116 protein-coding genes, 3 tRNA genes and 2 pseudogenes (2 of these 121 only partly in view) are annotated in these 108755 nt (G+C 69.1%); 46 read left to right on the forward strand and 75 right to left on the reverse strand.

What is annotated here, in order from left to right:
• The 11 genes from smc to AB0B91_RS23445 form a co-directional block, all read right to left on the reverse strand.
• Window positions 1–2458, reverse strand: partial view of a chromosome segregation protein SMC gene (smc, locus tag AB0B91_RS23395; RefSeq protein WP_358323582.1) — the 5' portion only. The gene continues 1253 nt to the left of window position 1, outside the view; the window shows 2458 of its 3711 coding nt (coding positions 1–2458); it begins with the start codon at window positions 2456–2458; its stop codon lies off the left edge, out of view.
• Window positions 2459–2646: 188 nt separating this feature from the next.
• Entirely contained in the window at window positions 2647–2841 is a 195-nt protein-coding gene (locus AB0B91_RS23400; protein WP_090938435.1) for a hypothetical protein, read from the reverse strand.
• A gap of 191 nt (window positions 2842–3032) precedes the next feature.
• Window positions 3033–3308, reverse strand: coding sequence for an acylphosphatase (locus AB0B91_RS23405; protein WP_358323585.1), 276 nt, complete (start codon window positions 3306–3308; stop codon window positions 3033–3035).
• 215 nt (window positions 3309–3523) lie between these two features.
• Window positions 3524–4369, reverse strand: a complete 846-nt coding sequence (gene mutM, locus AB0B91_RS23410; RefSeq protein ID WP_358323115.1) for a bifunctional DNA-formamidopyrimidine glycosylase/DNA-(apurinic or apyrimidinic site) lyase — start codon at window positions 4367–4369, stop codon at window positions 3524–3526.
• Window positions 4370–5089 (reverse strand): ribonuclease III, encoded by a 720-nt coding sequence (rnc, locus tag AB0B91_RS23415; protein WP_358323588.1) that lies wholly within the window; start codon window positions 5087–5089, stop codon window positions 4370–4372. It abuts the gene before it with no gap.
• A gap of 239 nt (window positions 5090–5328) precedes the next feature.
• Window positions 5329–5508, reverse strand: a complete 180-nt coding sequence (gene rpmF / locus AB0B91_RS23420; protein ID WP_033409409.1) for a 50S ribosomal protein L32 — start codon at window positions 5506–5508, stop codon at window positions 5329–5331.
• Between the two features lies 1 nt (window position 5509).
• Window positions 5510–5956 carry a YceD family protein gene (locus tag AB0B91_RS23425; protein ID WP_358323117.1) on the reverse strand — a complete coding sequence of 149 codons (447 nt, stop codon included), beginning with the start codon at window positions 5954–5956 and terminating at the stop codon, window positions 5510–5512.
• Between the two features lie 175 nt (window positions 5957–6131).
• Window positions 6132–6608 carry a pantetheine-phosphate adenylyltransferase gene (coaD, locus tag AB0B91_RS23430; protein WP_219530151.1) on the reverse strand — a complete coding sequence of 159 codons (477 nt, stop codon included), beginning with the start codon at window positions 6606–6608 and terminating at the stop codon, window positions 6132–6134.
• Between the two features lie 15 nt (window positions 6609–6623).
• A complete protein-coding gene (rsmD, locus tag AB0B91_RS23435) occupies window positions 6624–7190 on the reverse strand; it encodes a 16S rRNA (guanine(966)-N(2))-methyltransferase RsmD (protein ID WP_358323120.1) in 567 nt (188 codons plus the stop codon).
• A 405-nt stretch (window positions 7191–7595) separates the two neighbouring features.
• On the reverse strand, window positions 7596–9776 hold the full coding sequence (gene recG, locus AB0B91_RS23440; protein ID WP_358323123.1) for an ATP-dependent DNA helicase RecG: 2181 nt from the start codon (window positions 9774–9776) through the stop codon (window positions 7596–7598).
• A 34-nt stretch (window positions 9777–9810) separates the two neighbouring features.
• Complete coding sequence (locus AB0B91_RS23445) at window positions 9811–11355, reverse strand: DAK2 domain-containing protein (protein ID WP_358323126.1); 1545 nt, start codon at window positions 11353–11355, stop codon at window positions 9811–9813.
• A 200-nt stretch (window positions 11356–11555) separates the two neighbouring features.
• Between AB0B91_RS23445 and rpmB the strand changes: the two genes are divergently transcribed.
• Window positions 11556–11741: a 50S ribosomal protein L28 gene (gene rpmB / locus AB0B91_RS23450; protein WP_049556934.1), complete on the forward strand. Its 186-nt coding sequence runs from the start codon at window positions 11556–11558 to the stop codon at window positions 11739–11741.
• An 88-nt stretch (window positions 11742–11829) separates the two neighbouring features.
• Here the strand turns inward: rpmB and thiD are convergent, their stop codons facing one another.
• From thiD to AB0B91_RS23465, 3 genes are all read right to left on the reverse strand, one after another.
• Window positions 11830–12633 (reverse strand): bifunctional hydroxymethylpyrimidine kinase/phosphomethylpyrimidine kinase, encoded by an 804-nt coding sequence (thiD, locus tag AB0B91_RS23455; protein WP_358323128.1) that lies wholly within the window; start codon window positions 12631–12633, stop codon window positions 11830–11832.
• Between the two features lie 16 nt (window positions 12634–12649).
• Entirely contained in the window at window positions 12650–14440 is a 1791-nt protein-coding gene (locus AB0B91_RS23460; protein ID WP_358323131.1) for a hypothetical protein, read from the reverse strand.
• Window positions 14441–14531: 91 nt separating this feature from the next.
• Window positions 14532–15524 (reverse strand): thiamine-phosphate kinase, encoded by a 993-nt coding sequence (locus AB0B91_RS23465; protein ID WP_358323134.1) that lies wholly within the window; start codon window positions 15522–15524, stop codon window positions 14532–14534.
• 47 nt (window positions 15525–15571) lie between these two features.
• Here AB0B91_RS23465 and AB0B91_RS23470 point away from each other — a divergent pair, with 47 nt between their 5' ends.
• Complete coding sequence (locus tag AB0B91_RS23470) at window positions 15572–15805, forward strand: Lrp/AsnC ligand binding domain-containing protein (protein WP_219530137.1); 234 nt, start codon at window positions 15572–15574, stop codon at window positions 15803–15805.
• Window positions 15806–15819: 14 nt separating this feature from the next.
• The gene (locus AB0B91_RS23475; RefSeq protein WP_358323136.1) at window positions 15820–16251 is read left to right on the forward strand and encodes a DUF3515 domain-containing protein; all 432 of its coding nucleotides are present in this window, start codon (window positions 15820–15822) and stop codon (window positions 16249–16251) included.
• On the opposite strand, the gene AB0B91_RS23480 is transcribed toward AB0B91_RS23475, so the two are convergent.
• The 3 genes from AB0B91_RS23480 to AB0B91_RS23490 are packed head-to-tail and all read right to left on the reverse strand — an operon-like array spanning window position 16234 to window position 19112.
• Entirely contained in the window at window positions 16234–17328 is a 1095-nt protein-coding gene (locus tag AB0B91_RS23480; protein WP_358323138.1) for a D-alanine--D-alanine ligase family protein, read from the reverse strand. The genes AB0B91_RS23475 and AB0B91_RS23480 overlap by 18 nt on opposite strands.
• Before the next feature lie 58 nt (window positions 17329–17386).
• Window positions 17387–18397, reverse strand: coding sequence for an NAD(P)H-dependent glycerol-3-phosphate dehydrogenase (locus tag AB0B91_RS23485; RefSeq protein ID WP_214636947.1), 1011 nt, complete (start codon window positions 18395–18397; stop codon window positions 17387–17389).
• Window positions 18398–18401: 4 nt separating this feature from the next.
• A complete protein-coding gene (locus AB0B91_RS23490) occupies window positions 18402–19112 on the reverse strand; it encodes a lysophospholipid acyltransferase family protein (RefSeq protein ID WP_358323140.1) in 711 nt (236 codons plus the stop codon).
• 74 nt (window positions 19113–19186) lie between these two features.
• On the opposite strand from AB0B91_RS23490, the gene cofC reads away from it, so the two are divergent.
• Window positions 19187–19822, forward strand: coding sequence for a 2-phospho-L-lactate guanylyltransferase (gene cofC, locus AB0B91_RS23495; RefSeq protein ID WP_358323141.1), 636 nt, complete (start codon window positions 19187–19189; stop codon window positions 19820–19822).
• Window positions 19823–19863: 41 nt separating this feature from the next.
• Entirely contained in the window at window positions 19864–20067 is a 204-nt protein-coding gene (locus AB0B91_RS23500) for a hypothetical protein (protein ID WP_358021370.1), read from the forward strand.
• A gap of 50 nt (window positions 20068–20117) precedes the next feature.
• Here the strand turns inward: AB0B91_RS23500 and AB0B91_RS23505 are convergent, their stop codons facing one another.
• The 4 genes from AB0B91_RS23505 to leuC form a co-directional block, all read right to left on the reverse strand.
• Window positions 20118–20417, reverse strand: coding sequence for an HU family DNA-binding protein (locus AB0B91_RS23505; RefSeq protein ID WP_214636943.1), 300 nt, complete (start codon window positions 20415–20417; stop codon window positions 20118–20120).
• 98 nt (window positions 20418–20515) lie between these two features.
• Complete coding sequence (locus AB0B91_RS23510; RefSeq protein WP_214636942.1) at window positions 20516–20755, reverse strand: hypothetical protein; 240 nt, start codon at window positions 20753–20755, stop codon at window positions 20516–20518.
• Window positions 20734–21321 (reverse strand): 3-isopropylmalate dehydratase small subunit, encoded by a 588-nt coding sequence (gene leuD, locus AB0B91_RS23515; RefSeq protein WP_358323143.1) that lies wholly within the window; start codon window positions 21319–21321, stop codon window positions 20734–20736. The genes AB0B91_RS23510 and leuD overlap by 22 nt, the downstream gene beginning before the upstream one ends.
• Window positions 21322–21333: 12 nt before the next feature.
• Window positions 21334–22722, reverse strand: a complete 1389-nt coding sequence (gene leuC / locus AB0B91_RS23520; RefSeq protein WP_358323145.1) for a 3-isopropylmalate dehydratase large subunit — start codon at window positions 22720–22722, stop codon at window positions 21334–21336.
• Between the two features lie 60 nt (window positions 22723–22782).
• On the opposite strand from leuC, the gene AB0B91_RS23525 reads away from it, so the two are divergent.
• Both AB0B91_RS23525 and AB0B91_RS23530 read left to right on the forward strand, forming a co-directional pair.
• Window positions 22783–23499, forward strand: coding sequence for an IclR family transcriptional regulator (locus tag AB0B91_RS23525; protein ID WP_214636939.1), 717 nt, complete (start codon window positions 22783–22785; stop codon window positions 23497–23499).
• Between the two features lie 58 nt (window positions 23500–23557).
• A complete protein-coding gene (locus AB0B91_RS23530) occupies window positions 23558–25276 on the forward strand; it encodes a hypothetical protein (RefSeq protein ID WP_358323147.1) in 1719 nt (572 codons plus the stop codon).
• Window positions 25277–25393: 117 nt separating this feature from the next.
• Here the strand turns inward: AB0B91_RS23530 and AB0B91_RS23535 are convergent.
• The 4 genes from AB0B91_RS23535 to AB0B91_RS23550 form a co-directional block, all read right to left on the reverse strand.
• Window positions 25394–25466: transfer RNA gene (locus tag AB0B91_RS23535), tRNA-Glu, on the reverse strand.
• A gap of 20 nt (window positions 25467–25486) precedes the next feature.
• Window positions 25487–25562 (reverse strand) — tRNA-Glu (locus tag AB0B91_RS23540).
• A gap of 80 nt (window positions 25563–25642) precedes the next feature.
• Window positions 25643–26221 carry a hypothetical protein gene (locus tag AB0B91_RS23545; protein ID WP_358323149.1) on the reverse strand — a complete coding sequence of 193 codons (579 nt, stop codon included), beginning with the start codon at window positions 26219–26221 and terminating at the stop codon, window positions 25643–25645.
• Window positions 26222–26261: 40 nt separating this feature from the next.
• Window positions 26262–26333: transfer RNA gene (locus AB0B91_RS23550), tRNA-Gln, on the reverse strand.
• A 163-nt stretch (window positions 26334–26496) separates the two neighbouring features.
• Here AB0B91_RS23550 and AB0B91_RS23555 point away from each other — a divergent pair.
• Window positions 26497–28464 carry a M3 family metallopeptidase gene (locus tag AB0B91_RS23555; RefSeq protein WP_358323151.1) on the forward strand — a complete coding sequence of 656 codons (1968 nt, stop codon included), beginning with the start codon at window positions 26497–26499 and terminating at the stop codon, window positions 28462–28464.
• Window positions 28465–28524: 60 nt separating this feature from the next.
• On the opposite strand, the gene gltX is transcribed toward AB0B91_RS23555, so the two are convergent.
• Both gltX and AB0B91_RS23565 read right to left on the reverse strand, forming a co-directional pair.
• Entirely contained in the window at window positions 28525–29898 is a 1374-nt protein-coding gene (gltX, locus tag AB0B91_RS23560; RefSeq protein ID WP_358323153.1) for a glutamate--tRNA ligase, read from the reverse strand.
• The gene (locus AB0B91_RS23565) at window positions 29891–30667 is read right to left on the reverse strand and encodes a fumarylacetoacetate hydrolase family protein (protein ID WP_358323154.1); all 777 of its coding nucleotides are present in this window, start codon (window positions 30665–30667) and stop codon (window positions 29891–29893) included. The genes gltX and AB0B91_RS23565 overlap by 8 nt, the downstream gene beginning before the upstream one ends.
• 198 nt (window positions 30668–30865) lie before the next feature.
• On the opposite strand from AB0B91_RS23565, the gene AB0B91_RS23570 reads away from it, so the two are divergent.
• The 6 genes from AB0B91_RS23570 to AB0B91_RS23595 all read left to right on the forward strand — a co-directional run bounded on the left by AB0B91_RS23570 (window position 30866) and on the right by AB0B91_RS23595 (window position 33797).
• Entirely contained in the window at window positions 30866–31324 is a 459-nt protein-coding gene (locus AB0B91_RS23570) for an Asp23/Gls24 family envelope stress response protein (RefSeq protein WP_358323591.1), read from the forward strand.
• A 116-nt stretch (window positions 31325–31440) separates the two neighbouring features.
• Window positions 31441–31722, forward strand: coding sequence for a hypothetical protein (locus tag AB0B91_RS23575; protein WP_358323156.1), 282 nt, complete (start codon window positions 31441–31443; stop codon window positions 31720–31722).
• The gene (locus AB0B91_RS23580) at window positions 31719–31907 is read left to right on the forward strand and encodes a hypothetical protein (RefSeq protein WP_358323158.1); all 189 of its coding nucleotides are present in this window, start codon (window positions 31719–31721) and stop codon (window positions 31905–31907) included. The genes AB0B91_RS23575 and AB0B91_RS23580 overlap by 4 nt, the downstream gene beginning before the upstream one ends.
• Window positions 31904–32542 (forward strand): Asp23/Gls24 family envelope stress response protein, encoded by a 639-nt coding sequence (locus AB0B91_RS23585; protein WP_358323160.1) that lies wholly within the window; start codon window positions 31904–31906, stop codon window positions 32540–32542. Before AB0B91_RS23580 ends, AB0B91_RS23585 begins: the two co-directional genes overlap by 4 nt.
• The gene (locus AB0B91_RS23590; protein ID WP_358323163.1) at window positions 32539–33219 is read left to right on the forward strand and encodes a DUF6286 domain-containing protein; all 681 of its coding nucleotides are present in this window, start codon (window positions 32539–32541) and stop codon (window positions 33217–33219) included. Before AB0B91_RS23585 ends, AB0B91_RS23590 begins: the two co-directional genes overlap by 4 nt.
• Window positions 33216–33797 carry an alkaline shock response membrane anchor protein AmaP gene (locus AB0B91_RS23595; protein ID WP_358323166.1) on the forward strand — a complete coding sequence of 194 codons (582 nt, stop codon included), beginning with the start codon at window positions 33216–33218 and terminating at the stop codon, window positions 33795–33797. The genes AB0B91_RS23590 and AB0B91_RS23595 overlap by 4 nt, the downstream gene beginning before the upstream one ends.
• A 4-nt stretch (window positions 33798–33801) precedes the next feature.
• On the opposite strand, the gene AB0B91_RS23600 is transcribed toward AB0B91_RS23595, so the two are convergent.
• Window positions 33802–34398, reverse strand: a complete 597-nt coding sequence (locus tag AB0B91_RS23600) for a cyanamide hydratase (protein WP_358323169.1) — start codon at window positions 34396–34398, stop codon at window positions 33802–33804.
• 170 nt (window positions 34399–34568) lie between these two features.
• On the opposite strand from AB0B91_RS23600, the gene AB0B91_RS23605 reads away from it, so the two are divergent.
• Window positions 34569–36170 (forward strand): heparinase II/III family protein, encoded by a 1602-nt coding sequence (locus AB0B91_RS23605; RefSeq protein WP_358323171.1) that lies wholly within the window; start codon window positions 34569–34571, stop codon window positions 36168–36170.
• Here the strand turns inward: AB0B91_RS23605 and cimA are convergent.
• From cimA to AB0B91_RS23620, 3 genes are all read right to left on the reverse strand, one after another.
• On the reverse strand, window positions 36167–37744 hold the full coding sequence (cimA, locus tag AB0B91_RS23610; RefSeq protein ID WP_358323173.1) for a citramalate synthase: 1578 nt from the start codon (window positions 37742–37744) through the stop codon (window positions 36167–36169). The genes AB0B91_RS23605 and cimA overlap by 4 nt on opposite strands.
• A 193-nt stretch (window positions 37745–37937) precedes the next feature.
• Complete coding sequence (locus AB0B91_RS23615) at window positions 37938–38588, reverse strand: thioredoxin domain-containing protein (RefSeq protein ID WP_358323175.1); 651 nt, start codon at window positions 38586–38588, stop codon at window positions 37938–37940.
• Between the two features lie 62 nt (window positions 38589–38650).
• A complete protein-coding gene (locus AB0B91_RS23620; protein WP_358323177.1) occupies window positions 38651–39286 on the reverse strand; it encodes a TetR/AcrR family transcriptional regulator in 636 nt (211 codons plus the stop codon).
• A gap of 212 nt (window positions 39287–39498) precedes the next feature.
• Here AB0B91_RS23620 and AB0B91_RS23625 point away from each other — a divergent pair, with 212 nt between their 5' ends.
• Window positions 39499–40143, forward strand: coding sequence for an O-methyltransferase (locus AB0B91_RS23625; RefSeq protein ID WP_358323179.1), 645 nt, complete (start codon window positions 39499–39501; stop codon window positions 40141–40143).
• Window positions 40144–40185: 42 nt separating this feature from the next.
• On the opposite strand, the gene AB0B91_RS23630 is transcribed toward AB0B91_RS23625, so the two are convergent.
• Window positions 40186–40764, reverse strand: a complete 579-nt coding sequence (locus AB0B91_RS23630; RefSeq protein ID WP_358323182.1) for a helix-turn-helix domain-containing protein — start codon at window positions 40762–40764, stop codon at window positions 40186–40188.
• A 112-nt stretch (window positions 40765–40876) separates the two neighbouring features.
• Here AB0B91_RS23630 and AB0B91_RS23635 point away from each other — a divergent pair, with 112 nt between their 5' ends.
• Together AB0B91_RS23635 and soxR are read left to right on the forward strand one after the other, a co-directional pair.
• Complete coding sequence (locus tag AB0B91_RS23635; RefSeq protein ID WP_358323183.1) at window positions 40877–41626, forward strand: SDR family oxidoreductase; 750 nt, start codon at window positions 40877–40879, stop codon at window positions 41624–41626.
• Between the two features lie 45 nt (window positions 41627–41671).
• Window positions 41672–42121: a redox-sensitive transcriptional activator SoxR gene (gene soxR / locus AB0B91_RS23640; RefSeq protein WP_358323185.1), complete on the forward strand. Its 450-nt coding sequence runs from the start codon at window positions 41672–41674 to the stop codon at window positions 42119–42121.
• Here soxR and AB0B91_RS23645 read toward each other — a convergent pair whose 3' ends face one another.
• On the reverse strand, window positions 42122–42937 hold the full coding sequence (locus AB0B91_RS23645; protein WP_358323187.1) for an SDR family NAD(P)-dependent oxidoreductase: 816 nt from the start codon (window positions 42935–42937) through the stop codon (window positions 42122–42124).
• 108 nt (window positions 42938–43045) lie between these two features.
• Between AB0B91_RS23645 and AB0B91_RS23650 the strand changes: the two genes are divergently transcribed.
• Both AB0B91_RS23650 and AB0B91_RS23655 read left to right on the forward strand, forming a co-directional pair.
• Complete coding sequence (locus tag AB0B91_RS23650; RefSeq protein WP_358323188.1) at window positions 43046–43480, forward strand: helix-turn-helix domain-containing protein; 435 nt, start codon at window positions 43046–43048, stop codon at window positions 43478–43480.
• A gap of 38 nt (window positions 43481–43518) precedes the next feature.
• Window positions 43519–44250, forward strand: coding sequence for a hypothetical protein (locus AB0B91_RS23655; RefSeq protein WP_358323190.1), 732 nt, complete (start codon window positions 43519–43521; stop codon window positions 44248–44250).
• A 10-nt stretch (window positions 44251–44260) separates the two neighbouring features.
• On the opposite strand, the gene AB0B91_RS23660 is transcribed toward AB0B91_RS23655, so the two are convergent.
• On the reverse strand, window positions 44261–44824 hold the full coding sequence (locus AB0B91_RS23660) for a PadR family transcriptional regulator (RefSeq protein ID WP_358323193.1): 564 nt from the start codon (window positions 44822–44824) through the stop codon (window positions 44261–44263).
• Between the two features lie 116 nt (window positions 44825–44940).
• On the opposite strand from AB0B91_RS23660, the gene AB0B91_RS23665 reads away from it, so the two are divergent.
• Window positions 44941–45825 (forward strand): phosphotransferase, encoded by an 885-nt coding sequence (locus AB0B91_RS23665; RefSeq protein ID WP_358323195.1) that lies wholly within the window; start codon window positions 44941–44943, stop codon window positions 45823–45825.
• Between the two features lie 10 nt (window positions 45826–45835).
• Here AB0B91_RS23665 and AB0B91_RS23670 read toward each other — a convergent pair whose 3' ends face one another.
• Window positions 45836–46585 (reverse strand): methyltransferase domain-containing protein, encoded by a 750-nt coding sequence (locus AB0B91_RS23670; RefSeq protein ID WP_358323198.1) that lies wholly within the window; start codon window positions 46583–46585, stop codon window positions 45836–45838.
• Between the two features lie 482 nt (window positions 46586–47067).
• Between AB0B91_RS23670 and AB0B91_RS23675 the strand changes: the two genes are divergently transcribed.
• Window positions 47068–47460: a nuclear transport factor 2 family protein gene (locus AB0B91_RS23675; protein ID WP_358323200.1), complete on the forward strand. Its 393-nt coding sequence runs from the start codon at window positions 47068–47070 to the stop codon at window positions 47458–47460.
• 32 nt (window positions 47461–47492) lie between these two features.
• Here the strand turns inward: AB0B91_RS23675 and AB0B91_RS23680 are convergent, their stop codons facing one another.
• Window positions 47493–48122, reverse strand: a complete 630-nt coding sequence (locus AB0B91_RS23680) for a TetR/AcrR family transcriptional regulator (protein WP_358323202.1) — start codon at window positions 48120–48122, stop codon at window positions 47493–47495.
• Between the two features lie 288 nt (window positions 48123–48410).
• On the opposite strand from AB0B91_RS23680, the gene AB0B91_RS23685 reads away from it, so the two are divergent.
• Window positions 48411–48719 carry a hypothetical protein gene (locus tag AB0B91_RS23685; RefSeq protein WP_358323204.1) on the forward strand — a complete coding sequence of 103 codons (309 nt, stop codon included), beginning with the start codon at window positions 48411–48413 and terminating at the stop codon, window positions 48717–48719.
• A gap of 105 nt (window positions 48720–48824) precedes the next feature.
• Here the strand turns inward: AB0B91_RS23685 and AB0B91_RS23690 are convergent, their stop codons facing one another.
• Window positions 48825–50189, reverse strand: a complete 1365-nt coding sequence (locus AB0B91_RS23690) for a hypothetical protein (RefSeq protein ID WP_358323207.1) — start codon at window positions 50187–50189, stop codon at window positions 48825–48827.
• 119 nt (window positions 50190–50308) lie between these two features.
• Between AB0B91_RS23690 and AB0B91_RS23695 the strand changes: the two genes are divergently transcribed.
• A complete protein-coding gene (locus AB0B91_RS23695; protein ID WP_358323210.1) occupies window positions 50309–50704 on the forward strand; it encodes a hypothetical protein in 396 nt (131 codons plus the stop codon).
• A gap of 56 nt (window positions 50705–50760) precedes the next feature.
• Here AB0B91_RS23695 and AB0B91_RS23700 read toward each other — a convergent pair whose 3' ends face one another.
• Window positions 50761–51651: an alpha/beta hydrolase gene (locus AB0B91_RS23700; protein WP_358323213.1), complete on the reverse strand. Its 891-nt coding sequence runs from the start codon at window positions 51649–51651 to the stop codon at window positions 50761–50763.
• On the reverse strand, window positions 51633–52121 hold the full coding sequence (locus AB0B91_RS23705) for a hypothetical protein (protein ID WP_358323215.1): 489 nt from the start codon (window positions 52119–52121) through the stop codon (window positions 51633–51635). Before AB0B91_RS23705 ends, AB0B91_RS23700 begins: the two co-directional genes overlap by 19 nt.
• A 327-nt stretch (window positions 52122–52448) precedes the next feature.
• Here AB0B91_RS23705 and AB0B91_RS23710 point away from each other — a divergent pair.
• Window positions 52449–52562: pseudogene (locus tag AB0B91_RS23710) on the forward strand (cytochrome P450); the annotation flags it as partial.
• Here the strand turns inward: AB0B91_RS23710 and AB0B91_RS23715 are convergent.
• The gene (locus tag AB0B91_RS23715; protein ID WP_358323217.1) at window positions 52526–53509 is read right to left on the reverse strand and encodes an AraC family transcriptional regulator; all 984 of its coding nucleotides are present in this window, start codon (window positions 53507–53509) and stop codon (window positions 52526–52528) included. The pseudogene AB0B91_RS23710 and the gene AB0B91_RS23715 sit on opposite strands and share 37 nt — an antisense overlap.
• Window positions 53510–53666: 157 nt before the next feature.
• On the opposite strand from AB0B91_RS23715, the gene AB0B91_RS23720 reads away from it, so the two are divergent.
• Window positions 53667–54230, forward strand: a complete 564-nt coding sequence (locus tag AB0B91_RS23720; protein WP_358323219.1) for an NAD(P)H-dependent oxidoreductase — start codon at window positions 53667–53669, stop codon at window positions 54228–54230.
• A 612-nt stretch (window positions 54231–54842) separates the two neighbouring features.
• On the opposite strand, the gene AB0B91_RS23725 is transcribed toward AB0B91_RS23720, so the two are convergent.
• From AB0B91_RS23725 to AB0B91_RS23735, 3 genes and pseudogenes are all read right to left on the reverse strand, one after another.
• Window positions 54843–55409, reverse strand: coding sequence for a TOPRIM nucleotidyl transferase/hydrolase domain-containing protein (locus tag AB0B91_RS23725; protein WP_358323221.1), 567 nt, complete (start codon window positions 55407–55409; stop codon window positions 54843–54845).
• A gap of 63 nt (window positions 55410–55472) precedes the next feature.
• The gene (locus AB0B91_RS23730; RefSeq protein ID WP_358323224.1) at window positions 55473–56399 is read right to left on the reverse strand and encodes an aminoglycoside phosphotransferase family protein; all 927 of its coding nucleotides are present in this window, start codon (window positions 56397–56399) and stop codon (window positions 55473–55475) included.
• Window positions 56400–56750: 351 nt separating this feature from the next.
• Window positions 56751–56887, reverse strand: a pseudogene (locus tag AB0B91_RS23735) (HAD family hydrolase); the annotation flags it as partial.
• An 89-nt stretch (window positions 56888–56976) separates the two neighbouring features.
• On the opposite strand from AB0B91_RS23735, the gene AB0B91_RS23740 reads away from it, so the two are divergent.
• On the forward strand, window positions 56977–58509 hold the full coding sequence (locus AB0B91_RS23740) for an AAA family ATPase (RefSeq protein WP_358323227.1): 1533 nt from the start codon (window positions 56977–56979) through the stop codon (window positions 58507–58509).
• A 35-nt stretch (window positions 58510–58544) separates the two neighbouring features.
• On the opposite strand, the gene AB0B91_RS23745 is transcribed toward AB0B91_RS23740, so the two are convergent.
• The 3 genes from AB0B91_RS23745 to AB0B91_RS23755 all read right to left on the reverse strand — a co-directional run bounded on the left by AB0B91_RS23745 (window position 58545) and on the right by AB0B91_RS23755 (window position 60394).
• Window positions 58545–58676, reverse strand: a complete 132-nt coding sequence (locus tag AB0B91_RS23745; RefSeq protein ID WP_358323229.1) for a hypothetical protein — start codon at window positions 58674–58676, stop codon at window positions 58545–58547.
• A gap of 66 nt (window positions 58677–58742) precedes the next feature.
• Window positions 58743–59318 carry an HD domain-containing protein gene (locus AB0B91_RS23750; protein ID WP_358323232.1) on the reverse strand — a complete coding sequence of 192 codons (576 nt, stop codon included), beginning with the start codon at window positions 59316–59318 and terminating at the stop codon, window positions 58743–58745.
• A gap of 140 nt (window positions 59319–59458) precedes the next feature.
• Window positions 59459–60394 (reverse strand): helix-turn-helix transcriptional regulator, encoded by a 936-nt coding sequence (locus AB0B91_RS23755; protein WP_358323234.1) that lies wholly within the window; start codon window positions 60392–60394, stop codon window positions 59459–59461.
• Window positions 60395–60609: 215 nt separating this feature from the next.
• On the opposite strand from AB0B91_RS23755, the gene AB0B91_RS23760 reads away from it, so the two are divergent.
• Window positions 60610–61002 carry a hypothetical protein gene (locus AB0B91_RS23760; protein ID WP_358323236.1) on the forward strand — a complete coding sequence of 131 codons (393 nt, stop codon included), beginning with the start codon at window positions 60610–60612 and terminating at the stop codon, window positions 61000–61002.
• A 107-nt stretch (window positions 61003–61109) separates the two neighbouring features.
• Window positions 61110–61511 carry a hypothetical protein gene (locus AB0B91_RS23765; RefSeq protein WP_358323238.1) on the forward strand — a complete coding sequence of 134 codons (402 nt, stop codon included), beginning with the start codon at window positions 61110–61112 and terminating at the stop codon, window positions 61509–61511.
• Between the two features lie 391 nt (window positions 61512–61902).
• Here the strand turns inward: AB0B91_RS23765 and AB0B91_RS23770 are convergent, their stop codons facing one another.
• From AB0B91_RS23770 to AB0B91_RS23780, 3 genes are all read right to left on the reverse strand, one after another.
• On the reverse strand, window positions 61903–63000 hold the full coding sequence (locus AB0B91_RS23770) for a branched-chain amino acid aminotransferase (protein WP_358323241.1): 1098 nt from the start codon (window positions 62998–63000) through the stop codon (window positions 61903–61905).
• Between the two features lie 196 nt (window positions 63001–63196).
• Window positions 63197–64243 carry a 3-isopropylmalate dehydrogenase gene (locus AB0B91_RS23775; protein ID WP_358323243.1) on the reverse strand — a complete coding sequence of 349 codons (1047 nt, stop codon included), beginning with the start codon at window positions 64241–64243 and terminating at the stop codon, window positions 63197–63199.
• Window positions 64244–64306: 63 nt separating this feature from the next.
• Window positions 64307–65467 (reverse strand): ROK family transcriptional regulator, encoded by a 1161-nt coding sequence (locus tag AB0B91_RS23780; protein WP_358323246.1) that lies wholly within the window; start codon window positions 65465–65467, stop codon window positions 64307–64309.
• Between the two features lie 99 nt (window positions 65468–65566).
• Between AB0B91_RS23780 and AB0B91_RS23785 the strand changes: the two genes are divergently transcribed.
• Genes AB0B91_RS23785 through AB0B91_RS23805 form a run of 5 tightly spaced genes read left to right on the forward strand, consistent with a single transcriptional unit; the run spans window position 65567 to window position 70321 of the window.
• Window positions 65567–66664 (forward strand): sugar ABC transporter substrate-binding protein, encoded by a 1098-nt coding sequence (locus AB0B91_RS23785; protein ID WP_358323249.1) that lies wholly within the window; start codon window positions 65567–65569, stop codon window positions 66662–66664.
• The gene (locus tag AB0B91_RS23790) at window positions 66665–67384 is read left to right on the forward strand and encodes an ATP-binding cassette domain-containing protein (RefSeq protein WP_358323252.1); all 720 of its coding nucleotides are present in this window, start codon (window positions 66665–66667) and stop codon (window positions 67382–67384) included. It abuts the gene before it with no gap.
• Window positions 67381–68565 carry a sugar ABC transporter permease gene (locus AB0B91_RS23795; protein ID WP_358323255.1) on the forward strand — a complete coding sequence of 395 codons (1185 nt, stop codon included), beginning with the start codon at window positions 67381–67383 and terminating at the stop codon, window positions 68563–68565. The genes AB0B91_RS23790 and AB0B91_RS23795 overlap by 4 nt, the downstream gene beginning before the upstream one ends.
• Window positions 68562–69482, forward strand: coding sequence for an ROK family protein (locus tag AB0B91_RS23800; protein ID WP_358323258.1), 921 nt, complete (start codon window positions 68562–68564; stop codon window positions 69480–69482). Before AB0B91_RS23795 ends, AB0B91_RS23800 begins: the two co-directional genes overlap by 4 nt.
• 29 nt (window positions 69483–69511) lie before the next feature.
• Window positions 69512–70321, forward strand: coding sequence for a class I SAM-dependent methyltransferase (locus AB0B91_RS23805; protein ID WP_358323260.1), 810 nt, complete (start codon window positions 69512–69514; stop codon window positions 70319–70321).
• A gap of 429 nt (window positions 70322–70750) precedes the next feature.
• On the opposite strand, the gene serA is transcribed toward AB0B91_RS23805, so the two are convergent.
• Complete coding sequence (gene serA / locus AB0B91_RS23810; RefSeq protein ID WP_358323263.1) at window positions 70751–72340, reverse strand: phosphoglycerate dehydrogenase; 1590 nt, start codon at window positions 72338–72340, stop codon at window positions 70751–70753.
• A gap of 240 nt (window positions 72341–72580) precedes the next feature.
• On the opposite strand from serA, the gene AB0B91_RS23815 reads away from it, so the two are divergent.
• Complete coding sequence (locus AB0B91_RS23815) at window positions 72581–73435, forward strand: hypothetical protein (protein WP_358323266.1); 855 nt, start codon at window positions 72581–72583, stop codon at window positions 73433–73435.
• 100 nt (window positions 73436–73535) lie between these two features.
• On the opposite strand, the gene AB0B91_RS23820 is transcribed toward AB0B91_RS23815, so the two are convergent.
• From AB0B91_RS23820 to AB0B91_RS23830, 3 genes are read right to left on the reverse strand one after another with little or no spacing between them, the layout of a single operon-like run.
• Window positions 73536–76094: an FtsX-like permease family protein gene (locus AB0B91_RS23820; RefSeq protein ID WP_358323269.1), complete on the reverse strand. Its 2559-nt coding sequence runs from the start codon at window positions 76092–76094 to the stop codon at window positions 73536–73538.
• Complete coding sequence (locus AB0B91_RS23825) at window positions 76091–76771, reverse strand: ABC transporter ATP-binding protein (protein ID WP_358323272.1); 681 nt, start codon at window positions 76769–76771, stop codon at window positions 76091–76093. The genes AB0B91_RS23820 and AB0B91_RS23825 overlap by 4 nt, the downstream gene beginning before the upstream one ends.
• Window positions 76768–77280 carry a PadR family transcriptional regulator gene (locus tag AB0B91_RS23830; protein WP_358323275.1) on the reverse strand — a complete coding sequence of 171 codons (513 nt, stop codon included), beginning with the start codon at window positions 77278–77280 and terminating at the stop codon, window positions 76768–76770. The genes AB0B91_RS23825 and AB0B91_RS23830 overlap by 4 nt, the downstream gene beginning before the upstream one ends.
• Before the next feature lie 88 nt (window positions 77281–77368).
• Between AB0B91_RS23830 and AB0B91_RS23835 the strand changes: the two genes are divergently transcribed.
• The 3 genes from AB0B91_RS23835 to AB0B91_RS23845 all read left to right on the forward strand — a co-directional run bounded on the left by AB0B91_RS23835 (window position 77369) and on the right by AB0B91_RS23845 (window position 80651).
• Window positions 77369–77917: a DUF1707 and FHA domain-containing protein gene (locus AB0B91_RS23835; RefSeq protein WP_219531613.1), complete on the forward strand. Its 549-nt coding sequence runs from the start codon at window positions 77369–77371 to the stop codon at window positions 77915–77917.
• A gap of 157 nt (window positions 77918–78074) precedes the next feature.
• Window positions 78075–79619, forward strand: coding sequence for a D-alanyl-D-alanine carboxypeptidase/D-alanyl-D-alanine-endopeptidase (dacB, locus tag AB0B91_RS23840; RefSeq protein WP_358323278.1), 1545 nt, complete (start codon window positions 78075–78077; stop codon window positions 79617–79619).
• A gap of 252 nt (window positions 79620–79871) precedes the next feature.
• Complete coding sequence (locus tag AB0B91_RS23845; RefSeq protein WP_358323281.1) at window positions 79872–80651, forward strand: CAP domain-containing protein; 780 nt, start codon at window positions 79872–79874, stop codon at window positions 80649–80651.
• Here the strand turns inward: AB0B91_RS23845 and AB0B91_RS23850 are convergent.
• On the reverse strand, window positions 80584–81189 hold the full coding sequence (locus tag AB0B91_RS23850; protein ID WP_358323284.1) for a DUF6010 family protein: 606 nt from the start codon (window positions 81187–81189) through the stop codon (window positions 80584–80586). The two genes, AB0B91_RS23845 and AB0B91_RS23850, sit on opposite strands and share 68 nt — an antisense overlap.
• A gap of 51 nt (window positions 81190–81240) precedes the next feature.
• On the opposite strand from AB0B91_RS23850, the gene AB0B91_RS23855 reads away from it, so the two are divergent.
• On the forward strand, window positions 81241–81498 hold the full coding sequence (locus AB0B91_RS23855) for a hypothetical protein (RefSeq protein WP_358323287.1): 258 nt from the start codon (window positions 81241–81243) through the stop codon (window positions 81496–81498).
• An 18-nt stretch (window positions 81499–81516) separates the two neighbouring features.
• On the opposite strand, the gene AB0B91_RS23860 is transcribed toward AB0B91_RS23855, so the two are convergent.
• From AB0B91_RS23860 to AB0B91_RS23875, 4 genes are read right to left on the reverse strand one after another with little or no spacing between them, the layout of a single operon-like run.
• Complete coding sequence (locus AB0B91_RS23860; RefSeq protein WP_219531607.1) at window positions 81517–82296, reverse strand: ABC transporter permease subunit; 780 nt, start codon at window positions 82294–82296, stop codon at window positions 81517–81519.
• On the reverse strand, window positions 82293–83051 hold the full coding sequence (locus AB0B91_RS23865; RefSeq protein WP_358323290.1) for an ABC transporter permease subunit: 759 nt from the start codon (window positions 83049–83051) through the stop codon (window positions 82293–82295). The genes AB0B91_RS23860 and AB0B91_RS23865 overlap by 4 nt, the downstream gene beginning before the upstream one ends.
• A gap of 13 nt (window positions 83052–83064) precedes the next feature.
• The gene (locus AB0B91_RS23870; protein ID WP_358323292.1) at window positions 83065–83817 is read right to left on the reverse strand and encodes an ABC transporter ATP-binding protein; all 753 of its coding nucleotides are present in this window, start codon (window positions 83815–83817) and stop codon (window positions 83065–83067) included.
• Window positions 83814–84857 carry an ABC transporter substrate-binding protein gene (locus AB0B91_RS23875; RefSeq protein WP_358323294.1) on the reverse strand — a complete coding sequence of 348 codons (1044 nt, stop codon included), beginning with the start codon at window positions 84855–84857 and terminating at the stop codon, window positions 83814–83816. Before AB0B91_RS23875 ends, AB0B91_RS23870 begins: the two co-directional genes overlap by 4 nt.
• A 218-nt stretch (window positions 84858–85075) precedes the next feature.
• On the opposite strand from AB0B91_RS23875, the gene AB0B91_RS23880 reads away from it, so the two are divergent.
• Window positions 85076–86257, forward strand: coding sequence for an amidohydrolase family protein (locus tag AB0B91_RS23880; RefSeq protein ID WP_358323297.1), 1182 nt, complete (start codon window positions 85076–85078; stop codon window positions 86255–86257).
• Here the strand turns inward: AB0B91_RS23880 and AB0B91_RS23885 are convergent.
• Window positions 86222–87370, reverse strand: coding sequence for a helix-turn-helix domain-containing protein (locus tag AB0B91_RS23885; RefSeq protein ID WP_358323299.1), 1149 nt, complete (start codon window positions 87368–87370; stop codon window positions 86222–86224). The two genes, AB0B91_RS23880 and AB0B91_RS23885, sit on opposite strands and share 36 nt — an antisense overlap.
• A gap of 88 nt (window positions 87371–87458) precedes the next feature.
• On the opposite strand from AB0B91_RS23885, the gene AB0B91_RS23890 reads away from it, so the two are divergent.
• Window positions 87459–88400, forward strand: a complete 942-nt coding sequence (locus tag AB0B91_RS23890; protein ID WP_358323302.1) for an adenosine deaminase — start codon at window positions 87459–87461, stop codon at window positions 88398–88400.
• 43 nt (window positions 88401–88443) lie between these two features.
• Here the strand turns inward: AB0B91_RS23890 and AB0B91_RS23895 are convergent, their stop codons facing one another.
• The 7 genes from AB0B91_RS23895 to AB0B91_RS23925 form a co-directional block, all read right to left on the reverse strand.
• Window positions 88444–89634 carry a low temperature requirement protein A gene (locus AB0B91_RS23895; RefSeq protein ID WP_358323305.1) on the reverse strand — a complete coding sequence of 397 codons (1191 nt, stop codon included), beginning with the start codon at window positions 89632–89634 and terminating at the stop codon, window positions 88444–88446.
• Between the two features lie 535 nt (window positions 89635–90169).
• The gene (locus tag AB0B91_RS23900) at window positions 90170–90595 is read right to left on the reverse strand and encodes an AAA family ATPase (protein WP_358323594.1); all 426 of its coding nucleotides are present in this window, start codon (window positions 90593–90595) and stop codon (window positions 90170–90172) included.
• A 101-nt stretch (window positions 90596–90696) separates the two neighbouring features.
• Window positions 90697–91356, reverse strand: a complete 660-nt coding sequence (locus AB0B91_RS23905) for a DivIVA domain-containing protein (RefSeq protein WP_358323307.1) — start codon at window positions 91354–91356, stop codon at window positions 90697–90699.
• Window positions 91356–92477: a globin domain-containing protein gene (locus AB0B91_RS23910; RefSeq protein WP_358323309.1), complete on the reverse strand. Its 1122-nt coding sequence runs from the start codon at window positions 92475–92477 to the stop codon at window positions 91356–91358. The genes AB0B91_RS23905 and AB0B91_RS23910 overlap by 1 nt, the downstream gene beginning before the upstream one ends.
• Complete coding sequence (locus AB0B91_RS23915) at window positions 92478–92855, reverse strand: group 1 truncated hemoglobin (protein ID WP_358323312.1); 378 nt, start codon at window positions 92853–92855, stop codon at window positions 92478–92480. It lies immediately after the preceding gene.
• A gap of 130 nt (window positions 92856–92985) precedes the next feature.
• Entirely contained in the window at window positions 92986–93138 is a 153-nt protein-coding gene (locus tag AB0B91_RS23920) for a hypothetical protein (protein WP_358323315.1), read from the reverse strand.
• A 442-nt stretch (window positions 93139–93580) separates the two neighbouring features.
• Entirely contained in the window at window positions 93581–93976 is a 396-nt protein-coding gene (locus AB0B91_RS23925; protein ID WP_358323317.1) for a YbaB/EbfC family nucleoid-associated protein, read from the reverse strand.
• Window positions 93977–94113: 137 nt separating this feature from the next.
• Between AB0B91_RS23925 and AB0B91_RS23930 the strand changes: the two genes are divergently transcribed.
• The 4 genes from AB0B91_RS23930 to AB0B91_RS23945 all read left to right on the forward strand — a co-directional run bounded on the left by AB0B91_RS23930 (window position 94114) and on the right by AB0B91_RS23945 (window position 95990).
• Window positions 94114–94425 carry a hypothetical protein gene (locus AB0B91_RS23930; RefSeq protein ID WP_358323320.1) on the forward strand — a complete coding sequence of 104 codons (312 nt, stop codon included), beginning with the start codon at window positions 94114–94116 and terminating at the stop codon, window positions 94423–94425.
• Complete coding sequence (locus tag AB0B91_RS23935) at window positions 94422–95156, forward strand: hypothetical protein (protein WP_358323323.1); 735 nt, start codon at window positions 94422–94424, stop codon at window positions 95154–95156. Before AB0B91_RS23930 ends, AB0B91_RS23935 begins: the two co-directional genes overlap by 4 nt.
• Window positions 95157–95274: 118 nt before the next feature.
• A complete protein-coding gene (locus AB0B91_RS23940) occupies window positions 95275–95664 on the forward strand; it encodes a type II toxin-antitoxin system RelE/ParE family toxin (RefSeq protein ID WP_358323326.1) in 390 nt (129 codons plus the stop codon).
• Complete coding sequence (locus AB0B91_RS23945; protein WP_358323329.1) at window positions 95661–95990, forward strand: helix-turn-helix transcriptional regulator; 330 nt, start codon at window positions 95661–95663, stop codon at window positions 95988–95990. Before AB0B91_RS23940 ends, AB0B91_RS23945 begins: the two co-directional genes overlap by 4 nt.
• Window positions 95991–96292: 302 nt before the next feature.
• Here the strand turns inward: AB0B91_RS23945 and ilvC are convergent, their stop codons facing one another.
• The 6 genes from ilvC to AB0B91_RS23975 form a co-directional block, all read right to left on the reverse strand.
• Complete coding sequence (gene ilvC, locus AB0B91_RS23950) at window positions 96293–97276, reverse strand: ketol-acid reductoisomerase (RefSeq protein ID WP_358323597.1); 984 nt, start codon at window positions 97274–97276, stop codon at window positions 96293–96295.
• A 22-nt stretch (window positions 97277–97298) separates the two neighbouring features.
• Window positions 97299–97823: an acetolactate synthase small subunit gene (gene ilvN / locus AB0B91_RS23955; RefSeq protein WP_358323331.1), complete on the reverse strand. Its 525-nt coding sequence runs from the start codon at window positions 97821–97823 to the stop codon at window positions 97299–97301.
• Window positions 97816–99555 carry an acetolactate synthase large subunit gene (locus AB0B91_RS23960; protein ID WP_358323334.1) on the reverse strand — a complete coding sequence of 580 codons (1740 nt, stop codon included), beginning with the start codon at window positions 99553–99555 and terminating at the stop codon, window positions 97816–97818. Before AB0B91_RS23960 ends, ilvN begins: the two co-directional genes overlap by 8 nt.
• Window positions 99556–99755: 200 nt before the next feature.
• Entirely contained in the window at window positions 99756–102389 is a 2634-nt protein-coding gene (locus AB0B91_RS23965) for a GGDEF domain-containing protein (protein WP_358323336.1), read from the reverse strand.
• Between the two features lie 238 nt (window positions 102390–102627).
• Complete coding sequence (locus AB0B91_RS23970; RefSeq protein WP_358323339.1) at window positions 102628–103425, reverse strand: 2-hydroxyacid dehydrogenase; 798 nt, start codon at window positions 103423–103425, stop codon at window positions 102628–102630.
• A 150-nt stretch (window positions 103426–103575) separates the two neighbouring features.
• On the reverse strand, window positions 103576–104652 hold the full coding sequence (locus AB0B91_RS23975; protein ID WP_358323342.1) for a transposase: 1077 nt from the start codon (window positions 104650–104652) through the stop codon (window positions 103576–103578).
• Window positions 104653–104801: 149 nt separating this feature from the next.
• Here AB0B91_RS23975 and AB0B91_RS23980 point away from each other — a divergent pair, with 149 nt between their 5' ends.
• Entirely contained in the window at window positions 104802–105845 is a 1044-nt protein-coding gene (locus tag AB0B91_RS23980; RefSeq protein WP_358323345.1) for a PQQ-dependent sugar dehydrogenase, read from the forward strand.
• On the opposite strand, the gene AB0B91_RS23985 is transcribed toward AB0B91_RS23980, so the two are convergent.
• From AB0B91_RS23985 to AB0B91_RS23995, 3 genes are all read right to left on the reverse strand, one after another.
• On the reverse strand, window positions 105842–107590 hold the full coding sequence (locus AB0B91_RS23985; protein WP_358323348.1) for a VanW family protein: 1749 nt from the start codon (window positions 107588–107590) through the stop codon (window positions 105842–105844). The genes AB0B91_RS23980 and AB0B91_RS23985 overlap by 4 nt on opposite strands.
• 366 nt (window positions 107591–107956) lie before the next feature.
• Window positions 107957–108619 (reverse strand): response regulator, encoded by a 663-nt coding sequence (locus tag AB0B91_RS23990; protein WP_358323350.1) that lies wholly within the window; start codon window positions 108617–108619, stop codon window positions 107957–107959.
• Window positions 108616–108755, reverse strand: the end of a protein-coding gene (locus tag AB0B91_RS23995; RefSeq protein ID WP_358323353.1) for a sensor histidine kinase. 1444 nt of this gene lie beyond the right edge of the window; 140 of the gene's 1584 nt are visible here — the last part of the coding sequence; its start codon lies off the right edge, out of view — the gene reads right to left on this strand; it ends in the stop codon at window positions 108616–108618. Before AB0B91_RS23995 ends, AB0B91_RS23990 begins: the two co-directional genes overlap by 4 nt.

Genomic DNA, 108755 nt, shown 5'->3' on the forward strand with positions numbered 1-108755 from the left:
TCTCCAGCTCGGCCAGCTCCTCCAGGCCCTCGGCGCGGGACTCCTCGGCCGTCGTGACGTTCTTGGCGAGGCGCTGAGCCTCGTCGCGGGCGGCGTCGGCGGCGGCTTCGAGCTGGGCCAGCCGCTTGGCCGCCGCGGCGTTGCGCTGGTCGGCCTCGCGCTGCCGGGCTCTGACCTGGTCGAGTGTGCTCTGGGCGGTGTTGACCCCGGCCTGGGCGGTGCCCGCGGCGGACTGCGCCTCGTTGACGTGGGTCTGGGCCGACTCCAGGGCCAGCTGCGCGGCCTGCTCGGCGGCGGCGGCCTCGTCGAGGGCTTCGGCGGTCTCCTCGGCCCTGCCCTCGGCCTCCTCCAGGTCCGCGACAGCGTCGTCGAGCGCCGCCCGCACCTGCAGCACGGAGGTGCCGCCCTCGGAGCCACCGCTGGCCAGATGGGCGCCGACGAGATCGCCGCCCCTGGTCACGGCGCGCAGCCCGGGATGGCTGTCCACGATCGCACGGGCGGCATCGAGGTCGTCCACGACGACGACGTCTGCCAGGACGTGGTCCAGGGCGGCCCTGAGATGCTCGGGCACCGTCACCAGCGCCGCGGCCCACCGACTCCCCTGCGGCGCCGCCCCGCGAACTCGATCCGCGGCCTGCCTGTCGAGACCAGCCGCTGCGGCCTGTCCGTTGGTGTGCGCCACCAGGAGTGTCGCCTGGCCTGCCTCCTTGACGCGGAGCAGCTCCAGCGCGGCGAGCGCGGTGTCCACCGTCTTGACGGCGATGGCGTCGGCGATGGGCCCGAGAACGGCCGCGACAGCCGGCTCGGCGCCCGGGGTGACCTGCATCGACGCGGCCAGGGGACCGAGCACCCCGGCCAGGTCGGTCTCGAGGAGGGCCGCACCACCGTCGCCCTTGGCCAGGCCGAGCTCAAGGGCCTCGCAGCGGGCCCGGAGGGCGGCCACGGTCTGCTGGGCCTTCTGGTCGGTGGCGCGAGCCGTGCCGATGCCCGATCTGGCGGCCTGGAGGGCGGCTCGCGGCGCGTCGAGCGCGGACTTGGCCTGCTCGACGGCGGCGCGGGCCTCGTCGGCCGCCGCCTTGGCCTCGTCGACCAGCGCCTGGGCGGCGGCCAGCTCCGCGGCCAGCGCGGGATCGACGGCGGGCTCCTCCAGCCGCCGCGACTCCAGGTCTTCGCGGGCCTGGCGCTCCCGCCCGGCGGCCTCGGTCACGGCGCGGGTGAGGCGGCCGATCTCGTCCTCGGCGGCGCGCGCCCTGCTGCGTACGGAATCGACCTGGCCGCGCAGTCTGGCCAGGCCCTCGCGCCGGTCGGCGGCGGCCCGGGAGGCCATGGCGAGCCGCTGCTCCTCGGCGCTCAGCTCGGCCTCGGCCTCGGCGCGCCGCTGGACCGCCTCTTCCAGCAGGTCCTGGGCGTGCTCCAGCTCGGCCTGGAGGATCAGCTCGTGTTCGCGGGCCTCGGCCGCCTCGCGTTCGAGCTCCTCCGGATCGCGCCCGCGCCGCTCGATGGCGGCCGCGTCGAGCGCGTGCCGGTGCCGCTCGGCGGCCAGTTGTTCGAGGCCGGTGATGCGTTCGCGCAGGGAGGAGAGCCGGAAGTAGGTCTCCTGGGCGGCGGTCAGCCGGGGCTGGGCCTCGGCCTCGGCCGTCTCCAGGGCGGCCTCACGCTGCTGGCCCTCAGCCAGCTCGGACTCCACCCTGGTGCGCCGGGCCAGGATCGCCGCCTCGTCGGCCGCCTCGCGCTCAAGAGTCACGCGCAGGACGCACACGTCGTCGGCCAGCAGGCGCAGCCGGGCGTCGCGCAGGTCCGCCTGGATGACGGCGGCCTTGCGGGCGATCTCCGCCTGGCGGCCGAGCGGCTTGAGCTGGCGGCGCAGCTCGGTGGCGAGGTCCTGGACACGGGTGAGGTTGGCCTGCATCGCGTCGAGCTTGCGGAGCGCCTTCTCCTTGCGTTTGCGGTGCTTGAGCACGCCCGCGGCCTCTTCGATGAACGCCCGCCGGTCTTCGGGGCCCGCGTGCAGCACGGCGTCGAGCTGGCCCTGGCCGACGATGACGTGCATCTCGCGGCCGATGCCCGAGTCGGACAGCAGCTCCTGGATGTCGAGCAGGCGGCAGGTGTCGCCGTTGATGGCGTATTCGCTCTGGCCCGACCGGAACATCAGGCGGCTGATCGTGACCTCGGTGTAGTCGATCGGCAGCGCGCCGTCGGTGTTGTCGATGGTCAGCGTCACCTCGGCCCGGCCGAGCGGCGGCCTGGAGGAGGTGCCGGCGAAGATGACGTCCTCCATCTTGCCGCCGCGCAGCGACTTGGCGCTGTGCTCCCCCATGACCCAGGCCAGGGCGTCGACCACGTTGGACTTGCCGGAGCCGTTGGGGCCCACGACACAGGTGATGCCGGGCTCGAAGCGCAGGGCGGTCGCGGAGGCGAACGACTTGAAGCCGCGCAGGGTGAGGGTCTTCAGATACAAGACCACGCCCCCTTCTCCCTGAACCGAGCTTTCGCGAGGAAAGACTACTGGTGTTCACTGCCCTGCGAGGGCGTGTGCAGTCAGGGCTAGCGCAGGTTGGGCAAAGGAGGGATAAAGTTCGCTGAATATCCGCAAAATAACAAGGGACGCCTCTTCGAGACGTCCCTGGGTCGTGCGCTCCGGCACCCTTAGGTAAGTGCCGGCTCGCGCTCTTGCATACGGCTGAGCGCCTCGTCGCGGGTTTGCGCCGCAAGAGCGTCATTCGTGGCCTGGAGTCGGATGAGTTCTGCCTCCAAATCCCGGATCCGCTGTTGCAGACGGCGCATCTCCGAGACCATTCGAGGGTCAGGACCGCCGACGTGGCCGAGTAGAGCCTTCGCCATGGTAAAGGGTCCTCCACGCTGAGTGACCAGACTGGTTCGCGCACTTCTTATTCCGCGGGAGGGGTGCGCGTGGTACCTAACAAGAGTCGCACCGGCAGTGTGGGCGGTCAAGTCGAACGGGCCGCGTAGACCATCCCCCGGGCACTCCCGACATACAACTATACCCTATTTGGGCGGTTAAACGAAACCCCTCACCGCTCCACAAACCCCCCCAAACTACCTCGGGCTTCGCTCCAACGTTCCACCACTCCATCAACTCTGCCCGGCGTGTCGCAACCTCTGAGCAGCCCTAGGAGCTTGACGCAGGCCTCTTCGGAGCCTTCCATCACGACTTCCACCCGGCCGTCGGGGGTGTTCCTCGCCCACCCCGTGAGTCCGAGCTCCAGCGCCCGCGCGCGCGTCCACCATCGGAAGCCCACGCCCTGCACCCCCCCCCTCACCCACACCGTCAGCCTCACCATTGGGATCTCCCCTTTTTCCTTTGCGGCTCCGTGACCGCCGCACGAGGCTTCCGGTGCGGCGGGCCGGGCACCGTACCTCATTCTTCAGACCATCCATTACGGCCGGCCCGGTGGGCCCCACCCACCGCACGGGGCCGGGGCCCGTCCAGGGGCACGCTCCTCCGGTGGAGACGCCCGGGCGCCGCTACGTGCGCGCTCTTGACCGTCTTCTTCGGACCAGCTCAGCGGGGCTTCCGCTGGCAGGTCGGGCAGCTGTAGGACGAGCGGTTCATGAACGGGTCGCGCCTGATCGGGGTGCCGCAGCGGGAGCAGGGCTGGTCGCGTCTGCCGTAGACCTCCAGGGAGCGCTCGAAGTAGCCGCTCTCCCCGTTGACGTTGACGTAGAGGCTGTCGAAGGACGTCCCGCCCTGCAGGAGGGCGGCGCCCATGACCTGGCGGACGGCGGCCAGGAGCTCGGCGATCTTGGGGCGTGTGAGGGTCTGGGTGGGTCGTGCCCAGTGGAGTTTCGCCAGCCAGAGGGCCTCGTCGGCGTAGATGTTGCCGACTCCGCTGATCAACGACTGATCGAGCAGGGCCCGTTTGATCTCGGTCTTCTTCTTGCGGAGGTTCGTCGCGAACGCGTCGGCGTCGAACGACTTCTCGAACGGATCGGGGGCGATGTGCGCGATGGGCGCGGGAATGCCCTCGACCAGAGGGGTCAGCATGACGTGGCCGAACGTTCGCTGGTCCACGAAGCGGAGATCGGCGCCGCCATCGGTGAAGCTGAGCCGGACTCGCAGATGCTTCTCCAACGGCGAGTCGGGCGGCACGACGAGCAACTGGCCACTCATGCCCAGATGGGCCAGGAGCGCCTCCTCGTCGCCCGAGAGCGGCAGCCACAGGTATTTGCCGCGACGCTCCGCCGAGAGCACTGTGCGCTCTCTCAGGCGCGCGGAGAACTCCTCCGAGCCCGGCACGTGGCGTCTGGTGGCACGGGGATGGAGCACTTCGGCCGAGGCGATCTCCCGGCCGGCCACCCATTCGGCGAGGCCGCGGCGGACGACCTCGACCTCCGGAAGCTCTGGCACCTAGCCCGCCGGCTGGCTCTCGCGCTGCTCGCGGCGGGCCCTGATGCGGGTCCACGCCGCCTCGGCCGCCTGCTGCTCGGCCTCCTTCTTGCTGCGTCCGTTGCCCGAGCCGTAGGACTCGCCGCCCACCCGCACCTCGGCGGTGAAGGATTTGGCGTGGTCGGGGCCGCTCTCCTCGACGTGGTATTCGGGCACGCCGAGCGCCTCGGAGGCGGTGAGCTCCTGCAGCGAGGTCTTCCAGTCGAGGCCGGCGCCCAGCGACGCCGAGCGGACGATCAGCGGATCGAACAGCAGGTGCACGACCCGGAACGCCTCGTCCAGGCCCTTGTCGACGTAGACGGCGCCGATCAGCGCCTCCAGCGTGTCGGCCAGGATCGACGACTTGTCGCGGCCGCCCGTGCCCTCCTCGCCCCGGCCGAGCCGCAGGAACCGGCCCAGGCCGAGCGTGCGGGCCACGTCGGCCAGGGCACGCATGTTGACCACCGCGGCCCGCAGCTTGGCCAGCTGGCCTTCGGGCAGGTCGGGGTGGTTGCGGTAGAGGGTGTCGGTCACGACGAGGCCGAGCACCGAGTCGCCGAGGAACTCCAGGCGCTCGTTGGTGGGCAGGCCGCCGTTCTCGTACGCGTAGGAGCGGTGGGTCAGCGCCCGCTCCAGGATGTCGGCACCGAGGCCGACCAGCAGCACCCGCTCCAGCTCTTCTCTGGCGACCTCGACGGCCACCGGCTTAGGACCTGCGCCCACGTGCTTCCTCCTCGGACATCTTCACAAGGCGCGACGGCTGCGGAAGATGCCCGAAAACGTGGTGGGCGTCGGGGGGACTAGACCCCGGCGTCCACCACGGCCGCGGGCGAACCGCCACCGCACGCGTCAGACGGTAACGCCGACCGGGGCACCATGGCACCCGGTCGGCAGTGCGTCAACCCTTTGAGCGGTCACGGTCCGCTCACCAGGCGGTGCGATCAGGCGGACGGCTCGATCACCTGACGGCGGTTGTAGGTGCCGCAGGTCGGGCACGCGATGTGCGGCTGCTTCGGCGAACGGCACTGCGGGCAGCTCACCAGGGCGACAGCAGTCGTCTTCCACTGGGAGCGACGGGCGCGGGTGTTGCTCCGCGACATCTTTCGCTTCGGGACGGCCACGTCACTTCTCCTGATCGTTATCGTTCTCGGTAACCAGACCTTGCAACGACGCCCATCGGGCGTCGATCTTCTCGTGCCGGTGATCGTCGCCGGCCTCGGCCAGCTTGACCCCGCATTCCGTGCAGAGACCCGCGCAGTCTTCACCGCAGACGGGACTCAGCGGCAGTGCGAGCACCGCCGCGTCGCGGAACGTCGGCTCGAGGTCGAGCAGCTCGCCGTCGAGCAGCGAATCCTCCTCCGAGGCGTCCTCGTCGGAGTAGAAGAACAGCTCCTGCAGGTCGACCTCGATCTCCGAGGTGACCGGGTCCAGGCACCGCGCGCACTCCCCGGCGAGCGGGGCCTGCGCCGTGCCCGAGACGAGCACGCCTTCCATCACTGCTTCGAGCCGGAGATCCAGCTCGACTTCGGCGTCCTTGGGGACACCGATCATGTTGACGCCGAGATCCACCGGTGCCGGGAGGGACAGGGTCATCCGCTTCATCGAGCCCGGTCGCCTACCCAGGTCGTGAGTGGAGATCACCCAAGGGGAGCGGGGGTCGAGGTGCTGAGTCATCTGCTCTCGCTAGGCATGGCGAAATTATCGCCGTCGTACAAGGCCGAAATGAAAGGATAGCAGGTCGGCGTCAGCTCCTGAGCCGCTCGATGAGGAGCTCGTGGACCAGGTCAGGCACCAATCCGGACACGTCACCACCGTATCGAGCGATCTCTTTGACCCGGCTGGAGGACAGGAAAGAGTATTCGGGATTCGTCGGCATGAACAGCGTCTCAACCCCGGACAACCGGTAGTTGAGCTGCGCCATCTGCAGTTCGTAGTCGAAGTCGCTGACCACCCTGATCCCCTTGACGATCGCGGGGATGTCGTTCTGCTTGCAGAAGTCCACGAGCAGGCCATGGAACTTCTGGACCTTGACGTTCGCGTACTCCTTGGTCACGGTGTGCAGGACCTCGATCCGCTCGTCGACCGTGAACAGGCCGCTCTTCTCGAGGTTGATGAGCACTGCCACGGTCACCTCGTCATACAGCCGGGCGGCCCGGCCGATGATGTCAAGGTGACCGTTGGTGATGGGGTCGAACGACCCCGGGCAGACAACGCGGCGCAAGACGCCTCCCCAGGTCTACGGGTTCCCGGCGGCGCGACCGTACCAAACGGACGCTTCGCCGTAGCGACGGACCCTCTCCTCAACGTAGCCTTCAGGCCACACGAGGGACTTTCCCCTGCTTTCCCGCTCGAACGCCACCAAAGCCCCATCGGCCAACCAGCCGTTGTCGCGCAGGGACTCCAGCACACGTGTGACCTCACTGTCGGTGACGGCATAGGGAGGATCCGCGAAAACTATCCCGTATCCACCGTCCTCGGGCTTGGCCAGGAACCGCTCCACCTTGTCGGCCACCACCCGGGCCCCGTCCAGCGCCAGCGCCTCGACGTTCGCCTTGATCGTCCGGACGGCCTTCGGGTCGGACTCCACGAGCACCGCGCACTCCGCCCCCCGGGACAGCGCCTCCAGCCCGACGGCCCCCGAACCCGCGTACAGATCGATCACCCGGGCCCCCTCCAGCCCGTACAGGGAGTCGAGAGTCAAGAAGATCCCTTCTCGCGCCCTGTCACTGGTCGGCCTCGTCCCGCGCCCCGGCGGCACGGCCAGCCGCCTGCCACCCGCGCTCCCCGCGATGATCCGAGTCATGCGGGCCATTGTTCCGCATGTCCACGCAGGTCAAGAGTGGACAAGTGTCGGCCTCGAGTACGCAAGGGTGATTCCCATCGTGGGGAGGGTCTCGCATGATGGGTCCTGCGGCCTTCAAGGTGACCCAGTTGAAGGCCGACCGGCGTGATCGTGAGCCCTTCCGCACGCCGGTTCCCTCGGCACCTGACCCGAGGGTGGGCCCAGCCGGGGACGGCATTCGGGGGGAGGCCGTCCCCGCGGCTGGGAACTCTATCAACATCAAATTCAAGGGCTTTTTTGTTTTTACGGCACGGCCGGGTTGGCCGCCACACGCCATACGTGGCTGAGGGCCTCCAGGAAAACGGCCGCTGAACCCGCACATGGCTGGGCGCCGTTACGTGCGATTCTTACTCGGATTCCGTGGACTCAGGTCTTCTCCAGGTACTCCGCTTTTTCGTCTGCCAGTAGACGATCTATCTCCGCGCGCAGGGCGTCGTTCGAGGTCAGCCTTGGGTCGTCTGCCAGGAGGGCCGAAGCGTCTTCTCTCGCTGTTTCTATGACGTCCTCGTCGCGGAGGAGTTGGAGCAGCTTCAAGGACGAGCGCTTGCCTGACTGAGCCGCGCCCAGGACGTCGCCCTCGCGGCGTTGTTCGAGGTCTACGCGGGACAGCTCGAAGCCGTCCAGGGTGGCCGCCACCGCCGCCAGGCGGGCTCGGGCGGGGGTGCCCTCGGGGAAGTCGGAGATCAGGAGGCAGAGGCCGGGGAGGCCGCCGCGGCCTACTCTGCCGCGGAGTTGGTGGAGCTGGGAGACGCCGAAGCGGTCGGCGTCCATGATGATCATGACTGAGGCGTTGGGCACGTCCACGCCGACCTCGATGACCGTGGTGGCGACGAGGACGTCGAGCTCGCCGCGGGTGAAGGCGCGCATGATCGCGTCCTTCTCCTCCGGCGGGAGCTTGCCGTGCAGGACGCCCAGCCGGAGATCGTGGAAGGGCCCCTCGGAGAGCAGCTCGGCCACGTCGAGGACGGCCAGCGGCGGGCGCCGCTCCTCGTCGGACGACGGCGGCGCCTCCAGGTCCCCCTCGTCGCCCTCCAGATCGCCGATGCGGGGGCAGACGATGTAGGCCTGCCGCCCGAGTGCCACCTCCTCGCGGACCCGCTCCCAGGTGCGCTCCAGGAAGTGCGGCTTCTCGGCGGCGGGCACGACGTGAGTGGTGATGGGCGCCCGGCCCGAGGGCAGCTGCGACAGCGTCGAGACCTCCAGGTCGCCGAAGACCGTCATGGCGACCGTGCGCGGGATCGGGGTGGCGGTCATGACCAGCACGTGCGGACGTCCGCCGCCGGCCTTCTCGCGCAGCGCGTCACGCTGCTCCACGCCGAACCGGTGCTGCTCGTCGACCACGACCAGCCCCAGGTCGGCGAACTGGACGTGCTCCTGGAGCAGGGCGTGCGTGCCCACCACGATGCCCGCGGTGCCGGACGCGGCGTCGAGCAGCGCGGACCTGCGCGCGGCGGCGCCCATGGAGCCGGTGAGCAGGGTGACGGCCGTGCCGCCGAACATGCCGCCCTGCGCGAGGTCGCCCAGCATGCCGCTGATCGAGCGGTGGTGCTGCTGGGCCAGCACCTCGGTGGGCGCCAGCAGCACGGCCTGGCCGCCCGCGTCGACCACCTGCAGCATCGCGCGCAGCGCCACCACGGTCTTGCCCGCGCCCACCTCGCCCTGCAGCAGCCGGTGCATGGGGTGCTCAAGCGCCAGGTCGGCGGCGATCTCCTCGCCGACGAGCGCCTGCCCCTCGGTCAGCGTGAACGGGAGCCGCCCGTCGAAGTCGGCCAGCAGGCCGTCGGCGCGCCGGGGGCGCGGCCTGGCGGGCCACGCGGTCGCCGCCTGCCTGCGCTGCAGCAGCACGGCCTGCAGCACGAACGCCTCGTCGAACTTCAGCCGCTTGCGCGCCCGCTGCATGTCGGCGAAGTCCTTCGGCCGGTGGATGGCCACCAGCGCCTCGCCCAGCTCCTCCAGCCCGCGACGGGCCCGCAGCGAGGCGGGCAGCGGATCGTCGAGGGGCCCGAGCGTGTCGAGGACCACGCCGATCGCCCGCCTGATCGCCCACGGCGTCAGATCCTTGCCCGCCGGATAGATCGGGACGGGCGCCGCCGCGAAGTCCTCCGCGCTCGCCTCGCCCTCCTCGAACAGCTCGAACTCCGGATGCGACAGCTGCCAGCGCGGGTTGGTCCTGGACCCGAACAGGCCCACCTTCCCGGCGAACATGCCGCGCCGCCCGGGCTTGAGCCGCGACTCGGCCACGTGCGAGCCCTTGCCGAAGAACGCCAGGTAGATCTTGTTGCGCCCGCCGTCGACGACCTCGGCCTCCAGCCAGGTGCCGCCGCGGTTGCGCATGGGCTTGCGCATCAGCCTGGTGACCTCGCCCACCACGGTGACGTGCTCGTCGACCTCCAGCGCGTCGAGCGAGGTCAGCTCCCCGCGCTCGGCGTAGCGGCGTGGGTAGTGGCGCAGCAGGTCGCCGACCGTCTCCAGGCCGAGCACGCTGTGCAGCAGCTTGGCGGTCTTGGGGTCGAGCGCTTTCGTCAGGGGCTCGTCGAAACGGCTCACGGGACTATGTTCTACCGCTTGCGGCCGACAGGAATCATTCGACACCGATGAGCAGCGGGTAACCGCCCTGTTCTCCGTCGTAGACGACCAGGTCCACGTCGGGCCTCCCGGCCCCGAGGTGCGCTTCGACGTGCGCGGCCAGCCGTACCGGCGCGTCGGCGCCCGTGACCAGGGTGACCAGTTCGCCGCCGCCCGCCACCATCCGGTCCACGACGAGCGTGGCCACGTCCTCCAGCGTCTCGCCGATCACCGACACGTCGCCGTCGATCAGCCCGAGCACGTCGCCGGGACGGCACACGCCCGCGCTCGTGACCGCCTCGCGGTCGGCCACCACCAGGTGGCCGTGGCGCGTGTGCCCGGCCGCGTCCGTCATGGCCACCACGTCGTCGTCGAAGCGGCGCAGCGGATCGTGTACGGCCAGCGCGGCCAGACCCTGCACGGTCGCCCTGGTGGGCAGCACGCTGACCACGACGCCGTCCTCGCGGGCGATCTCGGCCGCCGCGGTCGCCACCGCCCCGGCGCCCTCGTCGTTCGGCAGCACCGCCACCTCGCTGCCCGCCTCCCGGATGGCGGCCAGCATCGCGGGCAGCGTGGGCCGCGTACCGGGATCACGGCGCACCACCACCGCGCCGCACTCCTCGAACAGCGCCGCGATCCCGTCACCCGCCGCGACCGACACCACTCCCCTGCCCGCGCTGGCCCGGTGCGTACGCTCGGCCAGGTAGGTGATCCTGATCCGGTGCGGCCGGCCCGCGCGCAGCGCCGCCTCGACCGCGGGACCGGCCTCGCCGACATGGACGTGGACGTTCCACAGGCCCCCGCCGCCGACCACCACGAGCGAGTCGCCCATCGCGTCGAGCTCCGCGCGCAGCTTGGCCACCGCGTCGTCGTCGGCGTCGAGCAGGTACATCACCTCGTAGCCGGCGCCCACCTCGGTCATCGGCGAGATCCGCGCGGTCGGCGCGGGCACGTCGTAGCGGTCGCTGTGGGAGTCGGTGATCACCCGTTCGAGCGACTCCAGGATGATCGCCAGCCCGGCGCCGCCCGCGTCCACGACGCCGCTGCGGGCCAGCACGTCGAGCTGTTCGGGCGTGCGCCGCAGCGCCGCGCGCGCCGCCCCGGCCGCCCGCCGCGCGACCGCCGCGAGGTCTCCCGTCACCTCCTGCACGGCCCGCGCCGCGGCCTCCAGCACGCTCAGCACGGTGCCCTCGACCGGCCTGGCCACGGCCTCTCTGGCCAGGCCGGCCGCACGCAGCAGCCCGGCGCGCAGGTCGGAGCCGTCCTTCAGCACCTCCGCGAGCCCGCGCAGCGCCTGGCTGACGATGACCCCCGAGTTGCCCCGGGCGCCGATCAGCGCGCCGTACGAGAGCGTCTGCCACATCACCGCGGCGTCCACGTCCTCGGGCAGCGCCTCGACCGCCTCGGCCGCGGAGAGCATGGTCAGGTGCAGGTTGGTGCCGGTGTCGCCGTCCGCGACCGGGAACACGTTGAGCGCGTCGATCTCCGCCCTGGCGCCGCCCAGCGCGTCGGTGGCCAGGCGTGCCCAGCGGCGTACGGCGGGCGGGTCGAGAACCTCCATCTGCGCGCTCCGACCTCCCAGCATGCGCTACCGTTCATGGAGGAGGATATCGCCGCATTTGGGCTCGTCTAGTGCTCGGGTTCGCGCCCAGTGGTGCGGATCGGATATTCTCGTCTGGCTGGCCGGGTGTCCCGGCATGCCCTTCGCCCGGAAAGCATCAAGCGGACAGGGCTACATCGACTGTTTTAAGGAGCGATACCGTGGCTTCCGTCTGCGATGTCTGCCGCAAGGGGCCGACCTTCGGCAACAACGTGTCCCACTCGCACCGCCGCACCCGTCGTCGTTGGAACCCCAACATTCAGACGGTCCGCGCGGTCATCGGCGGCACGCCGAAGAAGCTCAACGTGTGCACCTCGTGCATCAAGGCCGGCAAGGTCACCCGCTAGCCGGTTCCGACTTTCGCCAAAGCCCGCCTGCTCGGTTCCGAGCGGCGGGCTTTCGCCATGTTCGGTGTCGAGCACGGCGGGGGCGGATTCAGCGCCAGCGCCAGGCGTGGTCGACCGGGCCGATGCCGTCGCCGAGCGGGAAACCACTGGCGATGGCGCCCGTCACGTACTCCTTCGCTTTGCCCACCGCCGTCGGCACGTCGTCCCCCAGCGCGAGGCGGGCGGCGATCGCCGAGGCGAGCGTGCAGCCCGTACCGTGCGTGTGCCGGTTGTCCAGGCGCGGGGCCGAGAAGCGATACTCGCTCGTGCCGTCCGTGAGCAGGTCCACGGGCTCGCCGGGCAGGTGACCGCCCTTGATCAGGGCCCAGGTGGGGCCCAGCTCCAGGATGGCGTCCGCGGCGCGGCGCAGGCCGTGCTCGTCCTCGACCTTGACCGAGGTGAGCTGTTCGACCTCCCACAGGTTGGGCGTGACGACGGTGGCGACCGGCAGCAGCCGCGTCCTGACCGTATCGACGGCCTCGGGCGCCAGCAGCGGGTCGCCGTGCTTGGACACGCCCACCGGATCGACCACCACCGGCGCCGGGTACGCGCCGAGCACCTCCGCCACGACCTCGACCAGTCCCGGCGAGGCCAGCATGCCGGTCTTGACCGACTGCGCGCCGATGTCGCCGAGCACCGAGTCGAGCTGCGCCCGTACGGCCTCGGGCGGCAGCTCCCAGTAGCCCTGGACGCCCAGCGAGTTCTGGGCGGTCACCGCGGCGATGACGCTCATGCCGTGGACGCCCAGGGCGAGCATGGTCTTGAGGTCGGCCTGGATGCCCGCGCCGCCGCCGGAGTCGGATCCGGCGACGGTCAGCACGCGTGGAGGGGTCGTAACCGTCATATCGCCCATCCAACCATCTGGCCGATTAGTTGACGGCGCACTCCCCACCGACCAGGCCGCAGTTCACCGGTGCGGCGCCGCGGCCCGTGGCCGAGATCGTCAGCTGGGTGGAGCCGCCCGTGTCGAGCGACTCGGACAGATCGATGATCAGCTGATCGCCGTCCTGCGTCCACCCGGCGCCCGTCACGTCCAGCACCCGGCCGCGAATGGGCAGGGAGACCGTAAGCGACGGCAGCGCCTCCGCGGAGGCATTGACTACGTCCAGGTGCGCGGTGTAACCCACGAGCCCCTGGTTGACCACGTCGAAGTTCAGACTCACCGACTGGCCGCCCGCGGGGTTGGACGTGACGGTGGACTGGGGATCCACGGGAGCGCCCGTGTTGGGGTCGGTGATCGTCGTGGACTCCTCGGTCGGCTCCGTGAGGCTCTCCGTGGGGCTCGCGACCGGCTCTCTCGTGGGCCTGACCGGATCCTTCGTCTTCGTCTTGGTCGGCTTCGGCGTCGGTGTCGGTGAGGCACTACGGCGTGGCGTGTGCACGTTGACCGTGGCCGACGGCTTCGGGGTGTCCGCGGGCTTGCTCTCCTTCTCGGTCGGCTCGTCGGAGGGCTCCTCCGTGGGCTCCTCCTCCGGGGCCGACTCGGTGACCTTCGGGCCGGGCTGGTTCGAGACCTGTACGGCGGCACAGGTGGCGCCGGCGCACTTGGCCGGGTCGTCCGAGGAGCTCATGAACTTGACGCCGGCGACGGTGCCGCCCAGAACGACGGCCACGGCGGCGACCGAGAGCAGCGCCACCTTGCCCCGCCCGCCACTGGATGGTGCGGCGAGCATGTCGGGGTCGGCGGCCGGCTTCTTGCGGCCGCGGCGCCGGCGCGGCTCCGGCTCGTCGAGCGGCTCGTCCGAGGACCAGCCCGAGCCGAGGAAGCCGTTGTCGGCGTTGTCACCACTGTCCGCCCAGGCGGGCGTGGGCGCGTCGACCATGGTCGGCGCGCCGTACACCTTGATGTCGCCCGGCGCGGGCGGGTCGTTCGGCGGCGGCCCGAACGCCTCGTTGGAGCCGAAGACCTGGGTGGCGCCGAACGGCTCGTTGAAGTCACGCGTCTCGTTCGAGGAAGGCTCCCCGGCGAGGCCGGGGACGTCCCACTGCGGACGCGTGAAGGCGCCGGTCGTCTCGAACGGCCCATCCTGACGGTTCGGGCCGCCCGCTGGAGGTTGCTGCGGTTGGTTGAACGCGCCTTCGGGGGGTAGGAAGGCCCCCGTGGTCTCGGTAGGCCCTTCCGGAAACGCGCCCGGCCCCCCAGGAGGGCCTGCGGGCCGCGTGAAGGAGTCCTCGGGACGCATGAACGCACCCGGAGCCCCCTCGGGCCGGGTGAAGCTCCCTGCGGGGCCTTCCGGGCGTGTGAACACGCTCGCGGGTTCGGAGGACGACTCCGGGGGCCTGCCCGCGGCCTTCGACCGCGGCGGCGGCGCGAACGCGCCCGTCGTCTCGAACGGGTCAGGCCGTGCGTCGGGAGCCGGTCCGGCCGGGGCCGGTCCGCCTTCCCGTTGCGGCATCGGTGCCCACTGACCCGTCACCTCGACCTGGTCCGGCGGCGAGGGCCAGCCTGGCGGCTCGGCCCCTTGCTCGTCCGGGCCCCAGAAGGCGCTCTTGGCGGTCGGATCCGGGACGGCGGCCCACCTCGCGGCGGGGTCGGTGGTGAACCTGAGGTCCTGAGAGTCGTCGGAGCCCTCGTCCCCCCATTCATCCTCGTCGTCGGATCCACCTGTGCCGTGGCGGCCCATATGGCTGCCCTTTCTGCCGGTTACAGTGGCCGCCAATCTTCATAACACCTTTACTACGGCTTTGTCCCAACATTCCCCGTAGTCACACCCCAAATCCGCCAAATCTTACACAAATCGCGCCAGAATGTCACGCAAAGTGATCCCATCCGGCATGACCAGTTTCGCGGCCTCGGACGACCACGCCCTGACCTGCGATGATCTCTCCCACGATCCGCCACGAAGGCGGGAGCACCACCTCTGCGGGGAAGACCGCCGCGAGCGCGTGATCCTCGCCCCCACCGAGGATCCAGTCCAGCGGATCGGCCCCCAGCTCCTTGGCCGCCGCCGCCACCGGCTCCCCCACGACGAACGCGGCCGGGTCCAGCTCGACGCGCACGCCACTGGCCGCCGCGATGTGCCCGAGGTCCTGAAGCAGCCCGTCGCTCACGTCGAGCATCGCGGCGGCCCCCAGCTCCGCCGCCTCGGGTCCTGCGGAGTAGGGCGGGCACGGGCGCCGATGCGCGGCCACGGCCTCCCAGAGCGCCTCCTGCGACGGGGAGAGGGGCATCCCCTCCGAAGCCACCCACCCGGACTCCAGCAGCGCCAGCCCCGCGGCGGCGTACCCGAGACGCCCGGCCACGGCCACCACCTGCCCTGGCCGCGCGCCCGACCGGGTCACCGGCGCCCGGCCGCCCAGGTCGCCGAGCGCGGTCACCCCGATGACGACCAGCTCGCTGCGTGCGATGTCGCCGCCCACGACGCTCGCCCCCACCACCGCGCACTCCTCGCGGAAGCCGTCGGCGAGCGCGTCGAGCCACTCGACGGGCAGGTCCGGGGGCATCCCCAGGCCGACCACGATGGAGGTCGGCACGGCCCCCATGGCAGCCACATCCGAAAGGTTCTGAGCTGCGGCTTTACGACCTACGTCGTACCCGCTGGACCAATCGCGGCGAAAGTGCCTACCCTCGAGTAGCAGATCCGTAGACACCACTACGCGTCCGTCGGGCGCACTGACCATCGCGGCGTCGTCGCCGGGACCGAGCAGCACCGTCGCACCTTGCGGCAATCGTCCGGAAATACGAGACACCGCTCCGAATTCGCCGAGATCTCCGACTGTGATGACGCACCTCCTGACGCACACAGGGTACGGTGGCCCTTCGGCGTGATCGAATCGCCCGGGAGGACGTAATGGTGCAGGCCTACATCCTTATTCAGACCGAGGTCGGCAAGGCCGCGAGCGTGGCCCTCGAGATTTCCGGCATCCCGGGAGTCACACAGGCGGAAGACGTCACCGGCCCCTATGACGTGATCGTGCGGGCGGAGGCCAACAACGTCGACGAACTGGGCAAGCTGGTGGTCGCCCAGATTCAGGCCGTGGAGGGCATCACGCGTACGCTGACGTGCCCGATCGTGCACATCTGAGGTAAATCTAGTTCATGCGCCGCACCACTGTCCTGCTCGCCCTGCTGGCCCTCGCCGGGTGCGGCGGTGCCGTGCGAGTGGAGCCGCCCAAGCCATCGGCCGAGGCGGCGGCGGTCTGCGTGAGCCTGGCCGGGCGGCTGCCCAAGACGCTCGACGGCGCCCCACGCGGTGAGTCCACGCCCGCGTCGCCGTACGTGGCGGTCTGGGGGGAGGCGGAGATCGCGCTCCGGTGCGGTGTGCCGCGCCCCGCGCGGATGGCGCCGACCGACACGCTGCAGGAGATCGACGGCGTGGGCTGGTTCGCCGACCCCGACCGACCGACCCTGTACACCGCGATCGCGGACCCCGCCTATGTCGAGGTCACGATCGCGGGCACACACGTGGCCCCCTCGGTCCTCGCGGACCTGTCGGGGCCGATCGGCAAGGTGTCAGCGCAGTCCGGGTGACCGGTTCAGCGCGAGCTGGATGAGCCGGTCGACCAGCGCCGGGTAGGACAGCCCCGAAGCGGCCCACAGCTGCGGCGCCACCGACAACGAGGTGAACCCGGGCATGGTGTTGATCTCGTTGAAGACCAGCTCCCCCTCGGGCGTGTAGAAGAAGTCGACCCGCGACAGCCCCTCGCAGTCGAGCGCCTCGAACGCGCGCACGGCCATCGCCCGCAGCTCCTCGGCCACCGCCTCCGGCAGGTCGGCGGGCACGGTGAGCGACATCTGGTCGGGGTAGTACTTGGCCTCGAAGTCGAAGAACTCCTGGCCGCCCTGGACCCTGACCTCGCCGGGCGTCGACGCGATCGCGGGCTCGTCGCCGAGCGATTCGAGCACCGCGCACTCGATCTCGCGCCCTTCGATGGCGGCCTCGATGAGCACCTTGGGATCGTGCTCGCGGGCGAACTCGACCGCCCGCTCCAGCGAGGCCCGGTCGTGCGCCTTGGAGATGCCCTGTGACGACCCGGCCCTGGCCGGCTTGACGAACACCGGCCAGCCGAGCCCCTCGGCCTCCTTCAGCACCCGGTCACGGTCCAGCCGCCAGTCACGCTCGCGTACCACCACGTAACGCCCGATCGGCAGCCCGGCGGCGGCCATGACCGTCTTCATGTGGGCCTTGTCCATGCCCACCGCGCTGGCCAGCACGCCGGAGCCGACGTAGCGCACCCCGGCCATCTCCAGCAGGCCCTGGATCGTGCCGTCCTCGGCGAACGGGCCGTGCATGACGGGGAAGACCACGTCGACGTCGCCCAGCTCGACGGGGATGCTGCCCGGGTCGTAGGCCACCAGCGAGTTGCCGCCTGACGGCAGCGCCAGGGCCGCGCCGGTGGTGTCGACGGCGGGCAACTCGCCGGCCTCGATGGCGAACCGCTGGTCTGCCGCGGCCAGCACCCACCTGCCGTCCTGGGCGATCCCGATGGGGATCACCTCGTACTTGCTCCTGTCGATCGCCTCCAGCACGCTGCCGGCTCCCATGAGGGATACGGCATGCTCGGAATTGCGACCTCCGAAAACGACGGCGACGCGTGGCTTGCTCATGACGTCCGAATCTACCGGCGCGTACCCAGGACAGCGAGTCAAGCGCGCGGTCACGTACTCAAACGCCGTAACGCTCGGGCTTGGGCGAGCGGGACATGAGCAGCATCCCGGCCTCGCTCGGCGACATGCCGTCATGCACCACGCCCACGACGACCTCGGTGATCGGCATCTCCACGTCGTGCTTCCTGGCCAGTTCGAGCACGGACTCGCAGGACTTGACGCCCTCGGCGGTCTGCTTGGTGGCGGCGATGACCTCGGCGAGCGTCATGCCGCGGCCGAGGTTCTCGCCGAACGTGCGGTTGCGCGACAGCGGCGAGGTGCAGGTGGCCACCAGGTCGCCCATCCCGGCCAGTCCGGCGAAGGTGTGCGGGTCGGCCCCGAGCGCCGCGCCCAGCCGGGAGATCTCGGCCAGTCCCCTGGTCATCAGCATGGCGCCGACGTTGTCGCCCATCCCCATGCCCGCGGCCACGCCGACGGCCAGCGCGATCACGTTCTTGACCGCGCCGCCCAGCTCGACGCCGACCACGTCGGTGTTGGTGTAGGGGCGGAACCACGGCGGCAGGTGGCAGACGTCCTGCAGCCGCGCGGCGACGCCCTCGTCCGCACTGGCCACGACCGTGGCGGCGGGCTGGCGCTGGGCGATCTCCTTGGCCAGGTTGGGGCCCGAGACGACGGCGACCCGGTCCTCGGGCACCCCCGCCACCTCGCGGATGACCTCGCTCATCCGCTTGGTCGTGCCGAGCTCGATGCCCTTCATCAGGCTGACCAGGACCGCGTCGCGCGGGATGTGCTCGCGCCAGGCGGCCAGGTTGGGCCGCAGCGACTGGGACGGCACGGCGAGCACCACGAAGTCGGCGCCGTCGAGCGCCTCGGCCGGGTCGGTCGTCGCGCGCAGCGAGGTGGGCAGCGCCACACCGGGCAGGTAGTCGAGGTTGGTGTGGCTGCGCTCGATCCCCGCGACCAGCTCCGGCCGGCGGCCCCACAGCACGGTCCGGTTGCCGGCCTCGGCCAGGATCATCGCGAACGTGGTGCCCCACGAACCGGTGCCGAACACGGCCACCTTCGTCATGCCGTCACCGCCCGGCGGGGTCGTAGGGAGCCTCAGGGGCCTTCTGCCCGCGCAGCTCGGCGAGCTGCGCGGTGATCGCCATCATGATGTCGTGGGTGGCCGCGCGCAACACCTCGGCCTCCGGCGGCTTGCCGGTGTACGCCGACAGGTCGACCGGCGGCCCCACCATCACGCGGAACGTCTTGCGCGGGAACAGTCTGAGCCGTTTGTCCCCATAAGGCAGCAGCTCTTGCGCGCCCCAGTGGGCCACCGGGATCACCGGCGCGCCACTGGCCAGGGCCAGCCGCGCCGCGCCCGTCTTGCCGACCATGGGCCACAGGTCGGGATCCCTGGTGCAGGTGCCCTCGGGGTAGAAGAAGATCGCGGCGCCGTCCTTCAGCCGCGCCGACGACTCGTTCAGCGACTTGGCCGCATCGTTGCTGCCCCGCTCGACCGGGATGGCCCGCAGTGAGCGGACGGCGTGGCCGAGGAGTGGCACCTTGAACAGCACGGACTTGGCCAGGATGACCGGCCAGCGCCCGTTGTTGTAGAGGAAGTGCGACAGCAGGACGGGGTCGGTCCAGGAGAGGTGGTTCGCCGCGATGATCACGCCGCCGGTGCGGGGGATGCGCTCGCCCCTGCGCCAGTCCTTCTTGATCAGGAGCCATGACAGTGGTTTCACGATCACTACGGCCAGGGTCTCCCAGAAACGCGATGGGCGCGTGGGGCGGCTCATGATCTCCTCCTACGGTCTGCGCCCCAAGTCTCCCGGTTGGCCGCATGGGATGTCGAGGCGCGATGCTTAACCCTATGAGCATCCGCTGGTCACTGGTCATTCCGGTGAAGACGCTGGTCGCGGCCAAGACGCGGCTGGCGGCCGCCACGGGCCCCCACCGCACCCGGCTGGCCGTCGCCGTCGCCTGCGACACCGTCGCGGCGGCGCTCTCCTGCCCGCTGGTGGCCCGGGTAATCGTGGTGACCGCCGACCCGGCCGCCGCCGGGCCGCTGACCGCGCTGGGCGCCGAGGTGGTGCACGACCCCGACCGCGGCCTCAACACCGCCCTGCGCACGGGCGCGGCGCACGCCGTGCGGCTCGCGCCCGGCGACGCGGCCGGCGCCCTGCAGGCCGACCTGCCCGCGCTGCGCCCGGCGGAGCTGACCACCGCGCTGGCCTGCGCCGCGGAGTTCGACCAGTCCTTCGTGCCCGACGCGCTCGATGTCGGCACCACCTTCTACGGGGTACGGCCGGGCCGCCCGTTCACGCCGCGCTTCGGCGGGGAGTCGCGGGCCAAGCACCTGGCGGGCGGCGCCAAGGAGCTGTGCCCGGAGGGCATCGACTCGGTCAGGCGCGACGTGGACACCCCCGACGACCTGCGTGCCGCCATCGCCCTGGGGCTGGGGCGGCACACCGCCGCGGTGGTCGCCGAGCTGTGGCCGCCTTCGTGACGCCCTCGCCGCGCCGGCCTCCACCGTTTACGCTGGTCCGCATGCAGGCGACGGTACGCAGTTTCGATCCGGTGACGCGTTCCGGCTCGGTCTTCCTCGATGACGGGACCGTGCTGGAGTTCGGTACGCCCGCCTTCGACGCGGGGCCGCTGCGGCTGCTGCGCTCTGGGCAGCGGGTCCGCCTCGCGATGACGGATGACGAGATCACCTACATAACGCTGTCGACCTTTCCGCTGCCCGCATAAGGAAACGCCCGGCCCCACGAAGGGGACCGGGCGCCCGGCTGCCTCTTTGCCTACTTCTTCTTCGCGAGCTTCTTGCCGCCGACGTTCACCAGTTCCTTGAAGTCCGAGCCCGGACGGAACTTGGGTCCCCAGCTCTCCGCGACCCGGATTTCGGCACCCGTTGACGGATTGCGAGCGCTCCTGGCCGGCTTGTGGACCATCTCGAAAGCGCCGAAGCCGGTGATCGAGACCTTGTCCCCGCTGGCGACCGCCTTCTGGACGGCGTCGATGATCGCGTTCACGGCCTCCGTGGCCGTTTTCCTGTCGCCCACCCGATCTGCGATGGCATCGACGAGTTCTCGCTTGTTCATAAAGTTCTGCTCCCCCAGTTACGGCTCGGGGTTCCAGCTCATGAATCTTACGTAGAAACCCCTTACGCGCTCGAAAGTAGGCGGGATCGCGAGGGAACTCAATCACCGAGCGTGTTTTCGGGTGCGCGTGGCGTGTCGAAATCGCTGTCGAGCGCGGCGAGAAACGCCTCGAGGCGGGCGGCGGCCCTTTCCGGATCCCGCTTGGCCAGATCGCAGATCGCGACGTAACGGCGGGCCAGCCGTTCCTTTTCGGCGGCGGGCAGCATGCGGACGCGGCGGTGCGCTTCGCGCAGCCGCCGCGCCAGTGCGTCGTCTTCTAGACGGTCGTCGGCAGCCATGGCTGCCGACCATTCTCGTACGCCGCCACATCCTCGGCATGACGCAGGGTCAGCCCGATGTCGTCGAGGCCCTCCATGAGGCGCCAGCGGGTGTAGTCGTCGATCTCGAAACCGACGATCTCATCGGCCCAGCGGACCTGGCGATCGGCGAGGTCGACGGTCACCCGCAGCCCCGGCTCGGCCTCGATGGCCGCCTGCAGGGCCTCGACCTTCTCGCCCGGCAGGATGACGGGGAGCAGGCCCATCTTGGTGGAGTTGTTGCGGAAGATGTCGCCGAACCTGGCGGCGATCACGACGCGGAAGCCGTACTGCTGCAAGGCCCACACGGCGTGCTCACGCGAGGAGCCGGTGCCGAAGTCGGGACCCGAGACGAGGATCGAGGCGCCGTCGTAGGACGGGTCGTTGAGCACGAACGTCGGGTCCTCGCGCCAGGCGGCGAACAGGCCCTTCTCGAACCCGGTCCGGCTGACCTGCTTGAGCCAGACGGCCGGGATGATCTGGTCGGTGTCGACATTGCTGCGGCGCAGCGGCACCGCCGTACCGGTGTGGGTGGTGAAGGCGTCCATCGGAAGGCTCTCCTAAACGAGGTCGGCGGGGGCGGTCAGATGGCCGGTGACGGCGGTCGCGGCGGCGACCTGCGGCGACACCAGGTGGGTGCGGCCACCCTTGCCCTGACGGCCCTCGAAGTTGCGGTTGGAGGTGGAGGCGCTGCGCTCGCCCGGCTGGAGCGTGTCGGGGTTCATGCCGAGGCACATCGAGCAGCCCGCCTCGCGCCACTCGGCGCCGGCGGCCTTGAACACCTCGTGCAGGCCCTCCTGCTCGGCCTGGGCCTTGACCATCATCGAGCCCGGCACGATCAGCGTGCGGGTGGTGACCTGGCGGCCGCGCAGGATCTCGGCGGCGGCGCGCAGATCCTCGATGCGGCCGTTGGTGCACGAGCCGACGAAGACCGTGTCGACCTGGATCTCGCGCAGCGGCGTGCCCGCCGTGAGGCCCATGTACGCCAGCGCCCGCTCGGCCGCCGACCGCGCGGTCGGGTCGGCGAAGTCATCGGGGCTGGGCACGGACGCGTCCAGCGGCAGGCCCTGGCCCGGGTTGGTGCCCCAGGTGACGTACGGCGTGAGCGTGGTGGCGTCGATCTCGACCACCTGGTCGAACACGGCGTCGTCGTCGGTGCGCAGCGACTTCCAGTATTCGACGGCCTGGTCCCACGCCTCGCCGGTCGGCGCGTGCCGGCGGCCCTTGAGGTAGGCGAACGTGGTCTCGTCGGGCGCGATCAGGCCCGCGCGGGCGCCGGCCTCGATCGACATGTTGCAGACCGTCATCCGGCCCTCCATGGAGAGCTTGCGGATGGCCTCGCCGCGGTATTCGACGATGTAACCCTGGCCACCGCCGGTGCCGATCTTGGCGATGATGGCCAGGATCAGGTCCTTGGCCGTGACGCCGACGGGCAGCTCGCCCGAGACCTCGATGGCCATCGTCTTCGGCCGGTAGGCCGGCAGCGTCTGGGTGGCCAGCACGTGCTCGACCTCGGAGGTGCCGATGCCGAACGCGATGCCGCCGAACGCGCCGTGCGTGGAGGTGTGGGAGTCACCGCACACGATCGTCATGCCCGGCTGGGTCAGGCCGAACTGCGGGCCGATGATGTGGACCACGCCCTGGCCCGCGTCACCCATAGGGTAGAGCCGGATCCCGAACTCGGCGGCGTTCTTGCGCAGCGTCTCGACCTGGGTCTTGGACACCGGGTCGGTGATCGGGCCGAGCACCGTCGGCACGTTGTGGTCTTCGGTGGCGATGGTGAGATCAGGCCTGCGCACGGGCCGGCCGGCGAGACGGAGACCGTCGAACGCCTGCGGGCTGGTCACCTCGTGAATGAGGTGCAGGTCGATGTAGAGGAGGTCGGGTTCGCCGTCGGCGCGGCGCACGACATGCTGCTCCCAGAGCTTCTCCGCCAATGTGCGGGCCATGATCTCCTCCTGGTTGATTCCGACTTGCCTTCTCATATGTCGAGACGGCAGTATCGGTGTATGGACAACTCTAGCGGAGTCGGCGTACTGGACAAGGCCGTTCTGGTACTCAATGCCCTCGAAGCGGGTCCCGCTTCGCTGGCTCAGCTCGTCCAGGCCACCGGCCTGGCCAGACCTACGGCCCACCGGCTCGCCGTCGCACTCGAGCATCACCGCATCGTGACTCGTGACACACAGGGCAGGTTCGTGCTCGGCCCGCGGCTTTCCGAGTTGTCCACGGCGGCGGGCGAGGACCGGCTGCTCGCGGTGGCCGCGCCCGTGTTGATGCAACTGCGCGACCTGACCGGCGAGAGCGCGCAGCTCTACCGGCGCCAGGGCGACGAGCGGGTCTGCGTCGCCGCGGCCGAACGGGCCAGCGGGTTGCGCGACACCGTGCCCGTGGGCTCGGCGTTGCCGATGACGGCGGGTTCCGCCGCCCAGATCCTGCTGGCGTGGGAGGAGCCCGACCGCCTGCACCGGGGGCTGCGCGGCGCCAAGTTCACCGCGGCCACGCTGGCGTCGGTGCGGCGCAGGGGCTGGGCGCACAGCGTCGGCGAGCGCGAGCAAGGAGTGGCCAGCGTTTCCGCGCCGATAAGGGGCAGCGGCGGCAAGGTCATCGCGGCGGTCTCGGTTTCGGGACCCATCGAACGACTGACGCGAGCCCCTGGCCGACTGCACGCCGTGCCCGTGATGGCAGCGGCTGAGCGCATCACCGAGGCCATGCGTCGCACGTCATGATCAGCAAAAGCGCTTATTTGGGGAGCCGAGTGCCTCGCGGGCGCACTAGCCTGAGTGCGTGACAGATCGCATCGAGGTAGCCGCCACTGAGCTGCGACCCCTGCTCGAAGAGTTCATCATCTGGGCGCGTGCCAACGCGCCCGAGAGCGACCCCGAGCTCGTGGGACCAGCGGCGCTGTGGCACCGCCTCGCCTTCTCCCAGGATCTCGGCACGTGGAAGCGTGCCGACCTGCGCAACCTGCTGCTCGACCGCATGCCCAAGGTCGTGGAGGACCCCGACGTCGCCGCCGACGGAATGCTCCCCGCCGTCGACGCGTACCTGACGTTCCTCTCCCAGACCGGACGGCTCACCGAGGGTTCGGACTCCCTCTCCGACCTGCAGGCCGAGCTCGACGACGTCGAGGACGACTTCGTCGAGCTGATGGAGGACCTCCTGGACGACGACGCCGAAGGTGACGACGACGAGGAGGAGGAGATCGGCGACCTGGGCGACTTCGAGCCGTTCGCCGACGCGCTGGCCGACCTCGACACGATCAGGCTGCGCCCCGACTCCGAGCTGGCCGCCGCCGCCCGCGCCGTGCCGCTGATCGCCCAGGCCCGCGACCTGGCTCTGTGGGTGGGTTCGGGACGCCGGGTGGGGGAAGACACCCTGCTCTCCGACGACGAGGTGGCCGAGGCGCTGGCCGCCGTCGGGCTGCCCAGGCCGGAGACCGACGGCTCGCTCGCCGAGGCCGTCCCACAGCTGTGGAACGTCTGGAACCTCGCCGTCGACCTGGAGTTCCTGGAGCCGGGTGACGCCAACACCGTGGGCGTCCAGGACGACACGTCCGAGTGGCCGTTCGACGACGACGAGGACGTGCTCGACGCCTGGATGCTCGGTCTGCACTCGGTCGACTACGGCGACCCCGAACTGCCCGACGAGGACCTCACCATGGCCCTGGCGGGCCTCACGCGGGGCGTGCTGGTCCGGTTGCTCCTCGGGGGCGGCTCCCGCGACCTCGACGAGCTCGGCCAGGAGCTGTCCGAGGCCGCCGCCGAGCTCGACGAGCTGGGCGCCGACGCCTGGGAGGCGGCGGGCGACCCCCTCGCCGGGGCGATCGCCTGGCTGACCGGCTACGGCATGGTGGAGGTCGGCGGCCGGACGGTCAGCCTCACGCCGCTCGGCACCGAGGGCGTCGTCCACCTGGTCGACGACTCCGACATCGAGGTCGACGCGCGCCCGGCCATCGATTCGATGAGCGCCCACGAGCTGCTCGCGCTCAGCGCCGAGCTGCCGGAGGAGGAGGCCGACGCCGAGTTCGCCGACTGGATGCGGCTGCGCGAGCCGGGCAAGGCGGCCGAGGAGCTGCTGGAGGCCGCCGCACAGGACGAGTCCGACGCGCTCATCCGGGTGCAGGCGGCCAGCGTGGTCGGCACGCTCGGCGAGGCGGCCATCCCCGCCTGGCAGGAAGCCCTGAAGCAGTCGTCGCTGCGCCCGTACGCGGCCACGCACCTGAGCCAGCTTGAGGTGCCGGACGCGCCGGAGCCGACGCAGGACGACACCCACTGGCTGATCCTCGACATGTGGACGATCTCGGCCGGGCTCGGCAGGTCGGAGTTCGTCGGCAGCCTGCGGGACATCGGGCCCGAGCTGCTCAACAACCTGCTCGAGGTGATCTGGAAGATCCCGCACGCGCACGTCGAAGAGCTGCTCGACCTGATCTCGCAGGTCCACCCCGACAAGCAGGTCGCCAAGGCGGCGCGGCGGGCGCTGTTCAAGGCCCGCTCCAACTCCTAGGCACTCGTACGAATGGCGCCGCTCCAGCAGCTGGAGCGGCGCCATTCGCGTGCTTCCCGGTGGGGCCAACAAAAAAAGCCCTCGGCGCTATGCGCGACCGAGAGCGGTGAACAAATGTAGTCCCGACCGGATTCGAACCGGCGCTACCGCCTTGAGAGGGCGGCGTCCTGGGCCACTAGACGACGGGACCTTCGTGAGCTTGTGTGACAGTGGTAGTCCCGACCGGATTCGAACCGGCGCTACCGCCTTGAGAGGGCGGCGTCCTGGGCCACTAGACGACGGGACCCTGTCCACAAGCGATCGTGCCGGGTTCCCCCGGCAACGCAGGTAACTCTACCGCACCCTAGGAGCACCTCCAAACCACTATCAGGCCAGCAGATCGGGCCTATGGCGGCGCACCCAGTCGCCCATCGGGCCGCGTTCCCAGAGCGGGTCGATGGCGCCGAGCGGGATGCCGAGCCGCTGGAGGCCGCTCCGCGGATCGACGGGCACCCCGGCGAGCTGCGCCCGCATCCAGCGGGGCACGCGCGGCGGCACCTCTCGGGTGCCCCAGCCGATCAGCCCGGCGGACCGCAGAGCGCCGGCACGCACCCGGACGCCGCCGAGGCGCCCGATCGTACGGGGACTGGCCATCCGGCTCTCCACGACGTCAATCCGCTCCATCCGGGCCCACTCCAGCCGGAGGCGGAAGCCGTAGGTGTCCGCCAGCTCCACGCCCTGCGGGGTGAAACGTACGACGGTGCCCGCCACCATCCGGCGGTGCTTGACCGCCAGCACGCCGACGAGCGCGCCGACGCCGAGGAGGCCGATCAGCACTCCGGCGATCGAACTGCCCGTCAGGATGGCGCCGAGCAGCAGGCACACTGGGAAGAAGAGCACGAGGGGCATCAGGAGCGGGGCCACGAAGGCGGGGAACGACCCTCGCCGGATCCGGAACTCATCCATAAGCAAAAAACGGATGTCTCTGCGAGACATCCGTTGAACGCTGGGGTACCAGGACTCGAACCTAGACTAACTGAACCAGAATCAGTCGTGCTGCCAATTACACCATACCCCACCGGCCCGAACCCCGTGGGGCGCGTTAAGGCGACGTCCGAAAGAATAGCCCAGTTGGGGTGCAAGACCAAAACGATTGCCGAACCGTCTTCCTCCGGGGGGCGGGAGGGGTCCGATCGTGCCAAGCTGAGGGGGACAAAGCACCACGTGGAGGAGCCCAAGCGTTGCCAGAGAACCCCTTCTTCGCCCCCAGCAACCTGCCGTACCAACTGCCGCCTTTCGAGGAGATCCGCGAGGAGCACTACCTCCCGGCGTTCGAGCGCGGGATGGCGGAGGGGCTGGCCGAGGTGGAAGCGATCGCGGACAGCACCGAGTCGCCCACCTTCGACAACACGATCGCCGCGCTGGAGCGTTCCGGACGCGTCCTGGAGCGCGTGTCCACGGCCTTCTTCAGCATCGTGTCCTCCAACTCCACCGACGGCGTCCTGGAGCTGGAGAAGCAGATCTCGCCCGCGCTGGCCAAGCACAGTGACGCCATCCGGCTCAACCGCGCGCTCTGGGCCCGCATCAAGCAGGTGGCCACCGACGACCCCGAGGAGTCGTGGCTGCTGGAGAAATACCGCGAGGACTTCGTCAGGGCCGGCGCCGACCTGTCGGAGGCCGAGCAGGGCGAGCTCAGGCGGCTCAACGAGGAGCTGTCCCGGCTGTCCACCGAGTTCGCCCAGAACCTGCTGAAGGCGCTGAGCGAGTCCGCGCTGGTCGTCGACGACGCCAAGGACCTCGACGGCTTCGACGAGGCCACGATCCAGTCGCTGGAGAAGGACGGGCGCTACGTCCTGCCGCTGCTCAACTACACCAACCAGCCGGGGCTGGCCCAGCTCACCGACCGTGACGTGCGCCGCAGGCTCTACACGCTGAGCGTGGAGCGGGCGCCACGCAACTTCGAGCTGGCGATCAGGATGGCGACGCTGCGGGCCGAGCGGGCCGCGCTGCTGGGCTTCCCCAGCCACGCCGCCTACACGGTCGCCGACCAGACGGCCAAGACCGTGGAGGCGGTCGAGGCCATGCTGGGGCAGCTCGTCGGGCCGGCCGTACGCAACGCCAAGAAGGAGGCGGAGGCGCTCGCCGAGCAGGCCGGGTTCGCGATCGAGCCGTGGGACTGGTCCTACTACTCGGAGAAGGTGCGCCAGGCCCGCTACGACTTCGACGCCGCGGCGATGCGGCCCTACTTCGAACTGTGGCGCGTCTTCCGGGACGGCGTGTTCCACGCGGCGACCCGGCTCTACGGCGTCACGTTCACCGAGCGGCCCGATCTGAAGGGCTACCACGAGGACGTACGCGTCTACGAGGTGTTCAACGAGGACGGCGGCGCGCTCGGCCTGTTCCTGCTCGACCCGTACGCCCGGCCCAACAAGCGCGGCGGCGCCTGGATGAACAACCTGGTCGACCAGTCGGGCCTGTTCGGTGAGCAGCCGGTGGTGATGAACAACCTCAACATCACCAAACCGGCCTCCGGGCCGACGCTGCTGACGTACGACGAGGTCAACACGGCCTTCCACGAGTTCGGGCACGCGCTGCACGGATTGTTCTCCGAGGTGTGCTTCCCCCGCGTGTCGGGCACCAGCGTGCCGCGTGACTTCGTCGAGTATCCGTCCCAGGTCAACGAGATGTGGGCGACCTGGCCGGAGATCCTGGCCAACTACGCCAAGCACCACGAGACGGGCGAGCCGATGCCCGCCGAGCTGGTGGAGAAGATGAAGGCCGCGGAGAAGTTCAACCAGGGCTTCATGACGGTCGAATACCTGGCCGCGACGCTCCTCGACTGGGCCTGGCACAAGCTGGCCGCGGGCGAGGCGGTGGCCGACGCCGAGGCGTTCGAGTCCGCGGCCCTGGAGACGGCCGGGATCGCCCTCCCGACGGTCCGGCCGCGCTACCGGACCAACTACTTCGCGCACATCTTCGCGGGGGGCTACAGCGCCGGCTACTACTCCTACATCTGGAGCGAGGTGCTCGACGCCGAGAGCGTCGAGTGGTTCAAGGAGAACGGCGGGCTGGAGCGGGCGAACGGCGACCACTTCCGCCGCGAACTGCTGTCCAAGGGCGGGAGCCTCGACTCGCTGACCGCCTTCCGCAACTTCCGCGGTCGCGAGCCGAGCATCCAACCGCTCCTGGAGCGCCGCGGCCTGCTCTGACGCTCGCACGACGGCTCAGGGGTGCGACGGACGCCGTCGTACCCCTGAGTGCGGCGGCGGTCAGCCCTGGAGCCGGGTCAGTGCGGCGCGGATCCGCTCCTCGGTCCGCTCGCGGCCCAGCACCTCGATCGACTCGAACAGCGGCAGACCCACCGTCCGGCCCGTAATAGCAACGCGCACGGGCGCCTGGGCCTTGCCGAGCTTGAGGCCGTGGGCGGCGCCGACCTGCTCCAGCGCCTCCTTGAGGGACTCCGGGTCCCAGCTGACGCTCGCCAGCCGCTCCAGGTAGCCGCTGAGGATCTCCACCGGGGAGTTCTTCATCGCCTTGTCCCAGGAAGCCGCGTCGAACACGGGCTCGTCCAGGAAGAGGAAGTCGACGTTCTGCCTGATCTCGGCCAGCACGGCGATGCGGGTCTGCGCGAGCGCCGCGACCTTGCTGAACATCTCCCGGTCCCAGTCGTCCTCGAGGTAGGGGGAGCAGCGCTCCTCGAAGGTCTCGACGGGCAGGGCGCGGATGTACTCGCCGTTGAAGGCCCGCAGCTTCTTCTCGTCGAAGAAGGCGCTGGCGGAGTTGACATCCGCCAGCTTGAACAGCGGCACCATCTCCGCCCACGGCATGATCTCGCGGTCGTCGCCGGGCCCCCAGCCGAGCAGCATGAGGTAGTTGACCATGGCCTCTGCCAGGTAGCCGTCGGCGCGGTAGTCCTCCAGCGCCACCTTGTCGCGGCGCTTGGACAGCTTCTTGCGCTGCTCGTTGACGATCACCGGCAGGTGCGCCCAGACCGGCGGGTTGGCGCCGAGCGCGGGCCACAGGAGCTGCTGCTTGGCCGCGTTGCCCAGGTGCTCCTCACCGCGGACCACGTGGGTGATGCCCTGGGTGATGTCGTCGACCGCGTTGGCCAGCACGTAGAGCGGCGAGCCGTCGGTGCGGGCGATGACGAAGTCCTCCTGGGCGTCGTTGGGGAACTCCACCCGGCCCCTGATGACGTCCTCGACGACGGTGACACCCTCGTCGGAGGTACGGAAACGGACGGCGCCCTCGGTCAGACCCCGGTCACGGCAGAAACCGTCATAGCCCTTGTGCTCGGAGCCGGTGCGGGCGACGAGCGCCTCGCGGGTGCAGTCGCAGAAGTAGGCCTTGCCGTCGGCGAGCAGCTTGGCCACGGCCTCGCGGTGCTGCGGCTCGTAGGCCGACTGGAAGTAGGGGCCCTCGAACACCGGGTTGGTGCCGTTGATGCCGATCCAGTCGAGCGCCGAGATGATGCCCTCGGTCCACTCGGGGCGGTTGCGCGTCGCGTCGGTGTCCTCGACGCGGAGCACGAAGCGGCCGCCGGACTGCTCGGCCAGCGCCCAGTTGAACAGCGCCGTGCGGGCGCCGCCGACGTGGAACATACCGGTAGGCGACGGGGCGAAACGCACCCGTAGATCAGTCACGGGAGACCACCTTGTTCGTCAGAGTGCCGATGCCTTCGATGCCGACGCTGACCTCGTCACCGACCTCGACCGGGCCGACGCCCGCCGGGGTGCCGGTGAGGATCACGTCGCCGGGGATCAGCGTCATGACCGCGCTGACGTAGGCGACCAGCGCGGGGATGTCGTGGATGAGCTGGTTGGTGCGGCCGCTCTGCCGCACCTCTCCGTTGACCGTCGTCGTGAGCGCCAGGTCGGAGGGGTCGAGGTCGGTCTGGATCCACGGCCCGAGCGGGCAGAAGGTGTCGAAGCCCTTGGCCCTGGTGAACTGGACGTCCTTCTTCTGCAGGTCGCGGGCGGTGACGTCGTTGGCGCAGGTGTAGCCGAAGATGACGTCCTTGGCCCGCTCGACCGGCACCTCGCGGCAGAGCCTGCCGATCACCACGGCCAGCTCGCCTTCGTAGTCGACGCGGTGAGACAGCGTCGTCGGGTAGGCGATCGGCTCGCCGTGGCCGATCACAGAGGTGGACGGCTTGATGAAGATGAGCGGCTCGTCGGGGACCTCGTTGCCCAGCTCGCGGGCGTGCTCGGCGTAGTTTCTGCCGATGGCCACCACTTTGCTGGGCAGCATCGGGGCCAGCAGCCGGACTTGGGACAGCGGGAAGCGCTCGCCGGTGAACTGAACGTCCCCGAACGGGTGGCCGGAGATCGCGGACACGAACTCCTCACCTGGCCCACCCTCGACCACGCCGAACGACACGCCTTCGCCTGTGGAGAACCTCGCTATACGCACCTGACAAGGCTATCGCCGCCGTCCCGCGCTCTGCCCGCCTAATAAATCGGTCACAAACGTACCTAAAGTCCGTTTTGCCACGCATCGTCAGTCGGCTGGAGGTTACGGGGGCCTTAAGAGCACATCGAGTGCGGGAGGTGACGGACCGTGGCTGACACGGTAGTCAATCAGCAGGGCACCGTACCGCGGGCCAGGACGATGGAGGACAGCCCGGCCGGCTCGCTGGTGACCGACAAGGGCACCACCACCATCGACGACGCGGTCGTAGCGAAGATCGCCGGACTCGCGGCACGCGAGGTGCCGGGCGTCTACGACATGGGAGCCGGAGCCGCGAGAGCGTTCAGCACCATGCGCGGCATGGTCGGCGCCGACAAGAGCTTCGCCCAGGGCGTCTCGGTAGAGGTGGGCGAACGGCAGGCCGCCGCGGACCTCGACCTGGTCGCCGAGTACGGCATCGCGATCCCCGAACTGGCCGCGGCCGTGCGCAGGAACGTCATCAACGCGATCGAGCGCATGTGCGGGCTCGAGGTCACCGAGGTGAACATCAGGGTCGATGACGTCCACCTCCCCATGCGGGACACACCCGCCAAGGAGATCGGCGGTACGAGCGGCACGGGCGACACGGGTGGCACGGAGCGGGAGCCCAGAGTCCGATGACCGGTGCCCGGGCGAGCGGCGCTCCGCCGACCGGCCCTCAGGTGTCCGCTGCTCGGACAGCGGGCCCTCAGGCGACTGGCGCCCAACCGCCTGAAGCCCAGGCGGATGACGCCCAGGTGACCGAGGTCCGGCTGATCGGCGAGCGGGTCGTCGCCTGTGCGGGAGTGGCCGGGCTGTCGGGTGGTCTCATCGAGACGGTGGCGACCTATCTGCCCGGCGAGCGCCTCACGGGCGTGTCCGCGGACGACCGCGAGGTGAACATCGCCATCGTGGCGCGCCTCGGCCGCCCCCTCCCCGAAACGGCCGAAGAGGTACGGCGGGCGGTGGCCGACCTGGCCGGCGACCGACTGGTGAACATCCGGATCGACGACGTGGTGCCCGAAGAGGAGGCCTCATGAACAACATCTCGTGGCTGCCCGTGATCGGCATGTCGGTAGGCATGGTGCTGGGCATAGTCGGAGCATTCGGCGGGCTCGGCGCCTTCCTGCTCGTGGTCGTACTGGGCGCGGTCGGTCTCCTGGTGGGCCGCATCATGGAGGGCGGCGAGGTGAACCTGTCGAACCTCACCGTGAGGCGCAGATGACCACCGATCTGCCCGCGTCCGAGACGGCGGTCGTGGCGGTACCGGAGCAGCGCCCCGCTCCGGTACCGCCCGAGCGGCGTGGCCGTACCGAGGTCGCGGACCGCGTGGCGGGCAAGATCGCCGGCCATGCCGCGCGTGAAGTTGCCGGGGTACGCGAGGTGAGCGAGCGCGGCGGGCTGCGCAGGACGCGCCCGGCGAGCGCCACGGTGCGCGGCGGCGACGTCGAGATCGGGCTGACCGTGTCCGTGGCCTACCCGGTGCCGCTGCGCGCGGTGGCCGGCCAGATCAGGAACCACGTGGCGGCCAGGGTCGCCGCGCTGACGGGCCTGCGGGTGTCCCGCGTGGACGTCACGATGACCGAGTTCACGATGACCGACTTCACGTCCCCGCAAACGGCCACGTGGGAGGAACCGCGCGAAACAGCGGGGCAAGCCCCGCAAGGCTCCTCGTGGGAGGCGACACGCGAGGTTTCGCGAGCGGCGCAGCAGGAGGGACCGCGCGAAACGCCGGGACAAGCGCCGCGAGAGTCCTCACCGGAGGCGACACGCGAGGTTTCGCGAGAGACGTCCCGGGACGCACCGCGAGAGACCTCGCGAGAGGCACCGCAGGAGGGCACCCGGGGGGTTTCGTCATGAGTACCGGTGCCGACCGAGCGGGCAAGCCGGTGACGAGCCTTGCCGACGAGGCGACAGACGCCCCGCTGGCCGGGGAAGGCGGCTGGATGACAGACGGCCGCACAGTGACCGGCGCCTCCGGCCGGGCGGCTGATCGTGCGGCGGTGCGGGCGTTCCGGCCGCGGCGGACCGTGCCCGCCGTCGTGGTGGCCGCGCTGCTCACCGTGCTGGGCGCGGTGGTCGCCGCCGAGACGGTCTCGGCGCTGGCCGGACGACCGCTGCGGTGGGTGCCCATAGATCGGCTGCTGATCTGGGCGGCGACGACTCCGTGGAACGACCCGCTGTTCCTGCTCGGCACCGCGCTGGTCACGCTGATCGGGCTGGCGCTGGTGGCGACCGCGCTGGTGCCCGGAAGACCAAGATTTGTCCCGGTACATACCGGAGACGCGGACCTGATCATCGGCATGCGGCGCAAGAGCTTCGCCAGGGCACTGGCGCACGCCGCCGAAGGGGTTCCGGGCGTGCACTCGGCCCGCGCCTCGGTCCACGGCCACACCGCCTCCGTCACCGCGACCACCTCCGGGTGGGATCGGGAGCGGTTCGGTGAGGCCGTACGGGCGATGGTGCTGTCGAGGCTCGCGGCGCTGAACCCCGTCGAGCCCTACCAGGTGAAGGTCAACGTGAGGGAGCGCAAGTGAACCGCAGAACCAGCCGCGGCAACCGGTGGGGCCTGGCCCTGACCGGCATCGTGCTCGCGGTACTCGGCGGCTGCGCGCTGGCGCGTGGCCTGGGGGCGTTCGGGCGATACGCTGCGGGAACGGCGATCGCGGACGCTCCCGTGCGATTTTTCCTCGTGGCCTGGAGCCCGTGGATCTGGTGGGCCGTCGCGCTGGTGGCGGTGATCGTGGCGCTGCTCGGCCTGCGCTGGCTGTTCGTTCAGGGGCGCCGGGACAGCCGCGACTCGCTGCGGATGGAGACCGGTCCCGGGGGCGTCACCGACGTCACCGCGAAGGGCATGGCCGCCGCGGTCGCGGCGGACGTCGCGACCAGCCCCGCCGTGCTGAACGCCGGGGCCGACCTGGGAGGTTCCCGCGACCGGCTGATGGTACGGCTGCGCCTGGTGGCCGACGAGCAGGCGTCGATGAGCGAGCTCAGGGATCACCTGGCGGGCGTGGCGATCCCGCACATGCGCAGCGCGCTGGAGGCGGAACGTGTGCCGGCGGTGGCCCGCGTGACCCTGGAACCCGCCCCGGCCTCGCACCGCGTCGTCCATTGAGGCGCTAGGCGTCCAGCGGGTTGCGGGCGATGCGGTCCGTGATGCCCGCCCGGACGAACCCGCCCGCGAGGCTGGACGGCTTACGCGTGCCCTGGTCCGTCACGCAGACCGCGAACTCCTTGGCGATCTCCAGCCGAGGGTGGCGGGCGAGCACCTCCTGCCGCAGTTCCGGGGGGATCTCCTCGGTACGGCGGCCCGAGATGTCCATGCCGGTCGAGAGCTCCAGCAGGTGCCCCTCGGGGTCCTCCGCCAGCGGCACCTCGTCCCACATGTGGCGGATGATCACCTCGGCGGCCCGTACCCTGCGCTCGACCGGCCACCCGGCTCCGGCGGCGAACGCCCAGGCCACGTGCCCGCCCGCCTCCTCGTACGGCACCGTGTGGCTGTCGAACTCCGCGGTCAGCCCGATGTCGTGCAGCATCGACGACACATAGAGGAGTTCGGCGTCGAACGCGATCTCGTGCAGCCCCGCGTAGGCCGCCGCCCACAGGTAGGCACGGACGGAGTGGTTGAGCAGCGAGGGCGAGTGGAACCTGGTCGCCACCTCAAGGGCACCCCGGCAGACGGCGCTGTCCGGGATCACGATGTCGTCGAATGTCATGCGTCCAGGATGTCGTGAATTGACCGGTCCGGAAACCGAGCCGCATCGAGCGGCTAACGATACGGCACCCAACTTGACCAGTTGATCGAGATTCGGTCAGCATGTTCCGCCCCCATCTTTTTGGCCCGGAAGGAACCGGCGTGCGCCGCCTTGCGATCCCCCTTGCTCTCATGCTCGTTTCAAGCGGGCTGGTGAGCACAGCGCACGCCGACACGTCGGTGAAGCGCACCGCGCAGTGCCAGGGCGACTGGCTGCCCGGCACGCCCACGGCGGACGAGGTCATGCGGGGTGAGCTGCCCTTGGTCGAGCAGCCTCCGGTGAAGATCGGTACGAAGGTCAACTGGGCCATGAGCCCGTACCACAACCGTTCGTGGGAGTTCGTCTTCCAGTCGCTGCGCTGGATGGGCACGCTGGTCGTCGCGTACGAGAACAGCGGCGAGGAGCGCTACCTCGACCGGGCGAAGGAGATCACCAAGGACTGGGTCGACCACAACAGGCGCGGCGCCCGCGGCACCCCGTCGTACGCCTGGAAGGACCACCCCGTCTCGCTCCGCTCCCAGGCGCTGGTCTGCCTGAGCATGCACGTGAAGGAGGCCTGGCTGAAGCAGACGCTGGCCGACCACGCCAAGCTCCTGTCCGACTCGCGGCTCTACAAGAAGGGCCACAACCACGGGATCGACCAGGACATCGCGCTCATGGGCATCGGCTGCCGCTACGGCCGCAAGGACTGGACGGGCCTGGCCGTCAAGCGGCTGACCGGCACGGTCAAGCTCGACGTCGACTCCCAGGGCGCACTCATGGAGCAGGCGCCGCGCTACGCCGTCTACGTGCACAGCAGGCTCATGGTCGCGATGACCAACATCAAGGACTGCGGCCGCAAGGTGCCCGGCGAGATCTCCAGGCGGGCCGACGCGCTCAAGGCGTTCGTCGCCCACTCCACCCAGCCCAACGGCTTCATGGTGCCGATCGGCGACGGCAGCGCCGTCGTCGAGCCCAAGATGGAGACCGGCACGCCCAAGGAGAACGTCAAGGTCTACAAGGCCGGCTACGTGTACGGCCGGACGGACTGGGGCAAGCCCGAATCCGCCTTCTACTCGATCAGGTTCGGCCCCGGCCTGGAGTTCCACGGCCATGAGGACCACCTGGGCGTGACCTACTACGCGCAGGGCCGCGACATCCTGGTCGACGGCGGCTTCAACTCCTACGAGAAGAGCTCCTACCGCTACTGGACGCTCTCCCCCGAGGCGCACAACGTGCCGTCCGTGGTGGGCGCGCGCTTCCGCCCGCGCACGGCCAGCAAGCTCGTCAAGACGTCGTACGGCAAGGACCGGCAGGCCTTCCGGCTGACGGACAAGGCCTACGGCGCGAGCCGTACCCGATCGGTGCTGGTGAACCACGGCCAGGACGTGATGGCGGTGCTCGACACCGCGTCCGGCGGCAAGAAGGTCACGAACCTGTGGCGGTTCGCCCCGTCGCTCAAGGTGATCTCCAACGGCGGCGGCCGGGTCGTGCTGGGCGACGGGAAGTTCCGGGTCACGCTGGTCCAGCTCGCGGGGTGCAAGCCGGTGGGCGGGCAGAAGGTGCAGCGGGGCGGGAAGCTGGGCTGGGTGTCGCCGACGTACCTGTCGAAGGAGCCGACGAACGTGGTCGTCTCCCCTGCGGCCAAGTCGCTGCTGACCGTCATCGTGCCCGACACCGACTCGCCGAAGGTGTCCTGCTCGGGAGGGAAGGTCAAGGTCCAGGGCCTGACCTTCCCCGCCGGCCTGCTCTAGCCTGCCTCGTGGCCCGCGCGGAGCAGGCCGTACGTCACCGCCTGCTCCAGCGCCTGCCAGGAGGCGTCGATGATGTTCTCGGCGACGCCGACCGTGGACCACTCGGCCGTGTCGTCGCTGGAGGTGATGAGCACGCGGGTGATGGCGTCGGTGCCGTGGGTGCCTTCGAGTATGCGCACCTTGTAGTCGATGAGCTCCAGCCGGGCCAGCTCGGGGTAGAGCTTCTCCAGCGCCAGGCGTACCGCCCGGTCGAGGGCGTTGACCGGGCCGTTGCCCTCGCCGGTGGCGACGATGCGCTCGCCCTTGGCGTGCAGCTTGACCGTGGCCTCGCTGACCAGCTCGCCGCCCTTGGCCCGCTCGACGATCACTCGCCACGACTCGACCTCGAAGTGGCGCGTGCGCTCGCCGTGGACGGTGTCGCGCAGCAGCAGCTCGAAGGAGGCGTCGGCGGCCTCGAACGTGAAGCCCTTCGACTCCAGGTCCTTGACCCGGTCGACCAGCGTCTTGGTGGCCTCGGGGGTGAGTTCGTAGCCCAGCTCGCGGCCCTTGAGCTCGACCGAGGCGCGGCCGGCCATGTCGGAGACCAACATGCGCATGTCGTTGCCGACCTGGGCGGGGTCGATGTGCTGGTAGAGGTTCGGGTCGACCTTGATGGCGCTGGCGTGCAGCCCGGCCTTGTGCGCGAACGCCGACATGCCGACGTAGGGCGCGTGGGAGTTGGGCGTGACGTTGGTGACCTCGGTGATCGCGTGGGCGATGCGCGTCATGTCGGCCAGCGACTCCTGCGGCACCAGGTCGAAGCCCCGCTTGAGCTGGAGGTTCGCGACCACGGTGAACAGGTTGGCGTTGCCGGACCGCTCGCCGTACCCGTTGGCGCAGCCCTGCACGTGCGTGGCGCCGGCCTTGACGGCGGCGAGCGTGTTGGCGACCGCGCAGCCGGTGTCGTCGTGGCAGTGGATGCCGACGCGGGCGCTGGTCTGGACGGCGGCGTGGACGATGTCGGCCAGCTCGTCGGGGAGCATGCCGCCGTTGGTGTCGCACAGGGCGATGACGTCGGCGCCCGCCTCGGCAGCGGTGCGCAGGACCTCCAGCGCGTAGGCTGGGTTGGACTTGTAACCGTCGAAGAAGTGCTCGGCGTCGAGGAAGACTCGCTGTCCCCCCGCACGAAGGTGGGAGACCGTGTCGCGGATCATCGCGAGGTTCTCCTGGAGAGTCGTGCGGAGGGCCAGCTCCACGTGCCGGTCGTGGCTCTTGGCGACAAGGGTCACGACCGGCGCGCCGGATTCGCGCAAGGCGGCCACCAATGGGTCGTCGGCTGCCTTCACACCTGCTCGGCGGGTCGCACCGAACGCGGCGAGCTGCGCGTGCTTCAGGTCGAGCTCTGTTTGAGCGCGCCTGAAGAACTCTGTGTCCTTGGGGTTGGCTCCTGGCCAGCCCCCTTCGATGAAGCCGACGCCCAGGCCGTCCAGCTGTCGCGCGACGGCGAGTTTGTCGGCGACGGTGAGGGTGAGGCCCTCCTGCTGTGCGCCGTCACGCAGCGTCGTGTCATACACGTGAAAGCGGTCGTCGGCCATGGTGTCGTCTCCCTGGAAAACAAAAAGACCCCTCACGGACGTGAGAGGTCTGCGCGCTGGCGGTGTCCCTTTGTCAGCCAGCGCGCCTGCTGATAATGAGCAGACCGTAGAACATGGTGCTTGCGAGTCTGCCACACCTATCCACTGGTCGGCACACCGGTCTCAACCTTTGGGACGTTTTGGGGCCGTTGTTTCAGACGGTGACGCCTGTGCCTCCGGTGATGGCCCGCTCCAGGGAGGCCGGGTCAAAAGCCTCGTTGCCCAGCTGCTCGCCGTCGAGGAGCAGGGTCGGCGTCCCGTCGATCTTTATCTTCGCGCTCTCCCGCAGGTGCTCGTCGGCGTACGACTGCGAGGTCACGCACTGGTCGACGGACGCGCCGACCTTCCTGGCCGCCTCGGCCAGGTCCTGGACCTTGAACCCCGACGCCATCCCGTGCGGCGAGGGCTGCATGGCGTACAGCTCGTCCCTGAACGCCAGCCAGCTCTCCTCCGGTACGCAGCGGGCAGCGGCGGCGGCGCGGACGGAGTTGGACCGCATGGGCTCGTCCTCGAAGACCGTCACCGGATGGAAGACGACCTTGACCTTGCCCTCCTTGGCCAGCCGCTCGATCGTCGCGTTGACCCTGGTGTGCAGCTCCTTGCAGACGGGGCAGTCGAAGTCCTCGTACAGGTCGAGCACAGGGGCGTCGCCGCCCCTGTCCGCGAGCACCATGGAACCGTCGGGTTGCCGGGTCAGCCGCACTCCCTGCGCCGACGAACTGCCTGGCTCGGAGAACGCCACGACAGTCAGCAGCACGACGAGCGCCACGCCCGCGGCCACGACGGCCGCCAACCTCTTGTTCATTTTGCCCGCCCTTAGCTCATTGATCGCCGAGACCTTACCCGAAGAGGGCGGGCGGACGTCGTTCAGCCTCCGGGCGAGCCGTTGCCGTTGCCGTTGCCGTTGTGATGGTGGTTGCCGTTCCCGTTGCCGTACGCGCGCATGAACGTGCGGACCCCGGCGGCGATGGAGGCGTCGAGTTCGTCGTCCCGCATCGTCACGTCACCGATGGTCCAGCCGACCTGGGCGTCATAGGTGATCAACGCCAGGAAGTCGCGCGCCGCCTGGTCGGGATCGGCCAGGGAGAGCTTTCCGGCCAGCGCCAGCCGGGCGAACCTGGCGGCCAGGGACCCCGCGAGCTGGTCCTGACCACGTAACCGCCACTGCCTGGCGATCTCTGGACGCCGGGATCCCTCTGCCTGGACGAGTGTGCGCAGAGCTCGCGCCCGCTCGTCCATGAGACAGCCACGCATGAGATCACCGGCGAACGTCGTGAGCTCCGCCATGAGGTTCGCCGGACGATCGGGAAAAGTCTCGATCATGGCGAATTGCTGGGCATTGACCCGATCGAAGTTCTCGTCGATCAGGGACTCGAACAAGCACTGCTTGTCGCCCAGATGGTTGTAGATGGTCTGTTTGGATACCGCCGCTTCAGCGGCGATGGTTTCGATGCTCGCACCCGAGTAACCGTCCCGGACGAACACCCTCATTGCAGCGGTCATGATCGCTTCTCGTTTGGCGATACGCCCGCGCGGAGCAGCCTTCCCGGTTGCCCCTAGGCCCCTCGCCGAGGTCACCGTTTCACCCACCCCGTAAGGGTACCCGTTTGACTTATCGGACGTTTTATGTCTTTAAACATGGGGGATTATGTATTTCCGCATTGCGGCCTGCCGACCGTCCTGAGCCGCTCCGATGCCCGTTGGGAATAACAATCATGAAATCTGAATTTCTCGACCCCACCGTGGCCCGCTACATCGTGGACCACTCCAGCCGGCCCGACCCCCTGCTGGAGCAACTGATCGCCGAGACGCTCGCGGCGACGGGTGACAGCGCGGGCATGCAGATCACAGCCGACCAGGGCGTGTTCCTCACGATGATCACGCAGCTCACCGCCCCGGAGGTGGTGGTGGAGGTGGGCACGTTCACCGGATACTCGTCGCTGTCCATCGCCAGGGGCCTGTCCGGCGGCACGCTGCACTGCTTCGACGTCAGCGACGAGTGGACCTCCATCGCCCGCCGCTACTGGGAGAAGGCCGGTGTGGGCGACCGCGTCACCCTCACCCTGGGCCCGGCGCTGGAGACGCTCGCCGCCTTCCACCAGCCCATCGACCTGGCCTTCCTCGACGCCGACAAGGGGAACTACCCGGCGTACTACGAGCTGCTGATCGACCGGCTGCGGCCGGGCGGCCTGCTCATGGTGGACAACACGCTGTGGAGCGGGCGGGTGGCCGACCCGGCCGAGTCGGATCCGGGGACCGTGGGGATGCGTGAGTTCAACGACCTGGTGCGGGAGGACCCCCGGGTCACCGTGGTCATCCTGCCAATCGCCGACGGACTCACCATGATCCGCCGGAACTAGGAGTCGTTCCAGCCGCGGCCGGAGGCTCCCAGCGTCCGGCCATCAGCTTTCGGGGCGCCGCATCAGCCCGTCCAGGGTGAGGTCGAGGAGGCGTTCGGCCTGCTCACGCTGCTCGGGCTCGGCCGAGGTGAGGGCGATGCCGGCGAGCGCGGCGAACATATCGGTCGCGCTGATGTCGGACCGGATCTCGCCGGCGGCCGCGCAGGCGTCCATGAGCGAGGAGAGGGCGGCCCCAATCAGCTCGCGGCTGCGGGCGTAGGGGTTGGTTCCCGAGGCGACGACGGCTCGCAGGGCGTCGGCCATGCCCAGCTTGGCGGTGGCGTAGTCGATGAAGCGGCGCGTCCACGCGCGTAGCGCCGCACGTGGCGGCAGGGTCGCCAGGAGCTCGGGGACGGCGTCGCACAACCGGGCCACCTCGTTGCGGTAGGCCGCCTCGATCAGGATCTCCCGGGTCGGGAAGTTGCGGTAGAGCGTGCCGGTGCCCACACCCGCTTCCTTGGCGATGCGCTCGAAGTGCGCGTCCAGCCCCTCTTCGGTGAACACACGCACCGCCGCGCTCAGGATCTTGTCCCGGTTGCGCTGCGCGTCAGCCCTCAGCGGACGTTCTGCGTCGCGGGCCATCAGCGGCTCTCCCCTCTCCATTTGCTAAGTGGAGGCGCCGCCACTTAGGGTGGGACGAAGTGGCGGCGCCTCCACTTTCACTGTAGAGCACTCTCTGGAAGGACTGCCAATCATGTCGGGTATCGAAGGCTCGGGTATCGAAGGCAAGGTCGTAGCGATCACGGGCGCCAGCAGCGGCATCGGCGAGGCGATCGCGCTGCTGCTCGCCGAACGCGGCGCGAAAGTCGTCCTCGGGGCACGCCGTACGGAGCGCCTTGAGGCGCTGGCCGCCCGCATCGAAAAGGCCGGCGGTGCGGCAGCCTGGGCCCGTACGGACGTGAAGCGACGCGAGGACCTGGCCGGCCTCGTCGGACTGGCCCGTGATCGCTTCGGCAAGATCGACGTGCTCATCAGCAATGCCGGGATCGGTCTGATCTCCCGCCTGGACGACCTCCGCGTCGAGGACTGGGAGGAGATGATCGACGTCAACTTCAAAGGCGTCCTGTACGGCATCGCCGCGGCCCTGCCCGTCTTCCGGGAGCAGGGTTTCGGGCACTTCGTCAACATCCTTTCCACCTCGGGCCTGCGCATCGTTCCGCTCCAGTCGGTGTACGCCGGGACGAAGAACGCCGTACGCGCCGTCTCCGAGGGCCTGCGCCAGGAGGCCGGCGACAGCCTGCGCGTGACCGTCGTCTCGCCGGGCGTCATCAAAACGGACTTCGCCGAGCGCATGAGCCCGGAGGTGAAGGCCCAGATCCTCGACACGATGAGCACGATCGCCATCTCACCGGACGCGGTGGCCCGCGCCGTCGCCTTCGCCATCGAGCAGCCGGACGGCGTCGACGTCGGGGACATCGTCGTCCGCCCCACGGCCCAGGCCTAAAGCCCGTACCTGAACCAATGTTCAAGTACGGGCTAGGCTCGGAGCGTGCCCGAAGCGATCGCCCAGGAACTGACCATCGGTGAGCTGTCCGAGCGCAGCGGCGTGCCCGCGTCCGCGCTGCGCTTCTACGAGCGGCAGGGGCTCATCGACAGCCGCCGGACCACCGGCAACCAGCGTCGCTATCACCGCACCACGCTGCGGCGGGTGGCGTTCATCCGGGCGTCCCAGAGCGTCGGCATACCGCTGTCGGTGATCGGCGGTGTGCTGGACCTGCTGCCGGAGGGCGTCCCGCCGACGCGGGAGTTCTGGATCCGGGCGTCCGAGTGCTGGAGCGAGGAGATCAACGCGCGCATCGAGCGGATGGAACGGATGCGCGACCGGTTCACGGAGTGCATCGGGTGCGGGTGCCTGTCGTTCGAGCAGTGCGCACTGGTCAATCCCGGCGACGCCCTCGCCCAGCAGGGCCCGGGCCCGCGTCGCCTGCTGGAGCCTTGATCAGGCGCTCGACGGGATCCCGAGGTCGGCGAGCAGCCGGGCGGTAGCCTCGCGCAGCTTCGGCGCGTCGGCCGGATCGACCGGCCCGGTAATCTCCTTGCGGCCCTTGAAGGCGCTCACCGGTGCGGCGGGCGGCTGGTCGACCAGGTCGACGATGGGGGCGATCGCCTTGGCGGGCGGAGTGGCGGCCAGCTTTCCCAGCAGACCCATGATCGCCCTGGTCGGCCGGTTGAAGTCCCCCGCGAAGCTGGTCTCGACGTACCCCGGGTTGTACAGGACGTACGTGAGCTCGGGAAAGCACGTCGCGATGAGTTCGTTGGCCCGCCTGGCCTGCCGGTTCGCCTTGAGCGAGGTGAACCCCGACCGCAGCCCGAGATCGTCCCACTGGATCGCGTCCCGGGGCGCCCCCGGCACAGAGACGTTCACCACGATGGGTCGTGGCGCGGCCCGCAACCGATCGGCCAGGCCGTGCGTGAGGATGTAGCGGCTCAGGTAGAACAGCGCGAAGGTGTGCTCGACGCCTTCGGCCGTCTCGTGACGGCGGGTGCTGACGTACGCCGCGCACATGATCAGCGCGTCCACGCGCGGGAATTCGGCGGCGATCTCGGCGGCGACGCGTTCGCTCTCGCGCGCCAGTGCCAGATCGGCCCGCAGGAAACGCAGCCGCCCGGCGGCCGTTGCGGCTTCGGCACGGATCGCGTCCGCTTTGGCGGCGCTACGGCCGATGATGACGACGGTCTCACCGGCACGCAGGTAGTGCAGGGCCAGGGCCCGGCCGATACCGTCCGTGCCGCCGGAGATGACGATGGTTCTCATATGGATGACCCCGATGGTTACTTTTTGTGAGTAGCCATATGCTTTGTCACCATAGCCGCTAAGCACAAGACGGCACATTAATGTCAGAAACCCACAAGGATGTAACTAATGGACACGTCATCCGTGTCGTGGCCCCCGTTCCCCATGGACGGCTCGGACGATTCGGACGAGGAGATCTGCCGCCAGGTGCTGCGGATCCTCTCCCTGGTCGGCGACAAGTGGAGCCTGCTGATCATCGGCACCCTCCGCGAGCGCACGCTGCGCTTCGGGGAACTGCAACGCGCCGTCACCGGCATCTCCCAGCGCATGCTCACGCTGACCCTCCGCCAACTCGAACGTGACGGCCTGGTCTCCCGAACGGTCCACGCGAGCGTCCCGCCACGCGTGGACTACGCCCTCACCGAACTCGGCGGCACGTTGCTCGCCCCCGTCACCGCCCTGGGCAGCTGGGCGGCCACGCACCGCCGGACCATTCACGACAACCGCCGCCGGTACGAAGCCGACCACCCACCGACCGCTCCCGGGAGCGGGGCGGCGTTCTGAAGATCATCGGTAAGGTGTCGCGCAAAAGGAGGCGTAATTTGTCGCGATTAGCCTTGCTGATCTGGGTGGCCGCCCTGACCGCCGCGGCCTATCCCACCTGGGACACCTGGCGTCCTCAAGCCGAGGAGACCGGGGTGTTCTACGGCTGCTTCGGCAACTACGGGGACGAATCGCCATCGCTGATCCAGCCGCTGCGTGGCGATCTCGCCACGATGACGGAACTCGCGACGACGTGGGCCGTTCCCGCGCTGGTCGTGCTCGCCGCTCTCGGCCGCTGGCACTCGGCCGCGGCGGGCCGTCGGGCGGCGGCGGTCCTCACCTTCATCGCGGTCGTCAGACCGCTCACTCCCGTGTACGCCGGGGACGACCCATGTGGGGGAGGGCTTCCCCTGTTCAGCCTGGGCTGGTTCAAGGCCGTGGCCTGCTCGTGGGGATCGTACGAGCTGGCCCTCCTGACAGCCGCCCTGCTGGTGCTCCTCGCGACGCACGCGTTCGGCCCCGCCGAGGAGCCGATTGTCACCGCGTCCTCTACGCCTGCGTGGCGCCGGGGGCTGACGCTCCTGATCGACTACTTGGCCGTGACCGCGCTGCTCACCCTCGCCATCCGGGTGACCGGGGGCTGGTCGACCGAGCTGACGAGCGGCCTGCTGCAGTGGGTCAGTCTCGATCAGGTACTTAACGACCCCGCCCGGCTGCTGTTCTACCCGGCGATGGCCCTCTACATCCTGGTCAGGTGGCGCTTCACTCGCCGTCCCGCCTTGGCGCGATGAAGGCGGGGCTTCAGGAGGTGGCGGTTGAGCGCTGCTTCAGTACGGCCAGGGCCCATTCGCCCCACCGGTGGTTCTCGCGTTCGAAGGCCAGGCCGCGCATCAGGGTCAGGTAGGGGCCGATGCGGTCGGCGTGCGCGAGGTGCTCCTCCTCGCTGCGGCCGTTCAGCAACCGGGCCCGTAGCCGTTCGTATCGAGCGATCTTGGCTTCGGCCCAGTCCATGCGTTCCTCGATGGCGGCGCGCACGGCCTCGGTGTCGCCGGCGTCCACGGCCTGGACCTTGACCATCAGCTCGTCGCGGATCGCGCCCGGGCGGGGTGGCGTGGCGGTGAATGCGCGCAGCACACGGTGTCCGGCCTCGGTCAGGGAGAACAGTCGCTTGTTGGGGCGGCGTTCCTGCTCGACGACACGCGCCTGGACCAGGCCCTCGGCCCGCATCCTGTCCAGCTCCCGGTACAGCTGCTGGGGCGTGGCCATCCAGAAGTTGGCCACCGACGCGTCGAACCCCTTGGCCAGGTCGTATCCGGACGCTTCGCCCTCCAGGAGCGCGGCCATCACCGCGTGACGCAACGACATCTGCCAACGATATCGCCGGAGTGATTAACCATCCCGTTTCCTAGTCAACAATATGACTATCGGCGGCCCCGGCCTTGGCGCGTCTGTCGTCGAACGGAAGCACATAGGCTGGCGGGATGATCTACGTCAAGACGCCCCTTACCCGTGAGATCCGCGAAGCCGTGGCTCTGACCTGGGGCGTCACGGGAGAGGGTGAGCGGTTGCACGGCGGCGAGGAATCCGCCGCCTACCGCCTCGACGGGCACGTCATCCGCGTCGGCCCAGCGTGGCGTACCGCCGGCGAGTCGGAGTGGTGCCACGCGATCGCCCGGCACGCCGCCGCCGGCCTCCCCGAGGCTGTCGCCCCACTGCCGGCTGCCGAAGGGACGACGGTCATCGTCGTGGGCGGGCGCCCGATCTCCTGCTGGCCCTATGTCGAGGGCTCCTGGCCGGACTCCGACATACCAGCCCAACGCGAAGCCGGTGCCCGTCTGCTGGCCAGGCTGCACAGGTCCCTGGCCGACTTCCGCCCCGGCCCGCGCCCGGTGCCCGCCTTCCAGGAGTCCGGCCTGTACGGCGATCCACCCCAGGACGCCGCCGAACTGGACGACCCCGACCTGGACCGCTGGCTGGCCGCCTTCCACGCCGAGCACCCCGTGCGTCACCCCCTGCACGGCGACTACTACACCGGCAACACACTGGCCAGGGACGGCCGGATAGTGGCGGTTCTCGATTGGGACGAGACCTTCGTCGGCGCCCCTGAGCTGGAGCTGGCCGCCGCCGCCCTGGAATGGGGCGATGACCTGGCCGGGCCGAGCGAGGAGTTCATGGCCGCCTACCACCAGGCGGGCGGCACGGCCGCCCGCCTGGACGAGGAGTCACTCGCTCAGCTCGTCAGGCACAAACTCCGCAGGGAGCATGCCTACTTCCACAAGGCCGTCCGCTCGGGGGTGACGCACGACGAGGCGGACGTCGAATACCACCGCACCCGGGTAGAGCTGTTCCACCGGCTGCGCCCCTGATCGTCGGCTGTCAGCGCAGAACCAGGAGGTCAAGCCAATTGGCTCTGGGTTCCGTGTTGGAAGTCCGCACGGCGCGACGGAGCTGCTCCTTCCCCCGCTGGAACTCCTCCTCGGTGAGGCCCCGCATGATGGTGGCGGAGCGGCGGAAGACATCCACCTGGGCGAGGAACTCGGCAAGGCTGAACATCGTCTCGGGGACCGGCTCAATCGCGTCGCAGCGGAATCCCGCGGCGGCGAACGCCTGGCACGTCTGCTCAAAGGAGGGAAAGGTGTCGGTCGTCCGGACGGTCTCGGGAAAGAACTCCCAGGGAAAGGTGCGCGTCGTATAAGCCCTGTCCGGATATCCCTGCCGGATCAGAACGGGAGCGCCCGGGCGCAGAACGCGGCGGATTTCCCGTGCGGCGGCTTCCATGTCGGGGATGTGGTGGATCATGAGGGACATCCAGGCGCCGTCCGCCGAGCCGTCTGGGAGCGGGAGTGCGCCGGCGTCGCCCTCCAGCACCTGGATGCCCGAGCGGCGCGGAATCTGGGCCCGCATCGCCGCCGACGGTTCGACCGCGAGGACGCTGAGGCCGAACCAATCGCTGAATGCGGTGGCGAACGCGCCGGTCCCCGCGCCGATGTCGATCACGGCCATCCCGGGCGACGGGCTGAGGTGACGTCGTATCGCTTCACGCCATTCTTCGAGCCCGTCCTGGGGAATCTCACGGACCGCCTTGTACGCTGCCGCGGTCTGGTCGTCGTAGGCGATTCTGGCCATGTCGCGCCTCCTGATTCACACTGCTTCGAGATCGCGCCGCTTGGTTGTCATTCGACTGCGACCCGTTTCTGCCGTATTCCGGTGGCACCCGTCATAGGGGTCGTAGATCTGTCAGTCAGCCCTTTTGGCCTGCCTCTCCGCTGCGGCGCGGAGCCGCCGACGATCACCGTGCCGGGCGGCAGGTGCTCGCGAAGTTCGTCCATGTGTGATCCGAACGGGCCGCTCTCCCTGCCAGGACGATCCGCCGGTGCCGCGCTGGTCCAGGCACAAGTCGTCGACGACGCCGTCGCCCAACTCGATCATGGTCGCGAGTGTAATGCGATCAAGGTCCAATAAGAAGATCCCTAACGGACACTCGCCGGACTGGGAGCGGGAAGCCGATTCCCGAGGCCAGGGCCTATATGACCCCTGCTCCCTGGACGTCGTTGCACGTTGGAGCTACTGTCAAGCGCGCATAGTCAACTAATTGAGTAGGGGTAGGCATGCATGCTTTCCGTCAGGCCGTCGAGGCCCATGACATGGCCGCGATCGAGGCGCTGCTCGCCGAGAACGTCGTGTTCACCAGCCCGATCGCGTACCAGCCGTATCCGGGCAAGGCGCTCACCGCGGCGATCCTCCGTGGCGTCTCGCGGGTGTTCGAGGACTTCCACTACGTCCGGGAGATCGCCGACGCGGACGGCCGTGACCTCGCGTTGGTGTTCCAGGCGAAGGTGAACGGCAAGCAGGTCCACGGCTGCGACTTCCTGCACTTCGACGACGACGGCCTCATCGACGACCTGACGGTCATGGTGCGGCCCCTGTCAGGGGCGAACGCCCTGGCCGAGGCGATGGGCGCGCAGTTCGAGCAGATCAAGCAGGAAGCGTTCGGCGCGTGAAGGTACCGCCACGCTGAGGACGGACATTTCGCTCAGGTGGCGCCGATAGTGCCGGCCAGGAGGGTGTCGATGAGCGTGTCCCGTGGAGGCCAGGGGACGTAAGGACGGGCCGCTCGCAGCGTGATGATCCCGTGGAGGGCGGCCCACAGGCACAGCGTGGCCGCGTAGGGGTCCGTACGGGGCAGGCGGCCGGCCTCGATGCAGTCCTTGATGATCTCATGGACGGACTCGAGGACGGCGACGCCGGGTAGCTGGTCGTCGGAGATCGCGCGGGGCAGTTCAGGCACGCTGGGCACCGTGAACATCACGCGATAGACGTCAGGGTGATCGTCGGCGAACTCGCAATAGGCCGCCGCGACCGCGCGTAGCCGGGCCACAGGGTCGGTGTGCCGGGCGACGGCCTGGTCGATGTGGTTGATCAGCTCGACGAAGTGCCGCTGATAGACGGCCAGCAGGAGCGACATCTTGTCAGGGAAGTGCAGATAGACGCTGGTCGCAGCAATCCCGACCTCCCGGGCGACAGCCCGCAAGGACAGCGATTCGTGAGTGGCGCCGTCCTCCAGCAGGCGGTTGGCCGCAGTGACCAGATCCTGCCGCAGGCGGTCGCCTGAACCCCGCGGATTACGGGTGTGACGTGGGGTGCCGTCGGGTCGTGATGCCATCGCCGTGCTCCATCTGCGCGATCGTTCGGACACTCGTCGAGAAGTCTTCAGAAGACCCCTTGACGCATGCCCCACTCTCGCTAACACTACATGCAAGGCAACAACGTTGCGCTACAAGTTGCCTTACATGATAGGCCATCAGGGGACTGGAGCGCAGCAGGTGAGCGGGGACGGGCCGGGGTAGCGTCCGCCCCCTTCCCTGCCGAACGACCCAGAACCTCCGGCCTGTCCACATCCATCAAGTCCGCGTTTCCTCAGGAAACCAACAGGAAGAGAAAGGTGATCAACATGGCTGACAGATCAGTGTGGGGCTGTGTCGGCAGCAACGGTTCGACGATCTACTCGGGGACCGGCTTCAAGGTGGATCGTGTCGCTACGGGTGTCTACACGATCCTCTTCGACGTGCCGTTCGCTAAGTGGCCGTCCGTCGTCGCGACGCAGATGTACCCCGGCACCATGAACAGCAACGGCGGAGACACACGGGACAACGCCGTCGTCATCGCCATCTCCACGGACCGCTTCCGCGTCACCACCGGTGGCAGCGACGGCAAGCAGTCGGACCGGGACTTCTCGTTCATCGCGATGGGCACCGCGTAGGCGCACCTGCCGGTTGTCCTCCCCCAGCCTGGGCGGGGGGCAACCGGCCTCGCCGCGCAAGGAACGTCTACGGCAACAGACAGCCGCCGCGATTCTGGCCGGTGATCAGGGGAGGCGCCGTACGGTGTCGCTGACCTTGCCATCGTTCATCTCGGCGGAGAGCTTGAACGAACGGGACTTCACCTCGGCGGAGAACCAGCGGACGCCGCCCGGACCGCCCGCCGGTCCGAGCGGAAGCTCTGCCGAGGTGCCGTCCGAGTAGCCGATGCGCACCTTCCTCACCCCGGTCCCCGCGAAGCCGATGAGGACGTTGTCGCTGGGCAGGCCGAGCTCCCTCACGTCATGCATGATCGTCAGCGGCACCCGACCGTACTTCGGCTTCCACGGTTCGAAGGTCCCGCCGCCACCGTCCACGATCTCGGCCCGGCGGGAGAGCACGCGGAGCGCGGACGTGAAGGTTCCATCCTGTAGTCCGGCGCTCATGGCCCAGGCTCGTTCGGCGTTCCTGCCGTGCGTGACGACACGCAACGGACGCTTCTCATCGTCGACGGGCGGGAACAGCAGGTCCGGAGGGTACTCCAGGATCTGGCTACGCGCCCGCTCGACGGCTTCAGGACCGGCCGGGCGCAGATCTCGTACGAAGGCGTCCACCACCTCGTCAGCCAGCCCCAGCGCGGACACCTTGACGATCATGCCGTTCTCCCGCCAGAGCCGGACCTTGGGCTTCATGAGGGCCTGATCCTCGTGCACCCAGTCCATACGGAGCGATCCGCTGGACAGGAGGTCGCCACCCGCCAGGCCGGTGGTGCCGCGGATCTCCCGAGGCTCTCCCCTGACCGTGGTACCGGCGAGAACCTCCATGCCGGCATCGCCGGGCAGCTGACTGACGGAGACTCTGGCCCGCGCCCGCCGGTTGGTCCAGATCTGCTCCGTTCCGCCGAGTTCCAGGTGCCAGCCGCTGACGGGCAGCGAACCGGTCTTGACGAGGTCCAGCCCCTGCGGCAGATGCGCGGCGTCGATCCGGGGGCGCCGCAGATCCTCTGCCACTCCGTTGGCCGCCCTGGTCAGCTCGGCGTCCGACAAGCCGTGGCCCAGCACCGCGAACGACTCGAACTCCTGGCTTGCCTTGACCGGCCAGGCGATCCAGCGGTGCTGTCCCGATCCGCCCATGGTCGCCTCGTGCTTGTCCAGCTTGACCGGCTTCCCACGGTAGGGCTGCTCCCAGTCGTACGGCGGATCCCAGTCCTCCGACTCTGTCACCAGGACGGCCAGCGTCCTGTCGCCGGGCGTGTCGCCCTCCGCGTACGCCGTGACCGGATCCTGCTCGGCGTCCGATGCGACCAACTGCTCCAGATAGAGGTCTCCTGGCCGCTCCGGCAGAAGCAGCACCGCGGAGGCCGCCACGGGGCTGCCGCATCCAACGCCCAGGACGATGAGAGCAGCCGCCAGGACCACGCGTAAGGATCTCATTCATGCTTTGACGCGATCTTCCGCGCGCGAGTTCCCCACATGCAGTTCGGAGGACAAGGCCGGGCTTTCCCTTTGCCACCGGAACGCGCAAAGCGCCCGCCAGACGGCACAATGATCGTGTGACGGATGCGATCCAGGCCGAGCGTATGCCGGCCGTCGTACGAGCCGGCCAGTTCATCATGACCCTTGAGATGGCCTTCAGCCTCGTGGGGCTCGCCATCATGATCGGTACCGTCGCTTTCGCCTTCAGCGGCGCGTTCGTCCTACTGATGCTCTACACCGTCGTGATCACAGCGCTCATGGGTTGGCTGCTCTCCCGCTGGCCCTCCCGAAGGAAGCCAGTGCGCTGGGGCGTCATCGGCGTCGAAGTGGTCGCGGCCGGTGGTTACCTCATCATGAACGCGATCGACGGCGACCTCAGCTGGATCAGGCTGATCGCCCCCAGCACGCTCTTCCCGATCGCGGTAGTCGCCACTCTGCTGACACCTTCGGCAACACGCTGGTTCGACCGCTGACCTGGCGCCGATCGCCGCGACGGCCGCGAGCGTGGCCCGTCGCGGCGGGCGCATCACTACGGCTGGCCGGGCCGATCACTCGCCGCCAGCCCCGTGGCCCCTGCCTGAAGCCCCAGCACGGCCTGGGCGACCAGCTCGGGCTGCTCGGCGATCATGTTGTGGCTGGCGGCCAGTTCGAGCACGCGCAGGTGCGGCCGGTCGGCGGTGAGGGTCAGCAGGTCCCGGCGGATTCCCGCGCGCAGTGCCGGCATGAGCTCGCCGACGCGGCCCGGCAGGCCGGGCAGGTTCTGGGTGGCCAGGACGAACAGGGCGGGACAGCGGATGCCGGCCACCGCCGCGACGCTGTCCTGGAAGTGCGGGTCGTACCTGATCTGCCCGGCCAGCGCGGCGTCCGGACGCAGGTGGACACCCCGGTCCGTGGTGCGCAGTGCACGCTGGGGATACATCGCGGCGTGAGCTTCGGGCAGCGGCTGGGCCATCGCGGCGGCTTGGGCGTCGAAGACGGCTTTCAGTTCCGCCAGGAGCGTGGTCAGCTCCTCTTCCCCGATGCCGATGTAGTGCCGCGGTGCGGTCTCGGCCGAGCGCAGGCCGTCGAGGTTGACGATCCCCGGGCTGTCCGGGTGACGCAACGCCCACCGCACCGCGATCATGCCGCCGAGGGAATGGCCGACCACCTGGGGAGCGTCCAGGCCGAAGTGGTCGATCACCGCCTCCACATCGTCCAGGACCTCCTCCCAATCCCATGTTCCGTCGCCGGACAGCCCGTGGCCGCGCAGGTCCATTGCGATGACCCGGTGTGCGCCGGTCAGCAGCGGCGCGACCGCGTCCCAGTGCTGGAGGGTGCCGCCCAGGCCGTGGAGCAGCAGCACGGGAGCCCGGTGGCCGCCGTGGTCACGGACTGCCAGAGGGACCGGACGGTTGCTGATGATCACGTCTTGTGGTGCCACGGGGTGCTCTCCTGAGGTCGGTTGAGCCGGTCGCGGATGGAGGAGGTGGTGACGCCGCCGTCGGGATGCTTGTCGAGCTTGCCGCGTTTGACCAGGTCGTGGACGCCCTGCCGGGTGATGCCGAGCATCGCCCCCGCAGTGGAGTAAGACACCGTCACGGCCGCGGGATGGCCGGCCGCACGGGCCACAGCCCGTCCCAACGCGGTACGCCACCACGACTCGGGCGGGTCGAAGGGGCCGTCGCCGGGGAACAGTGCGCCAATGAGCCGGGCCGCGGTCATAGTGGCGCCTTCCCGGTCGGCGCCGAGCAGCTGGGCGGCCCAGACCTCGGCCTCCACGCGCAGCCGTGCCCTGATCGGGTGGAGAAGCTCGTCGGAGGTCAGCAGGATCTCCAACGGGTCGAGGAGCCGTGTCTCCAGCAGCCGGACCAGCTCGGCCACCAACTCGACATGGTCTTTCGTGGTCGTCACTTGACAGACCATAGCAAGTACTTGCTGCTGCGCGTCAAGTAGTTTCGGCCAGCCACTACTGACGCCCAGCTTCGCGGCATGGCAGCGTCGGCGGCAGTCAGCGCCGTCGTCGTCACCTCCGTCACCCTCAGCGTGACCCTGCTGCTCCGCCCTCCGGGAGGAGACCCGAGCCGAGCCACGAATCCTCTCGCGGACGGCGCCACGAGCTCACCGGTCACCGAGCCCCAGGGGAACCAGGCACAGGGTTCCTCCACGAGGTCTCCCACGAGTTCCCCCACCGAGCCCTCGCCGTCCCCGGCCAAGCGTCGCCCGGGTGGCCAAAGAGGCACGCTGCTGCGCCGCCTGCCGAACCTGCGGCTCGCCGTACCGCTGGAGGAGATCCGGTTCCGTAACGACATGAGCATCTACGGCGTCCACGAACTGCCCGTCACCTGGGAGTAGCGTGGTCGTTGCGGCCTTTTCGGGGTCGCCGGATTTTGTCGGCGGTAAGCGCCGGGAGCGGTGCCGAAGTGCCGTTTGAAGGCGGTGGCGAACGCGTACTCCGAGCCATAGCCGACCTTCCGTGCCACCGTCTCCAGCGGCTCATCGGACGCACGGAGCGTCTGAGCCGCCGCGTTCATCCGTACCCAGGTGAGATAGCTGAGTGGCGGCCGGCCGACGAGCGCGGTGAAGCGGCGGGCGAACGCGGATCGCGACAGCCCCGCCTCCGCGCCGAGATCGTGGACCGTCCACGGTCGGCCAGGATCGTTGTTGATGCGGCACAGCACGTGACTGATCGCCCGATCGTTCAATGCCGGTCCCCAGCCGACCATGGCGCCATGCTCCCCGTACCAGGCGCGTAGCGCGAACAGCAGCAGTGCGTCGAGCAGTGAGCCGATCGCCGACTCCGTACCGATGCCCGGCTTGTCCAGCTCCGTGGACAGAAGGTCGATCACATGGCGCAACGGCGGCTCGTGGCCCAACTGGGCCGGCAGGTGGATGAGGTCCGGCAGGTCATTGACGATCGGATGGCAGCGGTATTCGTCAACGGGGAACACTCCGCTCAGCACCACTGCGGAGACCGGCCTGCCTGAGAGTCCCAGTGACACGGTCCGCGGTTCGAGCTGGAATTCCTCTCCCCTCGTGAGTGGAACGTCTTCCGGCTCCGCATCGGGACCGCCGGCCAACTCGTGAGCGTGCCCGTTGGGGAGCAGCACGACATCGCCCATGCTCAGCGCGACGGGATCGCCCGCATGAGGCATCAAGGTGCAGACCCCCCGCAGCACCACGTGGAACGCCACGCCTGCGACGGGCTGGAGCCGGCCTCCCCACGGAGCATGCCCCGCGATGCGGGCGAACCGGGGCCGGCCTGAGCGCATGGAATCGATCACCTGACTCAGCACGTCCATCGACGCAAGGTACATGAGTCCTTCGTCAGGCGGCAGTCGAGGACGATGACGCATCTACGGGGGATCCTGACGCATGGATCATCTCGGCAACCCTTACGTACGCTGGCTGCCGCCGGCGTCGGACGCCGGCCCGGAACATGAGGCGAAGGGCAATCTAATGATCAATGTTGGCATCATCGTCGCGAGCACCCGTCCCGGACGCGTCGGCGACGCGGTGGGCCGCTGGGTTCTCGACGGGGCGGAGCGGCAGGGCGGTGCGCGGTTCGAGCTGGTGGATCTCATGGACTACGACCTGCCGCAGCTCGATGAGCCGGTGCCCGCGTTGATGGAGACGGACTACAGCCGGCCGCATACCCGCCGCTGGGCCGAGAAGGTCGCCTCGCTGGACGCCTTCGTCTTCGTCACTCCCGAGTACAACCACAGCTTTCCCGGCGTTCTGAAGAACGCGCTCGACTTCGTCTATCACGAGTGGGGGAACAAGGCGGCGGGCTTCGTCGGATATGGCATGGAAGGCGCGGCCCGGGCCATCCAGCACCTGCGTAGCACCATGGCCGCACTCGGAATCGCCGACGTCCGCCACCACGTGGCGCTGCAGATGCACCACGACTTCATCGACTTCAAGGAACTCAAGCCACGGTCACACCAGGACGACGCCGTAAGCGCCATGCTGGCGGACGTCATCGCCTGGGGCCGGGTGTTGAGACCCCTGCGCGACAGCTGACCGTCGACGAACGGCTGGTCCCGATTTCTGGGACGATGAAGACGCGCCGCATATGACGAGTGGCGTCACTCAGAACTGCAGTTCTGACCAGTCGATCACCATAGGGACCGGGTTGCTGACGCTGAGAACGTCGCCGGACTCGTCGTCATTCGGCATCTCCTCGCCACTGTCCACAACCTCAGCGCCCCGGCTGGCCCTCCACCTGCGACAATCGAGGCCAGCGTAAAGCCCAACCGACATTTGACGGCGCAAAAACCGGCAGACCACGGGCTACTACCGACGTCCGAGACGACGGACGTGGCGCTGGGCAGAGCGCCTGGGGGCCTGGGCGGGACTGAGGATGCGCGGTCAACGACGAGGGCCGCACTCTGTGTGTCACCCGCGCCGGGATTCGAGGCTCCGGACCTCAGCAACGCCCTCACCAGCCCCCTGGGCGACGCACGGCAGGCGCCGCCCTCGTGGCCGGTCCTCTAGACCCTCATGGTCCAACCCGCCAACCCGGCGAAGCGTTCGGAACCCCACCTGGCACAACCGGCGACGACGCCCCCAACACCCGCTGGTTCCACCAACGAATCCGCTTCACTCGGCGATGACAAAATTCACCATCTCCGACTACCCCGACAGGTGGGCCAGCAGCATATCCAGCGGCTGCGGCACGCGATCGAGATCGAGTGCCGCGACGAGCGGGCCAGCGTAGCGGATCTTGCGGCCACTGCCTGATCCCATGAACCGGCGCAGTTGGTCGTGAGTGGCGCTCCCGCGCCATGCCAGTTGCTTCTGGAGCGTACGAAATGAGCTGAGCTCGCCCTCGGCATCGACAACGCGCTCAACCGTGGCGGTACCGAGGGCGCGGATCAGCTCGTCTTCCAGGTCAGCGACGCACACGAAGAATCCGAGCGCCTCCAGATCGCTTCGGCTGAGATCGGATCCAAGGCCGGCGCGCTCAAGAGCCTTCCGGAAGTCGCCTTCCTCCCCGACGTCGCACAGGCCGGCCAGCCGGAGATTGCGACCGTGAGGGCCGAACCTGCCGAGATATGTCCCGATGTTCGTGGCACCGCCCATCGCCACCAGGGAGATGCCTTCGGCCGCCAGGTTCCGGCCACGGCGCTCGGCCAACGCTTCGATGGCCGACTTGTCACTGGCTCCCTCGACCAGGACCACGGTCTGCGTGTCGCTCACGAGCCCAGCCTTGCATCGAACCTAGAGAGGTTCATCCCCTTTTACGCGTTGAAATTCCTCCTTTCATCCTCGCCGGTGCAGCAGCGCCATAGCGATGGCGACTTGGGCCGGTTCGAGCGCGACCTTGGCGTCTTCGATATCCCACAGTGCGTTCTGCAGCACGCGGCCGAGACTCCAGCCGACTGCTCGCCCCCGCTCCAGGCCAAGGACCTCGGTCAGCAGGTCGAAGCGGCGCAGCACCGCGCGAGCCACATCGCCGGTGGCCTCGACCTCCTCCCACCGGTTGTCCAGCGCCGGCAACAACTCGAACCCCGGGTCCCCGGCCAGCGGTTCAGGGTCAATGGCCAGCCAGGGTTCCCGTTCTCCGGCCAGCACGTTGTCATAGTGCAGGTCCCAATGCAGCAGACAGTTGCCAGACTCACCGACCAGCTCAGCCACGGCGGACGCGCAGGTGCGCACCAACCGCTGCTCGCCGGGGTCGCGCAGCGCCGTCACCGCCTGCGGGACCTGGTCGAGCATGGCCGCGGCGACATCGGACAGCCGTCGCAGATCCCTTGGGGCAGGTACCGAGGTCAGGCGGGCCATCAGCTCGCCCAGGATCTGCATGGCCGCATCATCGTCGGCCGCTGAGGACAGAGACCGGGCCGCGTCCAGGCGTTCCAGTAACTGAGTGCCGCTGTTCTCGTGATAGTCCAGCAGGCGCACAATGCCGTTGCCGCCCCACGCCCGCAGCCCGGTGGCGGCGCCGGCGGTCTCCTCCCGGAGCTGCTGGAACTTAAGGACGGCGGGTGTCCCGTCGGCCTGAAGCACAGGCAGGACCAGCGAGGCCATGCCGTACGCGGCCGGGCCGTCGGGCCGCAGCTCCCAGCGGTCCAGGAACTCGCCGCCGAGGCGAGGCAGATCGGCGATCCAAGCGCGCGCCTCGGCGCCGTTCGCACCATAAGACGCGGCGAACAGATCAGGAACGTCGATGGAGGTCGACGTGTTCATGAAAGGCATCTCCTTCGTGGGTCCAGGGTCGATCTGCGACGAACGAAGGAGATCACGGAGGCGCCCGATTACCGGGCAGGCGTCAAAGCATGCCCCTACCCTACCCGGACACGCCACCGCTGATGATCACGCCGCCCACGAGCCGGTAGACGTCAATCTACCCAGGTCAACTACTCCTTAAGGGGGAACTACACCCATCGCCATAAGCGGGTGTGCACACCCGTTGACCGTTTTCCACATCCGCTGAAGGTCCACGATGAGCCTCCCGTCTCCCCCATGAGCCGACTCTGGCGAAGCATTCGGGAAGGCGGTCCCAGGGGAGCGAGGTCCTCCAGGGGGCGGGCCGTAAGCAGCCTCCTCGGCGAGGCGCTTCCCGGTCGCGGTCTTGAGGGCGGCAAGAGAGCTGTCGATCCACGGCTGCGCGTTCTGGTGCCCTGCTCGCGATACTCAACGGCTTGCAGGAGACATTCGAGCTTGTCGGCGTCGCGCCGCCAGGGGATGGCAGACTGTGACCATGCGGCCACCCCGAGCGAGATTTTTCAACACCGCCGGCCCATGCGGCCCCCAGCAGCACTACATGCTGCCCCCCACACAGCGGCTCCCGCAGGCGCGAGAGCTCATCGAGATGGACCGTTACTTCGTGCTGCACGCGCCCCGGCAGACCGGGAAGACGACCGCGCTGCGCACCCTGGCGTCCGAGCTCACCGCCGACGGTGATGTCACCGCCCTGATGTTCTCCTGCGAGCGCGCCAAGTCGGCCGGTGACGACTACGCCGCCGCGGAGTCACTCCTGCTGGATTCCCTCCGCGAGGCCGCCAAGTGGTCGGGATGGCCAGAGGAGCTGCTGCCGCCGGATCCCTGGCCGCAGGTCACGCCGGGCTGCCGGTTCGGTTCGGCGCTGACCGAATGGTGTCACCGCAGCCCGCGCCGGACCGTGCTGTTCCTCGACGAGATCGACGCCCTGCAGGGCAACAGCCTGGTCAGCATCCTCAGCCAGCTCCGCGACGGTCACAACACGCGGCCGGGGGGCCAGCCGTTCCCCGCGTCCGTGGTGCTGTGCGGACTACGCGACCTGCGAGACTACAAGGTCGCCTCAGGCGGCGAACCCGGCCGGTCCAACCCGGCCAGCCCGTTCAACATCGTCGAGTCACTACGCCTGGGCGACTTCACCGCCGACGAAATCGCCGAGCTGTACGACCAACACACGCAGGCCACCGGCCAGGAGTTCACCAAGGACGCGGTGGACCGGGTCTTCGAACTCACACAGGGACAACCGTGGCTGGTCAACGCCCTCGCCTATGAGATCACCATTCAGATGAAAGTGACCAGTGCCATCACCGCCGGGCAGGTGGAAGACGCCAAGGAGCGGCTGATCCGGAAGCGCGCCACCCATCTGGACGCGCTGGTCGCCCGGCTGCGCGAGCCCCGGGTCAAGCGGGTGATCGAGCCCATCCTTGCCGGGGACTTCCCCGACGTCGACCTCACCTTCTCCGACGACCTGTCCTACGTCTGCGATCTGGGCCTGGTCAAGCAGAAACCCCCGCTGGAGGTGGCGAACCCGATCTACCGGGAAGTCATCCTGCGGGTCCTGGGCGACCCGTCGGAACAGTACGTGATGGCCGATCCGCACAGCTTCGTGCTGCCCGACGGCCGTTTCGACCTGCCGCGACTGCTGGAGGAGTTCGTCGTGTTCTGGCGCGAGCACGGCGAGGTACTCATCCGACAGGAGGGCTACCACGAGGCCGCCTGCCAGATCATCCTCATGGCCTTCCTGCACCGCCTGGTCAACGGCGGAGGCCAGCTCGACCGGGAGTACGCCGCAGGCACCAAACGCCTGGATGTACTGGTCCGGTGGCCCTACACCGGCCCCGAAGGCGAACGGCTCACGCAGCGCGAGGCCATGGAGCTCAAGGTCTGGCGAGCGGGCGAGAACGACCCGATGCCCGACGGCCTCATGCAACTCGACCGGTACCTGGACCGCCTCACCCTCACCACCGGCGCGCTGGTGATCTTCAACCGGCGCCCCGAAGCCCCACCATGGAAGGAACGAGGCGCTTTCGAGCAGGCGACCACACCGTCCGGCCGTCTGGTCACCGTTCTGCGGGTGTGACGGGTGCCTTGCCTTCCGGCTCGCACGCGATTTGATCAACCCGCAGCGAGCGTTTGAAGCAGGGTGGTCTTGCCTGACTGCCTCGGCCCATTGACGATCACCACTCTGAAGGCGTCGAGGAATTCCTCGGCATGGCCGGTCACCTGGCGTGAAACCAACTCCGACATGGCAGCTCCCTCCTGCGCCGATCCAGACCAGCGTAGAGCCCAACCGACATTCGATGTCCTGGTCAATCAGTCGCCGTCAAGGACGCGGGTCATCCACTCCAACGTCCCCGTGCGGAGAGCCTCCTCGGCGAGGCGCTTCCCGGTCGCGGTCTTGAGCGCGGCAAGAGAGCTGTCGATCCACGGCTGCATGTTCTGGTGCCCCTGCTCGCGATATTCAACGGCTTGGAGGAGACATTCCAGTTTGTCGGCGTCGCGTGCACAGATTGCTTCGAGGCTGACCTTCTCCTCGTACTCACCGACCGCATCGCTCACCATGCCCAACACGGGCTCCGGCACGCCCCGCATCTGATCGGCCGTGACTTCCTCGTTCGGGGCCGCCCTGAGGTAGCGCTTGCCGATGTACGGGATGTCGGTGATGCGGGTCTCCTGGGTGTCGTGGAACAGGCTCATGAACGCGGCCCGTTCGGGGTTGCCCCCCTCGAGTGCGGCGATCACGCTGGCGATGATCGCCGCACGGAACGAGTGGTCGGCAATGCTCTCCGGGTCACGCACGCCCGCCACGAGCCATCCGGTGCGCTTGTAGCGCTTGAGCAGCCCGATCTCGTACAGCAGGTCCGTCAGCCCAACCAGGTCGTCCGCCATGAAGGCCCCCTTTTCAGCTGTGGTACATCATGCGCAGAGCGTAGACGACGGCTTCAAGCTCCCGTCGTGACTGCGGCGACACGCCGTTCTCGTCGAGAACACGGGCAGCTTGGGCCTTGAGATCGCCTGCGATACCCGGGTCAAGAGCGGAAGGGGCGGAGCATGAACAGCGCCCAGAGCGTGTGGACGACCACATCGACGTATGGGTTGGCGGAGTCCAGCTTGCTCGTCAGGTGACGGCCCAAATGGGTGCCTCGCCAGTCGTCTGGGCTCAGCTCGACCATGAACATATCGCTCACCTGGGGTTCGCTGACCTCGCCCAGCCAGTACGCCCAGTAGTTGAGGTTGGCCACTTCGCAGACGTCATTGGCCAAGCGGGTGCGGATGAAGTGCTGCAAACCCTCGCGATCACCGATTCTGGCAAGGGAGTGGGCCCCGGACCGGATGACCGCCCAAGACGGCGTCCAGTCCCCCACCGTCTTTCCGGTACGCCGTTCTTCGGCGCGCTGCATACTCGCCAGCCAGTCGGCGGTGTCACCTCCATCGTCGAAACCAGCGACGTAGTGGGCCTGGCGACGCAACAGCAGCCCCTTCACGCTCTCGACGTCAGCGCTCTCGGCCGCCGTCTTCAGGCGGTCGAAGAAGTGTGCGCGTTCATCGGGCAGCAGCGACGGTCCGGCTCCAGCCGGGCCCCGACGGCCGATTCCTTTTGCCACAGCTGCGACGGCTGATGGGGCAGTCTTGGTGAACGGCCATGCCACGAGGTCGGTGAATGGGCGCGTGATCACCCAGGTCGCCAGCGGGTGATCGTCAGCCGTGGCGTCACCGGGATTGGCGCTTAGCACGTAGCCGATGAACCGATCCGCTTCCAAGGCGGTGTCCAGTTGAAGAAGCAGACGTGGTTGCGCGCCGAGGCACAAGAGGGAGTGACGCAACCCTAGATAGGTGCCGGTAGAGGTCGCCATCAACGGCCGGCGTCCGGACTCCCATCCCTGGACGGTCGTGATGTCCACGCTCAACCGTTCGGCGAACCGCTCCTGCGTCAACCCTGCCGACTCTCGGATGACCTTGAGCATATGACCGGACACGCGTCCCTCGCGCCCTCGATCGGCATAACCACGACCAGTGGTCAGGGCTCTGGAACCAGGGGGATTCATGAGGTGGTCACCGCCGCCGGTAACTCGTACTTCCGGTCACTTCTATGTCATCAGCGCCGCACCTAGCGTCTTCACCAGCGTACAGCGTAGCCATCGCAGCACCCAGAGTAACTGGACCCTACTGGTGAGAGTAAATGGAATCGCGACTCGGAACGCAGCTCGGCATGGAACACCTCGCCTGTCCTGCATACCCGCCCCTGTGGATCACCTCCGCCGAACAATTGAAGCGCGAGTTGGCAGATCTAAATATCACGGCCGATGTTCACGACGGCTATCGCCTCGCCCTGGTATCTGTCTGGGCCGGGCTGGTGGTGTGGTGCGATGGCGCGTGGTTCTGGTGGCGATCGGGCTGGGACGACCGCCGCAAGCGGGTCGTGTATGCCCGTCATCCCGCGACTGAGCCACCACGGGCCGCACGGCGGGTCGCCTTCCGCTACACCGACCTACGTGAAAAACATCAGTCGTCGGAGGTGACCGCCGATCCCGCATGCGCTGATCCGGGACCACCGGGCAAGGCCGCACCGTGACGGCGCCACCGCGTACGTCAGGGGCTCGGGCTAGGATCGTGGACCTGGTGCACAGTCCCGCTCGAACCCGTGCCTCTGGCGCATAGTTGATCGGCCGCCGAGGAACCGTGGTCAGCATCCTGCGCAACGGAACCTTGGCCCTGCTCGAACTAGACGTTGAGGACGAAGGGCTGACGGGCAGGGTGCGGCGCTGGCCGGTGCACTGGGATGACTTGGTCGTGGACACCATGGAACCTTGTCCAGACGATCCCGCCGACGGCTACCGGCTTGGGTTGCCAGATGTGGGCCGGGAGGCTGTGCAGCATGCCACACTGCTTGGCACGAAGATCAGCTTGTGCGGGAAGTCGGTGTATCCCCTGCCGGTCTGCGGTTGGTCGATGCGGTTCTCACCCACGGCTGCCCGTGCCTGCCCGGCCTGTATCCGCCTGATAAACGCCGATACCCAGTCGGTGAGCCAACCAGCCGAGGGCAAGAAGGAAGACCAGACGACACTGACTGACCGCAGATAGCAGCCCCGTGGCCAATACGCCAGAGTTACCGTTTCCGCATCGGCTGAAGGACCACCATGGGCCTCCAGCCAAGTTTCCGTTTTCCCCATGGCCCAACCTGCCAACTTCTGGCGAAGCGTTCGGGAAGGCAGTCCGAGCGGAGCGAGGGCCTCCAGGGGGCGGGCGGTAGCCCGCCTGGGAGAACGTCCGGAGCGAAGCGGAGGGCCTTGCAGTGCGCGTAAGCGCCAAAGGAAGAACGTCGAGCTTCCAGGGCGCGAAGCGCCGATTGCGAGCCCTTTGTGGAAGGGCGGGCGTCAAACGGCCAACCACCCAAACGGGTAAGGGGTGGGTTGGAGAAGGACGCCCGGAGCGAAGCGGAGGCCCTTTTCGGGGGGTGAGAAAAGGGGACCGTTTAGCTGATCTTGTGGATCCAGCTGTGGGTGTCGGGGCGGGAGCCGTACTGGATTCCCACCAGTTCCTCACGGATCCGCATCGTCACTTCCCCAGGGGTGCCGTCTCCCACCGTCCATGCCCGGTCCGCGCCCTTGACCGAGCCGACCGGTGTGACCACCGCCGCCGTCCCGCAGGCGAACACCTCCGTGAGTTCTCCCGACTCGCAGCCCGCCTGCCACTCGTCCGTCGAGATCAGGCGCTCTGAAGCCTCCAGGCCGAGGTCGGCGGCGAGGGACAGGATGGAGTCGCGGGTGATGCCGGGCAGCAGGGTGCCGGTCAGTGCGGGGGTGACCAGTTTGTCGCCGAAGACGAAGAACAGGTTCATTCCGCCCATCTCCTCGACGTACCGGTGCTCGTGCGCGTCCAGCCACACCACCTGGTCGCAGCCCTGCTCGACGGCCTGCCGCTGGGCGACGAAGGCGGCGGCGTAGTTGCCGCCGCACTTGGCGAAGCCGGTGCCGCCGGGCGCGGCGCGGGTGTACTCGGTGGAGAGCCAGACGGAGACGGGCTGGACGCCGCCGGTGAAGTAGGAGGCTGCCGGGGAGGCGATGACCATGTACCGGTATGAGCGGGACGGGTAGTTGACGCCGAGGCCGACCTGGGTCGCGATGATGAACGGGCGCAGGTAGAGGCTGTGGCCCTCGGCGGTGGGGACCCAGTCCTTGTCGGTCTGGACGAGGAGTTCGAGTGACTCGACGAACGCCTCTTCCGGAAGCGCGGGCATCGCCATGCGCTCGGCCGAGGTGTTGAAGCGGGCGGCGTTGGCGTACGGGCGGAAGGTCACGATCGAGCCGTTGACCTGCCGGTACGCCTTGAGCCCCTCGAACAGCTCCTGCGCGTAGTGGAACACCGAGGTGGCCGGGTCGAGCGAGAGCGGCCCGTACGGCTCGAGGCGGGCGTCGTGCCAGCCCTCGCCCTCGGTGTAGTCGATCGAGATCATGTGGTCGGTGAAGGTCTGCCCGAACCCGGGGTTCGCCAGTACCTGCTCCCGCTCGGCCGCAGTGCGAGCGTGGTCGGATAGCTGCACGTCGAAGCTGAGCTTCTGAGCGATGGTCATGACGGAGGTCCTTCTCTCTACGGTTCTGGACAGACTCTACGGCTCTGGACATTCACTGCTTAGAGCAGCCTGTACTTCCTATTGTCTCGCTATTTGGGATTGCAAGCGGCTAATGGGGTGCTTTAGCCGTTCAGACGCGAAAAAGCGCCTCGCGGTCCTTGTGCGGACCGCCAGGCGCTTGGGGAGCTGGGCGGCCCTAGCTCGATACTCGCGCGGTGATGTCGTCACCGATCTCGTGTGTCGTACGGCCGGCCCAACCGGCCAGGCGCTCGACGATGTCGTCGGCGACGGCCTGCTCGACCCTGGCCGCCTCGGCGGACAGGCCGAGGTGCTCCAGGAGCATGGCGACCGACAGGATCGTCGCGGTCGGGTCGGCCTTGCCCTGCCCGGCGATGTCGGGGGCGCTGCCGTGCACCGGCTCGAACATGCTGGGCGCGGTGCGCTCGGGGTTGATGTTGCCGCTGGCCGCCAGGCCGATGCCGCCGGCGATCGCCGCGCCGAGGTCGGTGATGATGTCGCCGAAGAGGTTGTCGGTGACGATGACGTCGAACCGCTCAGGCTGGCTCACGAAGAACATCGAGGCCGCGTCGATATGGCTGTAGTCGGTGGTGACCTCGGGGTATTCCTCCGCCACGCGGTTGACCGTGCGCTGCCAGAGGTCGCCGGCGTAGGTGAGGACGTTCGTCTTGTGGACGAGCGTCAGCTTCTTGCGCGGGCGGGACTGGGCCTTCTCGAAGGCGTAGCGGACCACGCGCTCGACACCGTAGGCGGTGTTGAGCGACTCCTGGGTCGCGATCTCATGCGGCGTGCCACGGCGCATGACGCCGCCGGTGCCGGCGTAGAGGCCCTCGGTGCCCTCGCGGACGACGACCATGTCGATGTTCTCGGTCGGTGTGTCGGCCAGCCGGGTCTCGACGCCGGGGAAGAGCTTGACCGGGCGCAGGTTGACGTAGTGGTCGAAGGCGAAGCGGAGGCGGAGCAGCAGGTCGCGCTCCAGGATGCCGGGCGGCACGCTGGGGTCGCCCACGGCGCCGAGCAGGATCGCGTCATAGCCGCGCAGCTCTTCGAGCACGGCGTCGGGCAGTGTCTCGCCCGTGCGGTGATAGCGTGCGGCACCCAGGTCGTAGTGGGTGGCCTCGAACTTGGTCCCGACGGCCTCCAGGACCTTCAGCCCTTCAGCGACGACCTCGGCGCCGATGCCGTCTCCGGGGATGACGGCCAGGCGAATATTCCGCGACTCCATGTGCGTACCTTACCCGCTCGTCTCGACTGTCGAGCATCCTATCTCACTTCTTGGACAAGAGAGTCAGCCTCGCCTGGCGTCGAAGATGAGGTCCCAGGCCCTGGTTCTGGCATGGGCCACCGCGCCCAGTAGCACTCCGCTGTCTCCCAGAGCGCTGGCCACCACCACCGGCCGCAGGGGGCCCAGTTCCGCGATCCGGTCCTTTATCGCCGCGCCGAGAAGGTCCAGGTTGCGGCCCACTCCGCCGCTCAGGACGATGACCTCCGGGTCCAGGACCGCCGCCACCGCCACCAGGAGACCGCCGATGCGGCGGCCTTCCGCCTCCACCACCGAGCGGGCCGCCGGGTCGCCGTCCGCCGCCACCGCGAAGACGTCCTTGGCCGTCTCCAGGTCCAGCCCGGCCGCCCTGGCCGCGCGGACCACGCCGGGGGCGGCGGTCACCGTCTCCGTGGCGCCGTGGGCCAGGGCGTCGTCCGTGGGGGGCGAGTCCGTGGGGACGTAGGAGACCTCTCCCGCCGCTCCCCTGGCACCTACATAGAGCTCGCCGTTGATGACGATGCCCATGCCGACGCCCGTACCGATGGAGACCAGGGCGAAGTTGGACTTGCCGCGTCCCTCCCCGTACGTGTGCTCGCCGACCGCCGCCAGGTTGATGTCGTTCTCGATGATCAGCTCGACGTCGAGGGCCGACCGGAGACGACCCGCCAGGTCAGGCGGGCCCGGGAGGTTGGGCGCGAAGTCCAGGCGGCCCTGGGCCGGGTCGTAGACGCCGGGCGAGCCGACCACCGCGCAGGCGATCGCGGACCAGTCCAGCTCCGCCTCCCTGGCCGCGGCGTGGCACAGCTCGCCCACGAGGATCGCCAGCTCGGCCGAGTCGCGGGCGGTGTTGCGCCCGTCGCAGCGGCCCGCGAACGTACCGCGCAGGTCCGCCACGGCGACGCGGATCCAGTCGCGGCCGATATCGATGCCCGCCACGTGGGTGGAGGCCGCGTTCATGTCATAGAGCGAGGTCACCGGGCCGGGACGGCCCGACACCTCGCCGACCAGGTGCACCAGCCCGTCTTCCTCCAGGCCGGCCAGCGCCGCCGAGACCGTCGGCTTCGACAGTCCGGTGACTTTGGCCAGATCGGCCCGTGACGCCGGGCCGTTCGCGTGGAGCTGGTCGAGCAGCCGACGCTCGTTCAGCACCCGCAGCAGCCGCGGATTACCCAGCCCACCCCGCATATTCACCCTCCTCGCGCCAAACTCTAGCCAACTGCCCTGGTAGTAAACTAGCTTTCTTACCAAACAGCGGGGCGCGCCCACCCGAGAGGACGATGTGCGATGGACCGAGCATGGCGACTGATCCCGGCCGCGGCGGTCTTGTTGGCCGCTGCCGCCTGCGGTAACTCTGCCAACACCAACACCGACAAGGGCACCACCGCGAGCGCCGGGGGCGCCGCGAAGACGATCGCCCTCTTCCTGCCCGAATCCAAGACCACGCGATATGAGGCGTTCGACCGGCCGCTGTTCGAGGCGAAGGTCAAGGAGCTCTGCGCCGACTGCAAGATCCTCTACAGCAACGCCGAGCAGGACGCGGCCAAACAGCAGCAACAGGTCGAGGCGGCCCTCACCCAGGGCGCGAACGTCCTGGTGCTCGACGCGGTCGACGCCAACGCGGTAGCCCCGCTGGTCAACCAGGCCAAGCAGAAGAAGATCCCGGTGATCGCCTACGACCGGCTGATCTCCGGCATCGACTACGCGTACTACGTGTCGTTCAACAACGTCCGTGTCGGCGAGATGCAGGGCCAGGCCCTGCTCGACGCGATGAACGCCAAGGGCACGACGGCCAAGGGCCAGATCGTGGAGATCCACGGCGCCCCGACCGACCCCAGCTCGGCCGACTACAAGAAGGGCGCCAAGAGCGTCCTGGACGGCAAGGTCAAGGTCGGCAGGGAGTTCGACACGCCCGACTGGAGCCCCGACAAGGCCCAGCAGCAGATGGAGCAGGCGATCACCGCGATCGGCCGGGACAACATCGTGGGCGTGCTGTCGGCCAACGACGGCATGGCGGGCGGCGCGATCGCCGCCATGAAGCGCGCGGGCTACAAGGAGCTGCCGCCGATCACCGGGCAGGACGCCGAGCTGGCCGCCGTGCAACGCATCCTCACTGGCGAGCAGTACATGACCATATATCTGGACATCAGGGCTGAGGCGGAGAAGTCCGCCGAGCTGGCCGTGGCCGTGGCCAAGGGTGAGCAGCCCGCCGCGACCAGCAAGGTCAACAACGGCACCGTCGACATTCCGGCCTTCCTCCTCGACCCCATCGCCGTCACCGCGGACAAGGTCAAGGGCACGATCGTGAAGGACAAGTTCTACACGGCCGACCAGATCTGCACCGCCGAGGTCAAGGCGGCCTGCGCCAAGGCTGGCATTCAGTAAATGCTCTCCGCGACAGGCATCTCCAAGCGCTACGGCGCGGTCCAGGCCCTCGACGGCGCGAGCCTCAACCTGCGCCCCGGCGAGGTCACCGCCCTCATGGGCGACAACGGCGCCGGCAAGTCCACGCTGGTCAAGACCATCTCGGGGGTGGTCGTCCCCGACGAGGGCACGATCACGGTCGACGGCACACCGGTCAAAATCACCAACCCGCACGACGCGCAGGCGCTCGGCGTCTCGACCGTCTACCAGGATCTCGCGCTCTGCGAGAACCTGGACGTGGTGGCCAACCTGTTCCTCGGAACGGAACGCCGCCGCTGGACGCTCCTGCACCACATAGAGATGGAACGCGCCACCCGCGAGCTGCTCGAACAGCTCGACGTCCGCATCCGGGACATCAGGGTGCCGGTCGCCATGCTGTCGGGCGGTCAGCGCCAGTCCGTGGCGATCGCCAGGGCGCTGATCGGCGAACCGCGCCTGGTCATCCTGGACGAGCCCACCGCCGCGCTCGGCGTGGAGCAGACGGCCCAGGTGCTCGCGCTGATCGGGCGGCTGCGCGAACGCGGGCTCGCGGTCCTGGTCATCTCACACAACCTGGCCGACGTACGGGAGGTGAGCGACCGCGTGGTCGTGCTGCGCCTGGGACGCAACGCCGGTGAGTTCGGTACGGCCGACACCACGCAGGAGGAGATCGTGGCCGCGATCACGGGGGCAGGACGATGACCGACACACTGGCGCGCAAGCCCTACACGCCGAAGGTCGCGGTCGAGCGGCTGCGACAGGGCGACGTCGGCGCGTGGCCGGTCGTCGGCGGGCTGGTGGCGATCGCGATCGTCTTCAGCGCGCTCAACGACCGCTTCCTCGCACCCGAGAACCTGACGAACCTGGCCCTCCAGATGGCCGCGACCGGCACGATCTCACTGGGCATCATCATGGTGCTGCTGCTCGGCGAGATCGACCTGTCGGCGGGCTCGGTCAGCGGCCTCTGCGCGACGATCATGACGATCATGCACGTCAAGCAGGGCTGGAGCGCGCTGGCGGCCATCCTGATCGCGCTGGCAGCTGGGGCCGGGATCGGGCTGATCCACGGGCTGATGTTCACCAAGCTCCGGATGCCGTCGTTCGTGGTCACGTTGGCCGGGCTGATGGGCTGGCTCGGGCTGCTGCTCTTCCTGCTGCGGCAGGGCGGCACGATCAACCTGCCGTTCACCGGGTTCATCTCGAAGCTGAGCGACACCTGGCTGCCGTCCTGGCTGTCGTGGCTGATGGTGGCGGGCCTGGTGCTCGTCTCGGGCGGCGCGGCGCTGCTCACCCGGCGCCTCAGGCTGGCCGCCGGGCTGCCCGTCACTCCTCTGTGGTGGCTGCTGGTCAGGACGGGCGGGCTGGGCGTACTGCTCGTGGCGGGCGTGCTCATCATGTCGGCCGACCGGGGCGTGCCGCTCCTGCTGATCATCTTCGGCGCGCTGGTCGTGGTGTTCGATCTCGTGCTCCGGCATACCGCGTTCGGCAGGCATGTGTACGCCGTGGGGGGCAACGCGGAGGCGGCGAGACGGGCCGGGATCAACGTGACGCGGATCAGGATCCTGGCGTTCATGCTGGCCTCCACGCTGGCGGCGGCCGGGGGCATCCTGGCGGCCAGCCGGCTGTCGGCGGTCAACCAGCAGTCCGGCGGCAGCGACATCCTGCTCATGGCGATCGCCGCGGCGGTCATCGGCGGCACCTCGCTGTTCGGCGGCCGTGGGCGCGCCTATGACGCGCTGCTCGGGGTGCTGGTCATCCAGTCGATCACCAGCGGCATGTACCTGCTGAGCGTCGACTCCTCCGTACGGTTCATGGTCACCGCCGCGGTGCTGGCCCTGGCCGTGGCGATCGACTCGCTGGCCCGCCGGGGGGCCGCCCAGTGAGCCGGGTGCTGGGCATCGACGTGGGTGGCACGAAGGTCGCCGTCGGCGTGTCCAGCTCCGACGGACCGGAGATCGCCGAGCGGATCCGGCTCGACACCGGCGCCGGCACGCTCGAACGGGCGCTCGCGGCGGCCAGGGACCTGGACGGCGCGCCGGCCGCGGTGGGCTTCTCGACGTGCGGCGTCATCCGCGACGGCCGGGTCTTCCTGGCGCCCAACGTGCCCGGCTGGGAAGGGCTGGAGCTGCCCAGGCTTCTACGGGAGGAGTACGGCGCGATCCCGGTGGCGATCGACAACGACGTGAAGGCGGCAGCGGCGGCCGAACTGCGCTGGGGAGCGCTCCGCGGCGTGTCGGCGGGCGTCTACCTGAACCTGGGCACCGGCCTGGCGGCGGCGCTGGTGGTGAACGGCCAGGTGGTCTCCGGGGCGCACGGCGCGGCGGGCGAGATCGGCTACCTGCAGGCCATCCCGGGCGAGCCCGCCTTCGCCGACGGGCACGTACCCCTGGAGGAGCGGGTCTCCGGAGCCGCGCTCGCGGCCCGGGGCACGGCCCTGCTCGGCCGCGAGACCACGGCGGCCGACCTGCTCGCCCTCTTCGCCACCACCGACGCCTCCGACGGCGCACCCGCCGACACCTCTGACGGCGCTCCCGCCGGACCCGATGTGGCGGGGCTGGTGGACGAGGCGCTCGCGCTGCTGGCCATGAGCGTGGCGAACCTGTGCGCGACGTTCGACCCCGAGTGCCTGGTGGTCGGCGGCGGCATGATGGGCGCGGCGGATCTGATCATGCCACGCCTGACGGCCGAGCTGCGCCGGGCCGTACCCTTCCCGCCCGAGGTGCGCCCGGCGCGGTTCACCGACGACGCCCCGCTGCTCGGCGCGCTGGCACTCGCCCACGCCGCTTCACAGTCTTCATGAGTTTGTGAAATAGGTGTAGCTTAAGGAGCATGGCTACCGAGAAGGTGCAGCTGGCCGCCGAGAAGGCCACGCTCCTCGCCACCCTGTACGGCAGGGCACTGGACGCCCGATCACCGCGTCCCATCCTCGACGACCGCCTGGCGGCGGCGACCGTCGCGCGCATCGACCACGACTTCCGCCAGACCGGCATGGACCGCCGCAACGCCGGCTCGGTCGCGCTCAGAGCCCGCTTCCTGGACGGCTGGGCCAGGGAGTTCCTCTCCCGGCATGCCGAAGCGACCGTGCTGCACCTGGGCTGCGGTCTCGACACGCGGGTCTACCGCCTGGCGCCGCCACCGGGCGTCGACTGGTACGACGTGGACTATCCCGACGTCATCGACCTGCGCCGGCGGCTGTATCCGGAGGAGCACAGGACCATCGGCACGTCGGTCACCGACCTCGGCTGGCTGGACCAGGTGCCCGCGGGCAAGCCGGTGCTGGTCGTCGCCGAGGGGTTGTTCTACTACCTCGATCCGCCGGGTGGCCGGGCGCTGGTCAGGGCGATCGTCGACCGGTTCCCCGGCGGCCAGTTCGTCTTCGACGCGGTCAGCCCCTTCGGGCTGCGCCTGCAGGCGATCAACAGACCGCTCAGGAAGGCCGAGGCCACGATGCGCTGGGGCATCGACGGGCCGGACGACCTGCTGTCGATCAGCCCGAAGCTGCGCCTCGTCACCGCCCTGAGCGCTTTCGACCTGCCCGGCTACGGCCGCCTTTCGGCCTCACACCGGATCTCGGCCGGGATCGCCAAGGTCATGCCACGGCTCGGGAGGGCGGCGGTCTTCTACCGGCTGGAGTTCTGAGGGGCGCCGCCGTTGTCCCTGCGGTCCAGGGCGGTCTGCAGAGCCTCGGTCGCCTCGTCCTCGGTCTCGTCGGTGGCGTTCCAGGCATACATCTCGTACATGGGCGTCTCATCTCATTTCGCGGGGCGTCGTGGTGGTGAAGTCGGATCCCGGTCACGAATCCGACCGGGCCTGATCTCGTGGGGTCCGGATCGCGGACCGGACGAAGGGGCTTACCGGCCGACGCAACGCCGCACACCGCGGCGAGTCGTCGACCTGCCCTAACAGGCCCCGCCGCGGCAGGTAAGAAGTACGAGAACCTGGCGCATCTTTCGAAAGAATACCTGGCGGTAGTTTGGCTGTCTCGTTGGACGTCCTACTATCTCGCATCTTGAGACAGAAAAACGGCTGCCGTGAGAGCGGCAGCCGTTTGTCCTGGAACGGGGTGGGTCAGTCCTCCAGGTCGACCGAGCGGCCGCTGTCGGCACCGATCTCGGCGATGATCTGCTCGATCACGTCGGCCGGGATGGCCGAGTCGACCGTCAGCGCGATCAGCGCGTTGCCGCCCTTGGCGTCGCGGGCCACCTGCATCGAGGCGATGTTGACGCCGTGCTCGCCGAGGAGGCGGCCGACGACGCCGACGATGCCGGGCCGGTCGGCGTAGGTGAAGAACGACAGGTGCGCGGTCGGCTCGATCTCCATCTCGTAGCCGTTGACCTCGACGATCTTCGTGATCTGGCGCGGGCCGGACAGCGTGCCCGAGACCGAGACGCGGCGGCCGTCGGCGAGCACACCGCGCACGGTGACCACGTTGCGCCAGTCGGGGCTGTCGGAGCTGGTCACCAGGTTGACGGAGATCCCGCGGTCCTTGGCCAGGAGCGGCGCGTTCACGTACGTGACCGAGTCCTCGACCACGTCGGTGAAGATGCCCTTGAGCGCGGCCAGCTCAAGGACCCGCACATCCTGCGTGGCGATCTCGCCGCGCACCTCGACGTCGAGCTTCGTGGCGACCTCGCCCGCCAGCGCGGTGAAGACGCGGCCCAGCTTCTCGGCCAGCGGCAGGCCCGGCTTGACGTCCTCGGCGACCGCGCCGCCCTGGACGTTGACCGCGTCGGGCACGAACTCGCCGGCGAGGGCGAGCTTGACGCTCCGCGCGACCTGGGTGCCGGCCTTCTCCTGGGCCTCGTGGGTGGAGGCGCCCAGGTGCGGCGTGACGACGACCTGGTCGAGCTCGAACAGCGGGCTGTCGGTGCAGGGCTCCTTGGAGAACACGTCGATGCCGGCACCGGCGACGCGGCCCTCCTTGATCGCCGAGTAGAGCGCGCCCTCGTCCACGATGCCGCCGCGGGCCACGTTGACGATCCGCACCGAAGGCTTGACCTGGTGCAGCTCCTTGTCACCGATGAGCCCGAGCGTCTCCTTGGACTTGGGCAGGTGCACGGTGATGAAGTCGGCCTGCTTGATGACCTCTTCGAGGCTGAGCAGCTTGACGCCCATCTGGTCGGCGCGGGCCGGCGGCAGGTAGGGGTCGTAGGCGATCAGCTCGACGCCGAACGGCTGCAGGCGCTGCGCCACGAGCTGGCCGATCTTGCCGAGGCCGAGGATGCCGACGACCTTCTCGTCGAGCTCGACACCGGTGTACTTGGACCGCTTCCACTCGCCGTTCTTCAGCGCGGCGTGCGCCTGAGCCGTGTTGCGGGCGCTGGCCAGGATGAGCGCGATGGTCTGCTCGGCGGCGCTGGTGATGTTGGAGGTCGGGGCGTTGACCACCATCACACCGGCCTTGGTGGCAGCCTCGACGTCGACGTTGTCGAGACCGACACCGGCCCGGGCGACCACGCGCAGCTTGGGCGCCGCGGCGATGGCCTCGGCGTCGACCTGCGTGGCGGAGCGGACGATGAGCGCGTCCACGTCGGCGAGCGCGGGCAGGAGTTGCGAGCGGTCGGCGCCGTCGGTGTGGCGGACCTCGAAATCGTTGGCGAGTACGGCGAGGCCTGCCTCTGACAGCTCCTCTGCGACCAGTACGACGGGCTTGCTCATGGAAGTGGATCCTTAGGGGCAGGCGGGCGGGTGTTGAGGGACACGTCTCCGGGCCCCTCGGATCGCTCCGAGTCTATCCGCGCTTGTGAATGTGTTCACGAGGGACCCAGGATCTGAGACAGCCGCCGCCATACCCCGCGCCCCGCAAAGTCATCCACACTGCTCTCATCTTTGTCTTGATCGGGGGATTTCTTGGCTATTAGCCTGATAAGCCGTGACCGACTACCTATGGTTCGTCATATGAGCATCGGGAATCCTGCGCTTGCCGACGTGCTCGCCCAGCATGGCAGTCCACATCGCCTGCTGGCGGCGCTCGCTGACGGTGGGGTTCTGGTGGCAGTGCGACCAGACCGTTCAGTCGTCCTGGGTACGACCCAGGCCGGCGACAGAGTGCTGCTCGGATACACGGGCGCGGCTACGTACGCCCGGCACCGTGGCAGTCACTCCCTCTCCGTCTGCGATCCGGACACGATCCTCGATATCCAGCGCGTCACCGGCGTGCGGGAGATCGTGATCGACGCGGCGGGGCCCGCCGCGGCGGCCGTGCCCATCGACGATCTGCAGCGCTTCCTCTCCTCGACACGTTCGGGACCCCATCCAGTGCTGTCGGGAGCCGTCCCCGCCGCGTACGCGACGGGCGCGATGGCCACGGTGTCACGGGGGTCCGCGCTCGCGCAGGTGGCACCGCCTTCGGCGGACGCGCCCGCGCTGCCGTGGATCCCGGCGCCGCGACCGCACCTGTCGGGGCCCATGCAGCAGGTCGACCCCGGCTACCGGCGGTGCACGCACCCGATCCTGCCCGCCCTGCGGCTGGCGATCGGGAACCTGCTGATGGACTACCCGCTCGTGCACCACGTCTGGATCTCCGAGGCGCGCACCGCCTCGGGGGCGCTGGGGATCATGCTGCACGTGAAAGTGCACATGTCAGCCGCCGAGGACGTGGTCCGCGACCTGCACCGCGGGACCCGTGCCCGGCTGCCGCAGTTCGCGGCGAGCGGGGCGCCCATCCTCATGGCCCGGGTGGCGGACTCGCGCAGCGAACGCCGGATGATCGAGATCGGCGCCCACGTGGTCTGCGCGGACGTGGTCGACTAGCGCCACCCGGCACACCCGGACGCGAGCGACCGCGGCCGGCCTCGGGCGGACCGCGGTCGTCGTCGGCTGGGAGACCGGGAGGTACGCCCTCCCGCGGGCCCTACGTCAGACGGCGGGCCAGTACGAGCCGCGTCCTGGCGGACAGCCCGGCCACCAGCGCGGCCAGCAGCGGCAATCCCACCGCGAACGCGACGAGGAACAGCCAGGGGATGGAGATCGTCGTGGGCCCGGGATCGAACCAGTCCGTCCCCTGGACCCCGTTATGGCGGCTCATCGGCCACGACAACGCGATTCCGCCCACAATCCCGGCCACGACACCGACCAGCGCGCCCAGCCCGGCGATGTAACCCGCCTGACCGGCCACCACCAGCCGCCGGATGCGCCGCGGCGCGCCGACTGCCGACATGGTGTTCAGGTCGTGGCGCATGTCGGCCGCGGCGAGCCCGGTGGCTGCGAACGTGCCGCCGAGCACCAGCACCATGGCGACGCCCAGCAGGATCCAGAACACCTGCGTGAACGCGCCTTCCCTGGGGTTCTCGACATAGAGGTCGACCTGGTTCCCGACCACCGAGAGGTACTGCCTCAGGCGGACCTGATCCGCCGGCTGGTGCATGGCGTACAACCGTCGCTCCTTCATCTGCAGTCCGACGGACCGCAGCACGACCGGTGGAACGACCCCGCCGCTGACCCGCTGGTCGGCGGCGCTCGCCAGCACGGCGGGAACTCTCTTGTCGCTGATCACACCCTCGCTATCCATGGTGTTGACCTTCAGGGTGGCCAGGCCGTCCTTGATCAGCGCCGGATCGAACACCACGATCTTGCCCGCGGCCAGGGCCGCGGCGGCCTGCGGATCCTGACGTCCCTGGATGAAGGCGAGCAACCGCGCGTCGCCGACCGGAAGCTCACCTCCGTAATAGGCGTCCTCGCACTGCCCATCGCAGTTGCGGCCGAGGTCGATCCACGCCTGACGGCCCTGGGAGTCCACCGGACTCGAAGCTGGAAGCAGCTGGGTCTTCGGCAGCTCGCGCTCGGCCGCCGTCCGCAGCCTGGTCCAGCCGCTGTCGTCCAGCTTGACGGCTTCGATCTTGATACTGCCCGTCGGGGCGTAGGGATGGTAGGCGGCGTCGTAGGCCGCGTCGGAGCTGGCGAGTCCGATGCCGAACGCGACCGCCGCCGTGGTGGCCGCCATGACGGCGGCCGTCGCGGAGGCCGTACGGGACCGGTGGCGCGAGGCGTCGCGGACCGACAGGCGCAGCGGGAGCGGCAGCCTGGCGGCGAACCGGCTCGTCCGGCGCACCAGCCACGGCATCAACGCGACCAGCCCCAGCACGACCAGCCCCAGGGCCGCGACGAGCGGCAACTCGTCGCCGCGCGTGCTCAGCCTGACCAGGACCAGCCAGACGAGGACCAGCCCGGCCACCACGAGCAGAAGACCGAGCACCGGACGGCCCGCGCGGTCACGGAGCTCGCCTTCACGGCCCGCCAGCACCTGGGCAGGGCTCTGCCGTGCGGCCTGCACGGCGGGCACCAGGGCGGCGATCAGCCCGCTGACCACGCCGAGCACGGCAACGCCCGCGACACTCGCCCATGGCACCTCCAACGGACCGAGCGACCTGAACAGGTGCCCGGCCAACGGCACCGCCGCGAAAGCGCCTCCGACGCCGAGAACCGTCCCGGCCAGCGCCGCCGCGCCGCCGAGCACCAGCCCGTCGGCGAGCACGATGGCCCGCAGATGCGCCCCCGAGCCGCCCTGCGCCGCGATCACGGCCAGCTCCCGGCGCCGCCGCCGCAGTCCCACGGCGAACGCGGGTCCGGCCAGCAGCACCGTCTCCATGACGATGAAGACGACGGCGAGCGCGATCGCGATCAGCTGGTCCCCGTTCGGGGCGGCTCGGGAGACCCCGGCGGGCGGATTCTCGATGACGGCTCTCGACTGGACCTGCAGCCCGTGGGCGTTCAGCGCCCGCACCCGCGACCAGTCGAACGGCGCGGCGGTGTCGGCGAGCCAGCCAGTGCCGTTGCCGTCTTTCTTGTCCGCCAGGAGCGCGCCTTGGAGTCCGACGAACTCCGGTACACCCGGCCGGTTCGGAAACTCGATCTCGCCGACCACACGCACCCGCTTGTTCGTCCGGATCACCGCGACTGTGTCGCCGACCTTGACTCCCAGCTCCACAACCGCAGGTGTCACCACAGCCTCGCCGGGAGCGGCCGGGAGCCTGCCCTCCGTCAGGCGCCGCATCCCCCGCGTCATCGGGTCCCGCAGGTCCACCTCACTGGCGTCCGCTATCTGGTAGCCGTCCTTGCCCACGAACAGCACGGTGCCCTCGTCGCACGGGATGAGCCGGCCGTCGACCAGTGCGGCCACCCTTGCGGTCGTCCACGGCGGGGCATTGAACGGCTTTCCATCGCCAGACCAGCCCCCGCCCGGGCCTTCCTGCTTGATCCAGCGCTGGCCCGTCGTGGAGATCCGCGCGTCCGCGACGCCCAGCTCGGCGGTCAGCCCCTCCCGCATGTCCACGTCGAGCGTGGCGGCGCCCGTGAGCACGCCCGTGATGAGCAGCACCGGCAGGCCGATCATCACCATGATCAGCGCCGTCCGCCCCTTGAACCGCAGCGCGTCCCTGCGGGAGATCCGCAGCGCGGCGGCGAACGCGCTCATCGGGCGCTCTCCAGCGGCACGGCCGTCGAGTCGGCGATCTCCCCGTCGCGCAGGAACACCACGCGGTCGGCCCACCCGGCGTAGCGGGGCTCGTGGGTGACCAGCAGCACCGCCGCGCCCTCGTCACAGCGCTCGCGCAGCAGCCGCAGGATCCCGTCGCCGCTCGCCGTGTCCAGCGCGCCCGTCGGCTCGTCGGCCAGCACCAGGCGCCGCTCGCCGACCAGCGCCCTGGCGATCGCCACGCGCTGCCGCTGCCCGCCGGACAGCTCCTGGGGAAAGCGGTCGGCCATGTGGTCCACCCCCACCGAGGCCAGTACGGCCAGCGCCTCCTCACGGGCCTGCCGGGAGCGGACGCCGTCGAGCTCTCTCGGTAACATCACGTTCTCGGCGGCCGTGAGCGACGGGATCAGGTTCAGGTCCTGGAAGACGTACCCGACACTGCCGCGCCGCAGCGCCGCCAGGTCCGTCACGGTGGCCAGGTCCGTGCCCTCGATCGTCACGCTGCCCGAGGTCGGCCGGTCGAGGCCGCCCGCGAGGTTGAGCAGGGTCGACTTGCCGGAGCCTGACGGGCCCATGACGGCGACCAACTCACCGCTGGAGACCTCGAGGCTCACTCCCCTGAGCGCGTGCACTTGGCCGTGCACGCGCGTCACCTCATCCAGCCTCATCACAGTCATGCGCTTTTCTCCTTGAGAACGGCCTCGCAGTGGTCCAGCCAGCGCTGTTCCGCCTCGGCCTGAAAGATCAATGAATCGAGGACGAGCCGCTGCCCGAGCCCCTCGGTGTTCGCCCGTTTCGCCCTGGTCAGCTCCTGCAGCGCACGCATGGTGGCGGTGCGCTGGGCCAGGATCACCGCCGAGACGTCGACGTCCCCTGCGGCGACGGCCATGGCGAGCTTGATGACCAGTTCGTCCCGAGGCCGGTCGGTCTGGTCGACGGGGGTGCTGAACCATCGCTCCAGCTCGGCCCGACCGGCCTCGGTGACCGTGTAGACGGCCCTCCCCTGTTCGTCGGCCCCGCCGGGCTCGACGAGGCCGTCACGTTCCATCCGGGAGAGCGTCGTGTAGACCTGGCCGATGTTGAGCGGCCAGGTCGCCCCCGTCGACGCCTCGAATTCCACCCGGAGTTGGTAGCCGTAACGCGGCCCCCTGCTCAGCAACGCGAGCAGTCCGTGTCTGATCGACATGGATACTGAGTATGCATACTGAGTATGCTCAACGCAAGAGATCCGCATATTCTGGACAGGGGACGCGGTTCAGGCCGATACTCAGGGCATGAGCTCGACGCATCCACCGTTCCGCGCGTCCGACGGGGAACGCGATCGCGCGATCGACGAGCTCCGCGACCGTGCCGTCGAAGGGCGGATCTCCCACGACACCTTCGTCGGCCGGGTGGATCAAGCGCTGCGCGCGCGCAACCGGCACGAGCTCGACGACCTGGTCGCCGACCTGCCCCGCCGCCGGACGTTCCGCCAGCGGCTGACCGACGCGGTGTCGAGCGCCTCCGACTTCACCACCCGCCTCCAGGCGGCCTGGCGCAAGCCGCGCCTGCCCCGGCTGGCCCTGCCCGACGACCACCGCGTCCGTTACGTGGTCGGCCGCGGGTCGGCCTGCGACCTGGTGCTGTCCGACCTGACGGTCTCACGGGTGCACGCCGAGCTGCGGCGCGAGGACGACGGCGGATGGATGCTGGTCGATCTGGGCTCGCTCAACGGCACGCGGCTGAACGGCTGGCGGCTGGTGGGGCCCGCCAAGATCAAGTCGGGTGACGAGATCTCCTTCGGCGACTGCGGCTTCCTGGTGAACGCGGGCCAGCTCACGTAAGCGCGCCGTCTTTTCGTGAGCGGGGCCGCCTGCCAGGCTGACCGTGGGCGGCGCCCGCCGTACAGCTGACCCGAAATATACGGATATTTGCGGATTACAGGGTGCGTGCGCTGCCCCATGATCCCAGGCGAGACCCCCAGTCCTCATTGGAGACCCCATGCGGCGCACCTCAGCATCCCTCGTCGCGGGCGCGCTCGTCGCGGCCCTCGCGTGGGCGTCCAGCCCCTCCTCACCCGCCGTCGCGCTCGACCCCTCGGCGGGCGTCGCGGACCTGACCCAGGACATCAACCAGATACTCGCCGACTCGCGGCTCACCGTCGGCCGGGCCGGCGTGGTCGTCAAGAGCGCGGCCAAGGGCGACGAGCTGTACGCCACCGACGCCGGCAAGGTGATGATACCGGCGTCCAACACCAAGCTGTTCACCTCCGCCGCCGCCGCCGACACGCTCGGCCTCGACTACCGCTTCCCCACCACCGTGCTGGGCGGCGGGCGCAAGCTCGGCTCCGTACTGACGGGTGACCTGGTCCTGCGCGGCACCGGCGACCCGACGATGCTGGCCGAGGACTACGACGCGCTGGCCGCCAAGGTCGCCGCCGCGGGCATCAAGGTGGTCGCGGGCAAGCTGGTCGCCGACGACACGTGGTTCGACTCCGTACGGCTCGGCAACGACTGGACCTGGGACGACGAGACGGCCTACTACGCGGCGCAGATCTCCGCGCTGACCGCCTCCCCGGACCGGGACTACGACGCCGGTTCGGTGATCGTCTCGGTGGCGGCCTCCGGCAGCGAGGTCAAGGTGTCGACCACGCCGGAGACCGACTACCTGAAGATCGTCAACAAGGCCACCGTGGGCACCACGACCGACGTCCTCATCGAACGGCAGCACTCCACGAACACCGTGGTCATCACCGGCACCGTGGCCGACCCGTACCAGGAGTGGGTGGCCGTCGACGACCCCACCCGCTATGTGGCCTCGCTGTTCCGCAAGGCGCTGGCCAAGCACGGCGTCCGCGTGGCGGGCCCCACCGTCACCGGCGCGGCCCCGTCCGGCGCCGCCACGCTGGCCGAGCACCAGTCGATGCCGCTGAGCGAGTTGCTGGTGCCCTTCCTCAAGCTGAGCAACAACATCCACGCCGAGATCCTGACCAAGGCGATGGGCCGCAAGGTCTCCGGCCAGGGCACCTGGGCGGCCGGGCTCAAGGTGAGCACCGACTTCGCCAAGGCCAACGGCGTGCAGGTGCTCAACATGCGTGACGGCTCCGGCCTCTCGCGCCGCGACGGCTTCACGCCGACCTCGATCGCCCAGTTGCTGAGCGCCGTACGCGCCAAGCCGTGGTTCAAGACCTGGTACGACGCGCTGCCCATCGCGGGCAACGCCGACCGGTTCACCGGCGGCACGCTGCGCAGCCGGATGCGCAACACCGCCGCGGCGAACAACGTGCACGCCAAGACCGGTTCGCTGACCGGTGTCACGGCGCTGTCGGGCTACGTGAACAGCGCGGAGGGCGAGCCGCTGGTGTTCTCCATCATGCTCAACCAGTTCCTCTCGAGCTCGCCGAAGGACATCGAGGACAAGATCGCCATCCGGCTCGCCCAGTTCTCGCGAACCGCGCCGGTGGACGCGGTGTCGCAGCTCCGCTCGACGGGTGAGACCGCGACGGCCGACCTCGAGTGCTCCTGGCTCAAGCCCGCCGAGTGCTGACCGCCCGGGCGACGCCTGGCGAGTGCTGAACCGGCGAGGTCCGTCCATGGCCGTGCGGCTTCACGCCGCACGGCCATATTTTTCGGCATCCGACGCCTATATGGCACGGGAGGTTTACCGAGGTGGGTGGGGCGATCGTTACGATTGGGTCACCTGGTACTCCAGATATAGCGGCGTTTTTCGTGACATGAGCGTTGCGGGCCTACCAGAATGCGGGATCGACGCAGGATCTAGCAGGACCGGAGGGACAGGATGCGCGGGCAACTCCAGGCACTCGTCTGCCTCGGAAGTCTGGCGGCATTGAGCTTCCCCGCGCCCGCCACCGCCCAGGCGGCGAGCACGAAGGCCCCGTGCCGGGTCGTGGCCGTCAAGCCGTCCCTGTCCAGGGGCATGGTCACCGGCACGGCCAGCCGGATCGGCTGTGACGCCAAGGCCACGCTCAGAGTCCGGATCGTCCAAGCCATGGCCGGTCCCGACCGTACGCTGAAGAGCGGATCCAAGCTCGTGCTGAACGGCCGGATCGCCGCCCGCGTCCGCTGTACCACCCCCGGCCGCTACTACGTCGTGGCCATGGACTACCAGAGCAAGCCGATCCAGTCGCCGTCCGTGGCGCTGTCCTGCGCGGCACGGACAACGCCGAAGACCGGCACCGCCTCGACCGCCGAGGAACAGGTCGTCAAGCTCACCAACCAGGCGCGCGCCAAGAAGGGCTGCCGCCCCCTCACCCACGACCCCAAGCTCCACGCGGCGGCCGAGCGGCACTCCGCCGACATGGCCGCCCAGGGCTACTTCGACCACGACTCCAAGAACGGCCGGACCCCGGGCAACCGCATCTCGGCGGCCGGCTTCGCGCCGATCAGCACCTGGGGCGAGAACATCGCCATGGGTCAGCCGACGGCCGCCTCGGTCGTACAGGCCTGGCTCGACAGTCCCGGGCACCGCGCCAACATCATGAACTGCTCCTTCACCCATATCGGCGTCGGCCAGTCCACCAAGGGCCCCTACTGGACTCAGGACTTCGCCGCGCACTAGACCACAGAACCCCACCCAGCCAGGGAGCGTCGGGCCTCCACCAGGCGCGCCACCGCGCCGGTTCCCACCGCAACGCCACGGCGCTCCCATCCGGCGGGCCCGGTCGCGCCTCCCCCCGCACAGCGGACCGCGACCGGGCCCGCACCCCTTTCCAGCGGGTACGTGCCCAGTCGGTGATCGACGGTCCGCCCGCGAAGCACCACAGCGCCAGCACCGGGTCGCAGATGGCACAGCCGAAGGAGGAGTACTCGGCGAAGGGGATGATGGGGCTCCCCTGCAGGTGGTGCCCTATGTCCCAGGCGGTGTGGAGCAGCCAGCCGATGCCGATGAAGGTCCAGTTGTCGAGCCCCTTGTAGGCGACATAGGTCATGACGACCGGCAGGACGAACTCCCAGGGGCCGAATCCGCCGCCACTGAGGTAGGCGGCACCCGCTCCCGCGACCGTCAGGGCGTTGATGCGGCGTCGATGCGGCTCGCGGATCAGGGACATGCCGCAAATGGCGATCAGGCCGATCAGGATCGGCATGAAGACGGACATGGGGCGTGACGACCCTTCGGTTGACGAGATCACCACGCTAGGTCGACCGCGGTGCCCCTGGAGCGGGAGGGCGGGCAGGCGCAGTTCATCGTGACCGCCCAGCCGCCGGTGCCCCAGGGTTCGCTGCTGGAGCCGGTGCTGTCGTGGGTCGAGGACAACCTCGCCGAGGAGGTGACCCTGGCGGCGATGGCCGGGCGCAGCGGGCTGAGCGAGCGGACCTTCAGCCGCCGCTTCCGGGAGCGGTTCAAACGCGTGGTCGGCGTCACCCCGCGGTCCTACCGCGCCTCCTTCCGGACCGCCGCCTCCTGACGGCCCAGGCCGCCCCGGTCAGTCGCGGGTGTCCGAGAAGCGGGCCAGGACCAGTGACTCGACGACGCCCACGACCGCGTACGCCAGGATCGACACGGCCGTGACCACCACGATGTCCGCCCACACCTCGTCGTACCGGAACCCGCCGATCGCCCGCAGGATCCCGGCCCCGATCCCCTGCCCGGTCGCCAGCCACTCCGCGATGAGCGCCCCGATGATCGAGGCGGGCACGGAGATCCGCGCCGAGGCGAACACCGAGGGCATCGCCGTCGGCACGGCCACCTTGCGCAGCACGGTCAGCCGCCCGCCCCCGTACGCCATCACCAGGTCGGTGGCCTGCGGCGAGGCCGAGCGCAGCCCGAAGGCGATGTTGACCAGGGCGGGGAAGAACACCACGATGCCGCCGATGACGGCGACGCCGACGAGTTCGCGGCCGAAGACGAGCGTGATCAGCGGCGTCATCACCACGAGCGGCACCGAGCGCAACAGCATCGCGACCGGCATGAACGTCTGCTCGACGGTCCTGAACAGCACGAACGCCATCGCCACGACGACCGCCGCGACCATCCCGGTGGCGAAGCCGATGGCCGCGTCCCTGATCGTGATGCCCAGGGCGGCGAAGACCGCGTCACGATGGGCCGCCGACGAGCCGAACAGGTACTCCCAGACCTGCGGAGGACGCTTGCCCACCAGCGGGCTAATGCCGAACGCCTCCAGGGACAGCCACCAGATCGCCACCACGATGACCACGGAGGGCAGCAGCGGGCCGACGACCCGCAACACGATGCGGCCGATCATCGGGAGGACCTCGCTCTGCCGTACGACCAGGGTGTGACCACGCGCGCGACCAGCGCGACGACCGCGTAGCCGAGGCCCGCGACCAGACCGGCCACGAGTGCCAGCCCCCACGTGCGCGGGACCTGGAACTGCTGCTGGGAGATCATCAAGGAGACGCCGAGTCCCTGGTCATTGCTGCCGAGGTATTCACCGATGATGGCGCCGAGCAGCGCGGAGGGGGCCGAGATCTTCAGCCCGGCGAACGTGCTCGGCAGCGCCGCGATGATCTGGACGTGGCGGAGCTTGGCCAGGCGGCCGCCGCCGTACACCGCGATGAGGTCGAGGCTGGTCCGGTCGGCGGAGCGGAGCCCGAGCAGGGCGCCGATGAGGGTGGTGAAGAAGACGGAGACGGCGGCCAGGAACACCACGGCGGCCTCACCGCCGAAGACGACCAGGATGATCGGGCCGATGGCCAGCAGCGGGATGCAGTAGCTGATCACCGCGAGCTGCGTCGCCACGGCCTCCAGGCGCGGGACGAGCAGGACGAGCAGCGCGACCCCGATGGCCAGGCCGTTGCCCCAGAGGAAGCCCTGGAGCGCGGCGCTCACGGTGGCGGTCGTGTTGGGGCCGTAGAAGCCCCAGCCGTCGTGGCCCATCCCGGCCAGGACCGCCCACGGCGTCGGCACCGCGCCGCCGTCCGCGAAGACCGTCACGGCGAGCAGCCACCACAGGGCGATCAGGACGGCGACGCCGAGCAGGCCGTGGATCCGCTTCACGAGCCGTGCCCCGTCACGAGCCCTGCCCGAAGAGCAGGTCGCTGAGGTGGTCGTGGATGGCGTGGAACTCCGGTGTCCGCATCATCTCCGGCACACGGGGGCGCGGCAGGTCGATCTCCACCAGCTCCACGATCCGGCCCGGGCGCGGGCTCATGACGGCCACCACGTCCGACAGGAAGATCGCCTCACCGATGCCGTGGGTGACCATCAGCGTGGTGGCGGGCTTCTCGGTCCAGATGCGCAGCAGCTCCAGGTTGAGCCGCTGGCGGGTCATGTCGTCCAGGGCGCCGAACGGCTCGTCCAGCAGCAGCACGCTGGGCTTGACCACCAGCGCGCGGGCGATCGACACGCGCTGCCGCATGCCGCCCGACAGCTCGGCGGGCCGCGCCTTCTCGAAGCCCTGCAGGCCGACCAGCTTGATCAGGTCGTCGATCACGCCGGGCTCCGGCTTGAGCCCGGCGACCTCCAGCGGCAGCCGGATGTTGGCCGCGACACTGCGCCAGGCCAGCAGCGCCGAGTCCTGGAAGGCGATGCCGAGGTGGTGGCTCCTGCGGAGTTCCTCGGGGGTCTCGCCGTTGACCCGGATCTCGCCGGTGGTGGGCTGTTCGAGCCCGGCCAGGATGCGCAGCACGGTCGACTTGCCGCAGCCCGAGGGGCCGAGCAGCGACAGGAAGGAGCCCTTCGGCGTCTCCAGGTCGATGTGCTCGATCGCGGTCAGCCCTCTGCTGAACGTCTTGCTCAGCCCCGTGATGCCGATGCCGGTCATGAGAGCTTGAGGCTCGCGTCGGCCTTGTAGATCTCGTCCAGGATCGTCAGGTCGAAGAGGCTCTCGGCCTTGACGGTCAGCCCGGCCTTGGCGAGGGAGGCGATGTTCTGCTCGATCAGCTCGGCGGTCATCGTGAACAGGCCGTTGGCCTTGGCGTCGGGGGTGACGACGAGTTCGTTCTGCATCTTGGCCTCCTCGGTCTGCTCGGCGACGTCGAGGTTCTGGTCCTTGCCGTACGTCTTGGCGGCCAGCTCCGCCGCCTTGGCCGGGTCGGCGACGGCGTCCTTCCAGCCCTTGATCTCGGCCGTGAGGAACGCCTTGAGCTTGTCTCGCTCCTTGTCGATCGTCTCCTGCGTCACCGTGAACGTCTCGGCGACCAGGGGCAGCCCGTGGTCGGCGAACAGCATGTGCGCCGCGTCCACGCCCTGCATCTTCAGCCGCACCGGGCCGCTGGTGACGAAGCCGACATAGCCATCGAGCTGGCCGGAGGTCAGCATCGACGGGTCGGACTGGAACGGCACCCGCGTCACGCTCGACGGGTCGAGGTTGTTGGCCTTGAGCAGCGCGTTCCAGACCAGCTCGTTGGAGTCCTGGACGCCGATCTTCTTGCCGGCCAGGTCCTTGGGGTCCTTGATCGGGTTCTTGCCGAGGGAGACGATGGCGAAGGGGTTCTTCTGGAAGGTCGCGCCGACGATCTTCAGGGGCGCGCCCTGGAGCACGGCGGGCGCGGTGATGGTCGGCGTCGACAGGCCGATCCAGCAGCGGCCGGTGGTCAGGCCCGACTCGACCGAGGTGCCGGAGCCACCGCCCGACAGCAGCTCCACCTGCGAGAACCCGGCGGCCTTGTAGTAGCCCTTGCTGTCGGCGAAGTACTCGCCGGCGAACTCGACGTTCTTCTTCCAGGAGAGCTGGATCTTGACCGCGCCGAACCCGCTCCCACTTCCACCGGACGTTCCGCTGTCGCCACAGGCGGCCAGGCCGAGCGCCAGTCCGGCCAGACCTGTCGTCCGCAGGAACGCGCGACGGTCGAGGGTAGCCATAATTCTCCTTGGAACGGCGATGAACATGCAGGTCAGGAAGCTATACAGTGATTATTACCATCGTGTGACGGAAAACCGGTCACGGCATGGGGTGGGATGATCGGGTGGGGAAAAGCCCAGCCCCGGCGCTTCGGACCCTGTAGGTCCCTACGAGAGCGCCCGGTGAGGTCCGTAGATCCCTCCAGCGGCTGGGGGCGTCCGGTAGCGTCCTTTACGAGATGAGACTTGACGGAATCCCGCTTTGGGACGGTACCGAATACAGGGGCCCGGTCGAGCTGAGCTGGGAACCGGACCGGATCGGCGAAGTACGGCCCACCACGCAGCGGCACGACGACCTGTGCGTGCTCCCCGGCCTGGTCGACACGCACGTTCACCTGATCGGCTACGCCGGCGAGGGCCCGCCGCCGGACTTCGCCACCTGGCCGCTCGTCACCACCCGCGACGAGCAGGTGCTGCACGGCGTCGCCCACGCCCAGCGGGCCATGCGCCACGGCGTGACGACCCTGCGCGACCTGGCCGGGGACGAGGCGCAGATCGCGCTGCGCCGGGCCTTCGACGCCGGCGTGCTGCCCGGCCCACGGGTCCAGGTCCACGGCGTGGTCGGCATGACGGCCGGGCACAACGACCTGTTCGTGCCGCCCGCGATCCCGCAGCGCAAGCCCACCGCCGACGGCCCCGACGAGTGCCGCAAGCTCGTACGCACCTGGGCCCGCGCCGGGATGGACGGCATCAAGCTCACCACCAGCGGCGGCGTGCTGTCGATCGGCGACAAGAACGGCTGGCGCAACTACACGCGCGAGGAGATCAGGGCCGTCGTCGACGAGGCGCACGCGCTCGGCATGCTGGTCGCCTCCCACGCCCACTCCGAGGACGGCATCCGCGTCGCCGTCGAAGAGCACGTCGACTCGATCGAGCACGGCACGCTGCTGAGCAGGGACCTCGCCGAGGTGCTCGCGGCCTGCCGCACGCCCGTCGCGCCGACCCTGCTGATCAACGAGGCCATCGCCGAAGGCCGGGTCCCGGTCACCGCGGAGTCCATGGCCAAGGCCGCCGAGCTGGTGGCCACGCGCAACGTGCTGCTCGCCGAGGCGGCGCGGCTGGGCGTCCGTTTCGTGCTGGGCACCGATGCCAACGGGCACCACGTGCAGTTCGGCGATCAGCTCGCCGAGGTGGTCCACATGACCGAGATTCTGGGCATGTCCGCCCCGGAGGCGCTGCGCGCGGCCACCTCCGACGCCGCCGACTCGATCGGCATGCCGGTGGGCCGGATCGCGCCGGGCCTCGGGGCCGACTTCATCGTGCTGCGCGGCCGCCCTTGGGAGCGGATCGCGGACCTGGCCGTGGCGAACATCGTCGCCGTGGTCTCACGTGGCCGGCTCGTCGCGGGCCGGCTGCCCTGACCTGAGCGCCAGATACAGGTCCGTACGGTCGCGCATCGACGACATCCGCCGCCCGGTCAGCTCCTCGATCCGCTGCATGCGGTAGCGCAACGTGTTGACGTGCACATACAGCTCGTCGGCCGTCCGCTGCCAGGAGCCGCACGTCTCCAGGAAGACGTCCAGCGTGCGCAACAGCTCGGAGCCGTGCCGGGCGTCGTACTCGATGATCGGCCCGAGCAGGTGCTCCCTGAACGAGCGGCGCACGCTCACGGGCAGCTGGGCCAGCAGGAGTTCGTAGCTGTCGACGTCGGCGACCGACATGACGGACACCGGCCCCTCGCCGTAGCGGGCCGACTCCATCCCGCGCCGCGCCGTCTCCAACGCCTCGCCGAGCTGCGACACGCTGGCGGTCGCGTCGCTGATCCCGGCCGCCACCCGCATCCCCGGCCGGTTGGTCACGAGCAGGCGCAGCTCCTCGGTCAGTGCCTGGCGCGACACCTTGCCGTTCACCAGCACCATGGCCTCGTCGGGCCGTCCGCCGACGACCAGATGCCTGCCTCTGCGCTCCAGCGCGTACATGATGGCGGGCACGTCGTCCTCGTCGGTGCCGCCCGTCCTGGCCACCACCATGGCCGTGGTCGGCAGCCCCGGATCGGCCCCGAGCAGCCGCAGGTGGGCCGAGACTTCACCGGGCGCGATCCGCTGCGTGCCCAGGAGGTCGAGCAGCGTCTGCGCCCTGGCCTGCTCGTCCTTGCGCCGCTCGGCCGCGAACGCCTCCTCGGTCACCACCTCGGTGATCGCGCCGAACGACTGGTCGGGCGCGGCCAGGAGCAACGGCAACCGGCGGCGTTCGCACGCCTTGACCAGCGCGTCCGGCAGCTCCCCCAGCACGACCAGCCCGACGATCAAGCCGGCGACGTCGCTTGTCCACAGCGCGTCGGCGAACGTCTCGCAGTCGGACGGCTGGTTGTACCAGACCCCGCTGGTCAGCACGAGGTCGCCGGAACGCAGGTAGCGCCGAGGGTCGGGCAGATCCGTCGGATAGGCCCGTTTCACTTCCCTGCCGAGCCCTTCGTGACCGGTGACCGGCACGAGGCCCAGGTCGTCGCGCCCCAGCAGATCCCCCAGCCTCATGAATCTGATGTTATGCCAGGTCAACGAGTGACAGTTCGGAGGTTCGCACGATACCGTGGCCGGCGCGTTGTCAGGTTTACTCGATCACATGCGGCCCAAAGCTGAACTCCACCTGCACATCGAAGGCACCCTCGAACCCGAGCTCGTCGTCGAGCTGGCCAGGCGTAACGGGATCGACCTGCCGACCTTCGACGCGGAGGCCATCAGGGCCCGGTACGACTTCGCCGACCTCCAGTCGTTCCTGGACATCTACTACGAGAACATGGCCGTGCTCCGCACCGACCGGGACTTCTACGATCTCGCCACCGCCTACCTGCGGCGGGCGCGGGCGCAGGGCGTACGGCATGCGGAGATCTTCTTCGACCCGCAGGCGCATCTGAGCAGGGGTGTGTCGCTGGAGGCGGTGTTCGGCGGGCTGTCGGCCGCCCTCAAGGACAGCGACGTGTCGGCGGCCCTGATCATGTGCTTCCTGCGTGACCGGGGTGCCGCCGAGGCCGAGGAGGTGCTGCGGGCCGCGCTGCCGTACCGGGAGCACTTCATCGGCGTCGGGCTGGACTCGGCGGAGGTCGGGCATCCGCCGGCGTTGTTCCGCCGGGTGTTCGACATGGCGGCCGCGGAGGGCCTGCGCCGGGTCGCGCACGCCGGCGAGGAGGGCGGCCCCGACTACGTGTGGGAGGCCCTGGACGTCCTCAAGGTGGAGCGGGTGGACCACGGCATCCGCGCCATGGAGGACCCGTCGCTGGTCGCCCGCCTGCGGGAGGAGCGGATCCCGCTGACGGTGTGCCCGCTGTCGAACGTCCGGCTGCGCACGGTGCCGTCGCTGCGGGACCACATCCTGCCCGCCATGCTGGACGAGGGCCTGATGGTCACGGTCAACTCCGATGATCCGGCGTACTTCGGCGGTTACGTCGAGGACAACTACCAGGCGCTCAGCGACGAGCTGGGCATGACGGAGGCGCAACTGGACCAGATCGCCCGCAACTCCTTCGCGGCGTCGTTCGTCGAGGTTCCTCTGGAGGGACGTCAGTAGGGTGATCGCCCTGCGCGGCATGGACCCGCGCCGGCCGCCGGCCTCATAGGGCGGTGGACGAGGGCAGCGATCGGCGTGCCTCGCGCGCCAATGTCGTCACGAGCAAGAGCACGAGCACCGCGGCGATGGCGCTCAGTCCCGCGGCGACGCCGATGCTCGGCGCGACGAACGCGGCGAGCAGCACGAGCACCACCGCGACGCCGATCGCCCCCGGCCGCACGACCGTACGGCTCACCAGGGGTGCGTGCAGCACCCACAACAGGACGAGCATGATGACGACCGGGATGGCGACCGAGGCGACCACGACCTCCGCCCCCGCCACGATGTGGTGCTCCCCCTCCCCTACCGAAGCCACCGCGACCTCAAGACCGGCGCCGAGCGCGGCAAGCGCCGCGAATATCACGTAGTGCCCATAGCCCCAGAAGAACGACCTTTCCCGCCGTTCCTTGAGCCCGTCGCCGGCGGGCTCGGAGAAGTAGATCCACCACAGCGCGAAAAGGATGACGAGACCGGCGATCGCGATGACGACGAGGCCGGCGCTCAGCCCGTGCGCGACCGCGCCCTGCACCGCGTTCGTGGCCGCGAGCACGCTCTCGCCCAGCAGGATGATGGTGAACAGCCCGTACCGCTCGGCGATGTGGTGCGGGTGCCAGCTCGTCGATCCCGTACGCTCCGCGATCGGCGGCACCGCGAGGTCGAGGACGGCGCACACGACGAACAGCCAGACCGGCCCGCCGCCCGGCAGCGCGAGCTTGGACACCCAGAGCACCTGGACGAGCGAGATGCCGATCGCGTAGCGGAGCGCCGTCGCGCGTCCTTCGGGGTGCGCGACCGCCGCGCGCAACCACAGGCTCACCAGCCCGGCCCGCATGACCAGGTAGCCGATCGTCACGATGGTGAAGTCACCGTCGAACGCCGTGGGCACCCCGGCCGCGAGCACGAGCACGCCGGCCATCTGCAGGAGCGTCATGACGCGGTACGGCACGTCGTCGGTGTCGTACGCGGAGGCGAACCAGGTGAAGTTCATCCACGCCCACCAGATGGCGAAGAAGACCATGAAGAACGGCCCGATCGCCACCACACCATGCCCCTCCTCGATCGCATGGGCGAGCCGGCTCACGATCTGCGACGCTGCGGCGACGAAGGTGAGATCGAAGAGCAGCTCGAGCGGGCTCGAGACGCGGTGTGGTTCGGCGAGGTCGCGGGCAGCCATACGAGTGCGGAGCGGCGACATATGCCCACCTTATTGGCGCATATGGCCCGACCTGGCCTCGCCGGAGCGGGTCGACCTCGCCATCAGAGAGAACCTGCCCGGCCTTTCTGGACGTGCTCGACGCCTCGGCGCGGGCGGCCGTCCGCGCCGGCGAGTTCACCCGTATGCCAACGTCCTGCTCAGCGTGGGCGTCGTGTTCTGATCGAATGACCGGTCCCCGGCGAGCCGGGGACCGGCGGCGAGGCTACTTGAGCCAGAGGATCCAGCCGTCGGGATATTCGGTGCACTTGTACGCGTTGAAGTTCTCGCGCACCTACTGCTGGCCCGCGTCGACGCACTTCTTCTTAGTTGGGAAATGCCCGTAGGACACCCAGTCGGCCGCCTGAGCGGACAGACCGAGTCCGACGACGGCCAGAACGGCGATTCCCGCGCCCGCGAGCGCAGGGCGGGGCGAGCCGGGGACCGGAGAGACTTATCAAGTGATCTGATCAATATCGTCAGCTCTCGCCCTTGCGGACGACCTCTCCCGCATGACAAAAAGGGAGGTCCGACGTGCTCATGCTGGCGGATCGTTCCAATGATCGAAGAGAGCGAGCTCCTCCCTGCCGGGAGCCTCAAAGTCCTCGGCCCATCGCTCGATCATGTTCCTCGTGATGACAGCCGCGTCCGGCGCGCCTGTCCCATTACGGGCCTCCAGGCGCCGCAGCAGCTCGTCGCGCGTCACATCCAGATAGCGCAGTTCGACGGCAGCACCGAGCAGGCGAGCACACAACCGCAGCTCATCGCGTTCAGCTCGAGCCCAGAAACCGAACTCCAAGATCACAGTCTGGCCGAGACCCAGAAGGCTGTACGCGTGTTGCCGGAAAAGACCTTCCAGCCGGTCACGCGCGTCCGCCTCGTGGAGATCGATGCCCAGCCCCGCCAGCCACTCATCAGGGCACAGGCGAACGGCGGGCAGCTCGTCGGCCAGACGCTTGGACAGCGTCGTCTATCCCGACCCCGGCAACCCGCACAACAAGATCAATCGCCCTGGCCCGTTCCTTTTCACCCCACAAGTTTCGGCGGGCGCGCGACCGGCCGGAACTAGTCCTGGCTCAATGAGGAGTACGAGGAGTACGCGGCGACGTTTCGGTTCGTATCCGGCAGGGTGCCCAGCTTGTTGACCTCGTTCGCCAGTCCTTCGAGAACCGCGCGCAACTGGACCTGGGTGACCTCCGCGAAAGTACGCAAGTAGGCGATACGGCGTTCCAGTTCCTCGGCTTCGACCGAATGGACCTCACCGCTGGAGCGGTAGACGTTGACCGCCTGGCTGGCGGCCTCCTCCGCGCGCTGCTGCGCCTCCTGGAGCAGCTGCTCGTACTGCTGACGCGCTTGGCCCACCAGTCGGCGGGCGTAGTCCTCCGCCTCGGCTATCTGGGCGTCCGCCGTCTGCTGAGCGCGGGAGAGGAGGTTGACCGCGTCGACGTTGAGCCTGGCCTGCTGCGCGCCGCCCGGGTTGGTGGTGTCGGTGCCGTGGTCCTTGTACCAGTTCTTCAGACGGTCGACTTCCGCGCGCAGTTCGGCCTTCTCCATGTCGCTGGCCGTAATGTCCTCGGCCATGCGATACAGGAAGTTACGTACCTCATCTACGTTGTAGCCGCGGCTTCCGAGCTTGGCGCGTGAGAAGTCCTTGTTCCGCACCCGATCCGGTGTGAGTGGCTGGCGGGCGTTCGACGGGCTCTGTGCCCAGGGCGTCTCTCCCATCACTGCTCCCTACCTACGGCACTGGTGAACTCGTCGAAGCGGATTTGCTGGGGCGGCACGCCGGCGTCCAGCAGCCGGGCGACCGAGCTCTGAACCATCTCTTCGGAGCCGCATACGAAGACATCCTGACCGCGCCAGGCCTTCAACGCGACGTCCACCACATAGCCGTTCTCACCGCTGTAGAAGCTGTCATGGGACACGACGGGCACCACGCTCAGCCATGGGTTCTCGGCGTCCATCTTGGAGAGGGTCTCGAGGTCGTACAACTCGCGGGATGTCCGCGCACCCATGAAGAGCCGGACGTTGCAGCGCGACCCTTCGTAGGCCACCTGCTCCACGAGTGCCTTGAGGGGAGCGAGGCCCGTGCCACCGGCGATCAGGAGGAGGTCTCTGGGCTGGCTCGTGTCGAGCGTCAGCTGATCGCCCATCGGCGCGCCGACCCGCAGGATGTCGCCGCGTTGCGAGCCGTGCACCAGAGCCGTGCTGACCGCGCCCGCGTCGACCACGCGTACGTGCAGGTCGATGGTGTTGTCCCGGCGCGGCGCGTTGCCGAAGGAGTAGAACCGCCACATTCTCTGCCGCTGCGCGAGCGAGATCGACGCGGACTGCCCCGCGCGGAAGGGGTAGGGGTAGTTCAGGCGGGCCCGGATCACCGCGATGCCAGGGGCGCGCACCTCGTGCAGGATGATCTCGCCTTCCCACCAGGGCGGCGACGTGGCTGCCGACTCTTCGGCCGCCTCGATCATCACCTTCGAGACCAGGCCGTACGCCTGCGTCCAGTCATGGGCCAGGGCGGGAGTCCAGCGATCGCCGAGAAAGTGCTGCAGGGTGGCGAGCAGCGCCTGCCCGACAGCGGGATAGTGCTGCGCGACCACGGAGAACTTCCGGTGGTCGCGGCCGAGTTGCTGGAGGAACGGAACCAGGTCGTCCACCTGGTCGACATTGCTGACGACGCGTCCCAACGCGGTGACGAGCCGGTCGCGCTGAGTGGCCATGGACACCGGGAACAGGCCGCGCGTCTCGGGATACATCAGGAAAAGGGCTGAGTAGAAGAACAGCGGCACTTGATCACCCGACCGGGCGACCAGGTGCCAGCTGTCCTTTAAAGCTTGCGTGTCCACTTACTCGGCTGCCTCTGCGGGCTGCTCCACGATGGACCCGCGCACCTGGCCCAGGACCGTGACGACGTGCTGCACGATCTCCTCATCGGCGCCGTACTCGTCCCGGAGCACCGTGACGAGCAGGCCGCCGACCTTCTCGTAGTGCTCCCCGGTGACGCCCATGCCCCGGTGCGCGTCGGCTAAGTCATGACCTTCGTACACCTCCGGGCCACCGAGGACGGAGCACAGGAGCATGACCATGTGCCGCTTGAGCCGCGGCATGTCGATGCCGTCGAAATACGGCTTGAGCTCGGGCTCGTCCAGCACGAGCAGGTAGAAGCGGTCGACCAGGTCGCGAACGGTCGGAGCGCCACCGACCTTCTCATAGTGCGAAACCATAGGTACTACAAATCCTCCTAAATCGGACACGCAGGAGTGCGCGCACTTCCGGGGCAACAGCTTGTGTCGCGGGGAGTCAATTTTTTGGTTCTACGCGGGTTACGGCGAGCCCGATCCAGCGGGGCGGCCGTCAGTCGTTCGCCTGGGTGTCCCCCTCGATGGAGGTCACGTCCGCCTTGTCCGCCTGCCTGCTCGGGACTCGGCGGGCGTCGGCAGGTCCATCGAAGGCGGCGACGGCCGCAGGCGTCTCGTCCACCCGCGCGGGCCACACGGGACTCTCCATCGCCGATGGATGAACCGACCGGCGGGGAGCAGGCGGAAGCAGGCCGACGAGCACAGGCCGCGGGACGACGCCGCATCCCGTTACCGTCGCCACCACCTCAGCCATCGCCGCAGGCGGTCTGAGCGCCATCCATGCCCCCATAGAGCGGGTCCCCCGTGCAGGCCGTATACCTGTACTGGCCCTAGCCCCTTCAGGCTTCCGAGCACGCGATCATGTCTCAGGCACACTAGGGGGTGATCAAGGCGCTCGCAACTTGTCCCACAGGGAAAGTGTTCCGTTTTAGACAATCGGTCCGCATTTAATGTCCGTTTTAGACAGCCGGTGCGTATTAAATGCCCGTCCGACCTGGCATAACCGATATTTCCGGCGGCTTTCCCGCCGCACCCTGGACCAGGCCGGCGTCATGTGGCCGACGATCGACGGCGAACCTTCCGCCTCGGGGCTAACGGCTCTGGAGGGCGGCGACGAAGTCCGCCTGGAGGGAGTTCAGGCGGGCGCGGGCCTCGGCCGGATCCATGGGCAGGGGGGCGGCGTGGTCGATGCCCACCGCGCGTACCTGCTCCTCCATCTGCGCGCGGACGGACAGCTGGGCCGCGCGTAGCGCCGCCACGATGGCCTCGGACAGCTCGTCGATGCCCATCGTCCGCAGCACACGCGGGTCGAGCCGGAGGTCGCGAACCAGGCCGTCGGCCTCCACCGTCGCCTTGATCTTCCCGTCCGCCGCCGTGGCCTCACCGGTGACGTCACGGAGCCCGCGCATCGCCTCGCCCAGCTTCACCATGGCCTCGTCGGCCTGCCTGCTGATCTTTTCCAGCTCTTCGGGCGTGACGTCGAACATGGCGTCGAGTTGATCAAGGTTGTCTTAACCGGCCGCCAGCGAACGGTGGCATTCCGCCGAACATCGGGTGAACCACGACGATCAAGGTCTGCCGAGTCGCAAAGATGACCTTGACGTACCACATCAAGAGGAGCCGTATGTCTTCCCAGGAAGAAGCACGTTTCATCACCTCGAAAACGATCTACTCGATGAGCGAGCACTACAGCGACATCTGGGATGACTTCCTGCTCAGCAAGAAACGCGTCTGGCTCGAGGCAGACCTCGACGACGCCACCTTCGGCGTGACCCTGTCGAAGATCTTCAAGTCGGCGTACGACAAGGCCTACGAAGGCTGTGTCGACGCGCTGGACGACGGCCGCGAGGCGGCCGGGGACATGTCCAGCGCGCTGTCCACCTGTGCCCGCAACTGGCAGCGGGCCGAGCAGGCGAGCACGGTGAAGTACCGATGATCGCGCCCAGGGCAACCCTGCTCGCGATCCGGCGGCTCAGCGTCTTCGCAGGCGTGCCCCTGGTGGGACTCTCCTTGCTGGAGAACCTGAACGTGGACGTGGACAAGATCGAGAAGGCCGCCAAGCTCTGGAGAAACGCGGCCAGAGCCCTTGACCGCCCCGTCGAGACGCTGGACGGGCTCCCCGCCGCGGCGCGGAAAGGCTGGATCGCCGACGATCAGCGCGAGTTCTCCCGGGTGACGGGCCACATGCACACCTCCACCGAAGAGCTGCGGGATGCGCTCGACAAAATGGGGGAAATCCTCGAGACCACGGTCTTCGCGTTCCGGGTGTTCGGGAAGGCGATGGCCGGTTTGGGCGTCACGATCTCAGCCGCCTCCGTGTACGCGCTCACCATGATGTTGACGTCGCCCTACACCGCTCGCGTGTACCTGAGGTATCTGGCGAGCGCCGCGGACAAGGTGCTGACCGGGATGTGCGCCGTGCTCATCACCTACGTCATGGGGCAGGCGACCGCTCTTGCCATCGTCGCCACCGAGGCCCAGCAAATGGGCGAGATGGCGAAAACGCTCCTCGATCCGAACGGCTTTTCGCGGGCGGAGCTGCGCGAGGTGGACTTCTCCTCGGTGAAGATCGATACCAAGAAGTTCCCCACGTTCACGAACTTGGAGTCCGATCAGAAGGTGCCTGATGACTTCTGGGTGACTCCCAAGCCCAAGACGTCGTCATAGCCGGTTCCGCACGGACCGGCTTCGTCGCGGGTCGGTCACTAGTGCATCTCTTGGCGGAGTGGGTGATCATGCTGGCAACCGAAAGCCGCAGACATAAGGTAGGAGTTATACTGCCTGCATGGCGTGGGAGATCGTGCTGCTTGAACCCGTGGAGTCTCGGTTCCTCAAGCTATGCGAGAGCGACCCAGACTCTGCGAACCTGATCGAGAGGGCGATCGATCGACTCGCGGAGGTCGGTCCTACCTTGGGGCGTCCCCTTGTAGACACCTTGGCCGACGACGATATGAGCAACCTCAAGGAACTACGTCCGGGTTCACGAGGCCGCACCGAGATTAGAATCGTGTTCGTCTTCGACCCGGCCAGAGAAGCGATCTTCCTCGCAGCCGGCGACAAGGCTGGCAGATGGTCACGCTGGTATGAGGAAATGATCCCGCTGGCCAAAGCTAGATACGCCGACTACCTCGCCGAGAAGGCAGCGGTCGAGAGAGACAGAGAGGGTAAGCGATGAGCCCCGCACGCCGTTGGCAGGACATCAAAGCTGAAGCTCACCGGCTGCACCCCGAGATGGCCGAGCCACAGCGCCAGGCCGCCGCAGACGCGCGCCTGGACGCGTACGTCGCTGGATACCACCTCAAGGAGCTGCGTAAGTCTCTGGGCAAGAAGCAGTCCGAGGTGGCAGCCGCCCTGGGCATCTCACAAGCGCGCGTTTCCCAGATCGAGAACGGCGACCTGGAGTCCATGGAGCTGGAGACCATCCGTGCTTATGCGGCCGCACTCGGTGGACATGTCGATGTGACGATCAGCGTCGGACCTCACTCGGTACGTGTCGCCTGACTAGGGGTTATCCCAATCGCGAGGGGCAGCCCTTCGCGACACAGCAGCACATGTGAGGGGCCTCTTGCGGCCTGATCAGAGTGAAGCCCCAACAGCCAATGCCTGGGCGACAGCGCGAGGGCGCAGCCCTCGCCCTCGGGCAGAACGCCCCGAGCGTAGCGAGGACCACGCCCTTGTGGGGGCGTGGGGGGCGCCGAGCCCCCCACAAGACACAGCCCGAGCCATTGGGCGAAGCCCTCAAACGAGGACCTTGCCTGTAGCCCCAAAGGAAAGAACAGCCCGAGCGTAGCGAGGACCTTTGGTTAGGCCTTGAGCCAGCTCATCATCGGGCGGAGCTTGGCGCCGGTCTTCTCGATCGGGTTCTCGGCCAGCTCCTCGCGGTAACGCGTGAACTCCTTCTGGCCGCCGTCGAACTCCTCCACGAGCTGCCGAGCGAACGTCCCGTCCTGGATCTCGCCCAGGATGCGGCGCATCTCCGCGCGCGTCTCCTCCGTGATGATGCGCGGGCCGCGCGTGTAGCCGCCGAACTCGGCGGTGTCCGACACCGACCAGTACATCTTCGAGATGCCGCCCTCGTACATGAGGTCGACGATGAGCTTCATCTCGTGCAGGCACTCGAAGTAGGCGACCTCGGGCTGGTAGCCGGCCTCGATGAGGGTCTCGAAGCCCGCCTTGATGAGCTCCGACACGCCGCCGCACAGCACGGCCTGCTCGCCGAAGAGGTCGGTCTCGGTCTCCTCGGTGAAGGTGGTGCGCAGCGCGCCGGCGCGGGTGCCGCCGATGCCCTTGGCGTACGAGAGAGCGAGGTCAAGGGCCTTGCCCGAGGCGTCCTTCTCGACCGCCACGAGGACCGGCACGCCGCGCCCGGCCTCGAACTGCCGCCGCACCAGGTGGCCCGGGCCCTTGGGGGCGACCATGCAGACGTCGACGCCCTCGGGGGCCTCGATGAGGCCGTAGCGGATGTTCAGGCCGTGGCCGAAGAACAGGGCGTCGCCTTCGACGAGGTTCGGGGCGACGTGGTCGGCGTACAGGTGGCGCTGGATGTGGTCCGGCGCCAGGATCATCGTGAGGTTCGCCTCCTCGACCGCTTCCGAGGGCGTGAGGACGCGCAGGCCGTCGTTCTCGGCCTTCTCGCGGCTCTTGGAGCCCTCGGGGAGGCCGACGCGCACGTCGACGCCCGAGTCACGCAGGGAGAGCGCGTGGGCGTGGCCTTGGCTGCCGTACCCCAGCACGGCCACGTGACGCCCCTGGATGATCGAGAGGTCGGCCTGGTCGTCGTAGTAAATCTCGGTCACTTGCATAAACCTTTCAGGCGGTACGGTCCAGTGCCCTGAGGGACCGGTCGGTGATGGAACGGGCGCCGCGGCCGATGGCCACCATGCCCGATTGGACGAGCTCCTTGATCCCGAACGGTTCGAGCACCTTGACGAAGGCCTCGAGCTTGTCGGGGGTACCGGTGACCTCGATGGTCACGGCGTCGGCCGCCACGTCGATGCAGCGGGCGCGGAAGAGATTGACGAGCTCCAGCACGTGCGAGCGGCTGTCGGCGTCTGCCTTGACCTTGATCAGCATGAGTTCGCGCTGCACGGACTGGGACGGGTCGAGCTCCACGATCTTGAGCACGTTCACCAGCTTGTTGAGCTGCTTGGTGACCTGCTCCAGCGGCAGCTCCTCGACGCTGACGACGATGGTCATGCGCGAGATGTCGTCGTGCTCGGTCGGGCCCACGGCCAGCGAGTCGATGTTGAAGCCGCGCCTGCTGAACAGCGCCGACACACGCGCCAGTACGCCCGGCTTGTTCTCCACAAGCACAGAAAGCGTATGCCTACTCATCTTCGCTCTCCCACTTCGGCGCCATGTCCCGGGCGATCTTGATGCTGTCGTTGCTCGTGCCCGCCGCGACCATCGGCCAGACCATCGCGTCCTGGTGGACCACGAAGTCGACCACGACGGGCACGTCGTTGATCTCCATGGCCTTCTTGATGGTCGCGTCGACGTCTTCCGGTCGCTCGCACCGCAGCCCGACACAACCATAGGCCTCCGCCAGTTTGACGAAGTCGGGGATCCGGCGTGACGTCTGGAGGTCGGTGTTGGAGTAGCGCTGGTCGTAGAAGAGCGTCTGCCATTGGCGGACCATGCCGAGGTTACCGTTGTTGATGATCGCGACCTTGATCGGCACGCCCTCAAGGGCGCAGGTGGCGAGCTCCTGGTTGGTCATCTGGAAGCAGCCGTCGCCGTCGATGGCCCACACGACGCTGTCCGGCCGGCCCATCTTGGCGCCCATCGCGGCCGGCACGGCGAAGCCCATCGTGCCGAGGCCGCCGGAGTTGATGAACGTGCCCGGGTTCTCGTAGTCGATGAACTGCGAGGCCCACATCTGGTGCTGCCCCACGCCCGCCACGTAGTAGGTGTCGGGCCCGGCGATGGCGCTGAGCCGCTCCATGACGTACTGGGGGGCCAGCGACCCGTCCTCGAACTCCTCGTAGCCGAGCGGGTAGGTCTCCTTCATGCCGTTGAGCAGCTTCCACCAGTCGGCGTAGTCGCCCTCCAGCCCGGCGGTCTCGAAGGCGGCGAGCAGGTCGGTGATGACCTCCTTGCAGTCGCCCACGATCGGCACGTCGGCGTGGCGGTTCTTGGAGATCTCCGCCGGGTCGATGTCGGCGTGGACGACCTTCGCGTGCGGCGCGAACGTCGAGAGCTGGCCGGTCACCCGGTCGTCGAAGCGCACGCCCAGGCCGATGAGCAGGTCGGACTTCTGCAGGGCGCCGACGGCCGTGACGCTGCCGTGCATGCCCGGCATGCCCATGTGCTGGGGATGGCTGTCGGGGAACGTGCCGCGTGCCATCAGCGTGGTGACGACCGGGATGTTGGTGAGCTCGGCCAGCCGGAGCAGCTCGGGCGAGGCGCCCGCCTTGTGCACGCCGCCGCCCACGTAGAGCACCGGGCGCCTGGCCTCGGCGATCAGCTTCGCGGCCTCGCGGATCTGCTTGGAGTGCGGCCGGGTCACCGGCCGGTAGCCGGGCAGCTGCATGGTCGGCGGCCAGGTGAACGTGGTGTCGGCCTGCAACGCGTCCTTGGAGATGTCGACCAGCACCGGACCGGGACGGCCCGTGGAGGCGATGTGGAAGGCCTCCACGATCGTCCGGGGGATGTCCAGCGGATTGGTGATCAGGAAGTTGTGCTTGGTGATCGGCATGGTGATGCCGGAGATGTCGGCTTCCTGGAAGGCGTCCGTGCCGATCGCCGCGCTGGCCACCTGGCCGGTGATCGCCACGATCGGCACCGAGTCCATGTAGGCGTCGGCGATGGGCGTGACCAGGTTGGTCGCGCCGGGGCCGCTGGTCGCCATGCACACCCCGACCTTGCCGGTGGCCTGCGCGTACCCCTCGGCCGCGTGACCCGCGCCCTGCTCGTGCCGTACGAGCACGTGCCGGACTTTGGTCGAGTCGTAGAGGGGATCGTAGGCGGGCAGGATAGCGCCGCCGGGGATCCCGAACACAGTGTCGACTCCCACGTGCTCCAACGCCCTGACCAGGGCTTGTGCACCTGTCATCCGTTCGGTCATCGGCTCGTTCCTTGCGTGGCTACACCTTAAGGACATAAAAAATGCCCCATCCACCGGAGGTGGGACTGGGGCGGCGCGCAGGCGGTAGTGCTTCGCTATCGGCCCGCGCGCCGGCGAAGTACTACGAGAATCTCACTGCGAAGCATGGCCACACCTTAGCCCCACCGGAGGGCCTGGTGTCAACTTCGTGGACACATGTCTCAAACCGTGAGACTGGTCCGCATCAGCGAGTCCACTCCGCGAGCCGCCATCGGCCGTGCGACCAGGAAGCCCTGGCCCCTGGTGCAGCCCATTTCCCGCAGGAGTTCGAGCTGCTCCGGGCGCTCGATGCCCTCGGCCACCACGATGAGGCCCAGGTCGTGGCCGAGCCGGACGATCGTGCGGGTGAGCAGGGTCAGCGTCTCGTCCCGGCCCAGCCCGGACACGAACGACGGATCGATCTTGATCATGTCGACCGGGAGCTGCCGGAGGAACGCCAGCGAGGCGTAGCCGGTGCCGAAGTCGTCGATGGCCAGCCGTACGCCCAGGGCGCGCAGCTCCGACAGCCGCTTGACCGTCTCCTCGGCGTCCTCGACGAGCATCTCCTCGATCACTTCGAGGGTGAGGGCGGAGGCGGGCAGCCCGCTCTCGGCGAGCGCCCCCTCGACCGTCTCGACGAAGCGCGGCGCGGTGATCTGGCGGGCCGACAGGTTGAGCGACAGCCCGATGTCCCAGGAGGAGGCCCGCCAGGCGGCCACCTCGCGGCACGCCTCGTGCAGGATCCACTCGCCCAGCGGCACGATCAGGCCGGTGTCCTCGGCCGGGCCGAGGAACTGGTCGGGCGGCACGAACTCCGAGCCGCGCCACCACCGCACGAGCGCCTCCACCGCGGTCACCCGGGAGGTGGCCAGGTCGACGACCGGCTGGTATTCGATGGCGAACTGGTGCTCGATCAGCGCCCGCTGCAGGTCGGCCGCCAGCTCCAGCCTGCGTACCACGTCGGCGTGCATCTGCGCGGCGAACACCTCCACCCGGCGCCCGCCCAGCTCCTTGGCCCTGGCCATGGCCACGTCGGCGTTGCGGATGAGGTCGCCGGAGGGCATGTCGTCCTCGGCGAAGGCCACGCCCACGCTCGCGGTGAGCGCCACGTCGCGGTCGGCCACCCGGAACGGCTCCTGTGAGACCGCTCTGACCAGCCGTTCGGCCAGGTCGACCGCTATTTGCGCCTCGCCGCCCGTCTCCAGGAGCACCGCGAACTCGTCGCCGCCCCACCGGGCGAGCGTGTCGTCGGGGCGTACGGCCCCGCGCAGCCGGCGCGCGGCCTGCCCGAGGAGGTAGTCGCCGCTGGCGTGGCCGACGGAGTCGTTGACCGAGGTGAACCCGTCGAGGTCGAGGAAGATGACCGCGACGTTGCCGGACGTCCTGCCGGACAGCACCTCGCGCGTGCGCTCCTCGAAGTAGGAGCGGTTGGGCAGCCCGGTGACGCCGTCGTGGAAGGTCAGGTGGGCGACCTGGTTGCGCAGGGCCTCCTCGTCGCTCACGTCCCTGATGGTCACCAGTAGCTGGTCCTCGCCGCCCACGTGGCGGGTGGCGACGGACTCGGTGGGCCGCCAGGTGCCGTCGGCCGCGCGTACGCGGCAGGCGATCAGGCAGGCGCCGGAGGTGGCGCCCTCGTCGTCGAGGCCCATCGCGCGCAGCGCGGCCTGGATGCCGGGTACGTCTTCCGGGTGAATGTAGTCGAAGATCGTCCCGCCGACGAGCTCCTCGGGGCGGTAGCCGTACGTCACCTCGACGCCGGCGCCGATCTCGTACACCACGCCCTCGTAGTCGCAGATCAGCACCACGTCGCCGGTGCTCTCGGCCAGCTCCCTGAGCTGCCGGTCGCCGAGCGAGACCTGCCTGCGCAGCCGCATGTTGGCCGCGGCGAGCACGAACAACCGGATGACCAGAAGCAGGACCACCGAGGCGATGAGCACGACGACGCCGGTGACCGGGGTCTGCGCCTGCCCACCCGCCAGGTGCACGAGCAGCGTGCAGGTCGCGACGGCGACCAGTGCCATCGGCACCATCGCGATCAGGTTGCCGATGGCGCTGCGGTCCGGGCGGGCGTCCGGGTCGGCCGGACGGTGCCCCCAGGGCACGGCGGCCAGGAGCAGGAACGCCACGGGCGCGATCATGATGCTCCACGTCGGCGGAACACCGCCGGCGAGGCGCGCGATCGCGGCGGCCACCCCGGCGACCGTGGTGGTGGCGAGCACGCCGATGCCCGCGAGGCCGAGCGGCCAGGCCGCGCTCCGGCTCGTGATGACGGAGGGGATCACGGCGCAGGTCACCAGCAGGGTGATCATCGGCGGCAGCATGGCGAAGGTGAACATCGCCGGGTCGGCGGCGTCGGCGTAGACCTGCCGCAGCAGCACCACCCAGGCGATCACGAAGAGCGAGGCGGCGCACAGGTAGGCGCCGGTGACGTGCCGCAGCATCACCGTGGCGGGCAGCCTGCGCCGGGCCGCGATGAGCACTCCGCCCGCCGTGAGCACCCCGCCGAGCAGCACGAGCAGGTCCGCGAAACTCACCGCGACGCTGGAACTGTCGACGATCGGGCGGACACCGACCCCGGTGGCCCAGACGATGGCACCGCTGCCCATCCAGCGGGTGCCCATCGCAGTCGAGCGGTGCTCGCCCAGCTTGATCGAGGCGACCAGGAGCGAGGCGGCGGCGAGCAGCGCCGCGAGCAGTCCGGCGATCGCGCCGGTGAGCAGAGCCGGGCCGCCCGCAAGGAGCGCAGCCGCGAACCCCGCCGCACCGAACGCCGCCGCGGCGGCCAGTGGTGCCCGTGGATCACGCCAGCGGATCACAGTCGTTAGCCCATCCCGTCTCGAACACTGTCTCAGTGATCGCCGAAGTCCGGTCGATCACATCGTCAGTGTGTGCGTTTGCGGGTGTGCAGGTGGTGACAACGGCGATGTCGTCACCGATCTGATAACCACACAGACCAATTGCCCCGAAGATTCACTTGACAGCTAGTCAGGAAGCCTCGGTTAGAGGCAACCGTACGCACCGAAGGTCACGGGCCAGCCACGTTCCGGAATCCTCTCAATATGCGTCGGTGATGATGTTGTTCAGCTGCTCACCGGACAGATAGCGGAGGAGCTGCGAGCGCATCAGCCGCAGCATGCGCCGCCCTGAGGCGGGGGTGCTGCCCGCGACGTGCGGGGTGATCAGCAGGCCGGGCGCGCTCCACAGCGGGTGGCCCGCCGGCAGCGGCTCGGGCGCGGTCACGTCGAGCGCGGCGCGCAGTCTGCCGGTCTTCAGCTCCGCGACGAGGGCGTCGGTGTCGACGACACCGCCGCGCGCCGCGTTGACCAGTACCGCGCCGTCCTTCATCCGGGCCAGGAACCCGGCGTCGGCCATCCCGGCCGTCTCCGGCGTGGCGGGCACGAGCAGCACCACGACGTCGGCGTCCGGCAGCAGCGCGGGCAGCTCGTCGAGGGGGTGCACGCCGTCACGCGCGCTCCTGGCCACCCGGACGATCTCGACCTCGAAACCGTCGAGCCGCCGCTCCAGCGCCGCGCCGATGGAGCCGTAGCCGACGATCAGCACCTTGGAGTCGGCCAGCACGTCCGTGTGGTGGTAGGTCCACTCCCCCTGGCGCTGCGCGTCGACGAAGCCCGGGAACTCCCGCAGCACCGCGATCATCGCGCCGACCGCCCACTCGGCGGTGCCGGCGTCGTGCACGCCGCGCGCGTTGCACAGCACCGCGCCTTCGGGCATGTGCGGCCGGTACGGTTCCACCCCCGCGGTGACGGTCTGTACGAGGCGCAGCGAGGTCATCGCGGCCAGCAGGTCCGGCACATCCGCGACCGTGACCAGCGGCGGGATCCACACCTCCACCTCGCCTATGCCATCAGGAATTGGCCCCGTACCGTCATAAACGTCGCATTCCGCCCCGGGCAGATCGGTCAAAACCTCGGCAACGGCATCAGAAGGGACCCAGATCTTCATGCCGAGAACCTTACGGCTAGGGAGGAAGTATGGAACACATCAACTACTGCCGGTTGAAGTCGGTGGTTTGCTCTCGCGGTCCCGTCTGGGTGAAGGGAGGCCGGTAGCGTGTGGCTGGTTGATGGCAGCCCAGCCCGCAATGCCGCGTGTGGCGATGTTGCGGGCCGCAATGTGGTCGGCGTGCCCAGCGAGGCCGCACCGGGTGCAGACGAACCGGCCCCGCGCCGGCCGATTCGCCCTGGACACGTTCCCGCAGTCCGGACAGCTCTGCGAGGTGTAGGCGGGGTCGACCAGCACGAAGGCGACCCCGGCGCGGGCGGCCTTGTAGCGGGTGAAGGCGATCTGCTGGGCGAAGGCCCAGGTGTGCAGGGTGCGTCGCTGGAGCCGGTGAGCCCTGACCCGGCCGCGGATGCCCCGCAGATCCTCCAGGGCGACACCACGGCCGGTGCGTTCGGCTTCACGCACCACGAACTTGCTGATCTGATGGTTGAGGTCGATCATCATCCGGTGCTCACGCCCCGACAGACGGCGCAGCACCCGCCGCGCCGCCGACGTGCCCTTCCTCTGCAACCGTCGGCGCTGGCGGTGGCGCCGCTCGCGCAGGGTGCGGACGTGGCCGTTGCCACCGATCGGGCCGGGCAGGACGGGGCCGGGCAGCACCCCGACGTCGCAGGTGACCGCCAGGTTCGCCACCCCTTGATCCACCCCAATGAAGCCGTGGTCCGGCTCGCGCACCGCCGGCTTCGGCAAGGTGAGGGCGACCTGCAGCAGCCGGGCGTCGTAGGGGACGGCGCCGTGCGGGCGGAAGATGTGGGCGCGTTTCTTGCTGGCGCGCCGGTTGGCATACGCGCCAGTGACCCGGGCGATCGCCCGCACCGCCGCCTGCGCACCCAGCCCGGCCACCTGCGCCCGCACCTCGTAATAGGCCAGCCGGTGCAGCTCCAGCACGGTAAAGACGCGGTGCTGCCAGGCCAGGCGAGACACGACGGTGGCCGCCTGATTACACAGGAGCACCGCCGCTGCCAGCGCGTCGACTTGGGTTGGGGCGGGCGTGAGCCGCAGTTGCACGGTCGCTGGCAGGCCCTGGCGTTTGGTCGCGGAACGGCGGATCGCCATCCTGCACCTCCTGTCACAACGGCCTCACCCACCGCACATGTTACCGAACGCGACCGAGCCTTTCCATACTGTTTTCGAAAGGAGGGGTGGCGCTTCCTCCCGGCCCTGAAGGACCGGGTCTCCGCGCCACCATTCGAATGAGAAAGCTTATGACCCTGATGCTGCTCGCTGTGCTGTCCGCCTGTTCCAGCGCCGGTGGCGCGGCGGGGCCGAGCGTGACCGTCACTGCCGCGCCACCGCCCGGTGAGCCGAAGACCGTGGCAAGGGATCTGGCCGTGCCGTGGGGGATCACCTTCCTGCCCGGCGGCGACGCATTGGTGACCGAGCGGGACACGGCCAGGCTGCTCCGCGTGACTCCGGCGGGCAAGGTCACCGAGCTGGGCCGCATCCACGGCGTCAGCCCCCACGGCGAGGGCGGGCTGATGGGCGTGGCGGTCAAGGAGGACCAGCTCTTCGTGTACTTCACCGCGGCCGACGACAACCGGATCGTCCGCTACCGGTTCACCGGCGACACGGTGTCCGACCCGAAGGTGATCTTGAAGGGCATCCCGAAAGGCGCCATTCACAACGGCGGCCGGCTGGCGTTCGGCCCCGACGGCTTCCTGTACGCCACCACGGGCGAGACGGGCGACCGGCAGCTCGCCCAGCGGCGCGACTCCCTCGGCGGCAAGATCCTGCGTATGACGGTGGACGGCGCCCCCGCGCCCGGCAACCCGTTCGGCACGCTCGTCTACAGCCTCGGCCACCGCAACGTGCAGGGCCTGGCCTGGGATCCGGCGGGCCGGCTGTACGCCTCGGAGTTCGGCCAGAACCGACACGACGAGGTCAACCTCATCAAGCCGGGCGCCAACTACGGCTGGCCGGAGGTGGAGGGCAAGGGCGACAACCCGGAGTTCGTCAACCCGATCATCACCTGGCCCCCGTCAGAAGCCTCACCCTCCGGCGCGGCCTACGCCGACGGCTCGCTCTGGGTGGCCGCGCTGCGCGGCGAGCGCCTGTGGCAGATCCCGCTCGGCCAGGACGGCGCGCCCGGCACGCCGGTCGCGCACTTCACCGGCACGTACGGCCGGCTCCGCGGCCTGGCCACGGCCCCAGACGGCACGCTGTGGATGTCCACCAGCAACAAGGACGGCCGGGGCGACCCCAGGGACGGCGACGACCGGATCCTGTCCGTCAGCCCGCGCAGCTCCTAGTTGCTGGTCGCGCAGGTCGTCTGGGCCTGCGGCCGGTACTTCGTGGTCAGCTTCTTGTCCCGCTTGACTTCCTTGCCGTCCTTGAGGAACACGCGGGTGACGTCGATCGTGAAGCCCTGCTCGCCGATCGCGGCCATGCAGCCGGGGGCGGAGCTGGTCTCGCGGCGGAACGGGGTGAAGTTCCGCTTCTCCGACTCGACCGCCTCGATCTTGTCGTAGCGCTTGGTGCTCCACAGCTGCACGGTGACCGAGGTGTCGGTCGACGCCGTCTTGATCAGCACGCCGTAGTCGGAGTCGTTGCGCCACTTGAGGTCCATGTCCGGGTAGAGCAGGGCGGCGTCGCGGCCGGCCGGGTAGCGGGCGGCGTGGTAGTCCATCGGCACGTGGGAGACATCGTCGAACCCGCCGAAGAAGACCGCGTTGTACATGGTGGTGGCGAACTGCGAGACGCCGCCGCCGATCATGGGCACCATCCGGCCGCCGACGATCTGCCCCGCCTGGACGTAGCCGCCCTCGACGGTGCGCTCGCCCACGACGTCGTTGATCGAGAACGTCTCCCCCGGCTTCACCAGGTAGCCGTCGAGCTGGGCCGCCATCCGCCGGATGTTCGTCACGCGGGGCAGGCAGCAGTCGAAGGTGGTGGTGAACTCGGCGATGTTCTCCTTGATGCCGAGCCCGCTCACCTCTTCGGTGCCCACCCTCGGGGCGACCACGGCGAGCGACACGGGGATGACACGCGCGCCACCGCCGCTGACCGCCTTGGCCACGTCGCGGGCCAGTTGCTTGGCGTCGATCCCCCTGCCGCGGTGGGCGGGGACCAGCACCGGCTTGCCGTTGACGATCTGGTAGGTGGCGTCACGCGGCGCCTGCGCCGCGTCGACCAGCTTGCTCTCCACCGAGGTGAGCGCCGCTTCGGCGTCGAACTGGGGGGCCAGCCCGCCGCTGTCGTCGGAGACGAAGGTCAGGTTGGCGGCGATCGCGGCCGGGGGCAGCTGGGCCTGCTTGGCGCCGAGCTTCAGCGTGAGAGGAGCGGACACGGCCCGTTTGGCGGCGGTCTCGGCCTGCTTGACGGCGGTGGGTGTGGTGTCGGGCTTGGCGGGCCTGAGCGTGAGGAAGACCGATTCGCGGCCGGTGAGGAAGGCGTCGGTGATCACGCGGACGGCCTCGGGCTTGTCGAGCACCACGCCGTCGCGCGGATCCGAGGTGACGGGCTGCCCGTTCTTGAAGGCCACCCGGCCGTCGCGCGGCTTCTTGTCGTAGGTCTCCGCCAGCCCCTCGATGGTCCTGGCCAGCTGGGAGGAGTCGATCGTCATCTTCGGCTGGAGCTCGGTGGCGCCGGTCAGCCCCCGCCATACCTCGACCGGGCTGGGGAAGCCGCTGGGCGCCTGCCCGATCGTGCTGACCACGTCGAGTTCGAGGCCGGCCTCGTCGGCCTGGATGGTCTCCTTGTGGCCACCGATGTCGGCGACGACGGGCTTGTTCAGCTTGGTGGAGAGCTCGGTACGGAGCTTGTCGGCCGCCTGCGTCACGGTGAGTCCGCCAATGTCCACACCGGCCACACGCGTGCCACGCAGTACGGACCCCGACATGAGCACGGCCGGCACCAGGTACGCCAGCGCGAGCAGGATCACGACGAGCAGGACCAGCGCGGGCAGGAGGCGACGGCGGCGGGGCGGCTCCGGATCGAGGAAGGCGGGCAGCCGGTCGGAGGCGCCCGGCAGGCCGAACACGGGGGCGGGCGGCACGGGCGGATCCTGCCAGCGCCCCTCGTTCACCGGCCATGGCTGTGGCGGAGGCGCCACCGGAGGCAGAGCGCCGCCGGCCTTCTGGCCGTTCTGGCCATTCGGGGGGCTGGGAGTCGCCGGTCGGGGCTCCGGCTGGCCCGGCGGCCCGAAGATGTCACGGGACACCCCTGGGGGCAGCCCCTCGACCCGAGGCTTCTTGCTGCCGCCTGACATGGGCAGAGGCACTGAAGCGAAAGGGTCGGTCGGCGATTCGATCGGTCCGGCGTTACGCACGCCTCAATCTCCTCCCGCTCCGCAGCCACATCCTCAGGCAACAGTAAGGCACGCGCATTGGGATATGTCACGAGAAATGACTACGGAAGTGTGTCAACCTAGCCACCGGTAGCGATGTTCGGGGCGTCCGGCCGTACCGTACCGGGGCCTGAGTTCGGCGTGCCCGGCGACGCACAGGTATTCGAGGTAGCGGCGGGCGCTGACGCGGGACAGGCCCGCGAGCGAGGCGGCCTCGGCCGCCGACAGGTCGCCGCCCGACTCCCGGAGTGTGTCGGCGACCAGCGCGCACGTCGCCGACGACAGGCCCTTGGGCAGCGGCGCCGCGATGGGCTGCGTGCCGAAGAGCCGGTCGACGTCGTCCTGACGAGCCTCCGCGCCGATGGCGGTGAGCCGTTTGCGGGTGTCGGCGTACTGCTGGAGCCGCTCGGTCAGCGCGGCGGCGGTGAACGGCTTGATCAGGTAGTTGACCGCGCCGCCGCGCATCGCCTCCCTGACCGTGGACACGTCGCGGGCGGCACTGATCATGAGGACGTCCACGTTGTGCAGCGCCTTGAGCACCTCAAGTCCCGACATGTCGGGTAGGTAGATGTCGAGCAGCACGAGGTCCGGCCGGAGCTCGGCGGCCATGGCGAGCGCGGAGGCCCCGGTGTGCGCGGCGGCCACCACCTGGAAGCCGGGCATCCGCGCCACGTAGCCGCTGTGAATGCGCGCCACCATGAAGTCGTCGTCCACGACCAGCACCCGGATCTCGCTCATCGCACCGGTTCCCGGACTGGTGCGGGCAGCAGGGCGGTGAAGACGGCGCCGTCCGCGTTGCCCACCTTCACCCAGCCGCCCCTGCGCAGGCACGCCTGCCGGGTCAACGCCAGGCCGAGCCCGCGCGGCCCCGAAT

The sequence above is a fragment of the Nonomuraea sp. NPDC049141 genome (assembly GCF_040648415.1).
Lineage (GTDB): Bacteria > Actinomycetota > Actinomycetes > Streptosporangiales > Streptosporangiaceae > Nonomuraea.

Bases quoted from the DNA above. Each gene is read 5' to 3' on its own strand.
- serA (WP_358323263.1), bottom strand. From the start codon at position 72,340: ATGAGCAAGCCCGTCGTACTGGTCGCAGAGGAGCTGTCAGAGGCAGGC.
- AB0B91_RS23945 (WP_358323329.1), top strand. From the start codon at position 95,661: ATGAGCCCCGCACGCCGTTGGCAGGACATCAAAGCTGAAGCTCACCGG.
- AB0B91_RS23780 (WP_358323246.1), bottom strand. From the start codon at position 65,467: ATGCGGGGTGGGCTGGGTAATCCGCGGCTGCTGCGGGTGCTGAACGAG.
- AB0B91_RS23500 (WP_358021370.1), top strand. From the start codon at position 19,864: ATGCAGGCGACGGTACGCAGTTTCGATCCGGTGACGCGTTCCGGCTCG.
- AB0B91_RS23585 (WP_358323160.1), top strand. From the start codon at position 31,904: ATGACCACCGATCTGCCCGCGTCCGAGACGGCGGTCGTGGCGGTACCG.
- AB0B91_RS23755 (WP_358323234.1), bottom strand. From the start codon at position 60,394: ATGCTCAAGGTCATCCGAGAGTCGGCAGGGTTGACGCAGGAGCGGTTC.
- AB0B91_RS23620 (WP_358323177.1), bottom strand. From the start codon at position 39,286: ATGACCGCTGCAATGAGGGTGTTCGTCCGGGACGGTTACTCGGGTGCG.
- AB0B91_RS23820 (WP_358323269.1), bottom strand. From the start codon at position 76,094: ATGAGCGCGTTCGCCGCCGCGCTGCGGATCTCCCGCAGGGACGCGCTG.
- AB0B91_RS23830 (WP_358323275.1), bottom strand. From the start codon at position 77,280: ATGTCGATCAGACACGGACTGCTCGCGTTGCTGAGCAGGGGGCCGCGT.
- AB0B91_RS23570 (WP_358323591.1), top strand. From the start codon at position 30,866: ATGGAGGACAGCCCGGCCGGCTCGCTGGTGACCGACAAGGGCACCACC.
- AB0B91_RS23670 (WP_358323198.1), bottom strand. From the start codon at position 46,585: ATGGCCAGAATCGCCTACGACGACCAGACCGCGGCAGCGTACAAGGCG.
- AB0B91_RS23690 (WP_358323207.1), bottom strand. From the start codon at position 50,189: ATGAGATCCTTACGCGTGGTCCTGGCGGCTGCTCTCATCGTCCTGGGC.
- AB0B91_RS23835 (WP_219531613.1), top strand. From the start codon at position 77,369: ATGAGCTCGACGCATCCACCGTTCCGCGCGTCCGACGGGGAACGCGAT.
- AB0B91_RS23625 (WP_358323179.1), top strand. From the start codon at position 39,499: ATGAAATCTGAATTTCTCGACCCCACCGTGGCCCGCTACATCGTGGAC.
- AB0B91_RS23615 (WP_358323175.1), bottom strand. From the start codon at position 38,588: ATGAACAAGAGGTTGGCGGCCGTCGTGGCCGCGGGCGTGGCGCTCGTC.
- AB0B91_RS23650 (WP_358323188.1), top strand. From the start codon at position 43,046: ATGGACACGTCATCCGTGTCGTGGCCCCCGTTCCCCATGGACGGCTCG.
- AB0B91_RS23940 (WP_358323326.1), top strand. From the start codon at position 95,275: ATGGCGTGGGAGATCGTGCTGCTTGAACCCGTGGAGTCTCGGTTCCTC.
- AB0B91_RS23935 (WP_358323323.1), top strand. From the start codon at position 94,422: ATGATCGCGCCCAGGGCAACCCTGCTCGCGATCCGGCGGCTCAGCGTC.
- cofC (WP_358323141.1), top strand. From the start codon at position 19,187: ATGAGCATCCGCTGGTCACTGGTCATTCCGGTGAAGACGCTGGTCGCG.
- AB0B91_RS23730 (WP_358323224.1), bottom strand. From the start codon at position 56,399: ATGAACACGTCGACCTCCATCGACGTTCCTGATCTGTTCGCCGCGTCT.
- dacB (WP_358323278.1), top strand. From the start codon at position 78,075: ATGCGGCGCACCTCAGCATCCCTCGTCGCGGGCGCGCTCGTCGCGGCC.
- AB0B91_RS23580 (WP_358323158.1), top strand. From the start codon at position 31,719: ATGAACAACATCTCGTGGCTGCCCGTGATCGGCATGTCGGTAGGCATG.
- AB0B91_RS23760 (WP_358323236.1), top strand. From the start codon at position 60,610: ATGGAATCGCGACTCGGAACGCAGCTCGGCATGGAACACCTCGCCTGT.
- AB0B91_RS23675 (WP_358323200.1), top strand. From the start codon at position 47,068: ATGCATGCTTTCCGTCAGGCCGTCGAGGCCCATGACATGGCCGCGATC.
- AB0B91_RS23880 (WP_358323297.1), top strand. From the start codon at position 85,076: ATGAGACTTGACGGAATCCCGCTTTGGGACGGTACCGAATACAGGGGC.
- AB0B91_RS23960 (WP_358323334.1), bottom strand. From the start codon at position 99,555: ATGACCGAACGGATGACAGGTGCACAAGCCCTGGTCAGGGCGTTGGAG.
- AB0B91_RS23925 (WP_358323317.1), bottom strand. From the start codon at position 93,976: ATGTTCGACGTCACGCCCGAAGAGCTGGAAAAGATCAGCAGGCAGGCC.
- AB0B91_RS23505 (WP_214636943.1), bottom strand. From the start codon at position 20,417: ATGAACAAGCGAGAACTCGTCGATGCCATCGCAGATCGGGTGGGCGAC.
- AB0B91_RS23715 (WP_358323217.1), bottom strand. From the start codon at position 53,509: ATGGACGTGCTGAGTCAGGTGATCGATTCCATGCGCTCAGGCCGGCCC.
- AB0B91_RS23720 (WP_358323219.1), top strand. From the start codon at position 53,667: ATGATCAATGTTGGCATCATCGTCGCGAGCACCCGTCCCGGACGCGTC.
- AB0B91_RS23875 (WP_358323294.1), bottom strand. From the start codon at position 84,857: ATGGCTACCCTCGACCGTCGCGCGTTCCTGCGGACGACAGGTCTGGCC.
- AB0B91_RS23980 (WP_358323345.1), top strand. From the start codon at position 104,802: ATGACCCTGATGCTGCTCGCTGTGCTGTCCGCCTGTTCCAGCGCCGGT.
- AB0B91_RS23525 (WP_214636939.1), top strand. From the start codon at position 22,783: ATGGACAACTCTAGCGGAGTCGGCGTACTGGACAAGGCCGTTCTGGTA.
- AB0B91_RS23795 (WP_358323255.1), top strand. From the start codon at position 67,381: ATGACCGACACACTGGCGCGCAAGCCCTACACGCCGAAGGTCGCGGTC.
- thiD (WP_358323128.1), bottom strand. From the start codon at position 12,633: ATGGGCGATATGACGGTTACGACCCCTCCACGCGTGCTGACCGTCGCC.
- AB0B91_RS23920 (WP_358323315.1), bottom strand. From the start codon at position 93,138: ATGGAGAGTCCCGTGTGGCCCGCGCGGGTGGACGAGACGCCTGCGGCC.
- AB0B91_RS23815 (WP_358323266.1), top strand. From the start codon at position 72,581: ATGAGCATCGGGAATCCTGCGCTTGCCGACGTGCTCGCCCAGCATGGC.
- AB0B91_RS23870 (WP_358323292.1), bottom strand. From the start codon at position 83,817: ATGACCGGCATCGGCATCACGGGGCTGAGCAAGACGTTCAGCAGAGGG.
- AB0B91_RS23685 (WP_358323204.1), top strand. From the start codon at position 48,411: ATGGCTGACAGATCAGTGTGGGGCTGTGTCGGCAGCAACGGTTCGACG.
- AB0B91_RS23400 (WP_090938435.1), bottom strand. From the start codon at position 2,841: ATGGCGAAGGCTCTACTCGGCCACGTCGGCGGTCCTGACCCTCGAATG.
- AB0B91_RS23680 (WP_358323202.1), bottom strand. From the start codon at position 48,122: ATGGCATCACGACCCGACGGCACCCCACGTCACACCCGTAATCCGCGG.
- AB0B91_RS23750 (WP_358323232.1), bottom strand. From the start codon at position 59,318: ATGGCGGACGACCTGGTTGGGCTGACGGACCTGCTGTACGAGATCGGG.
- AB0B91_RS23860 (WP_219531607.1), bottom strand. From the start codon at position 82,296: ATGATCGGCCGCATCGTGTTGCGGGTCGTCGGCCCGCTGCTGCCCTCC.
- AB0B91_RS23805 (WP_358323260.1), top strand. From the start codon at position 69,512: ATGGCTACCGAGAAGGTGCAGCTGGCCGCCGAGAAGGCCACGCTCCTC.
- AB0B91_RS23475 (WP_358323136.1), top strand. From the start codon at position 15,820: ATGCGCCGCACCACTGTCCTGCTCGCCCTGCTGGCCCTCGCCGGGTGC.
- AB0B91_RS23930 (WP_358323320.1), top strand. From the start codon at position 94,114: ATGTCTTCCCAGGAAGAAGCACGTTTCATCACCTCGAAAACGATCTAC.
- AB0B91_RS23660 (WP_358323193.1), bottom strand. From the start codon at position 44,824: ATGTCGTTGCGTCACGCGGTGATGGCCGCGCTCCTGGAGGGCGAAGCG.
- AB0B91_RS23895 (WP_358323305.1), bottom strand. From the start codon at position 89,634: ATGTCGCCGCTCCGCACTCGTATGGCTGCCCGCGACCTCGCCGAACCA.
- AB0B91_RS23645 (WP_358323187.1), bottom strand. From the start codon at position 42,937: ATGAGAACCATCGTCATCTCCGGCGGCACGGACGGTATCGGCCGGGCC.
- AB0B91_RS23885 (WP_358323299.1), bottom strand. From the start codon at position 87,370: ATGAGGCTGGGGGATCTGCTGGGGCGCGACGACCTGGGCCTCGTGCCG.
- AB0B91_RS23740 (WP_358323227.1), top strand. From the start codon at position 56,977: ATGCTGCCCCCCACACAGCGGCTCCCGCAGGCGCGAGAGCTCATCGAG.
- AB0B91_RS23665 (WP_358323195.1), top strand. From the start codon at position 44,941: ATGATCTACGTCAAGACGCCCCTTACCCGTGAGATCCGCGAAGCCGTG.
- AB0B91_RS23490 (WP_358323140.1), bottom strand. From the start codon at position 19,112: ATGAGCCGCCCCACGCGCCCATCGCGTTTCTGGGAGACCCTGGCCGTA.
- AB0B91_RS23635 (WP_358323183.1), top strand. From the start codon at position 40,877: ATGTCGGGTATCGAAGGCTCGGGTATCGAAGGCAAGGTCGTAGCGATC.
- AB0B91_RS23790 (WP_358323252.1), top strand. From the start codon at position 66,665: ATGCTCTCCGCGACAGGCATCTCCAAGCGCTACGGCGCGGTCCAGGCC.
- AB0B91_RS23605 (WP_358323171.1), top strand. From the start codon at position 34,569: ATGCTCGTTTCAAGCGGGCTGGTGAGCACAGCGCACGCCGACACGTCG.
- AB0B91_RS23600 (WP_358323169.1), bottom strand. From the start codon at position 34,398: ATGACATTCGACGACATCGTGATCCCGGACAGCGCCGTCTGCCGGGGT.
- AB0B91_RS23770 (WP_358323241.1), bottom strand. From the start codon at position 63,000: ATGACCATCGCTCAGAAGCTCAGCTTCGACGTGCAGCTATCCGACCAC.
- AB0B91_RS23785 (WP_358323249.1), top strand. From the start codon at position 65,567: ATGGACCGAGCATGGCGACTGATCCCGGCCGCGGCGGTCTTGTTGGCC.
- AB0B91_RS23975 (WP_358323342.1), bottom strand. From the start codon at position 104,652: ATGGCGATCCGCCGTTCCGCGACCAAACGCCAGGGCCTGCCAGCGACC.
- AB0B91_RS23825 (WP_358323272.1), bottom strand. From the start codon at position 76,771: ATGACTGTGATGAGGCTGGATGAGGTGACGCGCGTGCACGGCCAAGTG.
- AB0B91_RS23480 (WP_358323138.1), bottom strand. From the start codon at position 17,328: ATGAGCAAGCCACGCGTCGCCGTCGTTTTCGGAGGTCGCAATTCCGAG.
- AB0B91_RS23445 (WP_358323126.1), bottom strand. From the start codon at position 11,355: ATGGAGGTTCTCGACCCGCCCGCCGTACGCCGCTGGGCACGCCTGGCC.
- AB0B91_RS23630 (WP_358323182.1), bottom strand. From the start codon at position 40,764: ATGGCCCGCGACGCAGAACGTCCGCTGAGGGCTGACGCGCAGCGCAAC.
- cimA (WP_358323173.1), bottom strand. From the start codon at position 37,744: ATGGCCGACGACCGCTTTCACGTGTATGACACGACGCTGCGTGACGGC.
- leuC (WP_358323145.1), bottom strand. From the start codon at position 22,722: ATGGCCCGCACATTGGCGGAGAAGCTCTGGGAGCAGCATGTCGTGCGC.
- AB0B91_RS23590 (WP_358323163.1), top strand. From the start codon at position 32,539: ATGAGTACCGGTGCCGACCGAGCGGGCAAGCCGGTGACGAGCCTTGCC.
- AB0B91_RS23485 (WP_214636947.1), bottom strand. From the start codon at position 18,397: ATGACGAAGGTGGCCGTGTTCGGCACCGGTTCGTGGGGCACCACGTTC.
- ilvN (WP_358323331.1), bottom strand. From the start codon at position 97,823: ATGAGTAGGCATACGCTTTCTGTGCTTGTGGAGAACAAGCCGGGCGTA.
- AB0B91_RS23775 (WP_358323243.1), bottom strand. From the start codon at position 64,243: ATGGAGTCGCGGAATATTCGCCTGGCCGTCATCCCCGGAGACGGCATC.
- AB0B91_RS23905 (WP_358323307.1), bottom strand. From the start codon at position 91,356: ATGGGAGAGACGCCCTGGGCACAGAGCCCGTCGAACGCCCGCCAGCCA.
- AB0B91_RS23990 (WP_358323350.1), bottom strand. From the start codon at position 108,619: ATGAGCGAGATCCGGGTGCTGGTCGTGGACGACGACTTCATGGTGGCG.
- AB0B91_RS23915 (WP_358323312.1), bottom strand. From the start codon at position 92,855: ATGGTTTCGCACTATGAGAAGGTCGGTGGCGCTCCGACCGTTCGCGAC.
- AB0B91_RS23890 (WP_358323302.1), top strand. From the start codon at position 87,459: ATGCGGCCCAAAGCTGAACTCCACCTGCACATCGAAGGCACCCTCGAA.
- AB0B91_RS23850 (WP_358323284.1), bottom strand. From the start codon at position 81,189: ATGTCCGTCTTCATGCCGATCCTGATCGGCCTGATCGCCATTTGCGGC.
- leuD (WP_358323143.1), bottom strand. From the start codon at position 21,321: ATGGACGCCTTCACCACCCACACCGGTACGGCGGTGCCGCTGCGCCGC.
- AB0B91_RS23510 (WP_214636942.1), bottom strand. From the start codon at position 20,755: ATGGCTGCCGACGACCGTCTAGAAGACGACGCACTGGCGCGGCGGCTG.
- AB0B91_RS23470 (WP_219530137.1), top strand. From the start codon at position 15,572: ATGGTGCAGGCCTACATCCTTATTCAGACCGAGGTCGGCAAGGCCGCG.
- AB0B91_RS23545 (WP_358323149.1), bottom strand. From the start codon at position 26,221: ATGGATGAGTTCCGGATCCGGCGAGGGTCGTTCCCCGCCTTCGTGGCC.
- AB0B91_RS23745 (WP_358323229.1), bottom strand. From the start codon at position 58,676: ATGTCGGAGTTGGTTTCACGCCAGGTGACCGGCCATGCCGAGGAATTC.
- AB0B91_RS23845 (WP_358323281.1), top strand. From the start codon at position 79,872: ATGCGCGGGCAACTCCAGGCACTCGTCTGCCTCGGAAGTCTGGCGGCA.
- rsmD (WP_358323120.1), bottom strand. From the start codon at position 7,190: ATGACTCGGATCATCGCGGGGAGCGCGGGTGGCAGGCGGCTGGCCGTG.